Here is a 115343-nt window from a genome sequence, read left to right on the forward strand (position 1 = left end):
TGGCCACCGGCAATCCTCTTGGGAGGACAAAGACTGATCGGTATTCGCTAAGGCAACTTACCGACCGCGAAGCCCCACTCAGGCAGGGGCAGCGCTACCGAAACGCCAAGGCGGTTCGGGTGAAAAGGCGCGCAGTGTAACGGCAAAAAGCCCGATTGCTAAGGGCCAAATAGCGCCAATTTATGCAACTTTAGCGACGTGAGGCCAGATAGCGCCGCAGGCCCTCTTGAGCATCCGGGCAGTAAGGCTTGAGTTCAGCTTCCTGCAGGACCGTTTCAAGGGGCAAAAACCGCGCTTCCATGACCTCTTCGGGCTGCAAGCACAGCGGGCCATCCCACACTGCCGAGTAAGATGTGCACCACAACCGGCTATCACCGTCCTCAAAGTAAAAATGGTCATGCTCGACCAATTCCACACCGCCCACCCCGAGTTCTTCTTCCAACTCACGAGCAGCCGACACCGCGTAGCTCTCGCCCGCCGCCACCATGCCACCTGCCGCCGTATCCCAAAAACCGGGGTACAGGGCTTTGCTCAGGGTGCGTCGGTGCACACACAGCTCACCGGCGGTGTTGAACAGAAAGATAAAGGTGCAACGGCCGATCAGGCCGCGCTGGCGCAGGTCGGACCTGACGAGGTGACCGAGCAGGTTGTCCTGCTCGTCGACCCAGCAGATCAGTTCAGCATCAGAGGCCACACGGTGTGCGGCCTCGTTGGGAGTAGCGTCCATCATCACCCCTGGTTGAGGAGCTGACGCAAATCTATAACTGCAGCGTTTGCCCGGGAAATATAGTTGGCCATGACCAACGAGTGGTTGGCGAGGATGCCAAAGCCACTGCCGTTAAGAATCATAGGACTCCATACCGGTTCCTGCGAGGCTTCCAGCTCGCGAATGATCTGACGCACGCTGACGGTGGCGTTTTTCTTGGCCAGCACGTCGGCGAAGTCGACTTCAATCGCACGCAGCAAATGCGACAAGGCCCACGCCTGGCCACGGGCTTCGTAGAACACGTTGTCGATCTGCATCCATGGGGTTTCCACCACTTCTTCATCGACCTGCGGCACTTCACCCGGCGCCAGGGCTTCGGTTTTCAGTGCGGTGTTCAATTTTACCCGGCCTACGCTGGCCGACAGACGTTGCGACAACGACCCCAGGCGCGTGGCGACATCGCCCAGCCAGTTGTTCAGGTTGTCGGCGCGGGCATAGAACAGCGCGCCCTTCTGATTGGGGTCGGAAAGACGCGCTTCGTAGCGGCTCAGGGAGTTGATGCCTTCCTGGTATTCCGACTCACTGGACGGCAGCACCCAGCTCTTGTTGTCGAAGTTGAAGCGCGGTTCAGCCTTGGCCAAATCTGCGTCTTCAGCCGACTGCGACTGCGAACGGGCAAAGTCTTTACGCAGGGCCCGGGTCAGGTCGCGCACTTGCACCAGCACGCCGTATTCCCAGCTCGGCATGTTGTCCATCCACAGGCCTGGCGGAAAACGGTCGTTGGAAATGTAGCCACCGGGCTTGTTCAGCAAGGTGCCGACCACGGTCTTGAGGGTTTCGACGGTGGTGTAGCCAATCACCATCTGCTTGCCTTCCTTCTCGGCGGCAAGCTGGGCGTTTTGCTGGACCGGGAACAGCGCCGGCTCTTCGCTCCAGTACCAACCCAGGCCGCCGGTGACCAACAGGTACAAGGCCAGCACGCTGAGCAGCGCTTTGCTCATCAGCAGGTTGCGAAAGTAGCCGCGTTGGGTCGACTTTGGCTCAGGGGCGGGGCCTTTGGCACTGCCTGCACGGTTTTTCCAGTCCAGCATGGCGATATCCTTTCAATCACTTGAGTTCATGCACGTCAATTGTCCGGGTGCGGTCAAACACTCCGACCACAACCCTACCCCATCGTGCCCATCGGCGCGGGGCTTTTAACCGAAAGTGGCAGGTGGGAGGCGTTCGACTATAAAGGATGCACGCTTTTTACGCAGCGCGACCATTGAGTCGATAAATGAATACCCAAGACGTGTACTTAATTGACGTATGACACTCATGCAACAGAAAAGAGGTGCTAGCATAGAGCCATCAGTCGACCTCAGCATGCACCCTCACTAGTAGTCAGGATATGACCGAGCCAGAAGACCCCAGCCGTGAGCGTCTCAAGCACCATTTTGCCCAGCGGGTAATTCATCAGGCACGTCAAATTCTTGAGATCTGGCAACGCCTGCAACGCAGCGAATGGTCGAACACCGATTTGTCCGAACTCAGCGAAGCCAACCTGCGCCTGCTGCGCTTTGCCGAGCGTTTCGAACAGCCGGAACACGGCCAACTGGCGCGGCACATCGGCGAATCGCTGAAGGTGGTGGACGAAAATCGCGGCCGCCTGAGCAGCCAGGTCATCACCGAACTCAACCGCCTGATGCAACGCCTGTCCCGCACCGGCCTGCGTCAGGGCGACCAGTTGGAACAAACCTTTCTGCCACCGATGCGCAAGCCCATCTACGTGATGCTGGCCGATCACGACCGCGCCGAACGCCTGGCCAAGCAGCTGGAGTTCTTCGGCATGAGCGCCCAGTCCCTGGCCAGTGTGGCGGCGTTTCGCGCCTCCCTGGCCGAGCGTCTGCCCTCGGCGATCGTGATGGATGTGGACTTCTGCGGCGCGGGCCTGGGCCTCAAGCTGGCCGCCGAAGCCCAGGAAGGCCTCGAGCAAAAGCTGCCGCTGCTGTTTTTCAGCCTGCATGAAACCGACACGCCAACGCGCCTGGCCGCGGTGCGCGCCGGTGGCCAGGAGTTCCTCACCGGCACCCTGGAAGCGTCGAGCCTCTTGGAAAAGATCGAAGTGCTGACCTGCGTCGCGCAGTACGAACCCTATAAAGTACTGATCATCGATGACTCACGGGCCCAGGCGCTGCACACCGAGCGCCTGCTCAACAGCGCCGGCATCGTCACGCGCACCTTGATCGAACCGATCCAGGCCATGGCCGAACTGGCGGATTTCCAGCCGGACCTGATCATCCTCGACATGTATATGCCCGCCTGCACCGGCACCGAGCTGGCCAAGGTGATTCGCCACAACGACCGTTACGTCAGTGTGCCGATCATCTACCTGTCGGCCGAAGACGATCTGGATAAACAACTGGACGCCATGAGCGAAGGCGGCGACGACTTCCTCACCAAGCCGATCAAGCCGCGCCACCTGATCACCACCGTGCGCAACCGCGCGGCGCGGGCGCGCAACCTCAAGGCGCGGATGGTACGCGACAGCCTGACCGGGCTGTACAACCACACTCACATCCTGCAATTGCTCGAAGACTGCAGCTTCCGCGCCCGCCGCGAGAACAAGCCGCTGAGCTTTGCAATGCTCGACATCGACCACTTCAAGCGCGTCAATGACAGCCACGGCCACCCCATGGGCGACCGCGTCATCAAGAGCCTGGCGCTGTTTCTCAAGCAGCGCCTGCGCAAGACCGACTACATCGGCCGCTACGGCGGCGAAGAGTTCGCCATTGTGATGCCCGACACCGACCTGGAATCGGCCTGCAAGGTGCTGGACGAAATCCGTGGGCGCTTTGCCGAGATTCACTACCCGGCCCAGCCGCAGGATTTGTGGTGCACCTTCAGCGCCGGGCTGGTGGAGCTGTGCGACGATTCCGACAGCCTGATGATGGCTGCCCAGGCCGACGAGGCGCTGTACCGCGCCAAGAACGCAGGACGCAACCGCGTGCAAGCCGCGCGCACATCAAAGCAAAGTGCCACCTTTTCACCGGAATTCACCGAATCCGTCATAACTTTGTAATGGAAACGCAATAACTTCAGGCACTTATCTTTTGCTGTCGGTTGAAACCACGCATGCGCCTGAAGCTGCTGACCAATCTCAATACCCTTCTGCTGGTGGCCGTGTGCCTGGCCCTTGGGGCCACGCTTTGGTGGTCGCAACGCGCACTGGAACGGCCTTATCTGCTGATGGAACGCTACCTGAGCCTGTCGCAGACCTTTCAGAACCAGGCCGCGCGCAACATTGACGACTACCTGTCCAGCGGCGATGCCCTGCGCTTGAGCAGCGCCAGTCAAAGCCTGGAAAGCCTGTTGCAGCATCTGGACGAGTTGCCGCCAGACCTTGCGCAAAACCTGCGCCCCAGCCTGGTGGATCTGGATACCTTCGGCAAAACCGAGCTGCTCGCCGCCGGCAAACTGGCGGGCGATCCGCAAGCCCTGTTGCTGCAAGCCGAACGTGAGCTGGGCGCGAACCTGGAGCAACTGAGCCAATACGCCACGGGCGCCAACGCACCGGACGCCGCTCGCTACCTGCCGCCCTTGCTGGCCGCGTCCCAGCACCTGGGCAAACTGTCCCTGGCCCGCGACAAGCTGGTCAGCAGCGGGCGCGCGGAGTTGGCCGATGACGTGGAACGCGAAGTCGCCAGTATCCGTACCCAGGCGGACCTGTTGGCCGCATTGCCATTGCTGGGCGTCAAGGCCAGCAGCGAATCCGGCGCCGATGATTTTTCCGCCATGATGGGCCTGGAAAACACCACAAAAACCGAAGCCCAGGACACTGGCGTCGACCTCAAGCGCGAACTCAACAGCCTGTTGACCCGCTACCCCGCCGAACTCCAGCGTACCCGCAAGCAAATCCAGCAACGCACCGCACTGGCCGCCGCCACCCACCTGAAAATCACTGCCGTGCAGCAGGCCATCTCCGGCCTGGAGCCGGTGGTGCGTGCCCAACACGCCAGGATCCAGGGTGAAGTCCGCCTGCTGCAAGGCGTGATGATCGGCCTGATCCTGTTGATTGCCCTGCTGATCGACACCCTGCAACGGCGCCTGGCGCGGGTGCTGACCAACCTTGCGCCGGCGCTGTCGACCTGGGCCGAAGGTGATTTCAGCCAGCCGATTGCGTTGGGCAAGACCAACCGCGAATTGCACGATATTGAAGCCTCGCTGAACCGCTTGCGCGCGTATCTGGTGGCCCTGGTGGGCACCATTCGCGGGAATGCCGAAGAAGTCGCCGGTAGCAGTCGCGCCCTGGCCGAGCTGAGCAGTGGCTTGCATGATGGTGCGCAGCGCCAAGCGGGGGATACCGCACAGATCCGCGACTCTTTGGGCGAGCTGGAAGCCACCATCCAGCAAGTGGCCGGCGACGCCAGCCAAGCTGCGGGTGCCAGCCGCAGTGCGGGCCTGGCCGTGGAACAAGGCCAACGGGTGATCGGCCTGAGCCTCACCGGCTTGCATGCGCTGGTGGGTGAAGTGCAGCAAAACGCACAGATGATCGAGAAACTCGCGGAAGAATCCGCCACCATCGGCGGCGTGCTCACCGTGATTCGCTCGATTGCCGACCAGACCAACCTGCTGGCCCTCAACGCCGCCATCGAGGCGGCCCGCGCCGGGGAAGCCGGGCGCGGGTTTGCCGTGGTGGCTGACGAAGTGCGCACCCTGGCCCAACGCACGGCGGGCGCCACTGCTGAAATCCAGGGGTTGATCACCGGCCTGCAAAGCGCCGCCCACCAGTCGGTGCAAGGCATGCGTGCGCAGGTCGAACACGCCGAAGCCACCGCCCAGCAGGCTCAGGCGGCCGACGGCGCGCTGGACGAAATCGTCGGGGCGATCCAGACCATCTCCGACACCGCCGTGCGCATCGCCGATGTGACCGCGCAGCAGAGTGGCGCCGTCAGTGAGATTCGTGACAACAGCGAGCGGATTCACCAGCTGGGCGAGGATAATTTGCTGCGCATCGGCCAAGGACGTAGCCAGGGTGAGCATTTGCTGGAACTGGGTGGGCAGCTGAACACTGCGGTGCAGGCGTTTCGCGTCTAATGCGATCGAGATCGTGCCCACGCTCTGCGTGGTCATGCATCCTGTGACGCTCCGCGTCACGACTTCAGAGCGGGACGCGGAGCGTCCGGGGCGGCATTCCCACGCGGAGCGTGGGAACGATCAATCACTGACCAAATCCAGCCTCACAGTCACAAATTTTGCGCAATCATCGCTAATCGTGCCGCCTACTGCATAGAACTGGACAGTCACAAAGGCTTTGCGGCATAGTCGCCGGGTTCTGACGCACCCACATCAATAACAAGGAACAGCCGATGGCGACCTTTCTGGTTCTTCACGGACCCAACCTGAACCTGCTTGGCACCCGCGAACCGGGCGTCTACGGGGCGGTGACCCTGGAACAGATCAACCTTGATCTGGAACGCCGGGCGCGTGAAGCCGGCCACCATTTGCTGTACCTGCAAAGCAATGCCGAGTACGAATTGATTGATCGCATCCATGCCGCGCGTGGCGAAGGCGTGGACTTTATCCTGATCAATCCCGCCGCTTTTACGCATACAAGTGTTGCATTACGTGACGCGCTGCTGGCGGTGAGCATCCCATTTATCGAAGTGCATTTGTCGAACGTGCACAAACGCGAAGCTTTCCGCCATCACTCCTACTTCTCCGACGTAGCGGTAGGTGTGATCTGCGGCCTTGGCGCCAGCGGTTACCGACTGGCCCTGGAGGCCGCCCTGGAACAACTTGAACAACCGGCCAAGCGCCCCTGACCGACCCTTGGGAGTTGATGATTCATGGATATCCGTAAAGTTAAGAAACTGATCGAACTGCTGGAAGAATCCGGTATCGACGAGCTGGAAATCAAGGAAGGCGAAGAATCCGTACGGATCAGCCGCCACAGCAAGACTCCGGCTCAACAGTTCTACGCGCCACAGATGCAAGCACCTGCTCCGGCTGCCGCACCTGCCGCCGCCCCGGCTGCTGCTGCACCGGCCGCCCCGGCCGCGCCTGCGCTGAACGGCTTCGTGGTCAAGTCGCCAATGGTCGGTACCTTCTACCGCACCCCGGCACCGACCTCGCCAGCCTTCGTTGAAGTCGGCGCAACCGTGAAAGTGGGCGACACCATCTGCATCGTTGAAGCGATGAAAATGATGAACCACATCACGGCTGAAAAAGCCGGCGTCATCGAATCCATCCTGGTAGAAAACGGTCAGCCGGTTGAGTACGACCAGCCGCTGTTCACCATCGTTTGAACCGCGGAGCGCCTTCGATGTTGAAACCTGCGAAGAAACTGCAAAAAGTCCTGATCGCCAACCGCGGCGAGATCGCGCTGCGTATCCTGCGCGCCTGTAAGGAAGAGGGCATCAAGACCGTCGCTGTTTACTCGACGGCCGATACCGAATTGATGCACGTGAAACTGGCGGACGAAAGCATTTGCATCGGCCCGCCACTGGCCACGAACTCGTACCTGAAAGTCTCGAACATCATCGCGGCCGCTGAAGTGACCGGCGCTGATGGCATCCACCCAGGCTACGGCTTCCTCGCGGAAAACGCCGATTTCGCCGAACAGGTGGAAAAATCCGGCTTCGCCTTCATCGGCCCTAAAGCCGAAACCATTCGCCTGATGGGCGACAAGGTGTCGGCCAAGGACGCCATGATCGCAGCCGGCGTGCCAACCGTTCCAGGTTCCGACGGCCCACTGCCGGAAGACGAGGCAACCGCCCTGCGCATTGGTCGCGAAGTCGGTTACCCGGTGATCATCAAGGCCGCCGGTGGCGGTGGTGGTCGCGGCATGCGTGTGGTGCACAAGGAAGAAGACCTGATCGAAGCCGCCAAGCAGACCCGCTCCGAAGCGGCTGCCTGGTTCGGCAACCCGATGGTCTACCTGGAGAAGTACCTGACCAACCCACGTCACGTGGAAGTGCAGGTACTGTCCGACGGCCAGGGCCACGCCATCCACCTGGGCGACCGCGATTGCTCGCTGCAACGTCGTCACCAGAAGGTGCTGGAAGAAGCTCCGGCACCGGGCCTGGACGAAACCGCGCGCCAGGAAGTCCTGGCTCGCTGCGTCAAGGCGTGCATCGACATCAATTACCGTGGCGCCGGTACCTTTGAGTTCCTCTACGAGAACGGCCGCTTCTACTTCATCGAGATGAACACTCGTGTGCAGGTAGAGCATCCGGTTTCGGAGATGGTCACCGGTATCGACATCGTCAAGGAGATGCTGAGCATCGCCGCCGGCAACGTGCTGTCCTTCACCCAGGACGACGTGAAGATCCACGGCCACTCCCTGGAGTGCCGGATCAACGCCGAAGACCCGAAAACCTTTATCCCAAGCCCTGGCCTGGTCAAGCATTTCCACGCGCCGGGCGGCAACGGCGTGCGTGTGGATTCGCACCTGTACAGCGGCTACAAGGTTCCGTCCAACTACGACTCGCTGATCGGCAAGCTGATCACCTGGGGCGCCACCCGCGACGAGGCCATGGCCCGTATGCGCAATGCCCTGGACGAAATCGTGGTTGACGGCATCAAGACCAACATCCCGCTGCATCGGGATCTGGTCCGCGATGAAGGCTTCTGCGAAGGTGGTGTGAACATTCACTACCTGGAACACAAGCTGGCCAACCAGTAAGTGCTCCACCCAACAAAGCCGCCTTCGGGCGGCTTTGTTGTTTGTGGCACACCTGTTCTTATGCTCGTTCCCACGCTCCGCGTGGGAATGCATCTTATGACGCTCCGCGTCACGGACGCAGAGCGTCCTGGGCGGCATTCCCACGCGGAGCGTGGGAACGATCGCCATAGACAGACCGCGGCGACTGCATCGCAGGCAAGCCAGCTCCCACACAAGCCCGCTCGCCACAAACTCGCCGCTCGCGTAAACTTGCGCGCTTTCGCGACCCTGCCGTCGCACACTCATTTTTCAAAGGTGCCCGCCATGCCTTGGCTGCAAGTCCGTCTCGCCATCAGCCCAGAACAAGCCGAAACCTACGAAGACGCTTTCCTTGAAGTCGGCGCCGTGTCGGTGACCTTCATGGATGCCGAAGACCAGCCGATCTTCGAACCGGAACTCAACACCACGCCGCTGTGGTCCCACACCCACCTGCTGGCCCTGTTCGAAGACGGCACCGATGCCGCCGCCGTGCTGGCCCATATGCAATTGCTCACTGGCAGCCCGCTGCCGGAGCATCACAGCGAAGTAATCGAAGACCAGGACTGGGAACGCAGCTGGATGGACAACTTCCAACCGATGCGTTTCGGCCAGCGCCTGTGGATCGTGCCAAGCTGGCACGCCGCGCCTGAGCCGAATGCCGTCAACCTGCTGCTGGACCCGGGCCTGGCGTTCGGCACGGGTACTCACCCTACCACCGCGCTGTGCCTGGAATGGCTGGACGGCCAGGACCTGAGCGACTGCAACGTCCTGGACTTTGGCTGCGGCTCGGGGATTCTGGCGATTGCCGCGCTGCTGTTGGGCGCCAAGGAATCCGTCGGCACCGATATCGACGTGCAAGCCCTGGAAGCTTCCCGAGACAACGCCGGGCGCAATAACATTGCTGAAGGCAAATTCCCACTCTACCTGCCACAAGATTTGCCCCAGGTGCAGGCCGATGTGCTGGTGGCCAATATCCTCGCCGGCCCGCTGGTGTCGTTGGCGCCGCAGCTGTCGAGCCTGGTCAAGCCGGGCGGCCGCCTGGCGCTGTCGGGCATCCTCGCCGAGCAAGGCGAAGACGTGGCCGCTGCCTACGCCAAGGATTTCGAGCTGGACCCGATCGCCAACCGTGATGGCTGGGTACGCATCAGTGGTCGTCGGCGCTAGAATGAGCGCTTGCCTGAATCGGATGGCCGCATGACCGACAGTTTCGTCACCCAGTGCCCACACTGCCAAGCCCGTTTTCGCGTCAGCCACGCACAACTGAGTGTGGCCCGTGGCGTGGTGCGCTGTGGCTCGTGCCTGCAAGTCTTCAACGCCGCTCGCCAGTTGCTGGAGCAGCGCGGCCAGGCGCCTGCGCCTGAGCAGCCGGCCGCCGCCGAGAAAGCCGCCGAGCCGAGCGCCGAGGCCCCACGGGCCATCAGCCAGAAGCAGTGGAACGCCGAAGAACTGGACCTGGACAACCTGGACCTGGATGAAGAACTGGCCAAGCTGGAGCGTCGCCAGGCACCCGCCGACCGTCGCCAGCCGGAAGATGCCCTGAGCGCCACCCGCGGCACCGCCAAGGCCGAAGAAGAACAGTGGGCCGCCAGCCTGTTCAGTGAACCGCCCGAGGAACGCACCCCAGCGCCCGAGGACGAGCCGGAACCGGCCGCTGCGACACGTCAGCGCACCGAACCCTCCATGTCGTTTCGCCTTGACGACATCGACGATGAACCGCCACTGCGCTCAGCACCCCACGTTGAAGATGACGATATCGACCCGCCGTTCACGCCCTTGACCCAGGCCCTGGACGAACCGGAACCCGACGATCGCCCGCAACCGCGTCGCAAACGCCCGCGCCCCGAGGTGAGTGTTCACGATGACGTGCTCCAGGACCTGGAAGACGACCCGCTGCACCTTTACGCACAAAAGCGTCCATCCGGCTGGGGCCGCCGCCTGATCTGGATGCTGCTGGTGCTGATCGCCGCCGCCGGCCTGGCAGGCCAGTACATCGCGTATCAATTCGACGACCTGGCCCGCCAGGATGCCTACCGCCCATGGTTCCAGCAGCTGTGCCCGTCACTGGGTTGCACGGTGCCATCGCGGGTCGATATCGCCCATATCAAGAGCAGCAACCTGGTGGTGCGCAGCAACCCGGAGTTTGCCGGGGCGCTGGTGGTGGATGCGATCATCTATAACCGGGCAACGTTCTCCCAGCCCTTCCCGTTGCTGGAACTGCGTTTTGCCGACATGAACGGCAGTCTGATCGCCAGTCGCCGCTTCAAGCCCGGCGAATACCTGAGCGGTGAATTGGCCGGCGTGAGCGAAATGCCATCGCAGACACCGATCCACATTTCCCTGGACATCCTTGACCCAGGCAATAAAGCCGTGAATTACAGCCTGAGTTTTCACTCGCCCGAGTGAGCCGGCTCAGGCTCCGAGGTTTGACGGCAAATTATTGACTTTGCGCTGCGCAACCAAACCAGCGGCGATAAAGAAATAACTGTTCAGATTTTATCCAATTCAGCCTTTATCCAGTCATCGAGAGCGGGTATCATGCCAACCCTTTTTCGAACTCTAATGATCCGGCCCCACAACAGGGAAGTCCTATGTCGGCGGTACGCATCGGCCCATACACATTGCCAAACGGCTTGATCCTCGCCCCGATGGCGGGCGTCACCGACCAGCCCTTTCGTCAGCTGTGCAAGCGTTTGGGCGCGGGTCTAGTAGTCTCTGAAATGGTCACCAGCGACATGAGCTTGTGGAACACCCGCAAATCGCGGATGCGCATGATCCACGAAGGTGATCCCGAGCCCCGCTCGGTGCAGATCGCCGGGGGTGATGCGCAAATGCTGGCGGATGCGGCCCGAGCCAACGTGGAGTTGGGCGCACAGATCATCGACATCAACATGGGCTGCCCGGCCAAGAAGGTCTGCAACAAGGCCGCCGGTTCCGCATTGTTGAAAGATGAGCAGTTGGTAGCCGAGATCCTGCAGGCCGTTGTCGCCGCAGTGGATGTGCCGGTCACCCTGAAGATTCGTACCGGCTGGGACCGGGACAACAAAAATGGCCTGACAGTGGCGAAGATCGCTGAACAGGCCGGGATTACAGCGCTGGCGGTGCATGGCCGCACCCGCGCCGACCTTTACACAGGTGAAGCCGAGTACGACACCATTGCCGCGATCAAGCAGGCGGTGTCGATGCCGGTCTTTGCCAATGGCGATATCGACTCAGCCGAGAAAGCCCGGCGCGTGCTGCACGCCACCGGTGCCGATGGCTTGTTGATTGGCCGGGCCGCCCAGGGGCGGCCATGGATTTTTCGTGAGATCGAACATTTTCTGCGTACCGGCGACGTCTTGCCGGCACCGGAGTTGATCGAGGTGGAACGTATTCTGCTAGAGCATCTGGCCGCCCTGCACGCCTTCTATGGAGACGTGATGGGAGTACGCATTGCCCGCAAGCATGTCGGCTGGTATCTCGCCACCTTGCCGGGCGCCAAGGAATTCCGCGCTCAGTTCAATCGTTTGGATGAAACGCAGGCACAGGTCGCCACCGTTCGTGAGTTCTTCGCCGAACGTGACAAGAGCCTGGGAACAGGGGATGGAGAGGGGGTGGCCGCATGACGATGATGACCGAGACTTTAGTGAGTGGAACAGCACCCGTGAGCGACAACGTCAATTTGAAACAGCACCTCAACACGCCGAGCGAAGAAGGTCAGACCCTTCGTGGGAGTGTCGAGAAGGCGCTGCACAATTATTTCGCCCACCTTGAGGGCGCTTCCGTCACGGACGTGTACAACCTGGTGCTCTCCGAAGTCGAGGCGCCGTTGCTCGAAAGCGTGATGAACTACGTCAAGGGCAACCAGACCAAAGCCAGTGAGCTGCTGGGCCTCAACCGTGGCACCTTGCGCAAAAAGCTCAAGCAGTACGATTTGCTGTAAGCATTCAATCAAACCAGAAAGGCGCCCGCGTAAAAACGGTCGCCTTTTTTGCTGACTCCTTTGCTTTTGATGGAAATTGAAATGACCGACCAGACCACCCGCCTGCCGATCCGCCGCGCCTTGATCAGTGTCTCCGACAAGACCGGGATCCTCGAATTTGCCCGGGAGCTGGAAGCCCTTGGCGTGGAAATCCTCTCCACAGGCGGGACCTTCAAACTGCTGCAGGACAACGGCGTGGCCGCAGTAGAAGTCGCGGACTACACCGGTTTCGCGGAAATGATGGACGGTCGGGTCAAGACCCTGCACCCGAAAATTCACGGCGGGATCCTCGGTCGTCGCGGTATCGACGACGCCATCATGAGCGAACACGGCATCAAGCCGATCGACCTGGTGGCCGTTAACCTTTACCCGTTCGAAGCCACCATCAACAAGCCAGGCTGCGACCTGCCGACCGCCATCGAGAACATCGATATCGGCGGCCCGACCATGGTGCGCTCGGCAGCCAAGAACCACAAAGACGTGGCCATCGTGGTGAACGCCGGCGACTACGCCAACGTACTGGAAAGCCTGAAAGCCGGCGGCCTGACCTACGCCCAGCGTTTCGACCTGATGCTCAAGGCGTTCGAACACACTGCTGCCTACGACGGCATGATCGCCAACTACATGGGCACTGTGAACCAGGCCGCCGAGACCCTCAGCACAGAAGGCCGCAGCCAGTTCCCGCGCACCTTCAACAGCCAGTTCATCAAGGCCCAGGAAATGCGCTACGGCGAGAACCCGCACCAGAGCGCGGCGTTCTACGTTGAGGCCAAGCCTGCCGAAGTCGGTATCGCCACCGCGACCCAGCTGCAAGGTAAAGAACTGTCCTACAACAACGTGGCCGACACCGACGCTGCGCTGGAATGTGTGAAGAGCTTCGTCAAGCCGGCCTGCGTGATCGTCAAGCACGCCAACCCGTGCGGCGTGGCCGTAAGCCCGGACGCTGAAGGCGGGATTCGCCAGGCCTACGAACTGGCCTACGCCACCGACACTGAATCCGCGTTTGGCGGCATCATTGCCTTCAACCGTGAGCTGGACGCCGAGACCGCCAAGGCGATCGTCGAGCGCCAGTTCGTCGAAGTGATCATCGCCCCTTCCGTCAGTGAAGAGGCCCGCGCCATCGTCGCCGCCAAAGCCAACGTGCGCCTGCTGGCCTGTGGCGAGTGGTCGGCGGACCGCGCCGCTGCCTGGGACTACAAGCGTGTCAACGGTGGCTTGCTGGTACAGAGTCGCGACATCGGCATGATCGGCAGCGAAGACCTGAAGGTCGTGACCAAACGCGCGCCGACCGAGCAAGAGATCAACGACCTGATCTTCGCCTGGAAAGTGGCCAAGTACGTTAAGTCCAACGCCATTGTCTACGCCAAGAACCGCCAGACCATCGGTGTCGGCGCCGGCCAGATGAGCCGCGTGAACTCGGCGCGTATCGCCGCGATCAAGGCCGAGCACGCAGGCTTGCAGGTTGTGGGTTCGGTGATGGCTTCCGACGCGTTCTTCCCGTTCCGTGATGGCCTGGACAACGCCGCGAAAGCCGGTGTGACCGCCGTGATCCAACCGGGTGGCTCGATGCGTGATGCTGAAGTGATCGCGGCCGCTGATGAAGCGGGCATCGCGATGGTCTTCACCGGCATGCGCCACTTCCGCCACTGATTGATCGTTCCCACGCTCCGCGTGGGAACGCAGCCAGGGACGCTCCGCGTCCCTCGGACGCAGAGCGTCCGTAAAGGCATTCCCACGCAGAGCGTGGGAACGATCATCCTAACGAGGTTTTTGAAATGAATGTTTTGATCATTGGCAGCGGTGGCCGTGAACACGCCCTGGCCTGGAAAGTTGCCCAGGACCCACGCGTCCAGAAGGTTTTCGTCGCCCCCGGCAACGCCGGCACCGCCATTGAAGCCAAGTGCGAAAACGTCGCTATCGACGTGCTGGCCCTTGAGCAACTGGCCGATTTTGCTGAAAAGAATGTTTCCCTGACCATCGTCGGCCCGGAAGTACCACTGGTTGCCGGCGTTGTGGACCTGTTCCGCAGCCGTGGCCTGGACTGCTTTGGCCCTACCGCCGGTGCCGCCCAGCTGGAAGGTTCGAAAGCCTTCACCAAGGACTTCCTGGCGCGCCACAAGATCCCGACAGCCGACTACCAGAACTTCACCGAGATTGAGCCGGCCCTGGCTTACCTGCGTGAAAAAGGCGCACCGATCGTGATCAAGGCCGATGGCCTGGCCGCCGGCAAAGGCGTGATCGTCGCCATGACCTTGCAGGAAGCCGAAGACGCCGTGCGCGACATGCTCGCCGGTAACGCGTTTGGCGATGCAGGCTCGCGTGTGGTGATCGAGGAGTTCCTCGACGGCGAAGAAGCCAGCTTCATCGTGATGGTCGATGGCAAAAACGTGTTGCCGATGGCCACCAGCCAGGACCACAAACGGGTTGGCGATGGCGACAGCGGCCCGAACACCGGCGGCATGGGTGCCTACTCCCCTGCCCCGGTCGTCACCGCCGACGTGCACAAGCGCGTGATGGACCTGGTGATCTGGCCAACCGTGCGCGGCATGGCCGATGAAGGCAATGTGTACACCGGGTTCCTCTACGCAGGCCTGATGATCGACAAAGCCGGCAACCCGAAAGTGATCGAGTTCAACTGCCGCTTCGGCGACCCGGAAACCCAACCGGTGATGCTGCGTCTGCAATCGAGCCTGGTGCTGCTGGTGGAAGCCGCTCTGGCCCAGGCCTTGGACAAGGTTGAAGCACAGTGGGATCCGCGCCCGAGCGTCGGCATCGTACTGGCGGCCGGTGGTTACCCTGCCGACTACGCCAAGGGCGATATCATTGAAGGCCTGGACGCGGCTGCTACGCTGGAAGGCAAGGTGTTCCATGCGGGCACCGCGCTCAAGGACGGCAAAGTTGTAACCGCAGGTGGCCGTGTATTGTGTGCCACCGCAATGGGTGCCAGTGTCGACGCCGCGCAACAGCAGGCGTACAAACTGGCCGCCAAAATCGACTGGAAAGGTTGCTTCTACCGCACGGACATCGGCTATCGCGCCATTGCCCGTGAACGCGGCGAGAACAACTGAACAGCTACGCTTGCGTAGCTATCCGTTCGGCTAGGTAAGGGCCTCTGGCCCTTGCCGTACCCATGTCGCCCCGCGCATAGTTAACCCGTGCATCAACCTACGAAGGGATTTCGCCGTGCGCTGGCTCAGGATCGCCATAGGTTTTACCGTCAGCTTGCTGACCCTGCTCTGCTTGTTCCCGGCCCAGGCCGCCGCACAAGGCAGTGGCTGGGCAGTATTGCTTGATGAACAGGCCGACCTGCAGCTGAGCGACATCCGCTCCGCCCGCTACACCAATCAATTCAGCCCCATCGAACTCGACCGGATTACCGCCGCGCAGCCGGACGGTGCGTTGTGGGTACGTTTCAAGCTGCAACCCGGCAAGCACGAACAAGTGCTGCGCGTATTCGCCCCGGACCTCTCGCACCTGAACCTGTATGTGCTCGACGGCGACATGCTGGTGGAGCAGCAAAGCACCGGCACGCGCCAGCCCCAGGCGGAACGCCCGCTGCCCAGCAGCGATTTCATGCTGCCGATGCCCCAGAGCCAGAAGCCCCTTGAAGTGTACCTGCGCCTGGTCTCGGAACACGAACTGCGCCCCTTCATCACCCTGGAACCGGCCGTGCTCGCCGCCGCCGACCAGACCCAGACGTTGATCTACGGCCTGCTGTTCGGCTGCCTGTTGATGCTGATCCTGCACAACCTTACACGCTTCGCCTATCACCGTTCGCGCAGCAGCCTGTGGCTGGCGGCCTGCGAAGTGCTGTTGGTGCTGAGCCTGGCGCTGTTGCTCAACCTGGTGGGGCCGTGGCTGCCGAACTGGCACGCGGTACAAACCCCGGGCGCCTACCTCGCGCTGCTGCTGACTGCACCGTGCGGGCTGATGTTTGCCTACCGCTTCTTCATGCCGTTGGGCCCGCACCCGCTGAACAAGCTGTTGATGGCCGACATCCTGCTGATCGTGCTGTGTGGCCTGCTGCTGTTGTTCGTCAACACCTTGCCGCTGAACATCATCACCTATGCGCTGGTCGCCCTGGCGGGCTTGAGCATGTTGTTTGTCTCGGCCTACCACTGGCAGAAAGGCTACCGGCCGGCGCGCTTGTTTGTGGTGGCGATGGTGGTGTTCAACATCGGCACCCTGATCATCCTGCCCGCCCTGCTGGGACTGACGCTGGTGGCGCCGCAAGGCCTGATCGTGACCCTGCTGAGCTTTATCTGCCTGAGCGGCCTGCTGATGAGCCTGGCCCTGGGCGAACGCCAGCGCGCCATTGTCGAGGCCCGCTTCAGCCTCAGCCGCGACCTGGCAGCCAGCAACGCCGAGATCGCCGCCAAGGCCGAATTCCTGGCCAAGATCAGCCACGAAATCCGCACCCCCATGAACGGCGTGCTGGGCATGACCGAGTTGCTGCTGGGCACGCCGCTGTCGGTGAAGCAGCGTGACTATGTGCAGACCATCCACAGCGCCGGCAATGAACTGCTGACGCTGATCAACGAGATCCTCGACATCTCCAAGCTCGAGTCCGGGCAGATCGAACTGGACGATGTGCAATTTGACCTCAACGCGCTGATCGATGACTGCCTGAGTATCTTCCGCGCCAAGGCCGAGCAGCAGAACGTCGAACTGATCAGCTTTATCCAGCCGCAGGTGCCCCGCGTGATCAGCGGCGACCCCACACGCCTGCGCCAGGCGCTGTTGAGCCTGCTGGAAAACGCCCTGCAAAAAACCGATGAAGGCGAAGTGCTGATCGTGGTCGCCCTCGACGAACGCAGCACCAAGCCACGCCTGCGCATCGCCGTACAAGACAGCGGCCTGCCGATGGACGCCGCCGAACGCGACGCGCTACTGCACAGCGAACTGCACAGCAAGAACTTCCTCTCGGCCACGCGCCTGAGCGGCCACCTGGGCCTGGTCATCGCCCGCCAGTTGATCCTGTTGATGAACGGCGAGTTCGGCATCAAGAGCGGCAGCCACCAGGGCAGCACCCTCTGGCTGACCCTGCCACTGGACCCGGAACGCCTGGAACACCCGACCTCCGACCTCGACGGGCCGCTCAAGGGCGCGCGCGTGCTGGTGGTCGATGACAATGACACTTGCCGCAAAGTGCTGGTGCAGCAATGCACCGCCTGGGGCCTGAACGTCAGTGCCGTGCCGTCCGGCAAAGAAGCCCTGGCGCTGCTGCGCACCAAAGCGCACCTGCGCGACTACTTCGACGTGGTGCTGCTGGACCAGAACATGCCCGGCATGACCGGCATGCAACTGGCGGCGAAGATCAAGGAAGACCCGAGCCTGAACCACGACATCCTGCTGATCATGCTCACCGGCATCAGCAATGCGCCGAGCAAGATCATCGCGCGCAACTGCGGGATCAAACGCATCCTCGCCAAGCCGGTGGCCGGCTACACACTCAAGACCACCCTGGCCGACGAACTGACTCAGCGCAGCAAAGGCGCAATTGCGCCGCGCCCTGTGCTCAACGCGCCGGCAGCAGTGACCGTGCCGAGTGATTTCAAGATCCTGGTGGCTGAAGACAACAGCATCTCCACCAAAGTGATTCGCGGCATGCTCGGCAAGCTCAACCTCAACCCGGACACCGCCAGCAACGGCGAAGAAGCGTTGGAGGCGATGAAGGCCCAGCGTTATGACCTGGTGTTGATGGACTGCGAAATGCCGATCCTCGATGGTTTCTCTGCCACCCAGCAATTGCGCGCGTGGGAAGTCAGCCACCAGCGCATTCGCACGCCCGTGGTGGCGCTCACGGCGCATATCCTGACGGAACATAAAGAACGCGCACGCCAGGCCGGCATGGATGGGCATATGGCCAAGCCGGTGGAATTGTCGCAGTTGCGTGAGCTGGTGGAGTTTTGGGTGGCGCAGCGTCAGCAACGCCCCGAACACGCCCCGTCTTGAACCTGGAACACGTGGGAGCAGGCTACTGTGGCGAGCAGGCTTGCCACAACAAGCCAGCTCCCACATTTGATCTGCGTCGCCTGATAGACTCTCCCCACCTCCCCCGCCCGCGAGCCGCGCCCATGCTCCACGTGTTATTCAGCGTCTACCTGAAAATGCTGGTGCTCTACAGCCCGTTCTTTGTGCTGTCCTGCTTTATCAGCCTGACCCGTGGCTACTCCAGTAAAGAGCGGCGGCGCCTGGCCTGGAAGGTCGCGTTGGCCACGCTGGTGTCGAGCGTGTTGCTCTACCTGTTCGGCCGGGTGATTTTCAGTGTGTTCGGCATCACCGTGGATGCCTTTCGCATCGGCGCCGGCAGCGTGCTGTTTATCTCGGCGCTGGGCATGGCCCAGGGCAAGTCCGCGGTGCAGACCGACAATGTGCAGCAGGACGTGACCATCGTACCGCTGACCATCCCGCTCACGGTCGGCCCCGGCACCATCGGTGCGCTCTTGGTGATGGGCGTGAGCCAGCCCCACTGGGATGACAAGTTCATGGCGATCGTCAGCATTGCCCTGGCCAGCTTCACGGTCGGTGTGGTGCTGTATTTGTCCAACCGTATCGAACGCATACTGGGTGACCAGGGCTTGCAGATTGTCAGTCGGTTGATGGGGTTGTTCGTGTGTGCGTTGGCCGCGCAGATCATCTTTACCGGTGTGCGCGGTTACCTGGTGCCTTAAATCCGGTATTTCGCGATCGCCAGTTGCACCTTGTCACCGGCGCTCTCGCGCATCAGCTGGATGGTTTTTTCGTTGACCACTGAGGTATTGAGCACCAGGCAAGTCTGGCCGCTGAAAGCCTCGACCGAAGAGCTGTCCCACTCCAGAAACGGCAGGCCCATCTGTTTGCTCACACCGTGGGTGCTGTAAGTCGCCAGCACCATCATCAGTTCACCGCCCGTTTCAGCACAGGACGCCAGGCCGAAATCGCCGCCCTGGTGCACCGTGCTGTTGCGCTTGAACAGCTCAAACGACGCAGGTTGTTGCTTCAAGGCCTGCAACGCATCCGCCGCCAGTTTCGGCAGCGCCGCCAGCAATGGCCCTGCCAGTGAGGCCGCCGCCAGCGCGGCAATGACATTCAGCGCCGCCACTTGCACCGTCAGGCCTTTTCCGGAGCTTGAGACCCGCTCAAAAGCGCTGCGCACCGGCAACCAGCCCAGGCTGACCATCACCTTGATAAATTCGTCATACCACGCCTCGCTGCCTCGTTGAACCTTCAACACATCACTCACATAACTGCTGGCCAGCAGGTAGCTTTTACGGATGTATTCACGGTTCAGCGCCGACATGCCCTCGATAAACGAGATCACGCCGTTGTTCACCACGGCGGCATTGCTATCATCTTCCGCGTCCAGCGGCGCCGGGCGCTTGGCTCCCGGCGCCCCCGGCAGCTTGTAGGCGGCAATCAACTTGCGCCTTTTAGCACTGATGATCCTTTTGTGATGTCGCTCCATTTTTCAGTTCTCCACAAGCACCCCACATGGGGCTTGTCTTCACACTAGTCCAGCCGCTGGCGCGCTTTCCAGACGACAAACATCGCTTGGCGCACGCGTCGAAAAAACGTCCCCCAGCAATAACGCGGCATACCGGTAGACCTTCCTTTTTTCATCGACAAAAAAAGAAAAAGCCCCGAACAACAGCAGGTTTTCACCCAGCGTTACTCGGAGCTTTCTTACCTGTCGCGGGCTGTTTTCAGGACGCCGGTTTCTCGCCGTACCAGCGCGGCGTGTACACCCATTCGCCGCCACCGGTGCGGGGGAATACGCAGGTGGTGGACGAGCCGATCAGCACCATGGTGCGCATATCCACTTGCTCAGGCGTCAACTGCCCCAGCGTAGTGACACGCAGGGTCTGGCCCGGGCGGCCAATATCACGTCCCAGCACCACCGGTGTTTCGGGCGTGCGGTGCAACGCGACGATTTCCAGGGCGCGCCCCAATTGCCACGGCCGCGAACGCGAGATCGGGTTGTAGAACGCTAGCGCCAGGTCGGCCTGGGACGCGAGGTCCAGGCGTTTTTCAATGATCGACCAGGGCTTGAGGTTGTCCGACAGCGACATCACACAGAAGTCATGCCCCAATGGCGCACCCGCCTGCGCGGCCGTGGCCAGCGAGGCTGAGACGCCCGGCAGGATCTCCAGTTCGACCTGATGCCAGGCCGGGTCGCTGGATTCATGCAAGGCCTCAAGCACCGCCGCCGCCATGGCAAATACGCCAGGGTCGCCAGACGACACCACCACCACCGAACGGCCCTGGGCGGCCAACTCGAAGGCATGGCGAGCGCGCTGCATTTCTTCGCGGTTGTCGGTGCAGTGTTGCACCTGATCGTCGCGGAACGGCCCGGCCATGCGCACATAGGTTTCGTAACCCAGCACATCGGTGCAACGCGCCAGCTCGGCCTTCACCGCCGGCACCATCAACTCGGCCGCGCCAGGGCCCAGGCCGATCACGGCAAGGCGGCCACGGGCACGGCCGACGTGCGACAGGTCCAGCGGTTGCTCTGCCACGGTGATCACGATGTCCGCGTCTTGCGCCACCTGTGCAAAACGCAACGGCACACCCAGCGCCAATGCAGCTTGCTGCAACGAGGCGTCGGCCATCTGCGTGTCGCTGGCCAACAGGCAGGCCAGGGATTGCACGGCGATGCCCGCGTCATGCAAAGCCGCTCGTACCCGCCCAGCCAAATCCACCCCTGGCTTACAGGTGACACACACCGTCTTCGGATAAATCAGCAATTCATTGGCTGCCGGCATGCGCTCGGCACTGCCCACGTGAATCGCCAGACGTGCATGCTGATCCTGCGGCAAATTCGCCTGGTCCAGCCAAGGCGCCACACCTTCGATGCGCACGCTTTCGCCGGCCAGCAGGTCCGAGACAAACCGCTTGCCCAGTTCCAGGTCCGCCAACGCATAACCCGCAGGCGGGTTGAGCAGGCAAGTGCCAAAACGCAGCTCGCCGCTGGTGGTGATCGCCGCAGCGACGCCCAGTGCCGCGCCAATCTCTCGCGCCATCAGGTTCACACCGCCCAGGCCGCCGAGCAACGGCACCACGGCGCTGCCATCTTCAGCCACGGCCAACACGGCGGGCTCTTCGCCTTTTTCCAGCAGCAGCGGCGCCAGCGTGCGGATCACGATACCCGCAGCACACAGGGCAATCAGGGGCGTGCCTTGTTGGTAAAGCTGACGCAGGGTCGCGCCGAATTCACTGTAAGCCTGGTCCGCCCCTTCAACCCGCCCGGCCAAGCCGTGGATCAGCGCGCCAGGGTAAACCTGCGCGATCTTGCGCGCCGTCGCCAGGCTGCCCTGGCCGAGAATCACAATCGCCGGACGCATCAACCTTGCCACCTTTCGCCCGGCACGATGATCAGCGAGAAGTACGGCGAAGACGCCGGGTCGACCTGATCCAGCGGCACTATTTTCTGATTAGCCATGGTTGCACGCTCAACGTAGAGCGCACGTTCGGCCAAGCCGAGCTCTTGCAGCACCTGGCGCACCTTGGGGAAATTACGCCCCAGCTTCATGATCACCGCCGCATCGGCATCCGCCAGCCGACGTTTGAGGTCGTCGTGGGGCAGCACGCCGGAGAGCACCGACAAACTCTGATTGCGATACACCAGCGGCGCGCCGAGCACCGAGGCGCCACCGAGCATTGAGCAGACGCCGGGGATAACCTCGGCTTCATAGCGCTCGGCCAAACGGTCGTGCAGGTACATGTAGGAGCCGTAGAAGAACGGATCGCCTTCGCAGATCACCGCCACATCACGGCCAGCGTCCAGGTGCGCGGCCACGTCGAGGCTGGCGTTGTCGTAGAAGTCGCTGATGATCTGCTCGTAAGACATCGGTGCCGGCAGCACTTCGGTGGTTACCGGGTACACCAGCGGCATCAAGGTCTGCTGTGCCACCAAGTGGTCTTCGATAATGCCGAAAGCATTGCCTTTCTTGCCCTTGGCCACGAAATACGCCACCACCGGCGACTCGCGCAGCAGGCGCAGTGCCTTGAGGGTGATCAGTTCGGGGTCACCGGGACCAACGCCCAGACCAATCAAACGTCCGCGTGCCGGCATTATTCGACCTCCGTGGCCAAGGCGTTGACTGCTGCGGCGGCCATCGCACTGCCGCCCAGGCGGCCTTGCATAATCACAAACGGCACGCCACGGCTGTCGGCCGCCAGCATCGCCTTGGATTCAGCGGCGCCGACAAAGCCCACCGGAAAACCGAGGATCAACGCAGGTTTCGGCGCGCCGGCGTCGAGCATTTCCAGCAGGTAGAACAGCGCGGTCGGTGCGTTGCCGATCACCACCACGCTGCCTTCCAGGTGCGGACGCCACAGTTCCAGCGCGGCAGCCGAACGGGTGTTGCCCAGCTCCCGCGCCAGCGCCGGCACGCTGTCGTCGCGCAAGGTGCAGATCACCGGGTTATTGGCCGGCAGGCGCGCGCGGGTCACGCCTTCGGAGACCATGCGCGCATCACACAAAATCGGCGCGCCGGCCGCCAGCGCATCGCGCCCGGCCTTGCCTGCGCCTTCGGAGAACTGCAGGCCGTCGATGGCGTCGACCATGCCGCAGGCATGAATCACCCGCACCGCGAGTTTTTCCAAGTCGGCCGGGATGCGCTCCAACCTGGCTTCCGCGCGAATAATGGCGAAGGAGTTGCGATAGATCTCCTGACCGTCGCGGATGTAATCAATCATCGGTGTTGCTCCGTGTGCGGCCGCGTAACAGGGCGCCCGCCGCTTCAATGGAAAGAGTGCGTGCGTGCAGCCGGCCGAAACCGGGTTGGGCTGCCTCGCGAAAATAGACGTCGTAGTGGCCGGGGCTTACCGCCAGCAAGGTGACCGGCGCGGTGTGTGCGGCGGCGCAGGAGCGTGGGCAGCCGGACAGGTGCACCTCGGCGCCAGGTTGCAGCGCGGCCAGTTGCAGGGCATCGGCCTTGGTGTCGGCCAGGCCTTTGCCGCAGCCGCTTGAGCCGGTGCAGGCGATCATGCGTGCCAGCGGTTGGTCGACTGAACAGAGGAAGCCCAATTGCTCCAACCTTTCTGTCACGGCGCCATGGTTGTTAAGGTTGGGCAGCAGTACGCCCTGCCACGGCGTGAAACGCAACGTGCCGTCGCCAAACTCACTGGCCAACTGCGCGGCGCCTCTAAGCATGCTCGAGTCCAGACGCCCCAGCGGCGCAACGGCGGCGACGTAGAACAGGTTTTTTTGCCGCTGTGGATAAGTGCCCAGGTGCAACAAAGCCCCGCTGGCCGGGCGCTTGAGCCCACCCACCGGCAGTAACGGCAGGCTCAGATGGGCCAGTAAGTTATCCACAGCCAGATGACGCATGCGGGTTTGCGTCGGGGTCGCCAGGTCGAGAAACGCTTCCAGCACGGCCACGACCAGGGCATGGCCTTGCTCCAGCCGCACAGCGGCCAAGGGTGCATCCAAGCCTGGGCAACCGGCCAGGCCGAAGGCCAAAAGTGTCTCGCCCGCCTGCTCAAACGCCGACAGCCACAGATCATGGTGATGCTCGAGCATCGCCAGGGCTTCACCGCCATCGAGTTGCACGGCGAATTTGGGCGACAGTTCATGGAAACGTGGATGATTTTGCAGGGTGGCGAGGACCTGATCCGCCAGTGGGCGGGTGTCGAACAGCATCTGCGGGTCTATACCGGCGCTTGGGCTGAGCATCAGGTTGCGCACATCGTCGCCGGCGGCGTTGCTGGGGCCAAGCCCTGTGGCCAGCAGCATCGCGATCAATGCATCCTCCTCGGCGCCAATCCCGCGAATCTGCAGGTTGGCGCGGTTCGTGGCTTCGATCACCCCGCCCGCATAGGCCTGCGCCGCGTCCGCCACCGCAATCGCCTGGGCGGCGGTGATAGAACCGCCGGCCAATTTGATCCGGCAAATCCCGCCATCCAGCGCCTGGACGATACGCAGCAACCCCGGACAAGCCGAGGGGCGCATGGTATTCAGAGCAGGCGTTGGGTTCACGGGGCTACCGGTTGACGGGTAAAGGCGCGGTATTATGCCTGCTTTGTCCGGCGGCATGAAAAGCCTGCCCGTCGGATGTCGTTCAAGGAATTCTTATGTCGCCCTGGCTGACGGTTGTAGGCATCGGTGAAGACGGCTTCAAGGGGCTGGGCAGAAACGCCCGGCATGCCCTGTTGCGCGCCACCCGGATTATAGGCGGCCAGCGCCAGTTGGACCTGCTGCCGGTGTGTATTGGTGGCGAGCGCCAGCTATGGCCAAGCCCGTTTTCCCTGGAGTCGGTGCTGGCACGTCGCGGCGAGCCGGTGTGCGTGCTGGCCAGCGGCGACCCGATGTTCTATGGCGTAGGTGCCAGCCTGGCGCGACAGGTGGCCGCTGAGGAATTGCTGATTTTACCGGCGCCGTCCTCCGTGTCGTTGGCCGCGGCGCGTTTGGGCTGGCCGTTGCAGGAGGTGGTGACCTTATCCGTGGTGGCGCGGCCATTGGCGGCAATTAATGCGCACCTGGCCAGTGGCGTGCGGTTGCTGGTGTTGAGTAATGATGGGCGCAGCCCTGCCGCGATTGCCACGCTGTTAACCGAGTCCGGCTTCGGGCGCAGCCGGCTGAGCGTGTTTGAACACTTGGGCGGCGCAACCGAACAGCGCCTCGACGGGCTGGCTGCTGATTGGCCACACGCCTCGGTTGCGGACTTGAATCTGGTTGCCATCGACTGCCTGGCCGACGCCAACACCCCGCGCCTGTCACGCCTCGCCGGGCTGCCGGACTCGGCCTTCAACCACGACGGTCAACTGACCAAGCGCGATGTACGCGCCATGACCCTCGCCCGCCTCGCGCCGATGCCCGGTGAATTGCTCTGGGACGTGGGCGCGGGCAGCGGCTCCATCGGCATCGAGTGGATGCGCGCGCATCCGAGTTGTCGCGCACTGGCGATTGAAGCCGACGCAGGTCGCCAAGGGCTGATCGAATATAACCGCGATGCCCTCGGCGTGCCCGGCCTGCAACTGGTTCGCGGCAAGGCGCCTGAGGCGTTACTCGGCCTGGAAGCACCGGACGCTATTTTTATCGGCGGCGGCGTCACCCGCGACGGCGTGCTCGACACCTGTTGGCAACACCTGCGTCCCGGTGGGCGTTTGGTCGCCAATGCGGTGACCCTGCAAAGCGAAATGACCTTGATGGCGTGGCGCGCGCAACACGGCGGCGAGCTTACGCGCATCCATGTGGCCCAGGCCCAGCCGCTGGGTGAGTTCGACACCTGGCGCCAGGCGCTGCCGATCACCTTGCTGGACGTGGTCAAGCCGCTATGAAACGCATCCTGTTGTTGGGCGGCGTCACCGAAGCGCTGGCCATCGCCCGCACGCTGGGGCCGGAACATATCTATAGCCTGGCTGGGGTTGGGCGCGTGCCCACTGACCTCACCTGCCAAGTTCGTGTAGGTGGGTACGGCGGGCATGCAGGCTTGGCGCAATTTGTTCGCGATGAGCAGATCAGTCTGATCCTCGACGCGACCCACCCTTACGCGGCGCAGATCAGCCAGAACGCGGCCACGGCGGCAACAGTGTGCGGCATTCCCTGCTGGGCGTTGCGGCGCCCGGCGTGGCAGCCGCAGGCGGGTGATGACTGGCGCGAGGTGGGAGATTGGGCTGAACTGATCGAAGCCTTGAAGCCCTTCAAACGTCCGTTGTTCACCTTGGGGCGCGAGCCCTTGCAGCACCTCGACGAAATCCCCGCCGACCAGTTCTGGACGCTGCGCGCACTGGATGTGTATCCGGGCAATGAGCGCTGTGAAGTCATCGGCGCGCGTGGGCCGTTTCTGATTGAGGACGAGCGCGCGCTGTTTGAACGGCGTGGGATTGATGTGTTGATCAGCAAGAACAGCGGCAGTGCGGCGACCGAGCCGAAGCTGGAGGTGGCACGCGAGCGTGGCGTGCCGGTGTTGGTGTTGAAGCGGCCGGTGTTGGCGGGGGTGGATAGAGAGCTTTTGACGCCCGCAGAAACAATCGATTCATTGGCAGATTTCATTCGATAGATCAGGATCATTCGCAGCCTCTGGCAATTCTATTTGTTACCTCAAGGGACGGCGATGAACCAACAACACGAAGTGCTACACTCCAAGAATAATTCAAGCCAGACTCAATTATATTCAGGAGCTGACATGATAGAAGTTAAAGAGGCCGTACAAGTCGCCAAGGCGGCAGCAAACGACTTCCTCGGGCAAGAAACGGAATTGCAAGACCTCATGCTTGAGGAAGTCGAGCTAAATTCAAGCGGTAAAACATGGGTAATCACGTTGGGCTTTAATGTTCCAACCCCTGATAAATATGAAAGGTTAGGCGCGTCCTTAGCCGGACGAATGCAGACAAGGAAATACAAAACATTCATCATTGACGCGGAGACAGGTGAGTTTCGCTCCATGAAGATCCGCGAAGTATGATAGATGCCTATATCAAGCAGTACCGAAGAAAGGGAATCATAGTCGACACCAACTTGCTACTCCTGGCACTGATAGGTGGAACGCCCAGCGTTGTAGAGTTCAAGAGAACCCGGGGCTATACCAATGAAGACTACCGCCTTTTGCTCACAATGATTGATCAGTTCGAAAAACTTGTTTCCACGCCTCACATTCTCGCAGAAGTCAGCAACCTGACAAATGGATTGTACGGGAGAAAGTTGCACGATGTTTACGCGACATTAAAAAGTTCACTTTCAACAATTATTGAAATTCACACCCCAGCCTTGGACATAAGTCGCGATTATGAGCTGTCGCCCTACGGCCTTACTGACGTCGGAATTATCGCACTCGCTAAAGATAACTATCTAGTTTTGACTGATGACCTTAGAGTCGCCGGCTTTGCTCACCAACAGTGCGTCGATGTTGTGAATTTCAACCATATACGGGAAGCAAGTTGGGAGTTCTAAACCAATAGACGATCGGTCCCACGCACGAGCGCAGGAACGATCGGTCATAGGACTGTTAACTACTCGCGACTGTCGGCCGCCTTGCACCTTCCTGCACCCGGTCAGCCAGCAACTGCGCCAGCTCAATCAACTGCGCAACGCCCAGCAACTCCTCTCGCTTCGGGCCATCCAGGTCAAACGCAAGGTCGCAACTCAGCGCATTGGCCGAGGCGAGTGTTTCGCTGAGGTTGACCAGCAGGTCTTCGGTGCTGATTCCGTCGGCTACGGTGAATAGGCAAATGGGGGGATTGGGGGTGGGTTTGATCATTGTGAAGCTCCGGAGAAGTAAAAAGGAGCTGCCACTGATCGCCGCGACGCGATGGGGGTGGCAGCTGTACGCAGGTTCGCGGACCGATTCTCCGAAACAACCGGCATACCCTAAGGTATCCCGCGCACAGCCGCCATAGCGCCGCACAGTAGACGATAAAAAAGCGCCAACTGAAAGGAGACGATGACGCTTTTGCGTCTGGAGAAATCCGGGCCGCGACGCCCGACCACTGAGTTTGCAGCGGCGTACACAGACTAGAGTTCCACCTTCCTAGGGACAACCTTAAATCCCTGTCGGACGTTTCCGTAGACGACCACTACACTTAGGTTATGTAGAGGCTCAACTAGAAGCGGCCTACATGAGCAGGGCATTGCTCGTGCAACCAGCAAGTTCAACACCCATAGCCAAACACACACCAAACTGTGGGAGCTGGCTTGCCTGCGATAGCATCACCTCGGTACTGCTGGAAAACCGAGTTGTCCGCATCGCATGCAAGCCAGCTCCCACAGGGTTCAGCGTCACGCTGGAGATCGCGACCCGTCGGTAAAATTGGCAATCCGTGGTTCCCGGCTATCATGAAGGCAACCACTGCGACACCAAACCACACCGCCGCTTTTTACTTATGCCCCCCGATCAGGCTAAATACCCACCTGATCGCTTAACCCTACGGATTGTCCGCCATGGCCCGTCAACGCTTTGCAATTGTGTGGATCGCCTGCTTTGCAGTGCTGTTCAACGCCTTTGCCATGCCGATGGCCAGCGCGATGCAACAGTCACAAGACCCCGTGCAGCAATTGCTGTGGGGCAGTTTCTGTTCCTCCAATGGCGCCAGCCTCAAGACCATTGCCCTGGGCACGTTGGACATTCCATCGCCGCCCCAGGAAGATCATTCCGCCATGCAGCATTGCTGGTGTTGCTCGGGCTCACCGCCATTAGTGGCGTTGCCGGGGCATGTGCCGCAGCTGTATGTCACGCGTTTTGATGCGGTGCCGGGCCTGTCACCGCCCGCACTGCAAGCCCCGACCCCGCGCCAGCAATGGCCTAGCCTTAACCCCCGCGCCTCTCCAACGGTTTGATTCGTTCGCAAGTGAACTGCGTTTAGAACCGTTCTGGAGAACTGCCATGCTTAAATCTTCCCTGCTGCTGGCTGCGTTGTTGCTGCCAGTGTTCAGTGCTGCCAATGCCGATGACTACAAGGCCGGCGACCTGCTGGTCAGCGATCCCTGGTCCCAGGAATTGCCGCCAAATGCGCCGACAGTCGCCGCCTATTTTGTGATTCATAACCAGGGCGAAAGCGCTGATCGCTTGCTTAGAGTCGACACGCCTGTGGCGGCCAAAGCCGAGCTGCATGAGCATGTGATGCAGGGCGACTTGATGAAGATGCAACAAGTGCCCAGCGTCGCCGTACCGGCCAAGGGTGATCTGACCTTCGCACCAATGGCCTACCACGTGATGCTGCTGGGCCTGAAAGACCGCAGCCAACTGCGCGACGGCCAACACTTCCCACTCACCCTGAACTTCGAAAAAGCCGGTCCGGTGCAGGTTGAAGTCTCGGTACAAAAAGCGCCGCCGATGGCCGGCCACGAGCATATGCACGCCCAATAGGCCAACGTAGATGGGCGCCCCTCGCGCCAGGTTGTCGCCACACCGCCGCAGGCCCATGAGCCTGACGCGCGGCAGTTGGATCAGCCTGTTCGCCATGCTGATGATCTTTATCGGTCCGCTGATTTCCCAAGCGATGCCGATGGACCATCACGCCGGTATGTCGATGGAAATGTCCATGGACATGCCGTCAAGCGGCCATGGCGAACACCAGCAAGCCCCCAGCGAACACCACGCCCTCTGGGCAAAGTGCGGTTATTGCGACCTGCTCTTCAGTTGCCCGGCCCTGCCCGGCAGCGTGTCCTATGCCAGCCTCGGCACACCGCCACCGGCTAATGCCCTGACGCCCGCCACTCGCCTTAGCCACGCCCGGCAGAGCATCTTCCCCGGCGCCCGCAGCCGCGCTCCGCCCATCGCTTCGTAAGCACTTCACAGCATCACTTCACACCGGCCGACTTTAGACAGACAGCCGCAGGCTGCTGGCCGTGTTGTTTACGATTGATTGATGGAATTTGTCATGTCCAGGTTTTCTGCTGACTCCCGTTTGGGATGTACTCCCGTTCTCGCCGTTCTGTGTGGCGCGCTGTTGGCACCACACGCCCAGGCTGAGGATCACGAACTGAGCCCCACGGTAATCACCGCGATCGCCCCCAGCTCGCCGCTGACCGTTGTCACCAACCCCAAAGACCCACGCCAACCGGTGCCCGCCAGCGACGGCGGCGACTACCTCAAGACCATCCCCGGCTTCGCGTTGGTGCGCAACGGCGGCACCAATGGCGACCCGGTGCTGCGCGGCATGTTCGGTTCGCGCCTGAATATCCTCACCAACGGCGGCATGATGCTCGGCGCCTGCCCAGGGCGAATGGACGCGCCTACCTCGTATATCTCGCCGGAAACCTACGACAAGCTCACCGTGATCAAAGGCCCGCAAACCGTGCTCTGGGGGCCTGGCGCGTCGGCCGGTACCATCCTGTTCGAGCGTGAGCCCGAGCACTTCGGCGAGCTGGGCACGCGGGTCAACGCCAGTGTGCTGGCCGGCTCCAACGGGCGCTTCGACAAGGTGGTCGATGCCGCCGCCGGAGGGCCTTTGGGCTATGTGCGGGTGATCGGCAACCAGGCCCACGCCGATGACTACAAGGACGGCAATAACGACACCGTCGCCTCGCGCTACGACAAGTGGAATGGCGACGTGGCCGTCGGTTTTACCCCCGACGCCGACACCTTGCTGGAGCTCACCGCCGGCCGTGGCGATGGCGAAGCGCGCTACGCCGGGCGCGGCATGGACGGTTCGCAGTTTCTGCGCGAAAGCCTGGGGCTGCGGTTTGAAAAATCCAATATCGGTGAGGTACTGGATAAGGTCCAAGCGCAGGTCTACTACAACTACGCCGACCATGTGATGGACAACTACAGCCTGCGCACGCCGTCGGGCACCGGCATGATGGCCGGGCCGATGGCTTCCAACGTCGACCGCCGCACCCTTGGCGCACGCATCAAGGCGACCTGGCGCTGGGCCGATGTGCAACTGATCAGCGGCCTGGACGCGCAGACCAACGAGCATCGCCAGCGCAGCAGCATGGGCATCGACACCTACAAGGATCTGCCACGGGTCAAGGACGCCAACTTCCACAATTACGGGGTGTTCAGCGAACTGACCTGGTACGCCGCCGAGCGTGATCGGCTGATCACCGGCGCCCGCCTGGACCGCGCCTCGGCCAAGGATTTTCGCCAGCGCACGGGCTCGGGAATGATGTCGCGCCCCAACCCGACCGCCAACGACACCCGCGCCGACACGTTGCCCTCGGGCTTTGTGCGTTATGAGCATGACCTGGCCGACACGCCCGCCACGGTCTACGCAGGGCTCGGCCATTCGGAGCGTTTTCCGGATTACTGGGAGCTGTTTTCGCCCAACACCGGCGCGGTGGGTTCGGTGAATGCCTTTGACGGCGTAAAGCCGGAGAAAACCACCCAACTCGACGTCGGCGCGCAGTACAAAACCGCCGACCTGGAAGCCTGGGCCTCGGGTTATATCGGCCGGGTGCAGGACTTTATCCTGTTCGACTACAAGCCCGGCATGATGGGCACCACCTCCCAGGCGCGCAACGTTGACGCGCGCATCATGGGCGGTGAATTGGGCGCGGCGTACAAGCTGACCCAGCACTGGAAAGCCGACGCCAGCCTCGCCTACGCCTGGGGCAAGAACACCAGCGACGGCAAGGCACTGCCGCAAATGCCACCGCTGGACGCGCGTTTGGGCCTCACCTACAGCCAGGACGACTGGAGCGCCGGCGCCTTGTGGCGTGTGGTCGCGGCGCAAAACCGCATCGACCAGAACAAGGGCAACGTGGTCGGCAAAGACTTCGACAAAAGCAGCGGTTTTGGCGTGTTCTCGCTGAACGCGGCGTACCGCATCAATAAAAACTTCAAGGTCAGCACCGGCGTCGACAACCTGTTCGGCAAAGCCTATGCCGAGCATCTGAACCTGGCCGGTAACGCAGGCTTCGGCTACCCGGCCAACGACCCGCAAGCCATCAAGGAGCCGGGGCGTACGCTCTGGACCAAAGTCGACATGAGCTTCTAAAAAGCATCGCAGCCAAGCCAGCTCCCACACTTGGAATGCATTCATTCCCCTGTGGGAGCTGGCTTGCCTGCGATAGCGGTGTAACCAACACAAAAAATTGAAAGCCTTGCGGAGCCTAATGATGACCACCCAAAAAATTTCCTTCTACAACCTGGCCTGGCGCTGGCACTTCTACGCCGGCCTCTTCGTCGCCCCGTTCATGGTGCTGCTGGCCCTCACCGGCATCATCTATCTGTTCAAACCCCAGCTCGACCCGCTGATGTACGGCAACCTGCTCAAGGTGCAAAGCGCCGAGCACGCCCTGAGCGCCGACGAACAACTGCAACGCGCCCAGGCAGCCTTGCCCCAAGGCAAAATCAGCAAATACCTGCCACCCGCCGACGCCACCAGCAGCGCGCAATTCGTGATGCACAACGATGGCCGCGAAGTGACAGTATTCGTCGACCCGTATCGCGGCACCGTCCTCGGTGAACAGGATGCCCAATACAACCTGCAAGCCATCGCCCGCGCACTGCATGGCGAGCTGATGATCGGCACCGTGGGTGATCGCCTGGTGGAACTCGCCGCCGGTTGGGGCGTGATGCTGGTGGTATCCGGCGTGTACCTGTGGTGGCCACGCGGCAAGTCTTCGGCCGGGGTGTTGTGGCCACGGTTCAACAGCCGCGGCCGAGTGTTCTGGCGCGATATGCATGCGGTCGCCGGTTTCTGGGGCGCGGCCTTTTTGCTGGTGATGCTGCTCAGCGGCATGACCTGGACCGGCTTCTGGGGCAAGCAATACGCCGAGCTGTGGAATAAGTTTCCGGCGGCAATGTGGAACAACGTGCCGCAGTCCGACCAGCAAGCGCGCAGCCTCAATACGGCCAGCCGGCAGACCGTGCCGTGGGCGATGGAAAACACGCCGATGCCGATGTCCGGCGACCACGCCGAGCATATGAATCACGGCGCCATGCATTCAGTTCCTGCCGCGCCGACGGTGCGCCTGCAACAAGTGGTCGACCTGGCCAACGCGCGCAAGGTCGAACCCGGCTATAGCATCACGTTCCCCACCACCGCCGAAGGCGTATTCACCGTCGCGGTGTTCGCCAACGACCCGCGCAACGATGCGACCCTGCATGTGGACCAGTACACCGGCAAAGTGCTGGCCGATGTACGTTGGGAACACTACAACCTCGTCGCACGCGCCACCGAAACCGGCGTGATGCTGCATGAGGGCAAGATGTTCGGCTGGGTCAATCAGCTGATCGTATTGGTGATCTGCCTGATGATTTTGCTCAGTGCGGTGAGTGGTGTGGTGATCTGGTGGAAGCGTCGGCCACAGGGTGGGCTGGGGGTTCCGCCGTTGCGCCATGACCTGCCCAAGTGGAAAACCGCGATGGTGATCATGCTCGCACTGGCGATTATTTTTCCGCTGGTGGGCGCGTCGCTGGTCGTGGTGTGGGCATTGGATCGTTTGGTGCTGGCGCGCCTTTTCAACCAACGTGAATCTGCCTCAGGTTCTGCATGAGGCAGGCGAGATGCCCACGGCAGAGGCCTCCTGTAGCCTTGCGCGACTTTTGTCGCGCAGCCAATAAGTGTTAACTTATAACACTTTCTGCGTTATCGTTGCTCGCCGCGCCCTGCGGCGAGCACACCCTTTCAAGAAGCGATTGATCGACCGATGAACAAGTACCTTGCGTGCGGCGTATGCCTGCTCGCCTTGCACAACACTGCCCAGGCGCTGACCCTGCCCGCCAGCCCCGTGACCGCGCCCGCCGTGGATGACGAGCGCGTCGACCTGAACACGCCGACCACCGCCGGTTCGCGCCTGAACCTCACCGCCTTGCAAACCCCAGGCAGTGTCGAGAGCCAAACCGGCGAGAAGATCCGCGAACGCGGTGACGCCAGTGTGCAGGACGCCATCTCCCGCGCAACCGGCATCAGCCGCACCGGTTCGCCGGGCGACGGCGGCACGTCGTTGCAGGCCCGTGGTTTCACCGGGCAGAGTTCGGTACTGCAGCTGTACGACGGGCAGCGCATGTTCGATGGCGCAGGCACCTCCACCTTCCCGGTGGATACCTGGTCGGTTGAGCGCGTGGATGTGCTGCGCGGCCCGGCCTCGGTGATGTACGGCCAGGGCGCCACCGGTGCGGTGATCAATACCATTGCGAAGAAGCCGTTCAGTGGCGAAATCGAAAACCATGTGCGCCTGGGCTATGGCTCCGATGACCGCCAGCAGCAAGCGCTGGACAGCGGCGGCTCGCTGACCGACACCCTGAGCTACCGCCTGAACATCAACCGCTTGCGCAGCAACGGCTTTATCGCGCGCGGCGATTCTTCCAGCGACTTCGTCAGCGGCGCCCTGCGCTGGCAGCCGGCCGACAACCTGAGCTTCACCCTGGCCCACGACTACGGCGACCAGAGCCCGCAGAACTATTACGGCACGCCGTTGATCAACGGCCAGTTACACAAAGGCCTGCGCGACAAGAACTACAACGTCAGCAACGACAAACAGCACTACAACGACCAGTGGACACGCCTGACCAGCGAGTGGCAGATCAACGACAACGTCACCGCCACCAACGAGCTGTCGTACCTGAAAAACCAGCGCCGCTGGCAGAACGCCGAAAGCTACAACTATGTGAATGGCGGCCTGGTGCGCCAGGATTACCTGGGCATCAAGCACAACCAGGAACAGGTCGGTGACCGCCAGACCTTCACCTTCAAACACACGCTGTTGGGCCTCGACAGCCAGACCGTGACGGGCGTCGAGTACAACCGCATTCGCTTCCGCCTGGCCAGCAATGCGCCGTTTAACGACGTGCCAGGCGGCGGCCAGCCGGTGGACATTCAGCATCCGGTGCCGCAACCGTTTGTGAGCGACAGCCCTTTTATGGCGCAGTCGGTCAGCACCACCAAACAACTCGCGGCCTTCGCCGAAAACCGCCTGCAACTGACCGATAAACTGTCGTTGATCACTGGCGCGCGCCGCGACTACCTGCACATCGATAGCAATGACCTGACAACCGCGAACCAAGACGCCGACAAGACCTTGACCGGCAACAACTGGAAAGCCGGCCTGGTCTACGCGATCACTCCGAACACCTCGGTTTACGGCCAGTACGCCACCAGCACCGATGGCGTTGGCAGCCTGATCAGCCTGAGCCCGAGCCAGCAGCAGTTTGGTTTGTCCACCGCCAAACAGGCCGAAATCGGCTTCAAGCAGGCGTTCTGGGACGCGCGTGGCGAATGGACCCTGGCGGCTTATCACATCGTCAAAAAGAAACTGCTGGTGAGCATCCCCGGCACCACCCTCAAGGAGCAAGTCGGCCAGCAATCCTCCAACGGCCTGGAAGCCAGCCTAGACCTGCAACTGCCCAACGCCTGGCAGCTGCAAGCCAATGCGGCCATTGTGCGGGCGCAGTACGACGACTTTTCCGAAGTGGTCAACGGCCAGGCTGTTTCCCGCGACGGCAACCGCCCGGTGGACGTGCCCAACCGCACCGCCAACCTGTGGTTGAGCAAGGCGTTGACCGATGACATTCGCGCCGGTGCCGGTGTGCGCTACGTCAGCGCCCGTTATGCCGACACCGCCAACAGCAGCGAAGTGCCGAGCTACACCGTGGCCGACGCCACCGTATCGTGGAAAGCCATGCGCAATACCACCCTGGGCCTTGAGCTGAACAACCTGTTCAACCGCACCTACGCCGTCAGCCAGTACAACAATGGTCAACAGTGGATACTGGGTGAGCCGCGTTCGTTCTTCGTCACGGCGGACTACACCTTCTAACTGAAACAGCCCGCTCCCACATTTTCGCTTTGCGTTGACCTTGAGAATATTGATGGCCTCACTCACCCTCACCGACCTTGGCTGGACTCCACCCGGCCACGACCACTGCAACCACCGCTTCCAGCTGCGGGATGCCGGCCTGCAGGTCGGCGCGGGGGAGTTTGTCGGGCTGATCGGCCCCAACGGCAGTGGCAAGACCAGCCTGTTGCGCTGCGCTTATCGCTTCAGCAAACCCGAACGCGGTGACGTGCTGCTCGAACACCAGAATATCTGGAAGCAAAGCGCCAAGTGGTGCGCACAACGCATCGCTGTGGTGCTGCAGGAATTCCCCGACACCTTCGGCCTGCGCGTGGACGAAGTGGTCGCCATGGGCCGCACACCCCACAAGGGGTTGTTCGACGGCGACACACTGCACGACCAGCATCTCATCCGGCAGGCACTGGAATCGGTCGGCATGCACGGCTTCGACGACCACGCGTTCGCCACGCTCTCGGGCGGCGAAAAACAGCGCGTGATCCTCGCCCGCGCCTTGGCGCAGCAGCCGCAACTGCTGATCCTCGATGAGCCGACCAACCACCTCGACCCGCGCTATCAGCTGGAGTTGCTGCGGCTGGTCAAGCGCTTGAACATTGGCACCCTGGCCAGCATTCACGACCTGAACCTGGCTGCGGCTTTCTGTGATCGTTTGTACGTGATCAACCACGGGCGCATTGTCGCCAGCGGCACGCCTCACCAAGTGCTGACCGCCGAGTTGCTGCGTGATGTCTTCGGCGTCGAAGCCTTGATCGACGCTCACCCATTGGCCGGCTACCCCCGAATCACCTGGATAACCCAACCATGATCCTGCGCGCCCTGTTGTCTCTCGCGTTGTTGCTCGGCACGGCCCAAGCGTTTGCCGATGCGACCCATTACCCGGTGACCGTCAAAAGCTGCAACCGCGACGTGACCTTCCAGGAAGCGCCGAAACACGCGGTCAGCCACGACATCAACATGACCCAGATGATGCTCGCCCTGGGCCTCAAGGATCACATGGCCGGCTACAGCGGCGTCACCGGTTGGAAGTCGGTCACGCCGCAAATGGCCGAAATCCTCGACGGCCTGCCGGAACTGGCGAGCAAGTACCCGTCGGTGGAAACCCTGCTCAACGCCAACGTGGATTTCTTCTTCGCCGGTTGGGATTACGGCATGCGCGTGGGCGGTGACCTTACGCCGCAAACCTTGCAGCCATTGGGCATCAACGTCTACGAGTTGACCGAGTCCTGCGCTTTCGTGATGAAGCGCCCGGCGGCGACCCTGGACGACACCTATAACGACCTGCGCAACCTGGGCAAGATCTTCGATGTGCAGGAGCGCGCCACGGCCTTGATCGCGCAGATGCAGGCGCAAGTGGCCGAGGTGCAACAGCACCTGCCCGCCGACAAGCCTCGGGTGTTCCTCTATGACAGCGGCGAAGACCGCGCCATGACCTCCGGCCGCCTGGGCATGCCGCAAGCACTGATCACCGCTGCCGGCGGGCGCAATATCCTCGATGACATCGACGCCAGCTGGACCCGCGTCAATTGGGAAACCGTGGTGGAGCGCAACCCGCAGGTGATCGTGATCGTCGATTACAGCGAAATCACCGCCGCGCAGAAAGAACAATTCCTGTTGGATAACCCTGCGTTGCAGTCGGTGGACGCCATCAAGAATCAGCGCTTTATCGTGATCCCGTATGTGCAGGCCACGCCGGGCATCGACAACGTGCTGGCGGTGGAAACCCTGGCCAAAGGGTTCCACGGCGAATGATCAGCCGCCGCTATGCCCTGCTGTTGAGTGCGCTTGGCGCGTTGTTGCTGGTCTCTTGCGTGATCTCGCTGGGGTTTGGCTCGGCGCGGGTGCCGGCGGACGTGGTGTGGCGGATTTTGCTCAACAAGGCCTTCGGCCTCGGCGAGGCCAACTGGAGCACTGGCCAGGAACATATCGTGTGGCTGATCCGCGTGCCGCGCATGTTGCTCGGTGCGCTGGTCGGCGCCGGGTTGGCATTGATCGGCGCCGTGTTGCAGGCGGTGACGCGCAACCCGCTGGCCGACCCGCACCTGCTCGGCGTGACCTCCGGCGCCACCCTGGGCGCGGTGATCGTGGTGCTGCATGTGGGTGAAATCGTCGGGCTGCTGACGCTGCCCATCGCAGCGTTTATCGGCGCCTTGCTGAGCATGCTGGTGGTGCTGGCGGTGGCCAGTCGTAACGGCCGCCTGGAAAGTGATCGCCTGCTGTTGTGCGGCGTAGCCGTGTCCTTCGTGATGATGGCAGCGGCCAACCTGCTGCTGTTCATGGGCGACCATCGCGCCGCCTCGGCGGTGATGTTCTGGATGCTGGGCGGTCTGGGCCTGGCGCGCTGGGAGCTGCTGGCGATCCCCACCGCAACCGTTTTTCTAGGTTTGCTGGTACTGGTGGGCATGGCGCGGCCGCTGAACGCGTTGATGGCCGGCGAACAGACCGCCGTGACCCTGGGCCTCAACGCACGCAATGTGCGCCTCAAAGTGTTTATGGTGGCGTCATTGATGACCGGCGTGCTGGTGTCCATCAGCGGTTCCATCGGCTTTGTCGGGCTGATGGTGCCGCATATTGCGCGGCGCCTTGTGGGGGCCGAACACCGGCGTTTATTGCCGGTGTGTGCACTGCTGGGTAGCCTGTTCCTGGTGTGGGTTGACGTCGCTGCGCGCACCCTGATCGCCCCCGAAGACTTGCCCATCGGCGTGGCCACGGCAGCGATTGGCGGGCTGTTTTTTATCGGGTTGATGCGCAAGCGCTAGAGTCAGAGTTCATCCCTTTCACCCTCATACCAAAACTTGCCGACTTGCGGCTCGGACAGCGCTTCGCCCCCGTTCCACTCTGCACCCAATACGCCCACGCGCATCCAGAAAGCATCGGCGACCAATACGGACAGGCTGCCTTGAGCGCGCAATTGACTGACCAGCACACTAGGGTCTGGTGCATCACCAGGACTGAGCAAGGTGGTTTCAGCCTGCGTGAACGCCGGTACATATTTGAGCAGGGCGCCGCCCCGGCTGGACAGGTAGCAACTCTTGGCATAGGGCGCATTACTCCGGATCACCGCCAGATAGCCGCGCAGGTCATCCTTGGAGACGAAGTGGGTCAGCAATTTTTGCTCTCTCGGCTCACGGCTGACAGTCGACGGTATCGCTTTGTAGAACGCGTGCACGGCGGCGATCTTGTAGGTGCTCAGGACATTACCGGCGGGGACATCGAACCCGGCATGATCGATCCAAAACAGCAGCTCTCGGGTACTCGTACCTCCCGTGCCCCGGTCCTCCACCGGGTCAATCGCGACATAGCCCTGGATTTGATCCGGCATCAATACCGCGCCCAAATATTGCTTGTCCTGGAAAGGGGCCACCAAGCCTTGGGCATAACGCGCCGCATCGTCGGGATAAAGAAACAACGGCCCACAGAACGAATGAAAATGCGGGTCATCGGCAAACGCATGGGGGGCTTTTTTCGGTGTCCATTGCGCCATCACCCGCTCTTTCCTGCCCCAGACTACACTGGTCACCCGTATTTCCAGTTCGCCCATGGCGGCCAAGCGGCGCACATATTCGCGCACCTTGAGGGTACCGTTTAACAATTGGGAGCGTTCCAAGACCGCATTCTTCGTCCAGTCGTATAACTGCGCCGTCTTTTGAACCAGGTATTTAAGTAATGCCCCGTCGCCACACATCAGGTACAACGGCAGAGCCTTGCCGTTGCTTGCGTAGATGAGAAAGTTCAACGCTTTGCCAATGTCTTGAGGGGGGAAAAAGCTATGCGCCATTTCATCGCCGGCCGGGGCAATCGCCACCGTCGAAGCACAGAGGTACATGCCCTCCAGCACATAACCTTGGGGCAACTGGCCGTTGATAAAAACCCGCCTGAAATCGTCAAATTTCTCCCTGACAAGTGGCAGGGTCGTCATGTACAGCGACTTTTTCACGGTTTTGAGTACGTAACCGAACGATACGTCAGTTTGCGACTTCGCCATACGCTGGGCGTAGCGGACGGCATCGAACGCCCGGGTAAAGATCGGGCCACAGGCTGAGTCGAACAATACCTGGCGAATATCCCCGGGGTTGGGCGTAGCGTTAGACGTCGCAAACTCTCCCGTTATCTGTCTGGCCTGCCCCCATAAACGATCATTTTTCACCACACTCAGCTTACCCGCCTTCGCCACCAACGTGACGAACTCCAGCGGCGTGAGAACCCCGCTGCGGATTTGCTGTTCGATGAGGTTGCCAACGTAGTCGTCTTTGGCCAGGCTCTGTACCTCCAGACGGTTTTTAAGCGAGTTCTCCGCAATGGAGTTCGAGAGTTGATAACTCAGGATCGAACCATTAGCGCCGAACACATACTCACCCATGATGTCGGCATCCCGGTTCAACAAACTCGCCAGCACCCTGCTCGGAATCATGCTTTTGTAGATGGCTTTCTGAGTGCTGGACAGCAGCAGCGGCACCTCTTGATCCAGCAGAGTCCGATAGCGCGCCACAATCGTGCTGCCTCCCGGATAAAGTCCTGTTGAAACCGCGTGGTCAGGGTAGATCCAATTTAAAGCAAGCCCCTGGGGCGGTATGGCCAATGGCTCCGTTGCGGCATATAACCCGCTGACCAGCTTGAGAATTACCCCGCCATAAGTGCGGCGATGTCCGTTGCCCGTCAATGTTGCTATGTGGCGGGCCGCGTCATCGGGGCTGGCGAAGGCGGGGCTTAAATGTCGCGGCATCAAGGTTGCGTAACTGGTCCAGGTATTACTGACCAACCCGGCTTTATCCCAGAGCTGGCTGATACGGACCACTTGAAGCTGCCCCCTCAGCGACCACTCCCTGACGAATTCAACGGGCCTCTTAATCCCGGAATCCAACGCTCGTTGTGCGTCACCCAACAACGTATCCGCCGTACCGCCGGACGTTACGTCAATCGGTGAGGGCCTATAGCGCAACAGCGCACCATCATGCGTTGAAAAATAAATCGGCAGGCTATCGGCACTCCCACCCCTGGCTTCATAGATAGCGGCGTACAGAACATCAGGCTGGACAAAAAACCGAGCCAGCCATTCGTTCGAAGGTCTCAGCCTTTTACGCAGCCATTGCTGCGAGCGAAACAGCCCATGCAGTTCAAAACCATCTGGGAGCTGGTACTGGTCTTGAGTAATGCGTTTAAACACAAGGTAGCGATTGAACAGCTCATCCGTACGGGTGGCACCGACCACCTCGCTCGCAATGTACTGGTCCTTGTCCTTGTGTTTGAGGATAAATGCATAGCACGCCTCCTCGGGAAAATGACGCCCATGCACCCGCCCATGAAGGTCACTGGCCGCATCATCGGCACTGGTAAACACCGCGCCGTAGGTGACGTAGTCAAGCGGGCCGGATCTTGGGGCGTAGTTGTAATTGGCCGACCAGTCGCGGTAGACCACCGAGCGCGGCCCCCAAAGCCGGTTGCCCTGAATGATCTTCAAATCCCCCGTCTCGGCCACTCGCCACACCCAATCGGCGGGCTTGATGTCCCCTCTGTCAAGTCGCGCCTGAAAGCTGTTATCCCCGGCTTGAGGGCTGAGATTAGCCAGGAGCGTTGTTTCCGCAGAAGACTTGTTTGGGGTGTATTCCAATAAACAATTCGGTGCCGCCGAGAGATAGGCCACTCGCCCGGCCGGGATGATGGCGTACATTTCATTGCAGGAGAACACCTGCTGATTGATCAGCGCCTCGTCCCGTGTCCAGCCGCGCCGCAGGATCGGAACAGGGTCGGCCATGGACAATTCGAGATGAGAGCCGTATCGCCCGTGCAACACATAAGGTTCCGGCGGGATCAGCGGGCCGTGGTTACTGGAAGGGAAAAACAGCGTGTACAAAAATGGATTTTCGCGGCTTTCTATAGGCTCGGTAATCACAAAGCGACCGTCTTCGCCCTTGAGCACGTAACCCCCATAGTAACGATCGCGTCGACTACCGACTTGCTCATGGGCATACACCGCCGCATCGCGTGCAGAGAGAAACGAACGGCTCAGTGTCGCCGTGTAGAACGACACCAGCAGACGGTTATCCACTGGTCCCACGTATCGCCACAAGCCGCCCGCCTCGACCACCGACAGCGCGGTCGCGCTAATAACCCGACGTACATAAGTCCGCGGGCTTAGCGTGCCATCGAGCAGGCCGGCTTGCGCACCGTTATCGTGCAGCTCGCCGGTGCTGGATTCCTGCACCAGCTCGGAGGTGGCCGTGGCCTCGGGCACTTTAAGTGCCAGCAGCGCTGAATCAGAGGCCTGCATGTACAAGGTCAAGCCACGGGTGCGGTGCTGGATGGCCAGAGTCGCCCGTGCCTGGCGGGCGGCGGCGACCACCTGCGACGGCGTAAAGAAGGCACTGGCCAACCAGGTTTCCCGAGCGGCAATTTCGTTGGTTTCATACCAACTGCTGAAGTAGATAGCCTCCAGCCGGTACTGGGAAGGTAGCCGCACCCCGCCATCCTGGCGTTTTGGAAACAGCACGGAGGGCGAAAACAGGGGAACACTTCTGGGCAGTGCCAACGTCGCCGCATAGATATTCTCTTGCCTATGTTTGAGTACAACCCCGAACTTAGTGCCAATGTTCTCGGGACCGGCAAGTACAAGCGCACGCATCACGGCATGCTCAGGCCGCGAGTAGGCTTCGGTGAAAAAGGGTTGCTGCTGCTGTGCTGTCGCGGGCGTCCTGATGCGCCAGCCCTTGGAGATAAGTCCACGAACGCCACCCCAAACCGGGTTGGGGATCACCACCGACAGCTCGCCGGCTTCGGCCAGTTTCCAGACAACCTTGGACTCGAAATCACTGGAGGTCTTGTCCTCCACGCCATGCAGCTCCTGGTAATACGCGCTTTCGAGCGCCGAGCCGCTGCTGACGTATTTGATCAGTGCGTCATCCGGTCCTGAGAGATAGTGAGCCCTGGCGAAAGCCCGGTTTCGGATGCTGAAGCGTAGGTCCGGCCTTGAATAGAAGTTGCCACGCAGCAGCAACTGATCATCACTGTCGTCGGGGTAGTTGATCCTTGCTTGCGCGATATTAGTGACGGGATGGGAGTGGTAGAACGCCTCGGCGCTGTAATCATCAGGGGCGATGAAGTTACCGTCGCTGTCCCTGGCCAAGAGGAGCCCATGTTCGAACACCGCTCGGCGGTCCGGTATCGGATGGGTGGCATAGTAGCGATAACCCCGTTTGAGTATGACTCCGCCATATTCGAGGTCGCGGCGCGTGCCAATCACCTCGTGCGCCCAGCGGGCAGCGTCGTCGGCAGTGATAAAAGCCGGGCTCAATTGCGGCTCGGGAATTTTGGAAAAAGGCCGCCACATTTTGTCCACAGCACCTTTCTTGTCCCAAATATCGCTGGTGCGCTCCACACTCAATTGGCCCGCCTCGGCCACCTGTTTTACCAACCCCTGTGGCAGCAGTGTTCCCGCCTGCAGCAGCGACTGTATGCCGTTATCCGTGACGCTACCGTCCGCCGCCTGAGCGAAAAGTTGAGACTCGGCGTCGGAGCCAGAAAAGCCATAGCGTAAAACGGCTGCGTCACTTGTGCGGATGTACAACGAACCGGCAGCGGCAACAGATAGCGTCTTGGATAACCTGCGGTAACCAGCGATGTGCGTTGCCAAGTCCAGCGGGCTGATAAAACACTGGTACAGCCAGGCTTGCATAGGCGGGAAAGGCTCGGGTACAGGACTTGAATCAACGTACATGCCGTGCAGTTCCCATCCGGCCGGCAGTACCGGCAACGCATCACCGGCCAGCCACCCCAGCACCTGCGCAGGCTCCGGCTGAGAAACCGCATACTCAGCCCGGCCTTCGCCTTGCGCCTTGATCACGATGCCGATTTGGCGTGCGGGCGCGGCAACGGGTTCACAAACGTTAATCGCAGCCTGAACTTCGGTGAATACGCCGGTAAACAAAGGCTGAGGGGTTGGCGCACCGCTGCTGAAGGGTTGGAACACCACCCAATCTGCGGGCACGTCGCCTGCTGAGCCGCCCCACAGTGCCGTGGGAACAATCAGGCTCAAGGTACCCAGCGTCGAGAGTTTTTTGACAAAAGTGCTGAACGGACCAAACAGGGCAACTTTGTTATTGCGGGGCCTTCCTGCTTTTATCCAGAGCGCAAAGCTGCGCTCTTCAACGGAGCCACTTGAAGCGTATCGGATCAGCGAGCCGTCGGGGCCGGACAAATACGCGGCCGGGAAGAAATCTCGGTTATTAACCCCATGCCAAAAGTCGCCATCGGAAAAAAAACTCAAAAACGCTTTGACCGTCTTACTATCAAAGTTCGGATTGGCCTTCTGAGTCAGCTCATGGTCCGCAGGATGCGAATGGTAGGAGGCCACACAGGTGTAACCCTTGGGTTGCTCAAATTGGCCATCGGCGCTGACCGTCAGTACCTCGCGCAGATCAAACTGCAACCCCTTGCCGGGCACAGGCTCGGTAGCATGATACCTGCCCGTATATTTCCTCAAAATAACCCCGCCGTACTCCTTGTCTCTGCGCGCACCTATTTTTTTGTGCGCCCAATAAGCGGCGTCGGCTTCGTTAATGAATCCTGGGCTGACGGCGGGTAAACGGGTAGTCCCTCGGTTTGAACTGGCTGCGCGCTCCTCGCGCGACAAATTGATGGTCATGGCAACGTCCCTGAATAGTGAGAACCGCCTCAGTGCCCAAGGACTCTTGGGCACAGGGTTCTGATGCCATTCTCAACAGGTCACCCATCACCCAAGAGGTGAATAGTTAGTCATGGACTTGAGCAGAACAGGCCGCGCCTCAGGAACGATTGGTTTTGCGTAACTCACGCAACACACATTGGTTGAGCGTTCATCCCGGAACATCCCTGCACAGCGTTTGCGCTGCCTATCTAACGCTTCGCCCTGTTTTAGCGCCACACCCGCACCTGACGGCAATTGCAGCGCCAAGCTGGTGCACCCCCGTGCCAATGTCCGCAACAACCACTCACCGGCATCGGTGTTTGCCGCCGCAGGCACAGCCTTTGCAAAGACCTGCGTATCTGCCCCACAACACTTTCGGTTTACGGAGATCGCACCATGAAGCGTCGTAGCTTGATCAAGGCTTTCACTTTGTCGGCATCCATTGCCGCCATGGGTTTGACCTGGACCGTCCAGGCCGCCGAGACCATCAAGGTCGGCATCCTGCACTCGCTGTCCGGGACCATGGCGATCTCCGAAACTTCGCTTAAAGACATGGCCTTGATGACCATCGACGAGATCAACGCCAAGGGCGGTGTGAACGGCAAGATGCTGGAGCCGGTGGTGGTGGACCCGGCGTCGAACTGGCCGCTGTTTGCCGAAAAAGGTCGCCAGCTGCTGACCCAGGACAAGGTGGCCGTGGTGTTCGGCTGCTGGACGTCGGTGTCGCGTAAATCGGTACTGCCGGTGTTCGAAGAACTCAACGGCCTGCTGTTCTACCCGGTGCAGTACGAAGGTGAAGAGATGTCGCCGAACGTGTTCTATACCGGTGCGGCGCCGAACCAGCAGGCGATCCCGGCCGTGGAATACCTGATGAGCGAAGAAGGTGGCGGCGCCAAGCGCTTCTTCCTGCTCGGCACCGACTATGTGTACCCGCGCACCACCAACAAGATTCTGCGCTCGTTCCTGCACTCCAAAGGCGTAGCCGATAAAGATATCGAAGAGGTCTACACCCCGTTCGGCCACAGCGACTACCAGACCATCGTCGCCAACATCAAAAAGTTCTCGGCCGGCGGCAAAACCGCAGTGATCTCCACCGTCAATGGCGACTCCAACGTGCCGTTCTACAAGGAGCTGGCCAACCAGGGCTTGAAGGCCACCGACGTGCCGGTAGTGGCGTTCTCCGTGGGTGAAGAAGAACTGCGCGGCATCGACACCAAGCCGCTGGTGGGCAACCTCGCGGCCTGGAACTACTTCCAGTCCGTGGAGAACCCGGTGAACAAGAAGTTCGTTGCGGACTGGAAGGCCTACGCCAAGGCGCACAACCTGCCGGGCGCGGACAAAGCCGTGACCAACGACCCGATGGAAGCCACCTACGTGGGCATCCATATGTGGGCCCAAGCGGTTGAGAAAGCCAAGTCCACCGACGTCGACAAAGTGCGCGAAGCCATGGCCGGCCAGACCTTCGCCGCGCCGTCGGGCTTCACCCTGACCATGGACAAGACCAACCACCACCTGCACAAGCCGGTGATGATCGGCGAGATCCAGGCCGACGGGCAGTTCTCGGTGGTATGGCAGACCGAAAAACCGATCCGCGCCCAGCCGTGGAGCCCGTTCATTCCGGGCAACGACAAGAAGCCGGACTATGCCGTGAAGAGCAACTGATCCGCTGATCGTTCCCACGCTCCGCGTGGGAATGCATCCCGTGACGCTCTGCGTCACAACGCGGACGCAGAGCGTCCAAGGCGGCATTCCCACGCAGAGCGTGGGAACGATCTATAGGAAACCTTTATGCCCACTGCCCTTTACCGCCTCATCCTCGCCGCCCTGCTGTTGCTGCCCTTTGCCGCACACGCCAGCGACGCCGAAGACTTCATCAACGCCAACCCGATGCAACAAGCCAAGCTGCTCCAGGACTGGGCTGCCCAGCCCGACCCGGCGCGCATCGAGCTGGTGGACGCGCTGCAACAAGGCCAACTGAACGTCAACGGTGAAACCAAAACCCTACGCCTGAACAACCGCCTGCGCGGCCTGATCGATAACGTGCAAGCCAGCCAGCAACTGCTCGCCGCCGACCCCAAGGTGCGCCTGGCCGCAGCACAAACCCTGCAGAAAAGCGCACAACCTGCGCAGCTCAAATTCCTTGACCAGCAAGTGGCCGCCGAGACCAATGAGGCCGTGCACACCGCGTTGAGCCTCGCCCTGGCCAACCTGCAACTGGTCGACCCCGACCCGGTCATTCGCCTCGCCGCCGTGCGCCTGTTGGGCGGCACCGGCGACCCGCTGGCACGCACACGCCTTGAGGCGCTGCTGGCGCCCGGTGTCGAAACCGACGCCGCCGTACACACCGCCGCCGAGACCAGCCTGGCCCAGGTCAAACGCAAATTGATGTTCGGCGAGATCCTCGGCCAGGCCTTCAGCGGCATGTCTCTGGGTTCGATCCTGTTGCTCGCGGCCCTGGGCCTGGCGATCACCTTCGGCCTGCTGGGCGTGATCAACATGGCCCACGGCGAGATGCTGATGCTCGGCGCCTACTCCACCTACGTCGTGCAACTGATGATGCAGCGCTACGTGCCGGCAGCCATCGAGTTCTACCCGTTGATTGCACTGCCGGTGGCGTTTTTTGTCACGGCAGCCATCGGCATGGCACTGGAGCGCACGGTGATTCGCCACCTCTACGGGCGACCACTGGAAACCCTGCTGGCCACCTGGGGCATCAGCCTGATGCTGATCCAGCTGGTGCGCCTGGTGTTCGGTGCGCAGAACGTCGAAGTGTCCAACCCGCAATGGCTGTCCGGCGGCATTCAAGTGCTGCCCAACCTGGTGCTGCCGTACAACCGCATCGTGATCATCGCCTTCGCGTTGTGCGTGGTGGTGCTGACCTGGCTGCTGCTGAACAAGACGCGCCTGGGCCTCAACGTGCGCGCCGTCACCCAGAACCGCAACATGGCCGCCTGCTGCGGCGTGCCCACCGGGCGTGTGGACATGCTCGCCTTTGGCCTCGGTTCCGGCATCGCCGGGTTGGGCGGCGTGGCGCTGAGCCAGATCGGCAACGTCGGCCCGGACCTGGGCCAGAGCTACATCATCGACTCGTTCCTGGTGGTGGTGCTCGGCGGCGTCGGCCAGTTGGCCGGTAGCGTGATGGCCGCCTTTGGGCTGGGCATCGCCAACAAGATTCTTGAACCGCAGATCGGCGCCGTGCTCGGCAAGATCCTGATCCTCGCGCTGATCATTCTGTTTATCCAGAAACGCCCGCAAGGACTCTTTGCACTGAAAGGACGGGTGATCGACTGATGAACCAGCCATTGATGCTTACCGCCGCGCAAAAGGCCGGCCCCAAGGTCACGATAGCGGTGGGCGCGGTCATTTTGATCCTGCTGCTGGCGCTGCCGTTGTGCTCGCTGCTGGCGCCGGAAAATCCGTTTCACGTCTCGGCCTACACCTTGACGCTGGTGGGCAAGATCCTCTGCTACGCCATCGTCGCCCTCGCGCTGGACCTGGTGTGGGGTTACGCGGGGATGTTATCCCTCGGCCACGGTTTGTTCTTTGCCCTCGGCGGTTATGCGATGGGCATGTACTTGATGCGCCAGGCGTCCGGCGATGAGCTGCCGGCGTTCATGACCTTTCTGTCGTGGACCGAATTGCCGTGGTACTGGGTCGGCACCGAACACTTCCTGTGGGCCATGTGCCTGGTGGTCTTGGCGCCCGGTTTGCTGGCCTTGGTGTTCGGGTTCTTCGCCTTTCGTTCGCGGATCAAGGGCGTGTATTTTTCGATCATGACCCAGGCGCTGACCTTTGCCGGGATGCTGCTGTTTTTTCGCAATGAAACCGGGTTTGGCGGCAATAACGGCTTCACAAACTTTCGCAGCATCCTGGGCTTTGGCATCACCGAGCCGGGCACCCGGGCCGTGCTGTTTGTGGCCACCGTATTGTTGCTGGTCGCCAGCTTGTACACCGGCTGGCGTTTGGCGCAGAGCAAGTTCGGCCGCGTGCTCACGGCGTTGCGTGACGCCGAGAACCGCCTGATGTTCTGCGGCTACGACCCGCGCGGTTTCAAGCTGTTTGTGTGGGTGTTGAGTGCAGTGCTGTGTGGGTTGGCAGGCGCGTTGTATGTGCCGCAAGTGGGCATCATCAACCCCAGCGAAATGTCGCCGACCAACTCCATCGAAGCCGCCGTGTGGGTGGCCCTGGGCGGGCGCGGCACCTTGATCGGGCCGCTGCTGGGCGCCGGCGTGGTCAATGGCATGAAGAGCTGGTTCACCGTGGCCTTCCCGGAATACTGGCTGTTCTTCCTTGGGGCGCTGTTCATCATCGTCACCCTGTACCTGCCCAAGGGCATCATCGGCCTGCTGAAGAAATGAGGAACGTCATGCTTGAACCTATTTTCGACGCAGGCAGCGGCCGCGATGCCATCGGCATTGGCCAGGCCGCCGGCAAGGGCCTGAACACACGCCACGGCACCATCCTGACCCTGGAAGACATCAGCGTCAGCTTCGATGGTTTCAAGGCGCTCAATGACTTGAACCTGTACATCGGCGTCGGCGAATTGCGCTGCATCATCGGCCCCAACGGCGCGGGCAAGACCACGCTGATGGACGTGATCACCGGCAAGACCCGCCCCAGCCATGGCAAGGCCTGGTTTGGTGAAACCCTGGACCTGACCAGCATGAGCGAAGTGCAGATCGCCCAGGCCGGCATCGGCCGCAAGTTCCAGAAGCCCACGGTATTCGAAGCCCTGAGCGTGTTTGAAAACCTCGAGCTGGCGCAGAAGACCGACAAGTCCGTGTGGGCCAGCCTGCGCGCGCGTCTGAGCGGTGAGCAGAAAGACCGCATCGAGGAAGTGCTCGATACCATCCGCCTGACCACCTCGGCACAACGCGCGGCGGGGTTGTTGTCCCACGGGCAGAAGCAGTTCCTGGAAATCGGCATGTTGTTGATGCAAGACCCGCAATTGTTGCTGCTGGACGAACCGGTGGCGGGCATGACCGACGCCGAAACCGAGTTCACCGCCGAGCTGTTCAAGCGCCTGGCGGGCAAGCATTCGCTGATGGTGGTGGAACACGACATGGGCTTCGTCGGTTCGATTGCCGACCACGTGACCGTGTTGCACCAGGGCAGCGTGCTGGCCGAAGGGTCGCTTGCACAGGTGCAGGAAAACGAGCGCGTCATCGAGGTTTACCTCGGTCGCTGACGCTGACGCGAACTGATCGTTCCCACGCTCCGCGTGGGAATGCATTCGGTGACGCTCCGCGTCACACAGCGGACGCAGAGCGTCCAGTGCAGCATTCCCACGCAGAGCGTGGGAACGATCAATTGAGGAGGTTTTGAACATGCTGCAAGTCGACAAGCTGCACCAGTACTACGGCGGTAGCCACATCCTGCGCGGGCTCTCATTCGACGTGAAGATCGGCGAAGTCACCTGCCTGCTCGGCCGTAACGGCGTGGGCAAGACCACCTTGCTCAAATGCCTGATGGGTTTGCTGCCGGCCAAAGACGGCGCGGTGAATTGGGAAGGCAAGGCCATCACCGGCTTCAAGCCGCACCAGCGCGTACACGCGGGCATCGCCTATGTGCCCCAGGGTCGGGAGATTTTCGGACGGCTGACGGTGGAAGAAAACCTGTTGATGGGGCTCTCGCGCTTCCCAGGCTCCGAAGCCAAGGAAGTCCCGGCGTTTATCTACGAACTGTTCCCCGTATTGCTGCAGATGAAACATCGGCGCGGTGGCGACTTGTCCGGCGGTCAACAGCAGCAGTTGGCAATTGGCCGCGCACTGGCCAGCCGCCCGCGCCTGTTGATTCTCGACGAGCCTACCGAGGGCATCCAGCCGTCCGTCATCAAAGAGATCGGTGCGGTGATCAAAAAGCTCGCGGCACGCGGTGATATGGCGATCCTCTTGGTGGAACAGTTCTACGATTTTGCCGCCGAACTGGCCGACCAATACCTGGTGATGTCACGCGGTGAAATTGTGCAGCAGGGCCGCGGTGAAAATATGGAAAGCGAAGGTGTACGCGGGCTGGTTACGATTTAATCTGTAGCGTCCTGACGATAAGCCCGAAAATATGAACCTGCCCGTTACTCCTGCCCTGTTCACCCCCAGCTGGCATGCCGAGCTGGAACTCGGCTACGCGCGTTTCGGCGACACCACGCGCCCGGTGATGCGCCGCCACCTTGGCCCGCTGCGGGTGCAAAAGCACCTGTACGCCGAAGGCCCCGAGGTGTGCCAGCACATCATCGTGCACCCGCCCGGCGGGATTGCCGGTGGCGACCGCCTGGACATCCGCGCCCATGTGGCCAATGGCGCCTGGGCGCAACTGACCAGCCCCGGCGCAGCCAAGTGGTATCGCGCCAGCGGCCCTGCGTTTCAACAGCTCGAATTGACCGTAGAGGCCGGTGCGACCCTGGAATGGCTGCCCCAGGAAACCATCGTGTTCAGCGCCGCCCAGGCCGAACTCAGCACGCGCATTGATCTACACGGCGATGCCCGGCTGTTTTACTGGGACGTGGTGGCCCTCGGCCGCCCGGCCAGTGGCGAGCGTTTCGACCTGGGCCACTTTCAATCGCACCTGGATATTCGCCGCGACGGCCAGTTGCTCTGGCATGAGCGCCAGCGCATTGTAGGCGCCGACGGTTTGCTCGATTCGCCCATCGGGCTGGATGGGCAGCCGGTGTTTGCGACGTTGCTGCTGACCGGCGATATAGACCCGCAATTATTGGAAGCCTGCCGCGCTCTGCCCCATGCCGTGCGCGGCGACCTGACCCAACTGCCCGGCTTGCTGGTCGCCCGCTGCCTGGCCAGTGAAGCGCTGCTGGCGCGGGGCTGGTTGATTGATTTATGGCGGCTGTTGCGCCCGGCAGTGCTGGGGCGAGAAGCCGTCGCACCACGAATCTGGAGCACATGAAGATCAACATGTGGGAGCGGGCTTGCTCGCGAATGCGGCGTGTCAGTCGGCGCATCGTTAACTGATCTACCGCTTTCGCGAGCAAGCCCGCTCCCACATGTTGACCTCTGATGTAGTTAAGAATGCTTGCTATGAGAGACCTTGAACCATGGATTTGACCCCACGGGAAAAAGACAAACTGCTGATCTTCACCGCCGGCCTGGTGGCCGAGCGCCGCTTGGCGCGCGGCGTGAAGCTCAACTACCCGGAAACCATCGCCTATATCTCGGCCGCGCTGATGGAAGGCGCCCGCGATGGCCGCACCGTGGCCGAGTTGATGCACTTCGGCACCACCTTGCTCAGCCGCGAGCAAGTGATGGAAGGCATCCCGGAAATGATCCCGGATATCCAGGTGGAAGCCACCTTCCCCGATGGCACCAAGCTGGTGACCGTCCACCAGCCAATCGCGTGAGGCCCGGCCATGATTCGTGATGCTACCGAGCAAGACCTGCCGGCGATCCGCGACATCTACAACGATGCGGTACTCAACACCACGGCCATCTGGAACGAACAGCCGGTGGACCTGGCCAACCGCCAGGCCTGGTTCGCGGCACGCCGGTCACAGCAGTATCCGATTCTGGTGGCGGTGGAAAACGATGAAGTCACCGGCTACGCCTCCTTCGGCGACTGGCGCCCTTTCGAGGGTTTTCGCTACAGCGTTGAGCACTCGGTGTACGTGCGCAATGACCAACGCGGCAAAGGCCTCGGCCCGCGCCTGATGCACGCCCTGATCGAACGCGCCGCAACCTGCGGCAAGCACGTGATGGTCGCGGCCATTGAAAGTGGCAACCAGGCGTCGATCCGCCTGCACGAGCGCCTGGGTTTCATCAGCACCGGGCACATGCCGCAAGTGGGCATCAAGTTCGGCCGCTGGCTGGACCTGACCTTTATGCAACTGACATTGAATCCGGGCGCCGAACCGCCCAAGGAGTGAGATCGATGAGCGCTACGCACCTGCGTCGAGTCAATGCTGAAAGTTTTGCCCACTACCGCCTGGGTTTGATTGAACTGTTGCTGGACGCGGTGAAGCACGGCGCTTCTGTCGGTTTTATGGCTGACTTCGATCAAGCCCAGGCCCGCACCTATTTGAGCGGCGTGCAGGCAAGTATCGAAGAGGGCAGCCTGCTGCTGTGGGTGGTGGTGCGCGACGAGCAAGTGATCGCCAGCGTGCAACTGGCGCTGTGCCTGAAAGCCAACGGCCTGAACCGCGCCGAAGTGCAAAAGCTGCTGGTACACAGCAGCGCCCGCCGCCATGGCCTGGGCCAACAGTTGATGAACACCCTGGAACTCGCCGCACGCCAGCACAAGCGCGGCCTGCTGTATCTGGACACCGAGGCCGGCTCCGGCGCCGAAGCCTTTTACCAGTCGCTGCGCTACACCAAGATCGGGGAGCTGCCCGACTACTGCCAAAGCCCGGACGGGCGCTACACCCCGACCGCCATCTACTTCAAGACCCTGGGGCAACCTGCATGATTCCTGGTGAATATCAGATCCAGCCTGGCGACATCGAACTCAACGTCGGCCGGCGCACCGTCACCCTCAGCGTGGCCAACAGCGGCGACCGGCCGATCCAGGTGGGCTCGCATTACCATTTTTTCGAGACCAACGACGCGCTGACCTTTGATCGCCCCGCCAGCCGGGGCATGCGCTTGAATATTCCGGCCGGGACGGCCGTGCGGTTCGAGCCGGGGCAAAGTCGCGACATCGAGTTGGTGGATTTGAGCGGCGGGCGGCGAGTTTTTGGATTTGCCGGGCGGATCATGGGCGACCTCGACTGATCGTTCCCACGCTCCGCGTGGGAACGCCGCCTGGGACGCTCCGCGCCCCGCCCTTAAAGTCGTGACGCAGAGCGTCACCGGATGCAGTCCCACGCAGAGCGTGGGAACGATCAAGGAATACGCACATGAAGATTTCCAGACAAGCCTACGCCGACATGTACGGCCCCACCGTCGGTGACAAGGTGCGCCTGGCCGACACCGACCTGTTCGTCGAAGTCGAACAGGACTTCACCGTCTACGGCGAAGAGGTCAAGTTCGGCGGCGGCAAAGTCATCCGCGACGGCCAGGGCCAAAGCCAACTGCTCGCCCATGAAGTGGTCGACACCTTGATCACCAACGCGCTGATCATCGACCACTGGGGCATAGTCAAAGCCGACGTCGGCCTCAAAAACGGCCGCATTCATGCGATCGGCAAGGCCGGCAACCCGGATATCCAGCCCGGCGTGACCATGGCCATCGGCGCCAGCACCGAGGTGATTGCCGGTGAAGGCATGATCCTCACCGCCGGCGGCATCGACAGCCACGTGCATTTCATTTGCCCGCAGCAGATCGAAGAAGCGCTGACCAGCGGCGTCACCACCATGATCGGCGGCGGCACCGGCCCGGCCACCGGCACCAACGCCACCACCTGCACCTCCGGCCCGTGGCACCTGGCGCGCATGCTGCAAGCCAGCGATTCGTTCCCGATGAACATCGGTTTTACCGGCAAAGGCAATGCCAGCTTACCGGAACCCTTGATCGAGCAGGTCAAGGCCGGCGCCATCGGTTTAAAGCTGCATGAAGACTGGGGCACCACCCCCGCCAGCATCGACAACTGCCTGAACGTGGCCGACCAGTACGACGTGCAGGTAGCGATCCACAGTGACACGCTCAACGAATCCGGCTTCGTCGAAACCACCCTGGCCGCGCTCAAAGGCCGCACCATCCACACCTACCACACCGAAGGCGCCGGTGGCGGCCATGCGCCGGACATCATCAAGGCCTGCGGCTTCGCCAACGTGCTGCCCAGCTCGACCAACCCGACGCGGCCGTTCACGCGCAACACCATCGACGAGCACCTGGACATGCTGATGGTCTGCCATCACCTGGACCCGAGCATTGCCGAAGACGTGGCCTTCGCCGAAAGCCGCATCCGCCGCGAGACCATCGCCGCCGAAGACATCCTGCACGACCTCGGCGCCTTTTCGATGATCAGCTCCGACAGTCAGGCCATGGGCCGTGTCGGCGAAGTGATCACGCGCACCTGGCAGACCGCCGACAAGATGAAAAAGCAGCGTGGCGCCCTGCCCGGCGACGGCCCCGGCAACGATAACTTCCGCGCCAAGCGCTACATCGCCAAGTACACCATCAACCCGGCGATCACTCACGGCGTCAGCCATATTGTCGGTTCGATTGAAGTGGGCAAGTGGGCTGATCTGGTGCTGTGGCGTCCGGCGTTCTTCGGCATCAAACCGACCTTGATCCTCAAGGGCGGCGCCATTGCTTCAAGCCTGATGGGTGACGCCAACGCCTCGATCCCCACGCCGCAACCGGTGCACTACCGCCCCATGTTCGCCAGCTTCGGCAGCTCGCTGCACGCCACCAGCCTGACCTTTATCAGCCAGGCCGCCCAAGACGCAGGCGTGCCCGAGGCGCTGGGGCTGAAGAAGCAGATTGCGGTGGTCAAGGGCTGTCGCGATGTGCAGAAAACCGACCTGATCCACAACGATTACCTGCCGCAGATCGAGGTTGACCCACAGACTTATCAGGTCAAGGCCGACGGCCAGTTGTTGTGGTGCGAACCGGCGGATGTATTGCCCATGGCCCAGCGCTACTTTTTGTTTTAACCCAGGCAAGCGTGCCGACGCCCCGGGTTATCTTGCGTTCCGGGGCGTGCGGTGCATTACCGGTCTACGTAGGCTGCCCGCTCAGAAGTGCTCGCGGGGGTCGAACGCGGCTTTTTCCGCCAGGGCTTGCCACAACGCCTTGACCTCATCGTCTGCCGCCTTGGGCATCACGGCTTTGAGCTGGATAAACAGATAACCGCGTTGCCCGGCCTTGTTCAGCAAGCCGTGGCCCTTGGCGCGCATGCGTTGGCCGTTCTGGCTGCCGGCCGGCACCTTGAGGTTGATCTTGCCGGTAAGGGTCGGCACTGCGACTTCCGCGCCCAACGCCAGCTCCCACGGGGCCAGCGGCAGGTTAATGATCAGGTTTTCGCCATCGACTTCGAACTTGGCGTGCGACGCAAACTTGATGATCAGGTACAGATCGCCATTGGCACCGCCGCCGACGCCCGGTGCCCCCTGGCCCTTGAGCCGGATACGCTCGCCATCGGCCACACCGGCCGGAATCTTCACATTCAGGCTTTTGACGGTGTTGCTGACATGCCGGCCGGAGGCGTCGTACTGCGGCACCTGAAAGCTGATCTGCTTGGATTCGGTGGACAGCGTTTCTTCAAGCGACACCGACAGCTGCATCTCCACGTCCTGGCCCTTGCGCCCGGTAGGACGGCGCTGGCCGCCACCAAAAGCATCGCCGCGCGCGCCGAAGATCGAACTGAAGAAGTCCGAGAAATCACCCGCGTCCTGGCCACCGCCAAAACCGCCACGGCTCTGCCAGCCCGGCGGCCCCTGGAACGGCTGGCCATGCTGGCCATATTTGCGCAGCTCATCGTACTCGGCGCGCTTGTCGGCGCTTTTGAGCGCTTCGTAGGCTTCGGACGCGTCTTTGAATTTCTCTTCGGCGTCCTTTTCCTTGCTCACGTCCGGGTGATACTTGCGTGCGAGCTTGCGATAGGCGGCCTTGATTTCCTTGTCATCGGCGCTCGGCTCGACACCCAGAATCTTGTAATAGTCTTTGAAATCCATCGGCGGTTCACCATCCTTAATCGAGATCGCACAGCCCGGGGCACAACGTGCGCTGCTTTGCACATGTTGAGTGGTGTGGCCTGGGGGTGCGTCAAAGTGTTATCGGCGCTAGCCGTATGCAACAGATGTGGGGGCAAATACCCAACTTTCAAGCACGATTTAGCGGATAGTCGGCCTACGCATCCGCCCTCGAGTGGCATACACTGCGCGGCCGTTTTTTAACCGGAACCTGGAAGACATGAACAACACATCCCCAGCCCGTGCCTGCGGCATCGACTTCGGCACGTCCAACTCCACCGTCGGCTGGATCCGCCCCGGCGAGGAGACGCTTATCGCGCTGGAGGACGACAAGATCACGTTGCCGTCGGTGGTGTTCTTCAACTTCGAGGAGCGCCGCCCGGTGTACGGTCGCCTGGCGCTGCACGAATACCTGGAGAACTACGAAGGCCGGCTGATGCGCTCGCTCAAGAGCCTGCTGGGTTCCAAGCTGATCAAGCACGACACCAGCGTGCTCGGCACGGCCATGCCGTTCACCGACCTGCTGGCGCTGTTTATCGGCCAGCTCAAGAGCCGCGCCGAAGCCAACGCCGGTCGCGAGTTCGAAGAAGTGGTGCTGGGCCGCCCGGTGTTCTTCGTCGATGACGACCCCATGGCCGACCAGGAAGCGGAAAACACCCTGGTGGATGTGGCGCGCAAGATCGGTTTCAAGGACATCTCGTTCCAGTACGAGCCGATCGCGGCCGCGTTTGACTACGAGTCGACCATCGAGAAAGAAGAGCTGGTACTGATCGTCGACATCGGCGGCGGTACTTCAGACTTCTCGCTGGTGCGCCTGTCGCCGGACCGCCGTCATAACGACAACCGCCAGAGCGACATCCTCGCCACCGGCGGCGTGCACATCGGCGGCACCGACTTCGACAAACAGCTAAGCCTGCAAGGCATGATGCCGTTGTTCGGCTACGGCAGCCGCATGAAAAGCGGCGCCTACATGCCCACCAGCCACCACATGAACCTGGCCACCTGGCACACCATCAACTCGGTGTATTCGCAAAAATCCCAGCTGGCCCTGGGCAGCATGCGCTACGACATCGAAGACACCGGCGGCATCGACCGCCTGTTCAAGCTGATCGAACAGCGCGCCGGGCACTGGCTGGCCATGGAAGTGGAAGAAACCAAGATCCAGCTGACCCACGAAGACAACCGCCACGTGGCCCTGGACCGCATCGAAAAAGGCCTGAGCGTCGACCTCAGCCGAGCATTGTTCGAGTCGTCCATCGACGCGTTGCTGGAGCGTGTGCGCAACAGCGTCACGCAACTGCTTAACGATGCCTCGGTGAGCGTGGCCCAGGTGGACACGGTGTTCTTCACCGGCGGCTCCAGCGGCATTCCGGCACTGCGCCACAGCATCTCGGCGATGCTGCCGAATGCACGGCATGTGGAAGGCAATATCTTCGGCAGTATCGGCAGCGGTCTGGCGATTGAGGCGAGCAAGCGTTACGGCGCAATGGAGTAGATCGTTCCCACGCTCCGCGTGGGAATGCATCCTGTGACGCTCCGCGTCACGACTTCAACAGCGGACGCAGAGCGTCCAGGGCAGCATTCCCACGCAGAGCGTGGGAACGAGCTAACGGGCCAGTTAAACCATCCCCGCCAGCTTCAACTCACTCTTTAAATACGCATAATAAATCGGCCCCGCCACCACACCCGGCAGGCCGAACGCGGCTTCAAACACCAGCATCGCCAGCAGCAACTCCCAGGATTTGGCACTGATCTGCCCGCCGACAATGCGCGCGTTGAGGAAGTACTCGACCTTGTGGATCACGATCAAGTAGCCCAACGCCGCCACCGCCACCCAGATCGACAGCGACAGCGCGACGATGGTGATCAGGGTGTTGGAGATCAGGTTGCCGATCACCGGCAGCAGGCCGACCAGGAAGGTCAGCACGATCAGGGTTTTGGTCAGCGGCAGGTGGATACCGCACAGCGGCAACACGACGGCGAGAAAAATCGCAGTGAAGGCCGTATTGAGCGCCGCAATCTTGATCTGGGCGAAGACGATATTGCGAAACGCCTGGACCAGCAGGTGCAGGCGGTCGAACAGCGCGGCGGCCAGGGGTTTGCGTTTGGTCAGGTCGGGCACGCGTTGCAGGGCAATGATGGCGCCGAGCACCATGCCGATCAGCAGGGTGACGAACATGTGGGCGGCGTCTTTACCGACCAGTTGCAGCTCGCTCAGGTGTTTGCTCAGCCAATCGCCGATGGCCACGCGGAACTCTGCGGCACTGGCGGGCAGGTAGGCGTCGACGAACGGCGGCAGTTGCCCGCGCGCGCGGTCGACCACGCCCATGAATTTGTCCAGGGAAGCCCCGGGATTTTCCGCCTCGTGGAGCAGGAAACTGATAGCGCCGGCAAAGATCAGGGTCAGCACGCTGACGATCAAGGTGCCCAGCAAGGCCACCGCCAGCCAACGCGCACGCCGGCCTTCGATCAACCGCTGGAACTGCGGGGTAAGCATGTTGACCAGTTCATAAACCAACAGGCCGGCCAGCAGGCTGGGCAGGAGCTTGAGTGGCAGCACCAGCAGGAGCCCGCCGAAAATGATGATGCAACTGACCAGCAACAACACGTGACGCTGAGAAAACGTTGGCATACAGCCTCAAAACGAACGGCGCTAAAGGATGGGCAGTCTGCCAGCCTTGAGGGAATCAAGCGAGAGGTCTGAATGGCGAACACCGGCAGTGTGGGAGCGGGCTTGCTCGCGAAAGCGGTGGATCAGTCAGTACATCTGAAACTGACACACCGCTTTCGCGAGCAAGCCCGCTCCCACAGGAGATAGGCGCTATCAGTTGCCTTTGAGGCAGGTGCTCATAAAGGTTTTACGCGCATCGCCAGCCAACGCCTTGGTTTTCGCCGTGGCATTGCAGTCTTTCATTTTCTGCTGCTGCGGAGTCAGGGTCTTGGCATCGTTGGCGGCCGGCGCCGACAGGCAGGTCTTCATAAAAGCCTTGCGGTCATCGCCCTTGAGCGTCTTGGTGGAGGCTTGGGCATTGCAGGTGGTCATTTTATTTTGCTGGGCTGTGGCAGCGAAGCCTTGGGAACACAGCAGCAGGCCCATCATCAACAACGGAATACGCAGCATCTTCATGGAGTTTTCTCCCTGTTGCCGTACCAAAGGGGCACGGCCTACGCAGCAGTGTAGTCAAAACCTGTTACATCTTCAGCGCCCACGGATATTCGACCGGCGGTACTGCTCCGGGGTGCAGCCGGCGTGACGCTGGAACATGGCGATAAACGCCGAAGCGGTGCTGTAGCCCAAGTCAAAGGCTACGTGTTGCACACTGCGGTCGCTGTCCAGGGCTTCGATGGCGGCGAGGTAACGCAGGCGCTGGCGCCATTCACCGAAGCTCATGCCCAACTCACGCACGAACTGACGGGCCAGGGTGCGCTCACTCACATGCACTTGCTCGGCCCACTGCGCCAGTGGGCGATTGTCGCCAGGCTCGGCCTGCATGCCCTCAAGTACGCCGAGCAAGCCGGGGTGGCGCGCGTAAGGCAGGAAGCAATCATGCATCGGCGCTTGCTTGAGCTGGTCCACCAGCACCTGGGCCAGGCGTATGTCGGCCTCGGTCTGCGCGATATTGACGTCACGCTGGGCAAAGTCGCTGAGGATGGCCTTGAGAATGTCACTGATCGCCAAGGTGCACGGCGCCTGCGGCAGTTGCGCGCAGAGCTCCGGGACCAGGCCCACTGAGCGATACACAATCGCCTGGGCATTGTAGGAACTGTGCTCGGTATTGGGGGGGATCCATACCGCGTACTGCGGCGGCGACATAAAGCGGTTGCCGGCCACTTCCATGCGCATCACGCCATTGGCCGAATAGTCCAGCGAGCCCCAACCATGCCGGTGCGGCGTGCACTCGGTGTCGGGGGCGAATTCGGAGTAGCGGAAGTAGACGGGGCTCGGCAGGCTGCGAAAGTCCGCGAGGCGTACGGTGTGTCTGGCCATATTGTCTGGATACAAAGGTCGGTTGTCTGGATCGCAGTATAGGCTTCTATCCAGACAGGGGATAATCCCGGCTCATCAACACACCTGGTTTCTTTCGATGCAATACGCGTATCCCCTGCTGGCCATCTTTATCTGGGCCGGCAACACCGTGGTCAACAAACTGGCGGTGGGCTCGATCTTCCCCGCAGAAATCGGCTTTTACCGCTGGTTGCTGGCGGCGTTGCTGTTTACTCCGTTCATGCTCAAGCCGGTGCTGGCCAACTGGGCGCTGATCCGCCCGAACCTGGGCAAGATTTTCATCCTCGGCGTACTGGGCATGGCGGTGTATCAAAGCCTGGCCTACTACGCCGCGACACTGACCAGCGCCACCAACATGGGCATCATCCTGTCGCTGATGCCGTTGATGTCGCTCACGGCCGCCATCATCAGCCTCGGCCAACGCCTCACCTTCGGCGCGTTGACCGGTGCGGTGCTGTCGTTCGCAGGCGTGGTCGTGGTGGTCTCGGCCGGCAACCTCGGCGCGTTGCTGCAACACGGGCTCAACCTGGGTGACGCGATGATGCTGTTCGCTACCCTGGCCTATGCGGTCTACAGCACCCTGCTGAAAAAATGGCAATTGCGCCTGCCGCCGCTGGTGTTGCTGTATTTGCAGATACTGGTGGCGGTGGTGGTGCTGTTTCCGCTGTTCCTGTTCTCGGCCAAAGCCGGCTTGGGCTGGGCGAATATCCCGCTGGTGCTGTACGCGTGCCTGCTGGCGTCGATGCTGGCGCCACTGGCGTGGATGCACTCGGTGAAACACCTGGGGCCAAGCCGCACCACGCTGTTTTTCAATTTGCTGCCGCTGATTACCGCATTGATTGCGGCGATGGTGCTGAAGGAGGAACTGGCGATGTATCACTTGGTCGGCGGCTTGCTGACCTTGGGCGGGGTGATTTTGTCGGAGCGTTGGACGACGCCGGTGCGCCGCGAGGTCGGGGTTGCCTGATAGATCGCCATCGCAGCGGTGCGACGATTCGACAAGCCAGCTCCCACAGTTGACCCCATTCCAAAGCTGGAACCCGGTCGAATGTGGGAGCTGGCTTGCCTGCGATGAACGATAATCCGGTCTCCCGGTTAAACCCCCGCCGCCTTCAGCCGCCGGGCATGCTCAACAAACAACCGGATCGGCTCCGCACCTTTGCCCACCAACCCCATGGATTGGTTGACGATATCGAAGTGGTCCAGGGCATAGTCATCACCGATGACCGTGCCCAAGTGTGAGCTGTAGCGCCCGACCATGCCGTCACATTGGCCCTGCTCACGCACAAAGCTGCGCGCAAACAGCCGGCAACTGCGATTGGTGCCATCCAGCAGGTTGCGCCCACGGTCGGTCTTGCCTGGCTGCAAGGTGCCGGACCACGAGTAATAACGCACGCCGTTGACCACCTCGGCGCCCTGCCCGCCCCAGATTTCGGGCAGCCCTTGGGGATACTGGCGGTTGAACAAGGCCACACCGTCACGGGTCAGGGATTGATGCGAGGCCTGCAAGTCGGCCTTGAAGCGCGGGCCGCGATAGCCGGTTTCCAGCAGGCCCATTACCCAGGCAACCAGATGAAACGCCGCGCTCATCAGTCTACCTTTCACGCTGGCCGGCGGGTAATGGGCGTGGATATGGTCCGCCAGTTCCGAGCCATGGTTGGGCCCGGCCACCGACGTCACGGACGCCACCCACTGCGGGCGCAGGGCGGCGGCATAACGCGCGGTGAGCGCGCCCTGGCTGTGGCCGATCAGGTTGACCTTATCGGCGCCGGTCTCGCGGCGGATCTGTTCGATGTGCGCCAGCAACTGCTCGCCGCGCACCTCGCTGGCATCCAGCGGCGCCACCTGAATGGCAAATACCTGCGCCCCACCCGCTCGCAGCGCCGGGACAATGCCGTACCAGTAAGGGAAAAAGCCTACGCGCACAAAGCCCAGCATGCCGGGCACCAGCACCAAGGGGTAACGCGTGGCGAGGGAATCGGGCATGGGCCGGCATCCAGTTCGGAAAGCGATAATGCCATCCTAGACCAGCCGACATGACTACCCCATGACTAAGCCGTTTGGAAGTGCCCGGTCAGACGGTGTGAAATCCGATAAAACTTTTTGCGTCAGCCAGGACTCACAACTTGGAGTGATCACGCCGACAGAGCGTGGCGCAAAACCGGATTAGCACCAGGAGATTGAGATGACCCAAGCAAACTTGACCGACGTTGCAACCCTGCGCAGCCGCGCCCGCCAGCACGTCGAAAACGGCGCCGTGACCGAAGGTTACGATGCCGACCGTGAGGAAATTATCCGCCTGCTCAACGAGTCGCTGGCCACTGAATTGGTCTGCGTGTTGCGCTACAAGCGTCACTACTTCATGGCCAGCGGCCTGAAAGCCAGTGTCGCCGCCGATGAGTTCCTGGAGCACGCCACTCAGGAAGCCGAACACGCCGACAAACTGGCCGAGCGCATCGTGCAACTGGGCGGTGAGCCGGAGTTCAACCCCGACCTGCTGTCGAAGAACTCCCACGCTCAATACGTGGCCGGCAATACGTTGAAGGAAATGGTCTACGAAGACCTGGTGGCCGAACGGATCGCGGTGGACAGCTATCGCGAAATCATCCAGTACATCGGTGATAAAGACCCGACTACACGTCGAATCTTCGAAGACATCCTGGCCCAGGAAGAAGAACACGCCGATGACATGGCGGATATTCTGCAGGACCTGTAACTAACACCACAAAACAGTGTGGGAGCGGGCTTGCCCGCTCCCACATTTGGCTAGCGTTCCTTCTGTTATTTCACGGTTTTCGGCGCCTTGCCTTCTTTCATCTGTTGCAGCAACGGCGCGCACTGGTTGGGCTCATCCCCGCTTGGTGCGACCAATGCCAGCAAACCGGCAGCCGGCCCGGCGATCACACCCAGCGCGACCATCCCGGCCCCCCGCAACATCAACGGCACCGCTTTCACACCAGCATTGGGCTTGATAAATGGGCCGTTGACGTACAGCGGCGAGCGCAGGGAAAAGAGGCGGAAGCCTTTTGATTCGGGCGTGATGGTCAAGTCCAACTGCTCGGTCGCCATGTTCGCCGTGCCATCGATATAAATGATCGCGTTCTCGGTATCGAATACAAACAGCCGCGTCGTCGCCATACCCGTCTTGATGCCAAAATCCGCCGCCGCGCAGTTGATCTTCACTTCCTTGTCGCCAAACAAGCGGCCGACCACGTAGTTGCCCACGTTGAGCCCGGCAATTTCCATCAGGCCGCGGCTGATGGCGCCGTCGTTGATCAGCATTTTCAGGTCACCGTTGGAGCTGCCCAACAGGGCCGCCACGGAGTTGCCGCGCCCGGAAATATCGGCATCGCCGTTGAGCTCACCAAAGCTGGTTTTCATCGGCTCGAACGTCGGGAACAGCTGCTTGAGCTTGAAGTTGCGTGCGGTCAGCCTGGCGTGCCCTTCCATCGGCGTGATACGCCCGTTCAAGCGAATCTGCGCATCCAGCTTGCCACCCGCCACACCAAAGCGCAGGGGTTGCAGGCTCAGCTCGCCGTCGTTGAGGACCAAGTGGGTGTAGAGGTCGGTGAACGGCAAGTCGGCGCTGTGCACGATGCGTTTGCCGGTAAATTCCACATCGGCGTCCATGTCGCGCCAGCGCTCGGTGCGGAACTCTTCCACCGGCAGCACTTTGGTTGCCGGTTGCTTGCTCTCGCCACCACGGGCCTTTTGCTTGGCGTTGGAGTCGGCACCGATCAACGGTGCAAGGTCAGTCATCAGCAGTTGGTTGGACACCAGCGTACCGCTGAGCTTGGGGCGTGGCTGGCTGGCGACATAACTGAGGTTGCCGTGGATATCACTGTTGCCGATCTTGCCGTTGAAGTTTTCGTAGGTGAATGACGCGCCGCTGGCCTCATGCAGCTTGGCGATCAGATGGCCGTCGGTGGCATAGGCAGGAGAATCGGGCAACGTTACGCCGGTCAGCGGGTAAAGGTTGCCCAGGCTGCTGCCGGACAGTTTCAGCCGCAGGTCCAGGGCCCCCAGGTTCAGCGGGTCGGTCAGGGTGCCGGCCAGTGCGATGCTGGTGTCGGCGATTTTCACTTGCGCTTGCAACGGGAACGGCTTGGCCGCGTCCTGCAAGGCCAGCAGCCCGCCGATCTTGCCGGTGCCGTCGAGTTTCTGGCCGTGGTACTGGCCTTTGACCTTGAGACCGAATGCGTAGTCCTGGGGCGCCGAGCCTTTTTCCAGGGCCTTCTTGGCGTCCGCGTCGCCGACAATTTCACCGAAGGGAATCGGCTTGCCGAGCAGGTCAATGATCACGTCCAGTTGGGTCTTGAGGGTTTGGTCGTCGAGGGTGACGTGGCCCTTGTCGAAGCCGATGGAACCGATGTCCACCACCCAGCTGGAAGGCTCGGCGTCGGGGTCTTTGGGATCGAACGTGAAGGTCCAGTTGGCGCGACCGTCAGCCAGGCGCTGCAAGTCGGCACTTGGCTCGGTGAGGTCGATACGCGGGATCACCACGCGTTGGGTCAGCAAGGCCAGGGGCGAAATGCGCAATTCCACGCGCTTGAGCGTGACCATCTGCGGTTTTTTTGACCAGTCCGGATTGCCCAGGGTCAGGTCTTCGGCAATCACGTGGGGCCACGGCACCCAGGCCCGCCAACCGCCTTCATCGGGCTCGCGCGCCCACACCACGGCGAGGTTGCCATTAATGGCAAACGGGCGATGCAACTCTTCGGAGACCTTGGCATTGAGCGGCGGCTTGATGCGGTTCCAATCAAAAAATACCAGCACCAAGACCAGGATGGCGATTAACACCGCGAAGCTGGCGCAGCTCCAAACCACGATTTTACGAGTGCGCGTCATTGCACAGGACTCCTCAACACAGATAGCAAAACTACAGCTTATAAGGCTACGACTGGCAAACCGCCCAGGGGTTTAACCCAAACGGCGATTTAGTCGCAATAAGCCACTTTCCTGATCGATCAGACCGTTTTCATCATCGACGGCGCACCATTGTTACCCACGTTCGTGTCGAAAATACCCACCGCGGTGCAAAAGCGCGGGCTTGAGAGGCGCGTTCTAGAGCCTCTGCGGGGAACAATCAATTCTGTTGATTATTACCATTGTGTTTATGAACTTTTATATCGACTTCTCGAGAGTAACATTAGCCCTGTACCCACTTTATCGCCCTCCCAAGGAGCAACCCATCATGAAACGCCAAATACTCGCTACTGTTCTGCTGTCGGTCCTGGCTTCCAGCGCATTTGCCCTGCCAGCCGCTGAACAAGCTACCCCACAGAACAAAGCTCAAGCCGTTCAGTCGAGCCAGACCCTGGCCCGCAGCGGTTCGCAAGAAGATGAAAACCGTGACTACGCCAAAGGCGCTGTAGCTGAAAATGGTCGCAACCGCCTGGAAGAGAAAGGTCTGGTAGAAGGCGGCGCTGAACAAGCCAACAAACGCGCCTACACCGAAGGCGTTGCTGAAGGTGGCCGTGATCGCCTGGAACAGAAAGGCCTGGTAGAAGGTGGCGCTGAACAAGCCAACGAACGCGCTTACACCGAAGGCGTTGCTGAAGGCGGTGCTGACCGTCTGCAAGAACTGCATCAAGCACAGAGCTAAGCCCGTGGTGGCCGAGAAAAAAGCCCGATCAGAAGATCGGGCTTTTGCTTTTATCTAGACTGCATCACACCCTGAACACCCCGCCAAGTTCGACGTAGATGAAGCTGTTTTGCTAGAGTGCAACGCTGTACTTGCCGACAAAGCCCGCCCGCCGATGCTGCCCCGCGCCGAACAAAAGCAACAGACCCGCCTCGCCTTGATGGACGCAGCCCGCCATCTGATGGAGTGTGGCCGTGGGTTCGGCAGCCTGAGCCTGCGCGAAGTGGCCAAGACCGCCGGGATCGTGCCGACCGGGTTCTATCGTCATTTTGAGGATATGGACCAGCTGGGGCTCGTGCTGGTGAGTGAAGTCGGCCAGACCTTTCGCGCCACCATTCGCCTGGTCCGTCACAACGAGTTCGTGATGGGCGGCATCATCGATGCCTCTGTGCGGATCTTTCTCGACGTGGTTTCGGCCAACCGCTCGCAATTCCTGTTCCTGGCCCGCGAGCAATACGGTGGCTGCCTGGCCGTGCGCCAAGCCATCGGCGCCCTGCGCGAAGACATCACCCGCGACCTGGCCGCCGACCTCACCTTGATGCCCAAGCTCCAGCACCTGGATGCCGACGGCCTGCACGTCATGGCCGATCTGATCGTCAAGAGCGTGTTCGCCACCCTGCCCGACATCATCGACCCTCCGGCCCAGGCCCTGCCTGCGCACCTTACGCCCCAGGCGAAGATCACCCAGCAACTGCGTTTTATCTTTATCGGCCTCAAGCATTGGCAAGGGCTGGGCAGTACCGAATAAACCCGGTCAGCCCGCGGTGTGGAAGCGCTTGGCGGTGGTGTAGTGCTTTTTCCAGTAGCTGTTGCTCAATGAATCGATACGCACGCGTTTGCCGCTGCTGGGCGAATGAATGAATTTGCCCTTGCCGATATAAAGGCCGACATGGCTGACCTGGCCGCGCCCATTACCTTTGAAAAATACCGCGTCGCCGGGCTTGAGTGCCTCGCGCTGAACGGTTGCGGCGCTTGATCGATGCATTTCTGTGGTGGTGCGCGGCAGACGGATATTGGCTTCGGTCTTGAACAGGTAGACCAGGAAGCTGCTGCAATCAAACCCTTGGTCAACCTTGGTACCGCCACTTTTATAGGGCGTGCCGAGCAGCTCGTGGGCACGATCGATCACGTTGTCGATGGTGGCGGTGGGCTCGAAGGACACAGGCGCTTTTAAATTGGCCGAAGCCGGTATGACCGCGCAGGACAAGCTGACAATGAGTGAAACTAAAAATACCTTGAACATGATCGGCGTCGCAGTGGATTAAACACGGCGCACATCGTAATGAAACAGCGCGTAACTTTTTGAACGGCAAATCCTGCAATCGCGTAGGAAAACTCCGAGAAAAACCAAGTGCGAAACAGATGAAAGAAGTTTCATCCGCCTGGCAACAGACCTAAACGCAAAACGCCCACATCCAGTGCTATAAACCCGATAACGCACCAAATTGAAGCGTGACAGGCATCGACTGACGCCCTGTTCGGTGGCATGTCAGATATTACCTACAAGGGTTTTCCGCCCTTACACAGGGTTGGCAAGCCCCTTGCTCTAGCTCCCTTATCGCTCATAGCTGGAAGCCTCCTGATGCTGGTGATCCACCGCCGAATCGCCCCCCAAGCCCTCTGGGCCGCCGAACTGCTGCTGAACTTCGAAGCGCGCAGCAAAAGCCGCCTGCGCTGTTTCAGTGCCGACGGCGAAGACGTCGGCCTGTTTCTGGAGCGTGGCCAGCCGCCGCTGCACGATGGCGAATGCCTGCAAGCGGAAGACGGGCGCGTGGTACGTGTGGTCGCCCGCCCTGAACAGCTGCTGCACGTAACCTGCAGCAATGCCTTCGAACTGACCCGCGCGGCCTATCACCTCGGCAACCGCCATGTGGCCTTGCAAGTCGGCGACGGCTGGCTGCGCCTGCTTGATGACTACGTGCTCAAGGCCATGCTCGAACAGCTCGGCGCCACCACGCAAACCCTCGAGGCTCCGTTCCAGCCGGAACACGGCGCCTATGGCGGCGGCCATCACCATTCGCGCCATGGCGACGAAGACTTCAACTACCCGCCCAAGCTCCACCAGTTCGGCGTACGTCTATGAACCCAGCCTGGGCGCTGTTGCGTCTGGCCAGTCCGCAATTGCCGATTGGTGGCTACAGCTATTCCCAAGGCCTGGAGATGGCGGTGGATGACGGCCGCGTCAATGATGCAGCCAGTGCCCTGCGCTGGATCAGCGATCAGTTACTGCTCAATCTCGCCCGTTTTGAGGCGCCGCTGTTGCTCGCCCATTGCCGCGCCGCCGCCGAACAGGATTGGCCGCGTTTGGCGCAGCTGTGCGAAGAGCACCGCGCCAGCCGCGAGACGCGCGAGCTGTATCAGGAGAGCCGGCAGATGGGCTATTCCCTGCAACAGCTGCTCAACGGTTTACCGGAGCTGGACGACGCCGCACGCGACTTCCTGGCTCACCGTGATGAGCCGCACCTGGCTCTGGGCTGGGCGTTGGCCGCCCGCGCCTGGCACATCAGCCCCGATGACGCCCTGGCCGCGTGGCTGTGGAGCTGGCTGGAAAACCAATTGGCGGTGCTGATGAAAACCCTTCCGCTGGGCCAGCAAGCCGCCCAACGCCTGACCAGCCAATTGCTGCCCCTGCTGCAACAAGCCCAGCAGGACGCCGCACACATCGACCCTATCCATTTCGGCAGCGCCGCGTTCGGCCTGTCCCTGGCGTGTATGGCCCATGAGCGCCAATACAGCCGCCTGTTTCGTTCCTAGGAGACCTATATGAACACACAACCTTTGCGTGTCGGCATCGGCGGCCCGGTGGGCTCCGGCAAGACCGCACTGACCCTGGCGCTGTGCCTGGCGCTGCGCGACCGCTACAACCTGGCGGTGGTCACCAACGATATCTACACCCGCGAAGACGCGGACTTCCTGGTGCGCAACCAGGCCCTGGCGCCCGAGCGCATCATCGGCGTGGAAACCGGCGGCTGCCCGCACACGGCCATCCGTGAAGACGCCTCGATCAACCTCGAAGCGGTGGACCAACTCAACCGCCGCTTCCCCGGCCTGGACCTGATCCTGGTGGAGTCCGGCGGCGACAATTTGTCGGCCACGTTCAGCCCGGAACTGTCAGACCTGACCATCTACGTGATCGATGTGTCTGCCGGTGACAAGCTGCCGCGCAAGGGCGGGCCCGGTATTTGCAAATCCGATTTGCTGGTGATCAACAAGATTGACCTGGCGCCCCTGGTCGGCGCCTCGCTGGAACTGATGAACAGTGACACCACACGCATGCGCAACGGTAAGCCCTTTGTGTTCAGCAACCAGAAAACCGGCGTCGGCCTGGATGAAATCGTCGCCTTTATCGAACGTCAGGGCTTGCTGACTGCGGCCTGATCCCACCCCCAAAAAGGAGCCTGTATGGGTCTCAACAAACTTCTCGCTGCCGCTGCCCTGCTGCTGGCACCGGCCCTTGCCTTCGCTCACCCAGGGCATGGCGATAATGGGCTGGTGGCCGGTATCAGCCACCCATTGGGCGGTATTGATCATTTACTGGCCATGATCGCCGTCGGCCTGTGGGCCGCGCAGCAACAAGGCAAGGCGCGCTGGGCACTGCCTTGCGCGTTTGTCGGCACCATGCTGATCGGCGGCCTGCTCGGCTTTGAAGGCCTGGAACTGCCGGCGCTGGAAAGCGGGATTGCCGCCTCGGTACTGGCGCTGGGCCTTGCAGTGGCGCTGGCAGTACGGCCGCCGCTGTTTGTGGCGGTGGCGGCGACGGCGCTGTTTGCGCTGTTCCACGGTGTGGCGCACGGCCTGGAGCTGCCGGACATGTCCAGCCCGTGGGCGTATGCCGCCGGTTTTGTCGGCGCGACGGCGGCTCTGCATGCGGCGGGGTATGCCGTGGTGCGTTTTCTGCCGGCCGCTGCTGCACCGTTGGTACGGATTGCCGGGGCAGCTTCGGCGGCGACTGGGGTGTGGTTGCTGGCGGGCTGATTGGCGCCGCTGCTAAGGGCCCCATGCTTGATCGTTCCCACGCTCTGCGTGGGAATGCAGCCCTGGACGCTCCGCGTCCCAAAGCCTGACGCAGAGCGTCACGAAATGCATTCCCACGCAGAGCGTGGGAACGATCAGCCTGCTACCATGCGCGCCTACACCTCTGCCGTGACGACGCCAGCCGATGCCCATCGCTTCCCAACCTTCCTTGAATGCCGTGCTCACGCACTTCCACACCCTGATCGTGCCGCTGTGGCAAGGCCCGGGCTGGAACGCCGACCTGGCGCTGCCCTACGAGGCGCTGGGCGCCGATCACCAGCCATTGCCCCCGCAACGCTACCGCGCCATGGCCTGCGCCCGGCAGTTGTACCTGTTCGCCAGCCTGATCGGCGAGCCCGGTGCAGCGTTTGCCGAAGAGCGTGCAGCGGCGCTGTTTCGTTCGCTGCAACGGCACTTCCATGATGCCGAGCATGGCGGCTGGTTCTACAGCATCGACGCCCACGGCAAACCGCTGGACAAGCGCAAAGACCTCTACACCCACGCCTTCATCATCTTCGCCTGCGCCCACTATTGGGCCAAGGTACGCGAGCCGTTGGTGGAGTCGGTACTCGACGCGGCCCTGGCCGTGGTCGCCGAACGTTTCGCCACCGGCGACGGCCTGTACGAAGCGGTGCTGGAGCGCAACTGGTCATCCCTCAAGTCCGGCCCCCTGCAAAATCCGCTGATGCACCTGGCCGAAGGTTTCCTCGCCACGCTGGCCGTGCGTGAAGACGCGGTCACACAGGATGCGCTGCTGGACCTCACCACGGCCCTGCAGAAGCGCTTCATCGACCGCCAGCACGGCGTGATGATGGAAAAACCGCTGGGCGCTGTGGATAACTGGTTTGAGCCGGGGCATCAATTCGAGTGGTTCTTTTTGCTCGAATCGTCAGACGTGCTGCGCGGCACACCCTTGCATGCCTCGCTGACGCGGGCATTTGCCTATGCAGAGCTCAAGGGTGTGGATAAGTTAAGTGGCGCAGTCAGCGGCATGCTCGCCCTGGACGGCAGCGTGCGCGACGGCACGCAACGGATCTGGGCCCAGGCTGAATACCTGCGGGCGCTGACCCTGCGGCCGGGTAGTGAGGTGGTGTTGCAGCGCCAATTGCTGGCGCTGCAACAGCACTTTTTGCATCAGAAAGGCTGGCACGAGTGCCTGGATGCCAAAGGCGCGGTGAGCCGACGGGATATGCCGTCGACTACGCCGTATCACCTGGCGACCTGCTACCAGGGCCTGATCCAGCATCTGGGTTGACCTTTAGTGCCTCATCGCAGGCAAGCCAGTTCCCACATTTTGATGTGTGAACACAGTCAAATGTGGGAGCTGGCTTGCCTGCGATAGCCTCACCTCGGTCTACCTGGCTGTCACGCAACCCACTTGCGATCCCCGGTAAAACTGATCGTCAACCAACGCGCCGCATCCGGCGTACCCAAGCCTGTGGATATCTCCTCGCGCAGCTCATCAAGCGTCGCGACGTTAGCCACCGGGTAATTGGCCGGCAACACCACATGAATCTCGATAAACCGCGCCCGCCCGTGCTTTTGCACGTAGGACACGTAGTCATCGAAACCATGCCTGGCCTGGGCCGCGTCCATCACTTCACGCACCTTGTCGTCCAGGTGGTCCGGGGCGATGCCCAGCACCTCGCGCAACGCCGGGCGCAGGATCTTGAACGCCGGCGCCAGCATGCTCAGGGCCAGCAGAATCAGGATCAATGGGTCGACATACACCGCCCACTCGCCATAGCCCTGGGACTTGAGCAACAGCGCGGCAAGAAAGCTGATCAGCAAGCCCACCGACAGCATCGCGTCCACCAGCCAACTGATGTTGTCGAACTGGATCAGTGAAGATTTCAGCGTGCGATTGCGATAGCGCACGTAAAAGAAGTAGGCGAACTCGACCACGGTAAACACCGCCGCGTAGACGATCACCAGCCCCAATTCGATTTCACGCCCGCCATTGATAATGCCGAACACGCCGTTGAGAAACGCGTAGATCGCGATCAGCAACAGGAAGCTGCCTTCGATCAGCAGCACCATCGGCTCCAGGTGCCAGTAGCCGAACTGGAAGCGCTCGTTGCTTTTCTTGGCGATCAACTTGGCCGTGATCAGCATCAACACCTTGATGGCGGTGGCGATCAGCGAGAAAAAGCCGTCGAACAGAATGGATTGGGCGCCGGATATCACACCCGTGACAATCCCGGCGATCGCGACCGCGAACATCAGAATCGTCGATTGTTTGAGCAGTGCCTGCTCACCTCGGTTACTCACATTTCCTCCCGTCAAAACCTTTAAACCGCACAGTGCGGAGGGGTTTTCAGGCGTGGAGTGTACCTTATGTCCTGTTTTGGCCGATTTGACGCCTTCGCAGGCAAGCCAGCTCCCACACTTGACCGAGTGAACCCGATCAAATGTGGGAGCTGGCTTGCCTGCGATAGCCGCAACGCGGTCTTAAGCCTTACTTGGCCCCACGCTCAATCGCAAACCCAGCCCAGGTCTGGCTTACCGGCATCAGCTCCAACCGGTTGATGTTCACGTGCGCCGGGGTATTCATCACCCAGAAGATCGTGTCGGCAATGTCCTGCGGCTGGATCGGCTCGGCACCGGCATAGGTCGCGTCATAACGCGCCTGGTCACCGCCAAAGCGCACCAGCGAGAACTCGCTCTCACACAGGCCCGGCTCGATGTTGGTCACACGCACGCCGGTGCCTTGCAGGTCGCAACGCAGGTTCAGCGAGAACTGCTTCACGAACGCCTTGGAGCCGCCATATACGTGGCTGCCCGGGTACGGGTAGTTACCGGCGATGGAGCCCAGGTTGATGATGCCGGCGCCACGGCCATGGGCGATCAGGCGCGGCAACAGCAGGTTGGTGGTGGTCAGCAGGCCTTTGATGTTGGTGTCGACCATGGTTTCCCAGTCGTCGAGGCTGCACTTGGGCGCAGGGTCGGTGCCCACGGCCAGGCCGGCGTTATTGATCAGCCCGCGCAGCTTGGCGAACGACGGCGGCAGGTTGGCGATGGCCTCTTCCATACCCTTGCGGTCACGCACGTCCACCACCAGGCCATGCACTTCGGTCTGCTTGGAAAGCTCTTCGACCAAGGCATTCAAACGCTCAGCACGACGGCCGGTAAGCACCAGTTTCCAGCCGGCGTCGGCAAAACGACGGGCGCAAGCTTCGCCGAAACCTGAGGTGGCGCCAGTAATAAACAGCGTGTCGGACATGGTGTTCTCCTTGCGGGCATCGGGAAAAAAAACAGCCAGCAGAATGCCCTTACGCCGCGATTGCGGCAACCGCTAAGCGCATAACTTCATGCACGACTGGCTGTTTTTTGATCACCCCAAGCAAAGCCTTACAGAACGTGGCTTGCAGCCATATGCACGCAGGTTATCCACAGCTGCGCCCACAGTCTTTGGGGGCAAGTGTAAAAAGCCCCAGGCCGCTCTATACAAGGCTTACAGACGGTTTTAGAAAGTTTTTTGCTTGACCTTGGCCGGGGCGTATGTAGCCCAATGGCAAGAGGGAAAATCCGAACGATGGCTCCAGGCCAGTCATTCCGGCCCCTGCGGCGGTCTTTCCAGAGTTTAGTCACAGACTTATCCACAGGCTGATCCGACATAAATCAGTCATATACCTGTGTCTTTAAACAGGTTGACAAAGCCCTCGGCAGGCCAGCAAAAACCGACTGATCAATAAACAACCACCACGCTGCAAGCCACGGTTTTAAAGGCTTGCAGCCAGCTACTCCCACGTTACCCACAGCCGGTTCCACAGCGGATGGGGACAAGTCAAAACTGTGACAAAACAGGGATTTGCGGCGGCTATATGTCGCGCTTTGGAGGTGGGCTGGATTTGTTTTCCACAATTTGGCGGGAGCACTGAAAACACCCCAAAAACACATGTGGATGATCGTTGGATGATCGTTCCCACGCTCCGCGTGGGAATGCAGCAAAGGACGCTCCGCGTCCCCAAGCGTGACGCAGAGCGTCACAAGCGGCATTCCCACGCAGAGCGTGGGAACGATCAGGGGCAGGGATCAATGCCCGCCGAGGTAGGCGTTGCGCACTTCCTCATTCACCAGCAATTCCTTGCCGGTGCCCGTCAGGCGAATCTCGCCGTTGACCATCACATACGCCCGGTCCGACAGGCGCAGCGCGTGGTTGGCGTTCTGTTCCACCAGGAAGATGGTCATCCCGGTGGCCGCCAGCTCGCGCAGTGTGGCAAAGATCTGCTTCACCACAATGGGCGCCAGGCCCAGGCTCGGTTCATCCAGCAACAGCAACTTGGGCCGGCTCATCAGCGCTCGAGCGATGGCGAGCATTTGCTGCTCGCCACCGGACATGGTCATAGCGCGCTGGGTGCGCCGCTCCTTGAGCCGCGGGAACAGAACGAACATGCGCTGCATGTCTTCCTGCGCATACTTGTCACCAATCGGGATGGTGCCCATCAGCAGGTTTTCCTCGACGGTCATGTCGGGGAACACCCGCCGCCCTTCCGGCGACTGCGCAATGCCGTTGGAGGCAATGTAGTGGGACGACTTGTGGGTAATGTCGACGCCGTTGTACAGAATCTGCCCGGACTCGGCGCGCGGCTGGCCGAAAATCGACATCAGCAGCGTGGATTTACCCGCGCCGTTGGAGCCGATCAGGCTCACGGTTTCGCCTTCGTTGATGTGCAGCGAGACTTTTTTGAGGGCCTGGATCGGGCCGTAAAACACGTCCAGGTCCTTCATTTCGAGGATAGGCGCACTCATACCAGCTCCTCTTCGTCTGCGCCCAGGTAGGCGGCGATCACTTTCGGGTCGTTGCGGATTGCATCCGGGCCGCCTTCGGCGATCACGTTGCCGTGGTCGAGCACCACGATGTGGTCGGAAATACTCATCACCATGCCCATGTCGTGTTCGATCAGCACCACCGTGAGGTCGTGTTCGTCGCGCAGCAGGCGAATCATCGCGCTGAGGGCTTCGGTTTCCTGCGGGTTGAGGCCGGCTGCCGGTTCGTCCAGGCAGATAATTTGCGGCCGCGTGCACATGGCGCGGGCGATCTCCAGGCGGCGTTGCTGCCCGTAGGAAAGCTCACCGGCCAGGCGGTTGGCGCAATCCACCAGGTCCACCACTTCGAGCCAGTAAAACGCGTGGTCGAGGGCATCGCTCTCGGCCTTGCGGTAGCCCTTGGTGTTGAGAATGCCCGCCAGCATGTTGCGGTTGACCCACATGTGCTGGGCCACCAGCAGGTTTTCCAGCACCGACATTTCCTTGAACAGGCGAATGTTCTGGAAGGTCCGCGCCAACCCGGCGCGGTTTACCAGGTGGGTGCCGCCGAACATCTTGTAGTACACGCGGCTGAAGAAGCTTTTTGGCGAAACGAAGTCGACGGCCTTGAAGCGTTCGCCGAGCAACTGGATCACATTGGTCTGTTTGCCGCGAATGTTCAGTTCGATCTTGCCGCCGCTGGCTTTGTAGAAGCCGGTGAGGCAGTTGAACACCGTGGTCTTGCCGGCGCCGTTGGGGCCGATCAGGGCGAAGATCGAGTTGCGTTTGACCTTGAGGCTCACGTCGCTCAAGGCCTTGATGCCACCGAAGTGCATCATCAAATGTTCCACGGAGAGCACGACTTCCTTGCTCATGGCGCCACTCCTTTACGTGGGGTCACACCGGTTCGGCTGATGCGGATCAAGCCGCGCGGTCGCCAGATCATCATCACCACCATCAACACGCCAAACAGCAGCACGCGGTATTCAGAGAAGCTTCGCAGCAGTTCAGGCGCAACCGTCAATACGAACGCCGCAATCACCACACCGACTGTCGAGCCCATGCCGCCCAATACCACGATGGCCAGGATCAGCGCCGACTCGAAGAAGGTAAACGACGACGGGTTGACGAAGCCCTGGTAGCTGGCGAAGAACACCCCGGCCAGGCCCGCAGTCGAGGCGCCGATAGTGAACGCCGAGAGTTTGACCAGCACATGGTTCAGGCCCATGGAGCGGCAGGCGATTTCATCTTCGCGCAAGGCTTCCCAGGCGCGGCCGACCGGCATGCGGGTCAGGCGGTGCTTGATGTACAGCACGGCCAGCACCACCAGAAACAGCACGATGTAGATGAACATGAACTTGATGTTGGGGTTGTAATCGATGCCGAAGAACTCGTGGAACGGAATCCCGCCGTCCTTGGCCTTGCGCCCGAATTCCAGGCCGAGAAAGGTCGGCGAAGGCACTGGCATACCGTTGGGGCCACCGGTGAACGACAGCCAGTTGTTGAGCACCAGGCGGATGATTTCACCGAAGCCCAGGGTCACAATGGCGAGATAATCGCCGTGCATTCGCAGCACCGGGAACCCGAGTATGCAACCCGCCAGCGCCGCAGCGATGGCCGCCAGAGGCAACACACTCCAGAAACCCAGGCCCAGGTATTGGTAACCGAGTGCCAGGCCGTAGGCGCCGATGGCGTAGAACGCCACGTAACCCAGGTCGAGCAAGCCGGCCAGGCCCACCACGATGTTCAGGCCAAGGCCGAGCAACACGTAGATCAGCCCGAGGATGACCACGGTCAGCAGGTACTTGTTGGCGAAGATCGGGAACACGATGGCGATCACGATCAATGCCGGGATGATCCAGCGCAGCCGCGACTTGTAGTCCGGCGGCAACACGTGCACGCCGGAGCCACTGCTCTCGAAGCCCTGCAGGACCTTGATGCCCTTGGGGGTTTGCAGGAACAGGCTCAAGGCAAAGCGCCCGATCATCACAATGGCAACCAACGTGGCCACCCGCGCAGGTTCCAGGTTGAAGCTGTAGCCGTCGAGCACAACGCCGACGATCGGGCCGAACACGATCAACGAAATCAGCCCGGCAAGGACCGTATCGACCACACTTTTCTTGATATCGATAGATTTGGCAGCAGACATGTTTACACCTTAGCCACGAGTGGGCGACCAAGCAGGCCCTGAGGACGGAAGATCAGAATCACCACCAGCAGGGAGAAGCTGAACACGTCTTTGTAGTCAGAGTTGATCAACCCCGAGAACAACGACTCGGAGATACCCAGGATGATCCCGCCCAACATCGCCCCAGGCAGGGAGCCGATGCCGCCGAGTACCGCTGCGGTAAATGCCTTGATGCCGATGATGAAGCCGGCGTAGAAGTCGAAGGTGCCGTAGTTGAGGGTGATCAGCACGCCGGCCAGGGCGGCCATGGCGGCACCGATGACGAACACGTAGGAGATCACACGGTCGGTGTTGATGCCCAGGATCGAGGCCATCTTGCGGTCTTGCTGGGTGGCGCGGCACATGCGGCCGAGCTTGGTGTATTTGATGATGTAGGTCAGCAGGCCCATGCCGAGAAACGCGGCCACCAGGATAAACACCTTGGTGTAGGTCAACTGCACGAAGCCCGTGCCGATATCAACGCGCCAGGCGCCGGCCAGCAGGGTTGGAATACCTTGTTGTTTCGCGCCCTGAGCGATCTGCGCATAGTTTTGCAGGATCAGGGAGATACCGATGGCGCTGATCAGCGGTGCCAGTCGGGTGGAGTTGCGCAGCGGTTTGTAGGCGACACGCTCGATGACCCAACCATAAACGCCGGTGACGACCACGGTGAAGATCAAGGTGCCGAGAATGAGCAGCGGGAAGGATTCGATGCCGAAGTAAGCCAGCAGTGCCAGACTGATCGCCGCGAGGTAAGCGGAAATCATATAAACCTCGCCGTGGGCGAAGTTGATCATGCCAATGATGCCATAGACCATTGTGTAGCCGATGGCGATCAGGCCGTAGACCGACCCGAGGGTCAGGCCGTTGACCAGTTGCTGCAGGAAAATACCATCCATAACGCAATCTCACGCGGTGAGCACCTGCACACGGGAGGGTGCGCGGTGCTTCTGGAGGAAAAGACAGATATCGATCACGACACAGTTCCCCTGTGGGAGCGGGCTTGCTCGCGAATGCGGTGTGTCAGAAACACATTCAACGACTGACACTCCGCCTTCGCGAGCAAGCCCGCTCCCACATTGGTTCCGTGGTGCTTGTTCTTACTTCTGCTTTTCCAGCTGGTGGTATTTGCCGTCTTTATCCCACTGGTAAACCACATAGTCGGAGACTTTCAGGTCGCCCTTGGCATCCCAGGTTTTTTCACCCATCACGGTTTTCACCGGGTGAGCTTTCAGCCATTTGGCCGCGTCCTCGCCTTTGTTGGACTTGGCGCCGTTGAAGCCGGCGGCCAGGGCTTGCAGCGAGGCATAGGCATACAGGGTGTAGCCTTCTGGCTCGTAGCCGGCTTTGCGGAACTCTTCCACTACGGCCTTGCTGTCTGGCAGCAGACGCGGGTCGGCGCCGAAGGTCATGTACACGCCGTCTACGTATTGCTTGCCGCCAGCGGTGGCAACCAGTTCGTCAGTCACTACGCCGTCATCGGACATGAACTTGACGTCCTTGAGGCCGGCTTCACGAATCTGGCGAACCAGCGGGCCGGCTTCAGGGTGCAGACCACCGAAATACACGACGTCAGCGCCCAGGGAGCGGATTTTGGTAACCAGGGCGCTGAAGTCTTTCTCGCCACGGGTCAGGCCTTCTTCCAGCACTGGCTTGACGCCGCGCTTGGTCAGTTGGGCAGCGGTGGCATCGGCCAGGCCTTTGCCGTAGGTGTCCTTGTCGTTGATGACCGCGACTTTCTTGCCCTTGAGCACGTCGACGATGTAATCGCCGGCGACGATGCCCTGCTGGTCGTCACGACCACACATGCGGAACATGGCGCCCAGGCCGCGTTCGGTCACTTGTGGGTTGGTAGAGCCTGGAGTGATCGCGATGATGCCCGCTTCGTCGTAGACCTCGGAGGCGGGAATGGTATTCGACGAGCAGAAGTGCCCGACCACGCCGATCACTTTGTCCTGATCCGCCAGACGGTTAGCCACGGCTACGGCCTGCTTGGGTTCGCAAGCATCGTCACCGGCAACCAGCACGACTTTCTCACCGTTAATGCCGCCGGCCTTGTTGATCACTTCGGCTGCCGCCTGGGCACCCTTCATGTACTGCTCACCGAACGAGGCGTTGGCGCCGGTCATCGGCCCCGCAACGCCAATCTTCACATCAGCTTGAACAAACGCAGAAACACCCAGCGCCGCTGCAACGGCGAGGGCCAGAAAACCTTTCTTGTAAAACGTCTGGGACATGAGTGGTGCTCCGAGGTTTTTGTTTATTGGCACTACGAATTCGCGTCAAACTTTCACAGGAAAGCCCAGAGCAAGGCGCGTGCCATTACTTTTTTATTCTTCAAAAAGACACGGTGTCATTGTTATTACAGGCGTTTCGACTCCCTTTGCCAGTACGTGCAACCGTCTAGCATCGAAAGGTGCAACCAATGGATCCAAAAAGTACAACCCTGGCAGGTCGCACCTGCAACCGGATGCCTAAACGACAGTTCCTACAGCTGTAACAATGTGCGTAACGGAACTGCACATTTACAGTGCGTGATTGCTACGACTTGCACCAATACAGATTAGTAGCCTGCTAAGAAAATGCAGGCTTCTGACAGCTATTTCGCTGATCAGACCACGATCCGCAGGCATTGCCCGGCGTGATACAGCGAAAATCCGGCTTCATACAGGCAGCTGCGCAGGCCCACCCCGGCCAGCGGTTGCATCGGCGCAAACGGAATCGGCAGCGCCTGTGGGTTGTGGTGACACAAGTAGTCGGCAAAGGCCTTGCCCACCACACTGCCGGTGGTCACGCCGCGCCCGTTATAACCGGTGACCGCGACCAGACCGGGGGCCGGCTCGAACAGGCGCATCAGGTGGTCCGGGGTAAAGGCGATGCAGCCGGTCCAGGTGCACTCCCACTGCACCGATTTGAGGTACGGGAAGTAATGCTGCTGCACCCGATCGGCCCACGCCTTGAGGAACCACGTCGGTTTCTGGTTGCCATTGCCCAGGCTGCCGAGTAACAAGCGGCCATCCGCGTCGCGGCGGATACTGCTTAACACCTGGCGTGTATCCCACGAGCCCTGCCCGCCGGGAAGGATGTGTTGCGCGGCTTCGTCCGTCAGCGGGGCCGAGGCGACCTGGTAGTAGTAGCCGGGAAAGAAGTTGCGCCGCAGCTCGGTCCATTCGCCTTCGGTATAGGCGTTGGAGGCGATCACCACTTGCGCCGCCTGCACTGAACCCTGGGCTGTCTGCACCGACCAGACTGCACCTTGGCGTTCAAGCTGGGTGACCGGCGAATGATCGAACAGTTGCCCGCCAAGTCCCACAGCCGCATTCGCCAGGCCAGTGGTGTAGGCCATTGGGTTCAGGGTGCCGGCACGCCGGTCCAGCAGAGCGGCGGCGATCTTTTTGGTGCCGGTGGCCCGTTCGCACGCCTGGCCCGTCAGCAGCTCGACGGGGGCGCCACGGCGCTTCCACTGTTCTTCGCGACTGCGCAAGTCCGCCTCGCCACGGGTGTTGTGCGCCATGTGCAAAGTGCCCTCACGGCGCAGTTGGCAATCAATTTTGTATTTGTCGATCAGGCTGAACACCAGCGACGGCGCCGCGCCCAGCATGCGGTTGAGCTGGCTGCCCACCGCTTCGCCGAAACCCGCTTCGATCTCGTCCGGCGGGATCCACATACCGGCGTTGACCAGCCCGACGTTACGCCCCGAACCGCCATGGCCGGTGCGATGAGCCTCCAGCACGGCGACGCTTTTACCTTGCTCCAGCAAGTGAATCGCGGCGGACAAACCGGTAATCCCGGCGCCGATCACGCACACATCGACCTTGACCTCGCCCTTGAGCGCGGCGCGATCGGGCCGGCCCGGGGTGAGTTGTTCCCACAAACATGTTTCGCGCAGTGCCATTGCCAGACTCCGGGATGAGTTCACCACCGCTCGTTCCCACGCTCTGCGTGGGAACGTAGCCCTGGACGCTCCGCGTCCGCTTTTCGTGACGCGGAGCGTCACAGGATGCATTCCCACGCGGGAGCGTGGGAACGATCAGCCGAGTCAGTCGAAGGTAATGCCCTGCGCCAGCGGCAGCTCCAACGAGTAGTTCACGGTATTGGTCTGGCGACGCATATACCCGCGCCACGCATCCGAACCCGACTCACGGCCGCCGCCGGTCTCTTTCTCGCCACCAAACGCGCCACCGATCTCCGCGCCGCTCGGGCCGATATTGACGTTGGCGATGCCGCAGTCACTGCCCACCGCCGACATGAACTGCTCGGCTTCACGCACGTCGGTGGTGAAGATGCACGACGACAGGCCTTGCGGCACGGCGTTGTTCAGGCGCAACGCTTCGGTGAAGTCGCTGTAGCCGACCACATACAGAATCGGCGCGAAGGTTTCGGTGCACACCACGTCGCTTTGCTCGGGCATTTCCACGATCGCCGGCGACACGTAGTAGGCATTCGGGAACGTGTCTTCCAACTGGCGCTTGCCGCCAAACACCTTGCCGCCCTCGCTCAAGGCTTGCTCCAGGGCGTCCTGCATATTTTCGAAGCCGTGCTTGTCGATCAGCGGGCCGATCAGGTTGCCTTCCAGCGGGTGGCCGATGCGCACTTTGGAATACGCGGCTTTGAGGCGGGTGACGATGTCTTCCTTGACCGACTCATGGGCGATCAAACGGCGCAAGGTGGTGCAACGCTGGCCGGCAGTGCCGACAGCGCTGAACAGGATGGCGCGCACGGCCATGTCCAGGTCGGCGCTTGGGCCGAGGATCATCGCGTTGTTGCCGCCCAGCTCGAGGATGCTGCGGGCGAAACGGGCGGCGACTTTCGGCGCCACTTCGCGGCCCATGCGGGTGCTGCCGGTGGCGCTGATCAGCGCAACGCGCGGGTCATCCACCAAGGCGGCACCGGCGTCACGGCCGCCGATGATCACTTGGCTGAGGTATTCGGGGGCGCCGTCGAACTTCTTCAGTACGCGCTCGAACAATGCCTGGCAGGCCAAGGCGGTCAGCGGGGTCTTTTCCGAGGGTTTCCAGATCACCGAGTTGCCGCACACCAGCGCCAGCGTGGTGTTCCACGCCCACACCGCGACCGGGAAGTTGAAGGCGCTGATCACGCCGACCACGCCCAGCGGGTGCCAGGTTTCACGCATGTGGTGGCCAGGGCGCTCGGAGGCGATGGTCAAGCCGTACAACTGACGGGACAGGCCCACGGCGAAGTCGCAGATGTCGATCATCTCCTGCACTTCGCCCAAGCCTTCCTGAGTGATCTTGCCGGCTTCCCACGACACCAGCTCGCCCAGGTCGGCTTTATATTCGCGCAACACATCGCCGAACTGGCGCACCAGCTCGCCGCGACGCGGCGCCGGCACCTTGCGCCAGGCCTCGAATGCATGCTCGGCGCGACTGACCTGCTGCTCCACCTGCGCGGCACCTTCCCAGTGCACATTGCCGATACAGCTGCCATCAATCGGCGAATGCACGGGCTGTTTGCCCGACTGGTACAGCGCCGGGTTCACCCCGAGACGATCAAGCAATGCGGCAACCATGGGTCACTCCTTCAAACTCAAACAGAAAATTCGCGCCGCCACAGACACGGCGATCCAGACCTTATTTGTAGCTGGCCCAAGACTTGCCAACAAACGACGATTAGGCGAGATATCATTCCGTTTACTCATGCAAAGAATAAAAAGAGGCGCGCCGTGCTGAACAAAAGACATTTGCCCTCGATCACCGCCCTGCAGTGTTTCGAAGCCGCCACCCGCCACCTGAGCTTCACCCGCGCGGCCGAGGAGCTGAACCTCACGCAAAGCGCGGTGAGCAAGCAGGTGGCGCAGCTGGAAGAATTGCTGCAACACCTGTTGTTTCGCCGGGTACGCCGCCGCTTGCAAATGACCCCGGCGGGGGATTTGTACCTGGTGGAAGTGCGAAAAATTCTCACACAAGTGGAGATGTCCACTCACTACCTGCGCTCCTATGGCGGCGAGACCGAAGTGCTGCGCGTGTCCACGCCCTACACCTTCGGCGCGCGCTGGCTGGTGCCGCGCCTGAAAGGTTGGCGCCTGCGCCACCCGCAGATCCACCTGGACCTGTGCAACGAGCAGGAGCCGGACGAGTTGCTGCAAGGCAAGGCCGACATGGCCTTCTACTTCGGCCAGGGTTCACGGCCGGGCACCGAGAGCCTGAAACTGTTCAGCGAAGAGCTTGTACCTGTGTGTGCGCCGGAGAGCCTGCCCGCGCAGCCGTTCACCGACCCCACGCAACTGAGCAACCTGGTGCTGCTGCAGAACGCTTCGCGACCGCAGGGCTGGCATGACTGGTTCGCCAGCCAGGGCTATCAGACCGAGCACAGTTACCACGGGCCGCGTTTTGATACCTTTTATATGTGCATTCGGGCGGCGCAGGTCGGCTGTGGCGTGGCCTTGTTGCCGCGCTTTCTGGTGGAAGAAGAGCTGGCCGAGGGCAAGCTGGTGATTCCCTGGCAGCATGCGATGCCCAGCCAGGATGCGTATTACCTGGCGTATCCGGAGCATTCGGCGGAGGTGCCCAAGGTGCGTGAGTTTGTGAAGTGGATGATGGAGCAGGTTATTTAGCGTCAGGGATATTGTCTTCGCGAGCAAGCCCGCTCCCACATTTGTCCGAGTTCCAACATGAGAATGCGGTCGAATGTGGGAGCGGGCTTGCTCGCGAAAGCGTCAGTGGCCGCAACAAAAATCCCAAAATGAAAAAACACTGGCAAAACCCCACAGGTCTATGCGCCACTAGCACCATTCCTCAATAGTGCGTAAAGGCCGGCGCCCATCGCCGACCCGTCTGGAGATTCCCGTTATGAGCGAGAGTGTGTTTGCCGATCGCATCGTGCAGAACTTGCTCGACACCGACTTCTACAAGCTGACCATGATGCAGGCGGTGCTGCACAACTACCCGAACGTGGAAGTTGAATGGGAGTTTCGTTGCCGCAACAGTGAAGACCTGCGCCCGTACCTGGCGGAAATCCGCTACCAGATCGAACGCCTTGCGGAGCTGAGCCTGAGCCCCGACCAGCTTGGCTTCCTGGAACGCATCAGCTTTATGAAGCCGGACTTCCTGCGCTTTCTGGGGCTGTTTCGCTTCAACCTGCGCTACGTGCAAACCGGCATCGAAAACGGCGAGTTGTTTATCCGCCTGCGCGGGCCGTGGTTGCATGTGATCCTGTTCGAAGTGCCGATGCTGGCCATCGTCAGCGAAGTGCGTAACCGCTACCGCTACCAGACCGTCATCCTCGAACAGGCCCGCGAACAGCTGTACCGCAAGTTCGACTGGCTGTCCGCCAATGCCAGCAGCGAGGAACTGTCGGAGCTGCAAGTCGCCGATTTCGGCACCCGTCGGCGCTTCTCGTACCGCGTGCAGGAAGAAGTGGTCAGCGTGCTCAAGCACGATTTCCCCGGGCGTTTTGTCGGCACCAGCAACGTGCACCTGGCCCGCGAGTTCGACATGAAACCCCTGGGCACCATGGCTCACGAATGGATCATGGCCCACCAGCAACTCGGCCCGCGTCTGATCGACAGCCAGATCGCCGCCCTCGATTGCTGGGTACGCGAATACCGTGGCCTGCTGGGCATCGCCCTGACCGATTGCATCACCACCGACGCGTTCCTGGGCGATTTCGACCTGTACTTCGCCAAGCTCTTCGACGGCCTGCGCCACGACTCCGGTGACCCGATTCAATGGGCCGAAAAAGCCATCGCCCACTACCACAAGCTCGGTATCGAGCCGATGAGCAAGACCCTGGTGTTCTCCGACAGCCTGACGCTGCCCAAGGCCCTGGAGATTTTCCGCGCATTGCGCGGTCGCATTAATGTCAGCTTCGGTATCGGCACCAACCTGACCTGTGACATCCCGGGTGTTGAACCGATGAGCATCGTGCTTAAAATGACCGACTGCAATGGCCAGCCCGTCGCGAAAATTTCCGATGAAGCGGGCAAGACCCACTGCACCGATCCGAATTTTGTCGCCTATTTGCGCCACGTTTTCAAAGTACCTGCCCTTTCCAGCAAGGAGTGAATCATGCAAGCCGTACAGCGTGAGATTGCGCAGCAGCTCAAGGTCCAAGCACCGTTCAACGACCAGGCCGCCCTTGAGGCCGAAGTGGCGCGCCGCGTAGGGTTTATCCAGGACTGCCTGCGCAATTCCGGGCTCAAGAGCTTGGTGCTGGGCATCAGCGGCGGTGTCGACTCCCTGACCGCCGGCCTGCTGGCCCAGCGTGCAATGAAAGAACTGCGCGCCAGCACAGGTGATGAGGCCTACCGTTTTATCGCGGTGCGCCTGCCCTACGAAACCCAGTTCGACGAACACGACGCCCAGGCTTCGGTGGACTTTATCGACCCGGACGAACGCCACACCGTGAACATCGGCCCGGCAGTGAAATCCCTGGCCAATGAAGTGGCGGCGTTCGAAGGCAAGGCGGCGGTGTCGCGTGATTTTGTGCTGGGCAACACCAAGGCACGCATGCGCATGGTGGCGCAGTACACCATCGCCGGCGCAGCCGGTGGCCTGGTGATCGGTACCGACCATGCAGCGGAAGCGGTGATGGGCTTTTTCACCAAGTTCGGTGACGGTGCCTGCGACCTGGCGCCGCTGAGCGGGTTGGTGAAGAACCAGGTGCGTGCGATTGCGCGGCACTTTGGTGCGCCGGAGTCGCTGGTGGAGAAGATCCCGACTGCCGACCTTGAAGACCTGTCGCCGGGCAAACCGGACGAAGCGTCACACGGCGTGACCTACGCCGAGATCGATGCGTTCCTGCACGGCGAGCCGGTGCGTGAGGAAGCGTTCAAGATTATCTGCGACACCTATCGCAAGACTGAGCACAAGCGCGTCATGCCCTTCGCGCCGTGAGGTAAGCCTGTTAGTCCAGCGGTGTTTGTTAGATCGCCTTCGCGAGCAAGCCCGCTCCCACACTTGACCGCATTCTCATATTGGAATGCGGCCAAGTGTGGGAGCGGGCTTGCCTGCGATGAACGATAACGCGGTGTTACTTGACCACCACAGTGCCTTTCATCATCGAGATGTGGCCCGGGAACGAGCAGAAGAACGCGTAATCCGTACCCGCCGCCAGTTTCGACACATCGAAGGTCACCGAATCTTTCTCGCCAGCACCGATGATCTTGGTATGGGCGATGATGCGGGTGTCGCCGTCTTTGAGGTAGTTCTTGTCGATACCGGCAGCCATGCCGTCGCTGGCAACGCCAGGCATGTCGGCGGCGGAACTCAGCACCCAGTTATGGCCCATGACGTTTTTCGGCAAGCTGCCGGAGTGCTCAAGGTTCACGGTGAACTTCTTGCAGCTCTTGTCGATCGTGATTTCTTTGGTGTTGAAGGACATCTGGTCGGTGGAATCAACAGTGACCGCGCACTCTGCAGCAAGCAACTGGCCGCTCGCCAGTGTCAGCAGGGAAACAGCAACGATTTTGGCAAACATGTGAATCTCCAAGGCAGGGTTTAAAAAACGCGTATTGCGACTAGGGTGCCCCAAGCAGGCTGAAATTCTTATGATCTGAATCAACAGATTGTATACAACTTTAGGCTATCAGACTGATCAACACAATCTACCAGCCAAACAACAGCCACCCGCCTATGATCGCTCCATCACCCACCGGAGCGTCTGCCATGCACTTCAATCAATTCTTAAACGGCCTGTTGGCCGCGTATGCCTGCGGTAAGTGAAGGCCAATCGCGCTGCTAAGCTGCTACCATAGCGACCCAAGGCAGCTGCGTGCCGCCCACCCTCACCTTCGACCCTAGAGGATCGCCCATGGCCAAACCTAATTACTCCTTCGCCAAACGTCAGAGAGACCTGGCCAAGGAGCAGAAGAAAGAGGAAAAGCTGCAACGCAAGAAAGCCGCTGCAGATGAAGAAGCAGGCGCACTGAACCCGGATGCTGAAGGTGAAGTGGCTGCTGATGACACCGAGACACCGAAAGACCCGGCTGAATAAATTTTGTTGGGGTGAGCAGGCCCTCCCTGCTCACCCCAACCCACTGTTACTCCAGCGGCATCACCGTCACCCGCACCTCCGGGTCATGGTTCCCTCCTCCCAGAATCACCCCACGTAACGGCGACACATCAGAGAAATCACGGCCCCAGGCCAGGGTGATGTGCTCCAGTGCCGGCTGCACGTTATTCGTCGGATCAAAATCCACCCAGCCCGCCACCGGGCAAAACACCGAGACCCACGCGTGGGATGCATCGGCGCCGATCAGCCGTGGCTGGCCGGGCGGTGGCTGGGTCAGCAGGTAGCCGCTGATGTAACGCGCGGCCAGGCCGCGAGAGCGCAGGCACGCGAGCATCAGGTGGGCGAAGTCCTGGCACACACCGCGTCGGCGCTCCAGCACTTCCACCAAGGGCGTGGCGACCTGGGTGGCTTCGGCGTCGAAGGTGAATTCGCTGAAGATTTTCTGCATCAGGGCCTGCACGCCCAGCAACAAGGGCACGCCTGGCGGGAAGCAGCTTTCGGAGAACTCGACGAAGGTGTTCTTCAGGTGCACGTAGGGCGACTCGAAGCGATAACGGCAGGCTTCAAGCATCTCAGACGACAGCACCTGGCTGCTGTAGGTCAGGCTGTCGCGGGTCTGGTCCCAGGCCGGCGACTGCTGAAAGTCCAGGGTTGGCCGCGCCAGCACTTCCACGGTCAGCCCGGCATTGACCAGCAATTCATCATGGGGCCGTTCGAACGCCAGCCGCGTGATCGGGTTGCCGAATACGTCCAGCTCATCGCGGCGCGACGACGGCTGCGGGCTGATATCCAATTGTTGGGAACTGCAACGCTGCCACGCGCACGGCCGCGGCCACAGGTGCGCCAACTGCTGGGCCAGGGACACCGGGCTGTCGTAGTGGTAATGGGTATCGTGGAAAATCTGGTAGCGCGCACTCATCACACCGACACCGTTTGCTGGCTGACATCATCCACATGGGCAAAGTGGCGCAACGCCAGGCGATCCGACACTTGCCCGCTCTCATCGGCGACCGCTTGCAGCAGGTCAGCCAGGCCGTCCAACGCGGCGCGCACACTGGATTCGCCGAACAACGGGTTCTCCAGGCAGCCCAGGTCGAAACGTGACAGGCGTTCCACCAACGGCGCCAGGCCGGTTTCCCGTGGCACCCCAAAGTCATCATTGAGACGGCGCAGGGTGCGGCTGACCAGCTTCAACTGGAACAGCACCGCGTGCGGGTTCTGTTCATCGAGCAACAACAAGTCGAGCACCGGGATCAACTGCGGCACTGCCAGGTAGCGCGAGCGATAGGTGATGCTGCTGTTGCCCAGCTCCAGCAGCCATTCCAGCCCGGCCTGATCAAATACCGCCACGCCACGCAGGAACGCGGCGAGGCTGCTGCTCAGAAACTGCAGGCGCTCGATACGCCGGCCCATCATCAAAAAGCGCCAGCCTTCGTCTCGGGTCATGTCGTCCAGGGCGAAACCGGACAAGGCTGCCAGGGACATCACCAGACGGTTGAGGAAGTCCAGCAACTCGCCAAAATCCGGGGTCTCGCTTTCCAGTTCCAGGGCTTCACGCTGCAACTCCACCAGGGCCTGCCAGTTCTCGCGGGACAACTTGCCGCGCACCTGGGACGCCGCCCACTGCAAGCGTTGCAGGTTGGCGCGCAGGCTCGACGGCCAGTCATCGCCAAGCAAAGCGGCAAGCAGGCGCTCGGGCAACTCGCCCTCCTCCGGCAACAAGCGCAAGGTCTCGCCCAGCTCGACAGCGGCCTGCAAGGCTTGCGGGTCGTCGCCATCGACATAGCGCGCCAGCACAATACGCAGCCAGCGCGCGCTGTCATCACAGCGTTCGCAGTAACGGCCAAACCAGAACAGGTTTTCCACCACGCGCGACGGCAGATAAGGGTCGCGCCGCACCAGGTCATGTACACCAATCGCCCGTTGCGCACGCCAAAGCTCGCCGCCGACAGCGCGGTCGCCCAGCACCCACGTGTCTTTGCTCGCGCCACCGCGCTGCATCGACACCACTTCGGCATCCGCCTCGGCCGCCACACGGGTCAAGCCGCCGGGCAGTACACGGTAGCCGTCAGCGCTGGCCACCGCGTACACACGCATGCCGATGGCGCGGTGCTGCAGATGGTCGTCCACCGTGTGCCAAACCGGCGCCTGGGACAATTGCGCCAGCTCCTGGGCCACATAGGCGTAAGGCCGCGCACGCATGCGCTCGGCCAGGGCCAAGCGTTGTTCGTCGTTCAAGTCGCGGCCGAATACCGGCGCGAAACTTTGCGACGGGAACGCCGGTTTGATCAGCAATTCCGGCAGCTTGTCCAAGGCTTCGGCCAGTACCGGCGGCTCGCCGCACCACCAGGTGGCGATGGACGGCAGGATCAGTGCTTCACCAAACAAAAACTCGTTGATCTTCGGCAGAAAGCCGAGCAAACCGGGCGACTCCAGCACGCCGCTGCCCAAGGCATTGGCCACCAGCACATTACCCTGGCGCACCGCGTCCAGCAGGCCGGGCACGCCCAGGGCCGAATCGGTGCGCAGCTCCAGCGGGTCGCAAAAATCGTCGTCCAGGCGCCGCATGATCGCGTGCACCCGGCGCAGGCCGCTGAGGGTCTTGAGGAACACCGTGCTGTCGCGCACCGTGAGGTCGCCGCCCTCGACCAGCGGGTAGCCGAGCTGGCGTGCGAGGTAGAGGTGTTCGAAATAGCTTTCGTTGAAACGCCCCGGCGTGAGCAGCACGATCAGCGGCGGCTGGTCATCACCGGGTGCCTGACGGGCCAGGGTTTCCTGGAGCGTGCGGAAGAAACCGGTGAGGTGTTGAACCTGCAGATCACGGTACAGATCCGGGAACGCACGGGACACGATGGTGCGGTTTTCCAGCGCGTAACCTGCGCCCGAGGGCGCCTGGGTACGGTCGGCGGTGACCCACCAACGGCCATCCGGGGTGCGCGCCAGGTCCACGGCGTACAGGTGCAGAAACGCGCCGTCCGGCGGCAGAATGCCCTGGCACGGCCACAGGAAGTTGTTGTGCCCAAACACCAGTTCGGCCGGCAACAGGCCTTCTTTGATCAGGCGCTGCGGGCCGTACAGGTCGGCCAGCACGGCATTGAGCAAGCGCGCACGCTGGGCGATACCGGCCGACAGGTGCTGCCACTCATCGGCGGCCAGCACATGGGGCAGTAAATCCAGCTCCCAGGGGCGATCAGCGCCCTTGGGGTCGGCGTAGACGTTGTAGGTCACGCCGTTTTCCTGGATCTGGCGCGTCAGCAACGCCTGGCGCTGGGCCAGTTGCACGGGCGTACTGCGTTGCAGGTGATCGAGCAGGCGCTGCCAATGGGCACGCACCGCGCCACTGTCGTCGAGCAGTTCGTGATAGGTGCCCGCAGTGAGCGGGTAACGGTCGAGCAAGTCGGACATGGAACGCTCGGCAGAGGCAAGGGGGCTCAGATTAACTCAAATTCAACGCGATCTTGTGTGGGAGCTGGCTTGCCTGCGATAGCGGTTTTCCTGCCACCTGATTGGCTGGCTGGTACACCGCTATCGCAGGCAAGCCAGCTCCCACATTTTAGATCTCATTTAGTCATTTTTATTGGGAAAACGCCGCAAATCCAGGGTCATCGGCAGTTCATCGTTAATCACCAAAGGCGGCACCGGCAGCTTGCCAGGGCTATGCCCCAAGCGGAAAAACCGCGCCATGCGCCGGCTCTCGGCCTCATTGGCATTCACGGGCAAGCTGTCGTAATTGCGCCCACCCGGATGCGCGACGTGGTACTGGCAGCCGCCCAGCGAGCGTTGCATCCAGGTGTCGAGCACATCGAACACCAACGGCGCGTGCACCGCGATGGTCGGTTGCAAACAGTTGGCCGGTTGCCAGGCGCGATAACGCACACCGGCAACAAACTCGCCGATACGCCCGGTCGGCTGCAACGGCACCGGGATGCCGTTGCAGGTCAGCAGATAACGTTGCGGCGCCAGGCCGCTCAACTTCACCTGCAAGCGCTCCAGGGACGAGTCCACGTAACGCACCGTGCCACCGACGGCGCCCTCTTCGCCCAGCACGTGCCAAGGCTCCAGGGCCTGACGCAGTTCCAGTTCGATGCCGCTGACGGCGTAGTCGCCGACCTTGGGGAAACGGAACTCCAGGTGCGCGGCAAACCATTCGGCCCGCAGCGGGTAACCGGCGGCGTTGAGCTCGACGATCACATCGGCAAAATCCTGCTCGATAAAGTGCGGCAGCAGGAAGCGGTCGTGCAGCTCAGTGCCCCAGCGCGCCAGTTTTGCTGGCGCATAGGGCTCACGCCAGAAGCGCGCGACCAAAGCGCGCAACAATAATTGCTGAGTGAGGCTCATGCGCGCATGGGGCGGCATTTCAAACGCACGCAGTTCCAACAGGCCCAGGCGGCCGGTGGCGCCATCGGGCGAATAGAGTTTGTCGATGCAGAATTCGGCGCGGTGGGTGTTGCCGGTCACGTCGATCAGCAGGTTGCGCAACAGCCGGTCGACCAGCCACGGCGGGCATTCTTCGCCAGGTTCGGGCATTTGCGCGAAGGCGATTTCCAGCTCGTACAGCGCATCGTTACGCGCTTCATCCACCCGTGGCGCCTGGGAGGTCGGGCCAATAAACAGCCCGGAAAACAGGTACGACAAGGACGGATGGTTATGCCAGTAGCTGATCAGGCTGCGCAGCAAATCCGGGCGGCGCAGGAACGGCGAGTCTTTCGGCGTCGCGCCGCCCAGCACAAAGTGGTTACCACCGCCGGTGCCGGTGTGGCGCCCGTCGATCATGAACTTCTCGGTGGTCAGGCGGGTTTGCCGCGCCTCTTCATAGAGGAACTCGGTGCGCTCCACCAGCTCATCCCAGGTGGCGGACGGCTGCACATTGACCTCGATCACACCGGGATCCGGCGTGACCCGGAAGTTGCTCAAGCGCGTATCGAATGGCGGCTCGTAACCTTCCAGCAATACCGGGCAATGCAGCTCTTCGGCGGTGGCTTCGATGGCGGCCACCAACTCCAGGTAATCCTCGACGCGTTCCAGCGGCGGCATAAACAGGTACAAACGCCCTTCCCGCGCTTCGGCGCACAAGGCGGTGCGGGTCAACCAGTCGGCGGACTCGTCGACTTTGGGCACGCGCTCATCGCTCGGCGCAGGCGTGGCGTGGCTTTGCAGTTGGGCGGTGGTCGGCAGCTCCGGCTGATCCTGATTCGGGTCAGTGGGATGCACGAACGGATACTCCGCCGCCGTCACCCATGGCTGCGAGGCCAACGGCAGGCGGTAACCCAGCGGCGAATCACCCGGCACCAGACGGCAGTGGTTGTCACGCAGGTACCAGCGCCCGCTCTGCCAGCGGTCATTGGCTGGCGTGCGCGCCAGCGGCAGCACTTGGCCGATGACTTTATCCAGGCCCTGGCTGAACACTTTGCGCAGGCGCTCGCGCTCCAGGTCATCACTCAGGCGCGGGTCCTGGGCGGTGACGTTTTGCGGCAGCGCACCTTCGCGCCACAGGTAGTAGAAGTTGTCTTCGAAAGCCGGGAACACAAAGCGTGCCGGCAGTTTCAGGCGTTCGGCGACACTGGCGAGGAAACGCCCGGCCATCGCGCCATCGGCGCCGTAGTCCTGTTGCTCATCGGCGATCAACGCACTGTTATGCCAGATCGGCACGCCATCGCGGCGCCAGTAGCAATTGAGCGACCAGCGCGGCAGTTGCTCGCCGGGGTACCACTTGCCCTGACCGAAATGCACCAGGCCTTTGGGCGCGTAGTGTGCGCGCATGCGCTGGAACAGCTCGGCGGACAGGCGGCGTTTGTCCGGCCCCAGCGCCGCGGTATTCCACTCGGCGCCGTCGGGGTCGTCGATGGAGACGAAGGTCGGTTCGCCGCCCATGGTCAGGCGTACATCATCCTTGAGCAGATCGGCGTCGATCTGCCGGCCCAACGCCTGGATCGCCAGCCATTGCTCTTCGGTGTAGGGCTTGGTGACACGCGGCGCTTCCCAAATGCGCTCCACCGACATCTCGTGGGTAAATTCGCACTCGCAGGGTTCCACCAGCCCGCTGATTGGCGCAGCGGACGAAGGATCAGGGCTACAGGCCAATGGGATATGCCCTTCACCGGCGAACAGCCCGGAGGTAGCGTCCAGGCCGATCCAGCCTGCGCCGGGCAAATACACCTCGCACCAGGCGTGCAGGTCGGTGAAGTCGACTTCGGTGCCGGACGGGCCATCAAGGGCTTTGACGTCGGCGGTGAGCTGGATCAAGTAGCCCGACACAAACCGCGCCGCCAACCCCAGGTTGCGCAGCAGTTGCACCAGCAGCCAGGCCGAATCGCGGCACGAGCCGGAAGCGGCGCCCAAGGTGAATTCCGGCGTTTGTACGCCCGGCTCCATGCGGATCAAATAGCCGATGTCGGCCGCCAGGCGCTGATTGAGGCCTACCAGAAAATCCACAGCCGGCAGCGGCGTGCGGTCGATACCCGCCAGGTAGGCGGCGAACTTTGGCGTCAGCGGCAAGGTTTCCAGGTACGGCGCCAACTCGCGCTGCTCATCGGCGGCGTAGCTGAAGGGGATTTTTTCGGCGTAGGGCTCGAGGAAAAAATCGAAAGGGTTGAATACCGCCATCTCGGCGACGAGGTCGACCTCAATGCGCAACTCATCGGTCTTTTCCGGGAACACCAGACGCGCCAGGTAATTGCCCTGCGGGTCCTGCTGCCAATTGATGAAGTGCTGCTCAGGCAGCACTTTGAGCGCGTAAGACAAGATCCGCGTGCGGCTATGGGCAGCCGGGCGCAAGCGCACGATCTGTGGGCCGAGTTCGACAGCGCGGTCGTAGCGGTAATGCGTAACGTGGTGCAACGCGACATGAATCGACACGGCGGCCTCCTGCGAGCCAGGGCATGAGCACAAAGCGCGCAAGACTTATGCCAGAGCGGCCGTCATTGCGCTTTATCGTAAGACCCGGTGCAGTACAGCACCAAAACGGCGCCGTGCCTGCGGTTATGGTGCAAGGGTTGCACATATTTGTGGCGCGAGTGGGTGCGGCGGTAGCGGTTGGTGGGCGATGAGGTGGGGAATTACCTCGGTTTTTTTATTCTGATGATTGCGCGCTCGTGTTTGCGGCGTTTGTTGATGGCTGCCTGGACTTTTACGCGCATGTGGCGAACTTCTACATAGGCGGCACGCATTTCCTGATGGCGCTTGCTACGCAGTAGAAGCAGGCCGAGTATCGGCCAGAAGAAGCATTCAAAGTAAATGAACAAGTGCGGCGAAAAATGAAAGCCCGGCACTGCAACCAATAGGCAGGCGATGAAAAAGCCGTACATGCCCCAGGCCCATTTCGGTCGCCCATAGATAATCATGAAATTGCAGTGGGTAATAAAGACGACCAACACCAAGCCGGTAATCTCAGCATCCGCATTCGATAACGAGGGTAAATAATAGTTTTCCACCAGTACGATAACAGCGGAACTGCCGAATAAAGCCGAAAGAATTACACCAATAAGCACGGGAAAATTACGAGCCAGAAAAGGCCGGATAGGGACAAGATACTTCCTTGTGATAAGCCTCATTCTGAAATCTCCTCATACAGCCCAACGGCAATGATCCGGATATTCCCGGACCTTACGCTGCCAGCAACAGCAGATGCAGCGCCGAGGGCATCAAGCATCTGCAAGAGCGTCCCATTCCTTATTTCCGCCGAGGTGTAGCGCTTTGGCATTTCACCCGCGATTTGTTTCAGCTTGATCATTTTTCGGGTTATTCCCGGGTGGTTGATACTCAGCAGCTCCCTGGTGAGCTTTGCCCGTTCTTGCCGACTCAAGCCTTCAAGCACCTGTTGCGTGGTTTTGCCGGTTGCCTTTTTCAGCATATTGACGAATCGGATTGTCGACATCGCGGAAGTACCAGCACCCAACAAAGAAACCGCATCCAGCCCAACCACTACGGACTGATACCATGGCTCGTTGTCCATAGCGTCGTTAAGGGCAGGGTCATTCATTTCGTTTCTAGTCCGGCGACCGCTAATCCAGCACTGAAGCGAGCTGGCGACTGCCGACGTATAGCCAATCACAGCAACCACCCCAGTAGCCCCGAAGGTGAAGGGGCTCAACGCAGAGCCGCCCGCCATCACCAACCAACTAATCACCGCCGAAGTACACGCCAACCCCGTATTCACCGCCTCAAATGCCACCTGCGACTCACGCGACTCACGCGGCTCATTCGCCAACCGCCGCGCAAACTCCACCCGCCCGATGTAACTGGGCGCCTCACGCAAAATCACCTTCTTCGGTGCAACACTGCAAATCGGCTGAAACTCACGCAACACCATCGCCCGCCACTGAGCGTCGAGGTACACCACCCCCGCGCCGACAATCGCCGGATCGGCATCAATGGCGGCAAATAACTTGCGCAGATCAATACTGCTTTCGACCCATTGCCGCGTCGGCAAATGGGCACTGGGGAAACCGTCTTTCAACAGGCTGGAAGTCATCCCTTTACTCCGCTTTTTCACAAGAACGCAGAGGGTAAAGACTGGGCATCGCCTAAAAATGTCAGAAGCTTCGCTTTATCCGGAAAGGCGCTTCCTTATCGTGGCTGAGCACCTTGTAGGTAATATCCCAAATAAGAAAGAGTGCGCCCCACACCCATTCGGGTGACCACCAAAACAGGGAACGATGATGGCAACTGATATGTTTTTGAAGCTGGGAGACATCAAGGGCGAATCCAAGGATCAGGTGCACCGCGATGAAATCGCGATCAGCAAATGGGGCTGGGGCATGTCTCAGACAGGTTCCATGCACAGCGGCAGCGGCGGCGGTGCCGGCAAGGTCGACATTCAAAACCTGGTCATCACCAAGGTCATGGACAAGTCTTCACCCAACCTGATGATGGCCTGCTCCACCGGCAAGCATTACCCGGAGGCGCGGCTGGTGGTGCGCAAGGCCGGAGGCAGTAATGCCGTGGAGTATCTGTTGATCACGATGAAGGAAGTCATGGTGACCTCCTACCAAACCGACGCGGTGACAACCAGCGATACACTGACCGAGGTGATCGGCCTGAACTTCGCCACGGTCGAAGTCAGCTATCAGCCGCAGAAAGCTGACGGCGGCAAGGACGGTGGTGCGGTCAAATACGGTTGGAATATTCGCCAGAACGTCAAAATGTGACGCCGCCGGGCGAGTGCGCCGCCCCTTACTCGGCACGGGGTCGACGATCCAGGCGGCGCCCTTGGGCTAGGTTTTTTTATGCGCGGCGATTATTGCCTGACGAAGATGGCGGACTTCCAAGAGTTTGTTGCGCATTTCTCGATGGCGCTGGCTGTTGAGCAGCAACAAACCCAGGAGCGGAAAGAGCACAGCCGAGCCGTAGACCAGTTTGGGGATGGGGTACTGAATCATCGGCAGCACGAACAGCAGGCAGCAACCCAGATAACCCGCCACCAGGCCGGTTGCCCAAGGGCGCCCGCGCGCGATCATTACATTGCCAAAGACCAGTACCGCCACCAGCAGCAAAATCGCCAGGCCGGAGTAGTCGGATTTAAGCGACGGATCGACACCACGCAAATACGTCACGCCGGCGAGGGACACGGCAGACGCGCCGGAAAAGATCGCCATGAAGATCGTGCCCATGAACACCGGGAAATAGCGCGCGAGGAAACTGCCCATGTCGGGGAAGCCTTTCATTCGGTGAGGTCCTCATACAAGCCGATGGCAAGGGTGGTGGCGGTGCCCACACTGCCGGTGCGGTAGCTGCCGACGATGCCGAGAATACCGCCCAACGCGTCTTTCATTTGAGTCAGGGTGGCATGCCGGATTTCCGTGGAGCTGAAGCTCTTGGTCAGCTTGCCTGCACGCTGCTGCAACTTGAGCAGCTTGGGCGTCAGGCTCGGGTCGCGCAGGCTTAGCAGCTCCTTGGTCAGCTTCTTGCGTTCCTGGCGGTTCAGGCCCTTGAGCAATTCATACCAACTTTTGCCCAGGGCCGCGGCCTTATTGGCCTTGAGCAGTTTCACCGTGGTCAGCGCGCCGGTGCCGATCCCCACCAGGGAGGCCGTATCGAGGATGGTTGAAACAGCGCCGTACCATTCGGCGTCATCCATCCGGTCGTTGGCTTCGGGGTCCAGGACCTCATTGTAGGTACGTGCCACGCCGAACCCGCATTGCGCACTGCTGGCCAGCGCCGCCGTCACGCCAATGCCCACCACGAACGCGCTGGCGCCCGCCGTAAATGGCACGGCGACGCTGCCGCTGAACACCACAAGCCAACCGATAATCGCGGCGGTGCACGACAAGCCCATATCAAACGCCTCTTTCCTGAGGCGGCCTTCACGGGGATCCGTCTTCACCTGTTCCACAAATTGCGCGGGGGAAATGTACTTCTGCGCCTCGCGCAAAATGATGCGCTTGGGCCTGATGCTGCAGAGAGGCTTGAATTCGCGCAGGGTGATCACATTGAAGTCGGCGTCGATGTACACCACACCGGCGCCGACAATGCCGGGGTCGGCATCGATGGCGGCGAACAACCGTGGCAGGTTGATCTGGCTTTCGATGCGCTGGCGCGCCATGAATTGGGAGCGGTTGGAGTCCATGCCGATGGAGAGCAGGGGGTTGCTCATGGGTGTTCTTCCTTGAAATAAATGGTGCCTGAACTGACGCCTTCGCGAGCAAGCCCGCTCCCACATTCGACCGCATTCTCATGTTGGAAATCGGACAAATGTGGGAGCGGGCTTGCTCGCGAAGGCGATTCAATGGGCGCCACCTTAACAAACAGGCACGTCAGCGAATAGAAAGCAAAACGCCAGCACGAGGCTGGCGTCTTGCATATTCAGGTTGCGATCAACGCGGTACGACCGGCTTGCGCGCAGGCTTGCCGCCCTTGCCCTTCGCCGCATCACTGCGCTCTTTAGCCGCCTGCTTGTTACGCGCCTGGGCTGCCGCCTTGGCTTGCTCACGCTTGTCCCACGGGTTGCTGCCATCACTGCCGCGCGGTGGCAAACCGGTGTGCTGGGTGAGGATTCTGGTGGTGGTTTCCTTCGCAACCTTATGGCTGCCGGCCGGCGTCGAGTTTTTGCGACGGGCGCTCTGGTAGCTGTCGGTGGACGGCTGGTGCAGCGGAATCAACTGGTCTTTACCCGGCCCGATCAGGTCGGCGCGGCCCATGCGCGTGAGTGCTTCACGCAGCATCGGCCAGCCTTTCGGGTCGTGGTAGCGCAGGAAGGCCTTGTGCAGACGGCGCTGTTCCTCGCTCTTGACGATGGTCACCGCGTCGCTCTTGTAGGTGACCTTGCGCAGCGGGTTCTTGCCCGAGTGGTACATGGCAGTGGCAGTGGCCATCGGCGACGGGTAGAACGCCTGCACCTGGTCGGCGCGAAAGCCATTGCCCTTGAGCCACAGGGCCAGGTTCATCATGTCTTCATCGGTGGTGCCGGGGTGGGCGGCGATGAAGTACGGGATCAGGTACTGCTCCTTGCCCGCTTCCTTGGTGTACTTCTCGAACATGCGCTTGAACTTGTCATAGCTGCCAATGCCCGGTTTCATCATCTGGTTGAGCGGACCTTCCTCGGTGTGTTCCGGGGCGATCTTGAGGTAACCGCCGACGTGGTGGGTCACCAGCTCCTTGACGTACTCCGGCGACTCGACCGCGAGGTCGTAGCGCAGGCCGGAGGCGATCAAAATCTTCTTCACACCCGGCAACGCACGGGCGCTGCGATACAGCTGGATCAACGACGAGTGGTCGGTGTTCAGGTTCGGGCAGATGCCCGGGAACACGCACGACGGCTTGCGGCACGCGGATTCAATTTCCGGGCTCTTGCAGGCAATGCGGTACATGTTCGCGGTCGGGCCACCGAGGTCGGAAATCACGCCGGTAAAGCCTGGCACTTTGTCGCGGATCTCTTCGATCTCGCGAATGATCGACTCTTCGGAACGGTTCTGGATGATGCGGCCTTCGTGCTCGGTGATCGAGCAGAAGGTGCAGCCACCAAAGCAGCCACGCATGATGTTCACCGAAAAACGGATCATGTCGTAGGCCGGGATTTTTTCCTTGCCGTACACCGGGTGCGGGACGCGGGCGTACGGCATGCCGAACACGTAGTCCATTTCTTCGGTGGTCATCGGGATGGGCGGCGGGTTGAACCACACGTCCACTTCGCCGTGCTTCTGCACCAGGGCGCGGGCGTTACCTGGGTTGGTTTCCAGGTGCAGCACGCGGTTGGCGTGGGCGTACAGGACCGAGTCGCCACGGACTTTTTCCATGGACGGCAGACGAATGACCGTCTTGTCACGGGTCATGCGCGGGCTGGCAAGAATTTGTACGACCTTGGCTTCTTCCGGGTCTTCAACCGGGCCTTTTTCCTGCTCAATGGCGCAGGCCTGGGTGTCCTGGGTATTCACATACGGGTTGATGATCTTGTCGATCTTGCCCGGACGGTCGATACGCGTGGAGTCCACCTCGTACCAGCCTTCAGGCGTGTCACGGCGAATGAACGCGGTGCCGCGCACGTCGGTGATGTCTTCGATCCTGTGGCCCCACGACAGGCGCTGGGCAACTTCGACGATGGCCCGCTCGGCGTTGCCGTACAGCAGAATGTCGGCGCAGGCATCGATCAGGATCGAGTTGCGCACACGGTCCTGCCAGTAGTCGTAGTGGGCGATGCGGCGCAGGGAGGCTTCGATGCCACCGAGCACGATCGGCACATTCTTGTAGGCTTCCTTGCAACGCTGGCTGTACACCAGGCTGGCGCGGTCCGGGCGTTTGCCGGCCATGCCGCCTGGGGTGTAGGCGTCGTCGGAACGGATTTTTTTGTCGGCGGTGTAACGGTTGATCATCGAGTCCATGTTGCCGGCCGCGACGCCGAAGAACAGGTTCGGCTCGCCGAGCTTCATGAAGTCGTCTTTGGACTGCCAGTTCGGCTGCGCAATGATCCCGACGCGAAAGCCCTGGGACTCCAGCAGCCGGCCGATAATTGCCATGCCGAACGACGGATGGTCAACGTAGGCATCACCGGTGACGATGATGATGTCGCAGGAATCCCAGCCAAGCTGATCCATCTCCTCCCTGCTCATCGGCAGGAATGGCGCAGGACCGAAACATTCGGCCCAGTACTTGGGATAGTCAAATAACGGCTTGGCTGTTTGCATGACGGTGACCGGTGTTGAGATGAAAAATCGCGGGCGCGGAATATAGCACAAATTTTGACCAATTCCGACGGTAGTAGTCGGAATTGTGGTGATGCAATCGCAGGCAAGCCAGCTCCCACACTTGAACGGTGAGTATCTTCAAATGTGGGAGCTGGCTTGCCTGCGATGAGGCCCTTACAGGCGCTGAAACTTACTCGTCGTCGTCGAAGTTATAGCTGCCCGGCGCCAGGTTTTCGAAGCGCGTGTATTTGCCGATAAACGCCAGGCGGATAAAGCCGATCGGCCCGTTCCGCTGCTTGCCGATGATGATCTCGGCAATGCCCTTGTGCTCCGTTTCGGGGTGATATACCTCGTCGCGGTACACGAACATGATCACGTCGGCATCCTGCTCGATCGCTCCGGATTCCCGCAAGTCGGAGTTTACCGGGCGCTTGTTCGGCCGTTGCTCCAGGGAGCGGTTGAGCTGGGACAGCGCCACCACCGGGCAGTTGAATTCCTTGGCCAGGGCTTTGAGCGACCGGGAGATTTCGGAAATCTCGTTGGTCCGGTTGTCGCCGCTGGAGCCTGGGATCTGCATCAGTTGCAGGTAGTCGATCATGATCAGGGCGATGTCGCCGTGTTCACGCACCAGCCGGCGGGTACGCGCGCGCATTTCAGACGGGCTGATACCGGCGGTGTCATCAATAAACAGCTTGCGGTCGTTGAGCAGGTTGACCGCCGACGTCAGGCGCGGCCAATCGTCGTCTTCCAGGCGGCCGGCGCGCACCTTGGTCTGGTCGATACGGCCGAGCGACGACAGCATACGCATGATCAGCGATTCACCTGGCATCTCCAGCGAGTAGACCAATACGGCTTTGTCGCTGCGCAGCACGGCGTTTTCCACCAGGTTCATCGCGAAGGTGGTTTTACCCATGGATGGACGGCCGGCCACGATGATCAAGTCGGACGGCTGCAGGCCGCTGGTCTTCTCGTCGAGGTCGGTGTAGCCGGTGGAAATACCGGTGATGGCGTTATCGGTGTTGAACAAGGTGTCGATACGGTCGATGGCCTTGGTCAACAGGTCGTTGACGCTGACCGGGCCGCCGGTTTTCGGGCGGGCCTCGGCGATCTGGAAGATCTGGCGCTCGGCTTCATCAAGGATCTCGGCGGCGGTGCGGCCTTCGGGGTTGAAGGCGCTGTCGGCGATTTCGGTGCTGATACCGATCAATTGGCGCAGCGTGGCGCGCTCGCGAACGATTTGCGCATAGGCCTTGATGTTGGCGACGGATGGCGTGTTTTTCGCCAGCTCACCCAGGTAGCCCAGGCCGCCGACCTGGGAGGTCTGGCCTTCCTTGTCCAGTTGTTCGGCCAGGGTCACCACGTCGATCGGCGAGTTCTGGTCGGCCAGCTTGGCAATGGCGCGGAAGATCAGGCGGTGGTCATGGCGATAGAAATCACCGTCCGAGACTTGATCCAGCACACGTTCCCAGGCGTTGTTGTCCAGCATCAAGCCACCAAGCACGGCCTGTTCGGCCTCGATGGAATGCGGCGGCACCTTCAGGGCAGCGGTTTGCAGATCGTATTGCTCAGGAGCTGAAATATCGTTCATGGCCACTTGGAATTAGGGGTGTGTAGAAAAACAAAAGGCACGACCTGTAAACAGGATCGTGCCCGATGTTAACCGCCTGGCACGCGAGGTGCCAGTCAGTTAGGTGCTGCTTAAGCTGCTACCACTACAACGCGTACGGTGGCTTCAACTTCGGCGTGCAGGTGCACGGCTACGTCGAATTCGCCTACGTTGCGGATGGTGCCGTTCGGCAGACGAACTTCGCTCTTCTGCACTTCAACGCCGGAGGCGGTCAGTGCATCAGCGATGTCGTGGGTGCCGATCGAACCGAACAGCTTGCCTTCGTCACCGGCGGTGGCAGTGATAGTCACTTCCAGCTCAGCCAGTTGGGCAGCGCGAGTTTCGGCCGAAGCTTTTTTGTCTGCTGCGGCTTTTTCCAGCTCAGCACGACGCTCTTCAAACGCAGCCAGGTTGGCAGCGGTTGCAGCGGTGGCTTTGCCGTATGGCAGCAGGTAGTTACGACCGTAACCGGCCTTAACGTTCACTTTGTCGCCCAGGTTGCCCAGGTTGGCGACTTTTTCCAGAAGGATCAGTTGCATGTGAAAATCCTCTAACTTTTAACCTTCACCGTTCGCGTTATCGGCGTCTTTCGACGCCAGACGACCGCGAAAATCAATCAGGCCGTCGACAATGGCAAAAACCACGAGTAACGGATAGATCAGCTGCATAAACAGCAACATCGTGACGTACAACCCCACCAGCCAGAACTTGGCCAGGCGCTTTCGCGCTACCAGCCCATGCATCAGGGCCAGCCCGGCAAACACCAGCGGTACGCTGCAAATCGGCGCCAGCAAGGCCATCTGTGGGCCGAAGTTCGGCCCGACAACCATGCACGCCAGCAGCAACATCGCCGGCCCCGCTGGGATTCTGATACTGCGAAACTCGCGACCAAAACCACCCGGGTTGTACAACAACGCTTGCCAATAACGCCCAACAATCAGGCTCAGCACGCTGACGACCTGCAACAAAGCCGCAATCAGGCCGGTCAGGACCGGGGCAATCAGTGACGCAAACCGCGCTCGCTCATCTACCGACAATTGCTGGTAGAGATCCCCGAGGGCCATCGGCAGGATCTTGACGATCTCTTGCGACAGCGCTTCGATTTGCGGGCGGAAAGCCGCGCCAAGCATCACTGAGTACACCAACCCCAATGCCACGCTGACCAGCAGCGTGCGGACCCAGGACTCACTTGCGCGTAAAACCAACGCAAGGCTCGATGACCCCAGCAGTACCAGAAGTACCCGTGGATCACCGAATTGAAGCCACCAGATCAAGGCCGGCAACAATCCCAGGGCAAGAACGCCAAGGGCGTCCTTCAAACCGCGCCGCAGGAGCACAAGGCAACCTGCAGCAGCACCCAACCAATAAAGCAGCGGCAATGCCGCACATCCGGCCACTACCAGAGTGGCCTGCACGCGACCGCGCATGATGAACTCAGCTAAGGCGCGCATGCATTCAATCCCTTACTACTTGTCGACTGCCCGGTCTCAGCGGCCGTGGCTGTCGGTGTAGGCCAGCAGGGCCAGGAAGCGGGCGCGCTTGATAGCGGTGGCCAGCTGACGCTGATAACGTGCTTTGGTACCGGTGATACGGCTTGGAACGATTTTGCCGGTCTCGGATACGTAGGCTTTCAGAGTGTTGAGATCTTTGTAATCGATCTCTTTCACGTCTTCAGCGGTGAAGCGGCAGAATTTACGACGACGGAAGAAACGTGCCATTTGATAGGCTCCTTAAAAGGTCCGTGGATTACTCGTCAGCGTTATCGCTGTTGTCGCTGTCATCACTATCAGCGCTTTCGGCGCCTTCGTGCTCAGGACGGTCGCGACGCTCACGGCGCTCACTGCGGTTTTCTTCAGCCTTGAGCATCTCGGATTGGCCGGTAACGGCTTCTTCGCGACGGATGACCAGGTTACGGATCACTGCATCGTTGTAGCGGAAGTTGTCTTCCAGCTCGGCCAGGGCCTTGCCGGTGCACTCAACGTTCAGCATCACGTAGTGAGCCTTGTGAACATTGTTGATTGCGTAGGCCAGTTGACGACGGCCCCAATCTTCCAGACGGTGGATTTTGCCGCCGTCTTCTTCGATCAGCTTGGTGTAACGCTCAACCATGCCGCCGACTTGCTCGCTTTGATCCGGGTGGACCAAAAAGATGATTTCGTAATGACGCATGAATGCTCCTTACGGGTTGTAGCCTGCCGCTCAAAAACGGTCAGACAAGGAGTGAATGACACTTATGGATCTTGCCGCAGGGAGGCACATAGGTGCCTGCCAGGAAGGCAAGGGGCGCAATTGTAGAGAAGGGGGAGTAACGGCGCAAGGTGATTGGTGATTATTTGAACAATATCCGAGCACGCCGCCGATCGTTCCCACGCTCTGCGTGGGAATGCAGCTCGAGGACGCTTTGCGTTCGCTGTCGAAGCGTGACGCGGAGCGTCACAAGAGGCATTCCCACGCGGAGCATGGGAACGATCCAAGCACTTACTTCTTGCTCTTGCCCTTGACGCCACGCTGGCGCTGGGCTTCGAACAGGCACACGCCGGTGGCAACCGACACGTTGAGGCTGCTGACGCTACCGGCCATCGGCAGTTTCACCAGGTAATCGCAGTGCTCGCGGGTCAGGCGACGCATGCCTTTGCCTTCGGCACCCATGATCAGGATGGTCGGGCCGGTGAGGTCCTGGTCATAAATACTGACCTCGGCCTCGCCCGCCGTGCCCACCACCCACAGGCCGCGCTGCTGGAGTTTCTCCAGCGTGCGCGCCAGGTTGGTCACGGCCACCAGCGGAATCACTTCAGCCGCGCCGCACGCGACTTTACGCACGACCGGCGTCAGGGTTGCCGACTTGTCTTTAGGCACGATCACCGCCAGCGCACCGGCCGCATCGGCCGAACGCAGGCAAGCGCCGAGGTTATGCGGGTCGGTCACGCCGTCCAGCACCAGCAACAGCGGTGCGCCTTCGGTACGGTCGAGCAGCTCGTCGAGCATCGCTTCGCCCCACACCTGGCTCGGGCTTACGTCCGCAACCACGCCCTGGTGAACGCCTTCAACCCACACGTCCATCTCACGGCGCTCGGCCTGGCCGATAGCAACCTTGTTTTGCGTGGCCAGCTCGACCAGCGCTTGCACGCGCGGCTCGCTGCGGCCTTCGGCCAACCACACCTGCTTGACGCGTTTAGGGTGATGACGCAGCAGTGCTTCTACGGCGTGCACGCCGTAGATTTTTTCCAGACTCATGACTTGGCCTTAGGTTTGCGCGACCCGCCGCTTTTCGCGGGGGCCGAGCCCGCTTTAGGCGGGCCTTTACGGTGTTTACTCGGCTTGCTCGACGGCTTTTCCGCCCCGTGGGACTTTCCCCCAGACGCCGCTTTACCACCGCTTTTGGCTTCGCTGAGCAACTGCTGCTTCAACTCACGGCTCTTGCGCACTTCGGCGTTTTTGGCCGCAGCATCGCTCGGGCGGTAGGCCTCGGGGGCCTTTTCCTTGGTGGACGAACGACGACCGGCCTTGGCTGGCGCAGGCTCGGCGGCAGCTGCTTTCGCAGGCGCGCCCTTGCCTTTACTGGCGGGCGCAGCAGGTTCGCTGCCACGTTTTTTACGGCCAGTCGGTGTTTCGCTCGGCTTGTCGGGCATGCCGAAATCGATCTTGCGCTCGTCGAGGTCGACGCGCATGACCTGCACTTCCACGGTGTCGCCCAAGCGGAAGCTGCGACCGGTGCGCTCGCCCGCCAGGCGGTGATGCACAGGATCAAAGTGGTAGTAGTCGCCCGGCAGCGCAGTGACGTGCACCAGGCCTTCGACGTAGATGTCGGTCAGCTCGACGAACAGGCCGAAACCCGTCACGGCGGTGATCACACCCGGGAACGACTCGCCCACGCGGTCTTTCATGAACTCGCACTTGAGCCAGTTCACTACGTCACGGGTGGCTTCGTCGGCGCGGCGCTCGCTCATCGAGCACTGCTCGCCCAGCTGTTCCAGGGCCGCTTCGTCGTACGGATAGATCCGTGCCTTCGGAATGGTCATGGCACCGGCGCGCTTGACGTGCGGGGTGTTCTGCTTGGAGTGGATCACACTGCGAATCGCCCGGTGGGTGAGCAGGTCCGGGTAACGACGAATCGGCGAAGTGAAGTGGGTGTACGCCTCGTAATTCAGGCCGAAGTGGCCCTGGTTATCAGCGCTGTACACCGCCTGGCTCAGCGAGCGCAGCATCACAGTCTGGATCACGTGGTAATCCGGACGGTCCTTGATGCTGGCCAGCAACGCCTGGTAATCCTTCGGCGTCGGGCCGTCCTTGCCTTTGTGCAGGGACAGGCCGAGCTCGCCGAGGAAGGCGCGCAGTTTTTCCAGGCGCTCCGGTGGCGGGCCGTCATGCACGCGGTACAGGGCAGGAATTTCGTGCTTTTTCAGGAATTCTGCGGTGGCCACGTTGGCCGCCAGCATGCATTCCTCGATCAGCTTGTGCGCATCGTTACGCGTCGTCGGCGTAATCGCCGCGATCTTGCGCTCGGAACCGAACACAATCCGGGTTTCCTGGGTTTCAAAGTCGATGGCGCCACGTACATGACGTGCGCCCAGCAACACCTTGTACAGCGCGTAAAGCTGCTTGAGGTGCGGCACGACGTCGGCGTATTCACCACGCAGGGCCTTGGCTTCGCTGGTCTTCGGCGCTTCCAGGATGGTGCTGACCTTGTTGTAGGTCAGGCGCGCCTGGGAGTGGATCACCGCTTCGTAGAACTGGTAGTCGGTCATTTCGCCGGTTTTGGAGATGGTCATCTCGCATACCATGGCCAAACGGTCGACTTTCGGGTTCAGGGAGCACAGGCCGTTGGACAGCTGCTCAGGCAGCATCGGGATCACGCGCTCAGGGAAGTACACGGAGTTGCCGCGCACCTGGGCTTCGTTGTCCAGGGCCGAACCGATCTTCACGTAGCTGGACACGTCGGCAATCGCGACGAACAACTTCCAGCCGCCGGAGAACAGGCGCAGCTTGCCAGGCTTGGCTTCGCAATAGACCGCATCGTCGAAGTCGCGGGCATCTTCGCCGTCGATAGTGACGAACGGCAGATGGCGCAGGTCGATGCGTTTTTCTTTGTCTTTATCTTCCACTTCCGGCTTGAGCTTGGCGGCTTCTTTAAGCACAGCCTCGGGCCAGACGTGAGGAATATCGTAGGTGCGCAGCGCAACGTCGATTTCCATGCCCGGCGCCATGTAGTTGCCGACCACTTCAACAATATCGCCCTGTGGCTGGAAGCGCGCCGTTGGCCAGTGGGTGATTTTCACCTCGACGAACTGGCCTACCTTGGCGGCGCCATTGCGGCCCGGGGTGATCAGCACTTCCTGCTGGACCTTCGGGTTATCCGGCACCACAAAGCCGATGCCGCCTTCTTCGAAGTAACGACCAACGATGGACTCGTGGGCACGGGACACCACTTCGACGATCACGCCTTCACGGCGACCACGACGGTCCAGGCCGGAAACCCGCGCCAGGGCACGGTCGCCGTCGAATACCAGGCGCATTTGCGCCGGGCTCATGAACAGGTCGTCGCTGCCGTCATCCGGGATCAGGAAGCCGAAGCCATCCCGATGGCCGGCGATGCGGCCCAGGATCAAGTCGAGCTTATCCACAGGCGCATAGGTGCCACGACGGGTGTAGATCAGTTGAGCATCGCGCTCCATGGCGCGCAAACGGCGGCGCAGGGCTTCGAGCTGGTCTTCGGTGGTCAGACCGAACTCTTCAACCAGCTGCTCGCGGCTAGCAGGCGAACCACGATCGGCGAGATGCGCCAGGATCAGTTCGCGGCTAGGAATAGGGTTTTCATATTTTTCCGCTTCACGAGCGGCCTCGGGATCGAGGGACTGCCAATCGGCCATTAGAGAGTTTTCACCTTGTCTATATGCGGGTTAGTTTGGCATACGCGTATTGAAACGGGAAATTTCAGGTGTCGACAAGTGTTTAAAAGGCCTTTGCCGCGCTCGGAAAGCACCTTGCATGACCATTGGCGAAATTTTCCAGGCTTTTTTCATGGCAGGGCTTTACAGCTCAAAAGCGTCTCCGTATAGTGCGCGCCATCGACGACGGCAACGTTGTTGATGTTGCCCAGGTGGTGAAATTGGTAGACACGCCAGCTTCAGGTGCTGGTGATCGCAAGGTCGTGGAAGTTCGAGTCTTCTCCTGGGCACCAAATTCAGATCAAACCCGCGAAAGCGGGTTTTTTCGTTTCAGGCCTTTGATTTTTAACAAGAATATTGATTTATATTTTTGATATCAGGGGTTTACAGATTTAAAAGCGCTCCGTATAGTTCGCTCCATCAACGGCGCAAGCGTTGTTGATAATGCCCAGGTGGTGAAATTGGTAGACACGCCAGCTTCAGGTGCTGGTGATCGCAAGGTCGTGGAAGTTCGAGTCTTCTCCTGGGCACCAAATTCAGATCAAACCCGCGAAAGCGGGTTTTTTCGTTTCCGGGGTTTGAAAACTTCCCCAAGGATTCTCCCCTCGTCCGCACTTGAGAAGTTTTATCGTTTATCCTTGCAATGATTTGTTGCATACAAGCGAGGAACACTTCGGATGATGATCCGCGATAACCGTCTCAAGACATCCCTTCTGCGTGGCCTGACCCTCACTCTGCTCGGCTTGACCCTACTCTCGCCCACCGCCTACTCCGCCGACAAGGTTTCCCTGACCCTGTACAACGGCCAGCACAAAGAAGTCGGCGATGAACTCGCCAAGGCCTTCGAAGCCAAGACCGGCATTCACGTCAACGTGCGCAAAGGCAGCAGCAACCAGCTCGCCAGCCAGGTCGTGGAAGAAGGCGAGCGCTCCCCTGCCGATGTGATCTACACCGAAGAGTCGCCGCCGCTGAACAAACTCGGCGAGCAAGGCCTGCTGGCCAAAATTGATGCGAACACGCTGGACGTGTTGCCCAAGGAATACGTCGGCAGCAACGGTGACTGGATGGGCGTAACCGCTCGCACCCGCGTCGTGGCCTTCAACCCCAAACTGATCGCCGAAAAGGACCTGCCCAAATCGGTACTGGATTTCGCCGGCCCCGAGTGGCAAGGCAAAGTCGGCTTTGTGCCCACCAGCGGCGCATTCCAGGAGCAAGCGGTAGCAATCATCAAATTGCACGGGCGCGAAGCGGCTGAAGAATGGCTGACCGGCCTGCGCGCCTTCGGCAAGGTGTACAGCAACAACATGGTCGCCCTCAAGGCCGTGGAAAACGGCGAAGTCGCTACCGTGCTGGTGAACAACTACTACTGGTTCGCCCTGAAAAAAGAAAAAACCAACCTGGATTCGCAACTGCACTACTTCACCGATGGCGACGCCGGTGGCCTGATCACCGTGTCTTCCGCTGCCGCGCTGAAATCCAGCAAACATCCCAAAGAAGCTCAGCAGTTGCTCGCCTTCATGGCCAGCGAAGAAGGCCAGCGTGTGATCACCAACACCTCGGCCGAATACCCGCTGCGCAAAGGCATGCAGTCCAATCGCGGCCTCAAGCCGTTCAGTGAGCTGCAACCGCCGAAAGTCACCCCGGCCGACCTTGGCAATGCCGAAGAAGCCCTGGACCTGGAACGTGACGTTGGCTTGAACTGATGAACCCATCGCTTTCCGCCGCCGGGTTCATACCCCGGCGCAAACGCCCGTCGATCTGGCTGCTGCTGCCCGTGCTGTTTCTGGTGGGCTTGAGCCTGCTGCCGCTGGTGTATGTCGGCACCAAGGCCTGGCAGGCGGGCTGGGCGGAGGCGGTGCACCTGCTGTGGCGGCCGTATGTATTCGGACTGCTGCGCAACACCCTGGCGTTGATGGTTGGGGTGACGGTGGCGTGCGGCGTAATCGGTCTGTCACTGGCGTGGTTACTGGAGCGCAGCAACCTGCCGGGGCGACGCATCTGGGGCGTGATCCTGTGCTTGCCGTTCGCCGTGCCTGCGTTTGTCAGCAGCTTCACCTGGGTCTCACTGAGCGCCAACTTCGAGGGCCTGGGCGGGGCAATCCTGGTGATGACCCTGTCCAAATACCCGCTGGTGTTTCTGCCGGTGGCGGCGACATTGCGCAATCTTGATCCATCCCTTGAAGAGTCGGCCCGCACGCTGGGACTGAATCGCTGGGGCGTATTTTTTCGAATTACACTGCCGTTGCTCTGGCCTTCGCTGCTGGCCGGAGCGCTGCTGATCGCGCTGCATATGCTGGTGGAATTCGGCGCGCTGTCGATCATCGGCCTGCAAACCTTTACCACCGCGATCTACCAACAGTTCGAACTGGAATTCAGCAACGCCAATGCCGCGATGCTCTCGGCGGTACTGCTGGTGATGTGCCTGACGCTGCTGTGGCTGGAGCTGCGGGTGCGCGGCAAGGGCCGGCATGTGCGCATCGGCCAGGGCGCGGCGCGGCATGCGGAACAGGTCAAGCTGGGTAAATGGTCGACCTTGGGTCAGCTGTACTGCCTGGCGCTGGCGGTCATCGGTAGCGGTATTCCGTTGGGAATGCTTGCTTATTGGCTGGCGGTGGGTTCATCGGCGGCATTCCCGGTGGCCGAAATTGGCGAGGCATTGATGTCTTCGCTGGCATTGTCCTTGGGCGGCGCTGCGCTTTGTCTGGCATTGGCTGTGCCGGTCGGCCTGCTGGTGGTGCGCTACAAAGGCCAGTTGGCGATCTGGGCTGAGCGCCTGCCCTACCTGTTGCATGCCCTGCCCGGTCTGGTGATTGCGCTGACACTGGTGTACTTCGCGCTGCACTATGTGCCCGTGCTGTATCAGACCTCGGCGCTGCTGCTGATTGCTTATGCGCTGTTGTTTCTGCCGCTCGCTCAGGCGCCGATTCGAACCGCACTGAACAAAGCTGCGCCGCAACTGGAAGAAGCTGCACGCACGCTGGGCGCTTCGTCATTCAGCGCGTTTTGCCGGGTGACCTTGCCGATTATTTTCCCGGCATTAGGGGCGGCGTTTGCGTTGGTGTTTCTGGATGCAATGAAGGAGTTGACGGCGACTTTGCTGCTCAGCCCGACGGGGTTGAATACCCTGGCGACTGCCGTGTGGGCACATACCTCGAATGTTGAGTTTGCGGCGGCGGCGCCGTATGCGGCGTTGTTGATTCTGGTGTCGGGGCTGCCGGTGTATCTGCTGACGACGCGGATGTATTTGAGCCGCTGAGACCGCTATCGCAGGCAAGCCAGCTCCCACATTCGACTGCATTCCAAAGCTGGAACTCGGTCAAATGTGGGAGCTGGCTTGCCTGCGATGAGGCCGGCGCAAACGACGCTAAGCCCGAAACTGCCCCAAGCTCGCCTTCAACTGTGCCGCCAACCCATCCAGCACCTTGCCACTGGCCGTGGTTTCCACCACCGCCTGCGCGGCACGCTCAGCCTGGGCATGGATCACCTCGACCCGCCCACGTACCGCATGCGCGCCCTGGGCTTGATGCTCGGCCGCACGCGTTGCCAGGCCAATCGCCGCATGCACTTGCTCCACCGAAGCCTGCACCGACTGCTGCAAGCGCACACTGTCGCGCAGCACCAACAACCCTTCATTCGCCTGGCGCCCGGCCTTGCCGATGGTTTCCACCGCCTCGCGTGCACCCTGTTGCAATGCCACGATATGCGCCTGGATGTCGCCGGTAGAGCTTTGGGTTTTACTCGCCAGCGCCCGCACTTCGTCTGCCACCACCGCAAAACCTCGCCCGGTCTCACCGGCACGCGCCGCTTCAATCGCCGCATTCAGGGCCAGCAAGTTGGTCTGCTCGGCAATCCCGTGGATCACCGTCAACACCACCTCGATCTGCTCGCTTTGCTGCGCCAACCGCTCGATCACTTGGGAACCGGCCTGCACTTGCCCCGCGAGCGCCTCGATCAGGCTGCCGACCTCTGCCGAGGTCCGTGAGTTTTCATCCGTGGCCTGGCGAATATCCACCACCTGCTGCAACGCCGCCTGCATCGCATGGCTTTCGGCCTGGGCCTCATCGGCCATTTGCGAAAGCGCGCGCAGGCTTTCGGCAACTTCGTCGCGCTGCAAACCGGCCGCCTTGTCAGCCCCGGCATTGCGTAAAGTCATGGCGCCGATTTCGACACCGGTGCGCTGCGCTACATCGCCCGCCTCACGCACGATCGGCTGCAACTTATCCACAAAGCGATTGACCGCCGAGGCCATGTCGCCGATTTCGTCCTTGCTGTTGATCTGCACACGCTTGGTGAGATCGCCCTCGCCCGCCGCCAGGTCGCCCATGGCGGCAATCAACAACTTCAGCCGATTGACCACACGGCGCCCCAACACGATGGCGATCAGCAGCAATACGCCAAACCCGACAATGGCGAGTCCCATACCGATGCGCCAGCGCAGCGCTCCCGCAGCGTCCTGTACGGCGCTGCTGGTGTTGGCGGTCATCTGGGTGGCGGTGGCCTGCGCCGATTGCAGGCGCGCGCCCATGGCCGCTGCGCTGTCGGCGGCGGCGCCCTTGAGGCTGTCACCGACCAACTGATCGCTGCTGGCGATCAAGGCAGCAAAGCGCTTGTCCAGCGCTGCCAGGTCGGCCTCTACCGCTTTGGTCGAGACGCCCATGCGGACTTTGCCGATCTCGGTGCCGTTGGGGCTGATCGAGGCTTCGACGTAGAACACCGAAGGATCGTTTTTAGCCGCATCCAGGACCTTATCCAAGGCTCGGTCGCCCTTGCCCTTGTCCAACAGTGCCTGGTTGATCGGGTTTTCGCGGTTGAGGTAACGGGTCAGGTGCTCGCCAGCCGCGTCGTCATACACCACGAACAACACGTTGGGATTGCGCTGGGCGCGCCGGGCGAACTCCGACAATGTCGGCACGTCGCTGTCCCACATGGCGCGGGGCGCCACCGACGCCAGCAGTTGGGCCATGTCATTGGCCGAGTCCTGCAGGTCTTTTTCCAGGGTCGCACGCAGTTGCTTCTGCTCCTCTTGCAGGCGCGTGGAAAGCCCTGCGGTCAGACGCTGACGCGTGCTCGAAGACAAGCTGTCCAGGCTCGAGGTGACTTCCTTGCCGGCTTGCGCCAGCTCACCAGACAGTTTCTGGCTGTCGGCCCCCAGGCGGTTGCTTAAATCCGCTTCCAGCGCCGTCACGGTGCTTCGCGTCAGGGCAACGGCCACCAGCACTTGCACCAAAAGAGCGATACCTAGGGTAACGAACACCGGCCGCAACAGCCGGCTTTGTAACAATGAGAGAACGGCAGACACGGTAAATCCCTCCACCACGGGTGCCATTAATTTGATAGCACCGCGAAAGAAAGAACCGTAGCAAGGGTCGTGCCGATTGCCAGCCGGCCACAAAAAAGGGCTCCCGAAGGAGCCCTTTGCTTTTTACATCAACAGCTTATTAAGCGAACGGGTGACGCAGAACGATGGTCTCGTTGCGGTCCGGGCCTGTCGAAATAATGTCGATCGGCGCGCCGATCAGCTCTTCAACACGCTTGATGTAAGCACGGGCGTTGGCCGGCAGCTCTTCCAGGGTCTTGGCGCCCACGGTCGATTCGGTCCAGCCCGGCACTTCTTCGTACACAGGCTGCAGGCCGACGTAGCTGTCAGCATCGGTCGGTGCAACGTCCTTGCCGTCTGCATCTTTGTAGCCGATGCAGATATTGATGGCTTCCAGGCCATCGAGAACGTCCAGCTTGGTCAGGCAGATGCCCGAGATGCTGTTCACATCGATAGCACGGCGCAGGATAACGGCATCGAACCAGCCGCAACGACGGGCACGCCCGGTGGTGGCACCGAACTCGTGACCTTGCTTGGCCAGGTGTGCGCCGACTTCGTCGAACAGCTCAGTCGGGAACGGGCCCGAACCCACGCGCGTGGTGTAAGCCTTGGTAATGCCCAGGATGTAGTCCAGGAACATCGGGCCAACGCCCGAACCGGTCGCAACGCCGCCAGCGGTGGTGTTGGAGCTGGTCACGTACGGGTAGGTGCCGTGGTCGATGTCGAGCAACGAACCCTGGGCGCCTTCGAACATGATGTCTTTGCCGGCGCGACGCAGGTCGTGCAGCTCGGCCGTCACGTCCAGCATCAGCGGCTTGAGCAGCTCAGCGTATTCCTTGCACTCGGCCAGAGTCTTTTCGAACTCGATGGCCGGCTCTTTGTAGTAACCCACCAGCATGAAGTTGTGGTAATCCACCAGTTCACGCAGCTTGTCTTCAAAGCGCGGCATGTTGAGCAGGTCGCCCACACGCAGGCCACGACGTGCAACCTTGTCTTCGTAAGCCGGGCCGATGCCGCGACCGGTTGTACCGATCTTCAGCTCGCCACGCGCCTTTTCACGGGCCTGGTCCAGCGCAACGTGGAAGGACAGGATCAGCGGGCAGGACGGGCTGATACGCAGGCGCTCGCGCACCGGTACGCCTTTCTCTTCCAGCTTGGTGATCTCACGCAACAGGGCGTCAGGTGCAACCACAACACCGTTGCCGATCAGGCACTGTACGCCTTCGCGCAGCACGCCCGACGGGATCAGGTGCAAGACGGTTTTTTCGCCATCGATGACCAGGGTGTGGCCAGCGTTGTGGCCACCTTGGTAGCGCACTACGGCGGCAGCATGTTCGGTCAGCAGATCAACGATCTTGCCTTTGCCCTCATCACCCCATTGGGTGCCCAGGACTACGACATTCTTACCCATAACACTTGTCCTCATTCGCGCAAACTTGGTGCCGGCGATGGCCGGCAGGAAAACTCAAGAAGCCAGTGGCGATACTTGCCAAAGCCCGTTCTGCAGAATCAATTGCCGGTCGCAGTCCGCTTCACGGGCGGCGGCCAATGGCTGCCCAGGCAAAGCCTGGACGACACGCTGACCCTCACTGCGCAACTGGCAAACCTGCTGCCAGAGTGCTGCGTCCGTACTGTCGGGCATCCAGATGCCACCAGACGGCAGCTCGACCTCAGCACGCCCCAGGGTCACCAGGGTTTTCAAATCGGTAGAAAAGCCAGTCGCCGGACGGGCGCGACCGAAGTCGGCGCCGATATCGTCATAACGACCGCCTTGGGCGATGGCCTGGCCAACACCCGGTACAAAGACGGCGAACACCACACCGGTGTGGTAGTGGTAGCCGCGCAACTCACCCAGGTCGAAATACAGCGGCAACTCGGGGAAGCGCGCCGACAATTGCTCGGCAATCGCGAATACATCATCCAGCGCAGCCAGGACCGGCGCCGGCGCATTGGCCAGGCGCTCACGGGCAGCCACCAGCACTTCACGGCCGCCGCACAGGTTAACCAGTGCACGCAGCATGTCGGCCAGGTCCGCAGGCACGCCTGCGGTCAGAGCGATCACTTCATCGATCGCCTTGCGCTGCAAGGCATCGAACAACTGTTGCTCCACTTCACCGGACAAGCCGGCCGCACGGGCCAGGCCACGGTAGATACCGACGTGACCCAGGTCCATGTGCACATCCGGCACGTCGGCCAGTTGCAGCATAGCCAGCATCAGGCTGATCACTTCAACGTCGCTGCTCGGGCTGGCATCACCGTACAACTCGGCGCCCAACTGGATCGGGCTGCGCGACGACGACAACGCACGCGGCTGAGCATGCAGCACGCTGCCGGCGTAGCACAGGCGGCTCGGGCCTTCGCGGCGCAGGGTGTGCGCATCGATGCGCGCCACTTGCGGCGTGATGTCGGCACGGAAACCCATTTGCCGGCCCGATTGCGGGTCAATGACCTTGAAGGTGCGCAGATCCAGGTCCTGGCCCGCGCCGGTCAGCAGGGATTCCAGGTACTCGATATGGGGGGTCACGACAAACTCGTAACCCCAGCTCTGGAACAGATCCAACACCTGGCGACGCGCTACTTCAATGCGCGCAGCCTCTGGTGGCAGTACTTCTTCGATGCCATCTGGCAGCAGCCAGCGGTCTACCGTTGCCATTACGCCATTCCCCTATGATCCGGGCGGCCAGCCCTCGGCCGAGCCTTGAGTGAAGCAGAAAATACCCACGCTTTGCATAATCCACGCGCAAGAGCGACGTGACGAACGGCCTGCCAGCGGCCTCGTCGGGCACTTTCCTCGAAAAACCTGTGGCGCCTGCCGAATCAAACATGCAGACGCAAAAAAGCCGGGAATTTCCCGGCTGCCGCATCATACACCCGTTTTCTGAAAGGATCACCCCGCCAGGCATTTTAGCCGCCCGACGGAGTGCGCCCTAAGGTCACAGGCTTGGTTACTTGGACTTTTCCAGGTAGCGGAAGAAGTCGCTGCTTGGGTCCAGCACCATGACGTCGGTTTTGTTCGCGAAGCTTTCACGGTAGGCACGCAGGCTACGGTAGAACGCGTAGAACTCCTGGTCCTGGCCGTAAGCCTTGGCGTAGATCGCCGCAGCCTGGGCGTCGCCGTCACC

General features: G+C 61.1%; 100 protein-coding genes and 2 tRNA genes (2 of these 102 running past the window's edge). 56 read left to right on the top strand and 46 right to left on the bottom strand.

The genetic code is table 11. From position 1 onward, the window contains the following. From BFP92_RS18715 to BFP92_RS18725, 3 genes are all read right to left on the bottom strand, one after another. A protein-coding gene (locus tag BFP92_RS18715) for a translation initiation factor Sui1 (protein ID WP_012722004.1) crosses the window boundary here: on the bottom strand, window positions 1-7 show its 5' end (the start). The gene continues 365 nt to the left of window position 1, outside the view; the window shows 7 of its 372 coding nt (coding positions 1-7); its start codon is at window positions 5-7; the stop codon falls past the left edge of the window. A 183-nt stretch (window positions 8-190) separates the two neighbouring features. Beyond that, the gene (locus BFP92_RS18720; RefSeq protein ID WP_065930608.1) at window positions 191-727 is read right to left on the bottom strand and encodes an NUDIX hydrolase; all 537 of its coding nucleotides are present in this window, start codon (window positions 725-727) and stop codon (window positions 191-193) included. A 2-nt stretch (window positions 728-729) separates the two neighbouring features. Next, complete coding sequence (locus BFP92_RS18725; RefSeq protein ID WP_017136740.1) at window positions 730-1797, bottom strand: DUF2333 family protein; 1068 nt, start codon at window positions 1795-1797, stop codon at window positions 730-732. Between the two features lie 299 nt (window positions 1798-2096). On the opposite strand from BFP92_RS18725, the gene BFP92_RS18730 reads away from it, so the two are divergent. The 13 genes from BFP92_RS18730 to BFP92_RS18790 all read left to right on the top strand — a co-directional run bounded on the left by BFP92_RS18730 (window position 2097) and on the right by BFP92_RS18790 (window position 19022). Then, a complete protein-coding gene (locus BFP92_RS18730; RefSeq protein ID WP_065930609.1) occupies window positions 2097-3767 on the top strand; it encodes a response regulator in 1671 nt (556 codons plus the stop codon). Between the two features lie 53 nt (window positions 3768-3820). Continuing rightward, window positions 3821-5782 carry a methyl-accepting chemotaxis protein gene (locus BFP92_RS18735; protein ID WP_065930610.1) on the top strand — a complete coding sequence of 654 codons (1962 nt, stop codon included), beginning with the start codon at window positions 3821-3823 and terminating at the stop codon, window positions 5780-5782. Window positions 5783-6054: 272 nt separating this feature from the next. Beyond that, window positions 6055-6510: a type II 3-dehydroquinate dehydratase gene (gene aroQ / locus BFP92_RS18740; protein ID WP_056860456.1), complete on the top strand. Its 456-nt coding sequence runs from the start codon at window positions 6055-6057 to the stop codon at window positions 6508-6510. Between the two features lie 24 nt (window positions 6511-6534). Next, window positions 6535-6993 (top strand): acetyl-CoA carboxylase biotin carboxyl carrier protein, encoded by a 459-nt coding sequence (accB, locus tag BFP92_RS18745; protein WP_065930611.1) that lies wholly within the window; start codon window positions 6535-6537, stop codon window positions 6991-6993. Between the two features lie 17 nt (window positions 6994-7010). Then, window positions 7011-8372 (top strand): acetyl-CoA carboxylase biotin carboxylase subunit, encoded by a 1362-nt coding sequence (accC, locus tag BFP92_RS18750; RefSeq protein ID WP_017136745.1) that lies wholly within the window; start codon window positions 7011-7013, stop codon window positions 8370-8372. Between the two features lie 303 nt (window positions 8373-8675). Continuing rightward, window positions 8676-9554, top strand: coding sequence for a 50S ribosomal protein L11 methyltransferase (gene prmA / locus BFP92_RS18755; protein ID WP_065930612.1), 879 nt, complete (start codon window positions 8676-8678; stop codon window positions 9552-9554). Between the two features lie 30 nt (window positions 9555-9584). Beyond that, window positions 9585-10793, top strand: a complete 1209-nt coding sequence (locus BFP92_RS18760; protein WP_065930613.1) for a DUF3426 domain-containing protein — start codon at window positions 9585-9587, stop codon at window positions 10791-10793. Window positions 10794-10978: 185 nt separating this feature from the next. Next, entirely contained in the window at window positions 10979-11992 is a 1014-nt protein-coding gene (gene dusB / locus BFP92_RS18765) for a tRNA dihydrouridine synthase DusB (RefSeq protein WP_056860459.1), read from the top strand. Further along, a complete protein-coding gene (gene fis / locus BFP92_RS18770) occupies window positions 11989-12309 on the top strand; it encodes a DNA-binding transcriptional regulator Fis (protein ID WP_003221275.1) in 321 nt (106 codons plus the stop codon). Before dusB ends, fis begins: the two co-directional genes overlap by 4 nt. An 81-nt stretch (window positions 12310-12390) precedes the next feature. Beyond that, the gene (gene purH / locus BFP92_RS18775; protein ID WP_065930614.1) at window positions 12391-13998 is read left to right on the top strand and encodes a bifunctional phosphoribosylaminoimidazolecarboxamide formyltransferase/IMP cyclohydrolase; all 1608 of its coding nucleotides are present in this window, start codon (window positions 12391-12393) and stop codon (window positions 13996-13998) included. 125 nt (window positions 13999-14123) lie between these two features. Then, the gene (gene purD, locus BFP92_RS18780) at window positions 14124-15416 is read left to right on the top strand and encodes a phosphoribosylamine--glycine ligase (RefSeq protein ID WP_058419482.1); all 1293 of its coding nucleotides are present in this window, start codon (window positions 14124-14126) and stop codon (window positions 15414-15416) included. Window positions 15417-15531: 115 nt separating this feature from the next. Beyond that, on the top strand, window positions 15532-18303 hold the full coding sequence (locus BFP92_RS18785) for a hybrid sensor histidine kinase/response regulator (protein ID WP_065930615.1): 2772 nt from the start codon (window positions 15532-15534) through the stop codon (window positions 18301-18303). A gap of 122 nt (window positions 18304-18425) precedes the next feature. Next, window positions 18426-19022, top strand: coding sequence for a MarC family protein (locus BFP92_RS18790; protein ID WP_017136752.1), 597 nt, complete (start codon window positions 18426-18428; stop codon window positions 19020-19022). Here BFP92_RS18790 and BFP92_RS18795 read toward each other — a convergent pair. From BFP92_RS18795 to cobG, 5 genes are all read right to left on the bottom strand, one after another. Continuing rightward, the gene (locus tag BFP92_RS18795) at window positions 19019-19795 is read right to left on the bottom strand and encodes a hypothetical protein (protein ID WP_065930616.1); all 777 of its coding nucleotides are present in this window, start codon (window positions 19793-19795) and stop codon (window positions 19019-19021) included. The two genes, BFP92_RS18790 and BFP92_RS18795, sit on opposite strands and share 4 nt — an antisense overlap. 238 nt (window positions 19796-20033) lie before the next feature. Continuing rightward, window positions 20034-21671 carry a precorrin-3B C(17)-methyltransferase gene (gene cobJ, locus BFP92_RS18800; RefSeq protein WP_065930617.1) on the bottom strand — a complete coding sequence of 546 codons (1638 nt, stop codon included), beginning with the start codon at window positions 21669-21671 and terminating at the stop codon, window positions 20034-20036. Further along, complete coding sequence (locus BFP92_RS18805; RefSeq protein ID WP_065930618.1) at window positions 21671-22402, bottom strand: precorrin-2 C(20)-methyltransferase; 732 nt, start codon at window positions 22400-22402, stop codon at window positions 21671-21673. The genes cobJ and BFP92_RS18805 overlap by 1 nt, the downstream gene beginning before the upstream one ends. Beyond that, window positions 22402-23028, bottom strand: a complete 627-nt coding sequence (locus BFP92_RS18810) for a precorrin-8X methylmutase (protein WP_065930619.1) — start codon at window positions 23026-23028, stop codon at window positions 22402-22404. Before BFP92_RS18810 ends, BFP92_RS18805 begins: the two co-directional genes overlap by 1 nt. Further along, window positions 23021-24367, bottom strand: a complete 1347-nt coding sequence (gene cobG, locus BFP92_RS18815; protein WP_065930620.1) for a precorrin-3B synthase — start codon at window positions 24365-24367, stop codon at window positions 23021-23023. Before cobG ends, BFP92_RS18810 begins: the two co-directional genes overlap by 8 nt. A gap of 38 nt (window positions 24368-24405) precedes the next feature. Here cobG and BFP92_RS18820 point away from each other — a divergent pair, with 38 nt between their 5' ends. The 4 genes from BFP92_RS18820 (at window position 24406) to BFP92_RS18835 (ending at window position 27223) form a co-directional block, all read left to right on the top strand. Then, the gene (locus BFP92_RS18820; RefSeq protein ID WP_065930621.1) at window positions 24406-25611 is read left to right on the top strand and encodes a bifunctional cobalt-precorrin-7 (C(5))-methyltransferase/cobalt-precorrin-6B (C(15))-methyltransferase; all 1206 of its coding nucleotides are present in this window, start codon (window positions 24406-24408) and stop codon (window positions 25609-25611) included. After that, on the top strand, window positions 25608-26333 hold the full coding sequence (locus BFP92_RS18825) for a cobalt-precorrin-6A reductase (RefSeq protein ID WP_065930622.1): 726 nt from the start codon (window positions 25608-25610) through the stop codon (window positions 26331-26333). The genes BFP92_RS18820 and BFP92_RS18825 overlap by 4 nt, the downstream gene beginning before the upstream one ends. Window positions 26334-26459: 126 nt before the next feature. Next, complete coding sequence (locus BFP92_RS18830; protein WP_065930623.1) at window positions 26460-26738, top strand: hypothetical protein; 279 nt, start codon at window positions 26460-26462, stop codon at window positions 26736-26738. Next, the gene (locus BFP92_RS18835) at window positions 26735-27223 is read left to right on the top strand and encodes a PIN domain-containing protein (RefSeq protein ID WP_065930624.1); all 489 of its coding nucleotides are present in this window, start codon (window positions 26735-26737) and stop codon (window positions 27221-27223) included. Before BFP92_RS18830 ends, BFP92_RS18835 begins: the two co-directional genes overlap by 4 nt. Window positions 27224-27278: 55 nt before the next feature. On the opposite strand, the gene BFP92_RS18840 is transcribed toward BFP92_RS18835, so the two are convergent. Beyond that, window positions 27279-27530, bottom strand: coding sequence for a DUF6124 family protein (locus BFP92_RS18840; RefSeq protein ID WP_065930625.1), 252 nt, complete (start codon window positions 27528-27530; stop codon window positions 27279-27281). 680 nt (window positions 27531-28210) lie between these two features. On the opposite strand from BFP92_RS18840, the gene BFP92_RS18845 reads away from it, so the two are divergent. The 9 genes from BFP92_RS18845 (at window position 28211) to BFP92_RS18885 (ending at window position 38268) form a co-directional block, all read left to right on the top strand. Then, on the top strand, window positions 28211-28606 hold the full coding sequence (locus BFP92_RS18845; protein ID WP_065930626.1) for a DUF2946 domain-containing protein: 396 nt from the start codon (window positions 28211-28213) through the stop codon (window positions 28604-28606). A 46-nt stretch (window positions 28607-28652) separates the two neighbouring features. Beyond that, a complete protein-coding gene (locus tag BFP92_RS18850) occupies window positions 28653-29135 on the top strand; it encodes a copper chaperone PCu(A)C (protein ID WP_065930627.1) in 483 nt (160 codons plus the stop codon). 10 nt (window positions 29136-29145) lie between these two features. Continuing rightward, the gene (locus BFP92_RS18855; protein WP_065930628.1) at window positions 29146-29556 is read left to right on the top strand and encodes a DUF2946 domain-containing protein; all 411 of its coding nucleotides are present in this window, start codon (window positions 29146-29148) and stop codon (window positions 29554-29556) included. Between the two features lie 93 nt (window positions 29557-29649). Beyond that, window positions 29650-31710, top strand: coding sequence for a TonB-dependent copper receptor (locus BFP92_RS18860; RefSeq protein WP_065930629.1), 2061 nt, complete (start codon window positions 29650-29652; stop codon window positions 31708-31710). A gap of 121 nt (window positions 31711-31831) precedes the next feature. Continuing rightward, window positions 31832-33214, top strand: a complete 1383-nt coding sequence (locus BFP92_RS18865; protein WP_065930920.1) for a PepSY-associated TM helix domain-containing protein — start codon at window positions 31832-31834, stop codon at window positions 33212-33214. 153 nt (window positions 33215-33367) lie between these two features. Then, window positions 33368-35476, top strand: a complete 2109-nt coding sequence (locus tag BFP92_RS18870; protein ID WP_065930630.1) for a TonB-dependent receptor — start codon at window positions 33368-33370, stop codon at window positions 35474-35476. Window positions 35477-35528: 52 nt separating this feature from the next. Next, window positions 35529-36317, top strand: coding sequence for an ABC transporter ATP-binding protein (locus BFP92_RS18875; protein WP_065930631.1), 789 nt, complete (start codon window positions 35529-35531; stop codon window positions 36315-36317). Next, window positions 36314-37261, top strand: a complete 948-nt coding sequence (locus BFP92_RS18880) for an ABC transporter substrate-binding protein (protein WP_065930632.1) — start codon at window positions 36314-36316, stop codon at window positions 37259-37261. The genes BFP92_RS18875 and BFP92_RS18880 overlap by 4 nt, the downstream gene beginning before the upstream one ends. Continuing rightward, window positions 37258-38268: a FecCD family ABC transporter permease gene (locus tag BFP92_RS18885; protein ID WP_065930633.1), complete on the top strand. Its 1011-nt coding sequence runs from the start codon at window positions 37258-37260 to the stop codon at window positions 38266-38268. The genes BFP92_RS18880 and BFP92_RS18885 overlap by 4 nt, the downstream gene beginning before the upstream one ends. Before the next feature lie 2 nt (window positions 38269-38270). On the opposite strand, the gene BFP92_RS18890 is transcribed toward BFP92_RS18885, so the two are convergent. After that, window positions 38271-44147, bottom strand: coding sequence for a DUF4329 domain-containing protein (locus tag BFP92_RS18890; RefSeq protein WP_065930634.1), 5877 nt, complete (start codon window positions 44145-44147; stop codon window positions 38271-38273). A 417-nt stretch (window positions 44148-44564) separates the two neighbouring features. On the opposite strand from BFP92_RS18890, the gene urtA reads away from it, so the two are divergent. From urtA to ureC, 11 genes are all read left to right on the top strand, one after another. Further along, complete coding sequence (gene urtA, locus BFP92_RS18895; RefSeq protein ID WP_056860479.1) at window positions 44565-45830, top strand: urea ABC transporter substrate-binding protein; 1266 nt, start codon at window positions 44565-44567, stop codon at window positions 45828-45830. A gap of 126 nt (window positions 45831-45956) precedes the next feature. Next, on the top strand, window positions 45957-47459 hold the full coding sequence (urtB, locus tag BFP92_RS18900; protein ID WP_065930635.1) for an urea ABC transporter permease subunit UrtB: 1503 nt from the start codon (window positions 45957-45959) through the stop codon (window positions 47457-47459). Then, window positions 47459-48526, top strand: coding sequence for an urea ABC transporter permease subunit UrtC (gene urtC / locus BFP92_RS18905; RefSeq protein WP_056860481.1), 1068 nt, complete (start codon window positions 47459-47461; stop codon window positions 48524-48526). Before urtB ends, urtC begins: the two co-directional genes overlap by 1 nt. Further along, a complete protein-coding gene (urtD, locus tag BFP92_RS18910; protein WP_162238858.1) occupies window positions 48523-49356 on the top strand; it encodes an urea ABC transporter ATP-binding protein UrtD in 834 nt (277 codons plus the stop codon). The genes urtC and urtD overlap by 4 nt, the downstream gene beginning before the upstream one ends. Window positions 49357-49495: 139 nt before the next feature. Then, window positions 49496-50194: an urea ABC transporter ATP-binding subunit UrtE gene (urtE, locus tag BFP92_RS18915; RefSeq protein WP_065930636.1), complete on the top strand. Its 699-nt coding sequence runs from the start codon at window positions 49496-49498 to the stop codon at window positions 50192-50194. A 31-nt stretch (window positions 50195-50225) separates the two neighbouring features. Next, a complete protein-coding gene (locus BFP92_RS18920) occupies window positions 50226-51065 on the top strand; it encodes an urease accessory protein UreD (RefSeq protein ID WP_065930637.1) in 840 nt (279 codons plus the stop codon). 148 nt (window positions 51066-51213) lie between these two features. Continuing rightward, window positions 51214-51516, top strand: coding sequence for an urease subunit gamma (gene ureA / locus BFP92_RS18925; RefSeq protein ID WP_032878149.1), 303 nt, complete (start codon window positions 51214-51216; stop codon window positions 51514-51516). Window positions 51517-51525: 9 nt separating this feature from the next. Further along, the gene (locus BFP92_RS18930; protein ID WP_065930638.1) at window positions 51526-52038 is read left to right on the top strand and encodes a GNAT family N-acetyltransferase; all 513 of its coding nucleotides are present in this window, start codon (window positions 51526-51528) and stop codon (window positions 52036-52038) included. A gap of 5 nt (window positions 52039-52043) precedes the next feature. Beyond that, window positions 52044-52577 carry a GNAT family N-acetyltransferase gene (locus BFP92_RS18935; RefSeq protein WP_065930639.1) on the top strand — a complete coding sequence of 178 codons (534 nt, stop codon included), beginning with the start codon at window positions 52044-52046 and terminating at the stop codon, window positions 52575-52577. Continuing rightward, window positions 52574-52882 carry an urease subunit beta gene (locus BFP92_RS18940; protein WP_065930640.1) on the top strand — a complete coding sequence of 103 codons (309 nt, stop codon included), beginning with the start codon at window positions 52574-52576 and terminating at the stop codon, window positions 52880-52882. The genes BFP92_RS18935 and BFP92_RS18940 overlap by 4 nt, the downstream gene beginning before the upstream one ends. A 125-nt stretch (window positions 52883-53007) precedes the next feature. Then, window positions 53008-54708, top strand: a complete 1701-nt coding sequence (gene ureC, locus BFP92_RS18945; RefSeq protein ID WP_065930641.1) for an urease subunit alpha — start codon at window positions 53008-53010, stop codon at window positions 54706-54708. A gap of 81 nt (window positions 54709-54789) precedes the next feature. Here ureC and BFP92_RS18950 read toward each other — a convergent pair whose 3' ends face one another. Further along, window positions 54790-55728, bottom strand: coding sequence for a DnaJ C-terminal domain-containing protein (locus BFP92_RS18950; protein WP_065930642.1), 939 nt, complete (start codon window positions 55726-55728; stop codon window positions 54790-54792). A 238-nt stretch (window positions 55729-55966) separates the two neighbouring features. Here BFP92_RS18950 and BFP92_RS18955 point away from each other — a divergent pair, with 238 nt between their 5' ends. Then, a complete protein-coding gene (locus BFP92_RS18955; RefSeq protein WP_017136783.1) occupies window positions 55967-57241 on the top strand; it encodes an Hsp70 family protein in 1275 nt (424 codons plus the stop codon). Between the two features lie 123 nt (window positions 57242-57364). Here BFP92_RS18955 and BFP92_RS18960 read toward each other — a convergent pair whose 3' ends face one another. The 3 genes from BFP92_RS18960 to BFP92_RS18970 form a co-directional block, all read right to left on the bottom strand. Continuing rightward, window positions 57365-58378: an AI-2E family transporter gene (locus BFP92_RS18960; RefSeq protein WP_065930643.1), complete on the bottom strand. Its 1014-nt coding sequence runs from the start codon at window positions 58376-58378 to the stop codon at window positions 57365-57367. A 192-nt stretch (window positions 58379-58570) separates the two neighbouring features. Next, window positions 58571-58873 carry a PsiF family protein gene (locus BFP92_RS18965; protein ID WP_065930644.1) on the bottom strand — a complete coding sequence of 101 codons (303 nt, stop codon included), beginning with the start codon at window positions 58871-58873 and terminating at the stop codon, window positions 58571-58573. Window positions 58874-58945: 72 nt separating this feature from the next. Then, on the bottom strand, window positions 58946-59734 hold the full coding sequence (locus BFP92_RS18970; RefSeq protein ID WP_065930645.1) for an AraC family transcriptional regulator: 789 nt from the start codon (window positions 59732-59734) through the stop codon (window positions 58946-58948). Between the two features lie 97 nt (window positions 59735-59831). On the opposite strand from BFP92_RS18970, the gene BFP92_RS18975 reads away from it, so the two are divergent. Then, window positions 59832-60719 (top strand): DMT family transporter, encoded by an 888-nt coding sequence (locus tag BFP92_RS18975; protein ID WP_065930646.1) that lies wholly within the window; start codon window positions 59832-59834, stop codon window positions 60717-60719. Between the two features lie 128 nt (window positions 60720-60847). Here the strand turns inward: BFP92_RS18975 and BFP92_RS18980 are convergent, their stop codons facing one another. Next, window positions 60848-61738, bottom strand: coding sequence for an esterase/lipase family protein (locus BFP92_RS18980; protein WP_065930647.1), 891 nt, complete (start codon window positions 61736-61738; stop codon window positions 60848-60850). A gap of 199 nt (window positions 61739-61937) precedes the next feature. On the opposite strand from BFP92_RS18980, the gene BFP92_RS18985 reads away from it, so the two are divergent. After that, window positions 61938-62468 (top strand): ferritin-like domain-containing protein, encoded by a 531-nt coding sequence (locus tag BFP92_RS18985; RefSeq protein WP_017136789.1) that lies wholly within the window; start codon window positions 61938-61940, stop codon window positions 62466-62468. A gap of 65 nt (window positions 62469-62533) precedes the next feature. On the opposite strand, the gene BFP92_RS18990 is transcribed toward BFP92_RS18985, so the two are convergent. Beyond that, window positions 62534-64600 carry an AsmA family protein gene (locus BFP92_RS18990; protein WP_065930648.1) on the bottom strand — a complete coding sequence of 689 codons (2067 nt, stop codon included), beginning with the start codon at window positions 64598-64600 and terminating at the stop codon, window positions 62534-62536. A gap of 346 nt (window positions 64601-64946) precedes the next feature. Here BFP92_RS18990 and BFP92_RS18995 point away from each other — a divergent pair, with 346 nt between their 5' ends. Further along, window positions 64947-65357: a hypothetical protein gene (locus tag BFP92_RS18995; protein WP_065930649.1), complete on the top strand. Its 411-nt coding sequence runs from the start codon at window positions 64947-64949 to the stop codon at window positions 65355-65357. A 154-nt stretch (window positions 65358-65511) separates the two neighbouring features. Further along, complete coding sequence (locus BFP92_RS19000) at window positions 65512-66144, top strand: TetR family transcriptional regulator (protein WP_056860501.1); 633 nt, start codon at window positions 65512-65514, stop codon at window positions 66142-66144. A gap of 6 nt (window positions 66145-66150) precedes the next feature. On the opposite strand, the gene BFP92_RS19005 is transcribed toward BFP92_RS19000, so the two are convergent. Further along, window positions 66151-66639: a C40 family peptidase gene (locus tag BFP92_RS19005; RefSeq protein ID WP_065930650.1), complete on the bottom strand. Its 489-nt coding sequence runs from the start codon at window positions 66637-66639 to the stop codon at window positions 66151-66153. Window positions 66640-66978: 339 nt separating this feature from the next. Between BFP92_RS19005 and ureE the strand changes: the two genes are divergently transcribed. The 5 genes from ureE to BFP92_RS19030 all read left to right on the top strand — a co-directional run bounded on the left by ureE (window position 66979) and on the right by BFP92_RS19030 (window position 70665). Continuing rightward, window positions 66979-67479: an urease accessory protein UreE gene (gene ureE / locus BFP92_RS19010; protein WP_017136794.1), complete on the top strand. Its 501-nt coding sequence runs from the start codon at window positions 66979-66981 to the stop codon at window positions 67477-67479. Continuing rightward, on the top strand, window positions 67476-68150 hold the full coding sequence (locus tag BFP92_RS19015; RefSeq protein WP_065930651.1) for an urease accessory protein UreF: 675 nt from the start codon (window positions 67476-67478) through the stop codon (window positions 68148-68150). The genes ureE and BFP92_RS19015 overlap by 4 nt, the downstream gene beginning before the upstream one ends. Before the next feature lie 9 nt (window positions 68151-68159). Next, the gene (ureG, locus tag BFP92_RS19020) at window positions 68160-68774 is read left to right on the top strand and encodes an urease accessory protein UreG (RefSeq protein ID WP_028615537.1); all 615 of its coding nucleotides are present in this window, start codon (window positions 68160-68162) and stop codon (window positions 68772-68774) included. 24 nt (window positions 68775-68798) lie between these two features. Beyond that, the gene (locus BFP92_RS19025) at window positions 68799-69371 is read left to right on the top strand and encodes a HupE/UreJ family protein (protein WP_065930652.1); all 573 of its coding nucleotides are present in this window, start codon (window positions 68799-68801) and stop codon (window positions 69369-69371) included. 184 nt (window positions 69372-69555) lie between these two features. After that, window positions 69556-70665, top strand: coding sequence for an AGE family epimerase/isomerase (locus BFP92_RS19030; RefSeq protein WP_065930653.1), 1110 nt, complete (start codon window positions 69556-69558; stop codon window positions 70663-70665). Between the two features lie 110 nt (window positions 70666-70775). On the opposite strand, the gene BFP92_RS19035 is transcribed toward BFP92_RS19030, so the two are convergent. The 9 genes from BFP92_RS19035 to BFP92_RS19075 all read right to left on the bottom strand — a co-directional run bounded on the left by BFP92_RS19035 (window position 70776) and on the right by BFP92_RS19075 (window position 81856). After that, window positions 70776-71681, bottom strand: coding sequence for a cation diffusion facilitator family transporter (locus BFP92_RS19035; RefSeq protein ID WP_065930654.1), 906 nt, complete (start codon window positions 71679-71681; stop codon window positions 70776-70778). A gap of 187 nt (window positions 71682-71868) precedes the next feature. Continuing rightward, window positions 71869-72633: an SDR family oxidoreductase gene (locus tag BFP92_RS19040; protein ID WP_056860507.1), complete on the bottom strand. Its 765-nt coding sequence runs from the start codon at window positions 72631-72633 to the stop codon at window positions 71869-71871. A gap of 812 nt (window positions 72634-73445) precedes the next feature. Then, window positions 73446-74162, bottom strand: a complete 717-nt coding sequence (locus BFP92_RS19045) for an ABC transporter ATP-binding protein (protein ID WP_065930655.1) — start codon at window positions 74160-74162, stop codon at window positions 73446-73448. Next, on the bottom strand, window positions 74159-75034 hold the full coding sequence (locus BFP92_RS19050; protein ID WP_017136078.1) for an ABC transporter ATP-binding protein: 876 nt from the start codon (window positions 75032-75034) through the stop codon (window positions 74159-74161). Before BFP92_RS19050 ends, BFP92_RS19045 begins: the two co-directional genes overlap by 4 nt. After that, window positions 75031-76308 carry a high-affinity branched-chain amino acid ABC transporter permease LivM gene (livM, locus tag BFP92_RS19055; RefSeq protein WP_065930656.1) on the bottom strand — a complete coding sequence of 426 codons (1278 nt, stop codon included), beginning with the start codon at window positions 76306-76308 and terminating at the stop codon, window positions 75031-75033. The genes BFP92_RS19050 and livM overlap by 4 nt, the downstream gene beginning before the upstream one ends. 2 nt (window positions 76309-76310) lie before the next feature. Next, window positions 76311-77225: an ABC transporter permease subunit gene (locus tag BFP92_RS19060; protein WP_017136076.1), complete on the bottom strand. Its 915-nt coding sequence runs from the start codon at window positions 77223-77225 to the stop codon at window positions 76311-76313. 201 nt (window positions 77226-77426) lie between these two features. Then, window positions 77427-78563 carry a branched-chain amino acid ABC transporter substrate-binding protein gene (locus BFP92_RS19065; protein ID WP_065930657.1) on the bottom strand — a complete coding sequence of 379 codons (1137 nt, stop codon included), beginning with the start codon at window positions 78561-78563 and terminating at the stop codon, window positions 77427-77429. A 374-nt stretch (window positions 78564-78937) separates the two neighbouring features. Beyond that, window positions 78938-80221 (bottom strand): L-pipecolate oxidase, encoded by a 1284-nt coding sequence (locus tag BFP92_RS19070; RefSeq protein ID WP_065930658.1) that lies wholly within the window; start codon window positions 80219-80221, stop codon window positions 78938-78940. A gap of 144 nt (window positions 80222-80365) precedes the next feature. Beyond that, window positions 80366-81856 (bottom strand): L-piperidine-6-carboxylate dehydrogenase, encoded by a 1491-nt coding sequence (locus BFP92_RS19075; protein WP_065930659.1) that lies wholly within the window; start codon window positions 81854-81856, stop codon window positions 80366-80368. Window positions 81857-82009: 153 nt separating this feature from the next. Between BFP92_RS19075 and BFP92_RS19080 the strand changes: the two genes are divergently transcribed. From BFP92_RS19080 to nadE, 3 genes are all read left to right on the top strand, one after another. Next, window positions 82010-82900, top strand: coding sequence for a LysR family transcriptional regulator (locus BFP92_RS19080; RefSeq protein ID WP_065930660.1), 891 nt, complete (start codon window positions 82010-82012; stop codon window positions 82898-82900). A gap of 235 nt (window positions 82901-83135) precedes the next feature. Then, window positions 83136-84350, top strand: a complete 1215-nt coding sequence (gene pncB / locus BFP92_RS19085; protein WP_065930661.1) for a nicotinate phosphoribosyltransferase — start codon at window positions 83136-83138, stop codon at window positions 84348-84350. A 3-nt stretch (window positions 84351-84353) separates the two neighbouring features. After that, entirely contained in the window at window positions 84354-85181 is an 828-nt protein-coding gene (gene nadE / locus BFP92_RS19090; RefSeq protein WP_065930662.1) for an ammonia-dependent NAD(+) synthetase, read from the top strand. A 136-nt stretch (window positions 85182-85317) separates the two neighbouring features. On the opposite strand, the gene azu is transcribed toward nadE, so the two are convergent. Beyond that, window positions 85318-85764 (bottom strand): azurin, encoded by a 447-nt coding sequence (gene azu, locus BFP92_RS19095; protein WP_017138443.1) that lies wholly within the window; start codon window positions 85762-85764, stop codon window positions 85318-85320. A gap of 333 nt (window positions 85765-86097) precedes the next feature. Between azu and BFP92_RS19100 the strand changes: the two genes are divergently transcribed. Continuing rightward, window positions 86098-86280, top strand: coding sequence for a hypothetical protein (locus BFP92_RS19100; protein WP_017138444.1), 183 nt, complete (start codon window positions 86098-86100; stop codon window positions 86278-86280). A gap of 46 nt (window positions 86281-86326) precedes the next feature. Here the strand turns inward: BFP92_RS19100 and BFP92_RS19105 are convergent, their stop codons facing one another. The 5 genes from BFP92_RS19105 to BFP92_RS19125 form a co-directional block, all read right to left on the bottom strand. After that, entirely contained in the window at window positions 86327-87217 is an 891-nt protein-coding gene (locus tag BFP92_RS19105) for a transglutaminase family protein (RefSeq protein WP_065930663.1), read from the bottom strand. Continuing rightward, window positions 87217-89703 carry a circularly permuted type 2 ATP-grasp protein gene (locus tag BFP92_RS19110; RefSeq protein ID WP_065930664.1) on the bottom strand — a complete coding sequence of 829 codons (2487 nt, stop codon included), beginning with the start codon at window positions 89701-89703 and terminating at the stop codon, window positions 87217-87219. Before BFP92_RS19110 ends, BFP92_RS19105 begins: the two co-directional genes overlap by 1 nt. Before the next feature lie 159 nt (window positions 89704-89862). Further along, on the bottom strand, window positions 89863-93153 hold the full coding sequence (locus BFP92_RS19115) for a transglutaminase family protein (protein ID WP_058422437.1): 3291 nt from the start codon (window positions 93151-93153) through the stop codon (window positions 89863-89865). A 200-nt stretch (window positions 93154-93353) separates the two neighbouring features. Beyond that, window positions 93354-93848, bottom strand: coding sequence for a hypothetical protein (locus BFP92_RS19120; RefSeq protein ID WP_065930665.1), 495 nt, complete (start codon window positions 93846-93848; stop codon window positions 93354-93356). Continuing rightward, window positions 93845-94768: an Ssp4 family T6SS effector gene (locus BFP92_RS19125; protein ID WP_065930666.1), complete on the bottom strand. Its 924-nt coding sequence runs from the start codon at window positions 94766-94768 to the stop codon at window positions 93845-93847. Before BFP92_RS19125 ends, BFP92_RS19120 begins: the two co-directional genes overlap by 4 nt. Window positions 94769-94955: 187 nt before the next feature. Here BFP92_RS19125 and BFP92_RS19130 point away from each other — a divergent pair, with 187 nt between their 5' ends. Beyond that, window positions 94956-95444, top strand: coding sequence for an Hcp family type VI secretion system effector (locus tag BFP92_RS19130; RefSeq protein WP_065930667.1), 489 nt, complete (start codon window positions 94956-94958; stop codon window positions 95442-95444). Between the two features lie 66 nt (window positions 95445-95510). Here the strand turns inward: BFP92_RS19130 and BFP92_RS19135 are convergent, their stop codons facing one another. The 10 genes from BFP92_RS19135 to rnr all read right to left on the bottom strand — a co-directional run bounded on the left by BFP92_RS19135 (window position 95511) and on the right by rnr (window position 106886). Then, a complete protein-coding gene (locus tag BFP92_RS19135; RefSeq protein ID WP_065930668.1) occupies window positions 95511-95960 on the bottom strand; it encodes a hypothetical protein in 450 nt (149 codons plus the stop codon). Continuing rightward, window positions 95957-96889, bottom strand: coding sequence for an Ssp4 family T6SS effector (locus tag BFP92_RS19140; RefSeq protein WP_065930669.1), 933 nt, complete (start codon window positions 96887-96889; stop codon window positions 95957-95959). Before BFP92_RS19140 ends, BFP92_RS19135 begins: the two co-directional genes overlap by 4 nt. Window positions 96890-97109: 220 nt before the next feature. Next, window positions 97110-99413: a YgiQ family radical SAM protein gene (locus tag BFP92_RS19145; protein ID WP_065930670.1), complete on the bottom strand. Its 2304-nt coding sequence runs from the start codon at window positions 99411-99413 to the stop codon at window positions 97110-97112. Window positions 99414-99603: 190 nt separating this feature from the next. Continuing rightward, on the bottom strand, window positions 99604-101001 hold the full coding sequence (gene dnaB, locus BFP92_RS19150) for a replicative DNA helicase (protein ID WP_017138451.1): 1398 nt from the start codon (window positions 100999-101001) through the stop codon (window positions 99604-99606). A gap of 110 nt (window positions 101002-101111) precedes the next feature. Continuing rightward, the gene (rplI, locus tag BFP92_RS19155; protein ID WP_003171376.1) at window positions 101112-101558 is read right to left on the bottom strand and encodes a 50S ribosomal protein L9; all 447 of its coding nucleotides are present in this window, start codon (window positions 101556-101558) and stop codon (window positions 101112-101114) included. A gap of 18 nt (window positions 101559-101576) precedes the next feature. Then, the gene (locus BFP92_RS19160) at window positions 101577-102470 is read right to left on the bottom strand and encodes a hypothetical protein (protein WP_056860520.1); all 894 of its coding nucleotides are present in this window, start codon (window positions 102468-102470) and stop codon (window positions 101577-101579) included. A gap of 36 nt (window positions 102471-102506) precedes the next feature. After that, entirely contained in the window at window positions 102507-102737 is a 231-nt protein-coding gene (rpsR, locus tag BFP92_RS19165) for a 30S ribosomal protein S18 (protein WP_002551829.1), read from the bottom strand. A gap of 28 nt (window positions 102738-102765) precedes the next feature. Then, a complete protein-coding gene (gene rpsF, locus BFP92_RS19170) occupies window positions 102766-103188 on the bottom strand; it encodes a 30S ribosomal protein S6 (protein WP_003217491.1) in 423 nt (140 codons plus the stop codon). Window positions 103189-103497: 309 nt separating this feature from the next. Continuing rightward, window positions 103498-104253, bottom strand: coding sequence for a 23S rRNA (guanosine(2251)-2'-O)-methyltransferase RlmB (gene rlmB / locus BFP92_RS19175; RefSeq protein WP_065930671.1), 756 nt, complete (start codon window positions 104251-104253; stop codon window positions 103498-103500). Continuing rightward, window positions 104250-106886 (bottom strand): ribonuclease R, encoded by a 2637-nt coding sequence (gene rnr, locus BFP92_RS19180; protein ID WP_065930672.1) that lies wholly within the window; start codon window positions 106884-106886, stop codon window positions 104250-104252. Before rnr ends, rlmB begins: the two co-directional genes overlap by 4 nt. Window positions 106887-107110: 224 nt before the next feature. On the opposite strand from rnr, the gene BFP92_RS19185 reads away from it, so the two are divergent. The 4 genes from BFP92_RS19185 (at window position 107111) to BFP92_RS19200 (ending at window position 110160) form a co-directional block, all read left to right on the top strand. Further along, a tRNA-Leu gene (locus BFP92_RS19185) sits at window positions 107111-107197 on the top strand. A gap of 153 nt (window positions 107198-107350) precedes the next feature. Beyond that, a tRNA-Leu gene (locus tag BFP92_RS19190) sits at window positions 107351-107437 on the top strand. A gap of 144 nt (window positions 107438-107581) precedes the next feature. Then, window positions 107582-108607 carry an extracellular solute-binding protein gene (locus BFP92_RS19195; protein WP_065930673.1) on the top strand — a complete coding sequence of 342 codons (1026 nt, stop codon included), beginning with the start codon at window positions 107582-107584 and terminating at the stop codon, window positions 108605-108607. Further along, window positions 108607-110160: an ABC transporter permease gene (locus tag BFP92_RS19200; RefSeq protein ID WP_065930674.1), complete on the top strand. Its 1554-nt coding sequence runs from the start codon at window positions 108607-108609 to the stop codon at window positions 110158-110160. The genes BFP92_RS19195 and BFP92_RS19200 overlap by 1 nt, the downstream gene beginning before the upstream one ends. A gap of 108 nt (window positions 110161-110268) precedes the next feature. On the opposite strand, the gene BFP92_RS19205 is transcribed toward BFP92_RS19200, so the two are convergent. The 4 genes from BFP92_RS19205 to hflC all read right to left on the bottom strand — a co-directional run. Further along, window positions 110269-112203, bottom strand: coding sequence for a methyl-accepting chemotaxis protein (locus tag BFP92_RS19205; RefSeq protein WP_065930675.1), 1935 nt, complete (start codon window positions 112201-112203; stop codon window positions 110269-110271). Window positions 112204-112342: 139 nt separating this feature from the next. Further along, complete coding sequence (locus BFP92_RS19210) at window positions 112343-113632, bottom strand: adenylosuccinate synthase (RefSeq protein WP_065930676.1); 1290 nt, start codon at window positions 113630-113632, stop codon at window positions 112343-112345. A 54-nt stretch (window positions 113633-113686) separates the two neighbouring features. Further along, window positions 113687-114874 (bottom strand): ATP phosphoribosyltransferase regulatory subunit, encoded by a 1188-nt coding sequence (locus tag BFP92_RS19215; RefSeq protein ID WP_017138459.1) that lies wholly within the window; start codon window positions 114872-114874, stop codon window positions 113687-113689. A 292-nt stretch (window positions 114875-115166) separates the two neighbouring features. After that, window positions 115167-115343: the final stretch of a protease modulator HflC gene (gene hflC / locus BFP92_RS19220; RefSeq protein WP_017138460.1), read on the bottom strand. It continues 690 nt past the right edge of the window; 177 of the gene's 867 nt are visible here — the last part of the coding sequence; the start codon falls outside the window, past its right edge; the stop codon is at window positions 115167-115169.

The organism is Pseudomonas sp. 58 R 3 (assembly GCF_900006605.1).
Lineage (GTDB): Bacteria > Pseudomonadota > Gammaproteobacteria > Pseudomonadales > Pseudomonadaceae > Aquipseudomonas > Aquipseudomonas salomonii.

Coding starts and splice junctions, on each gene's coding strand:
- BFP92_RS18720 (WP_065930608.1), bottom strand. CDS start 727: ATGGACGCTACTCCCAACGAGGCCGCACACCGTGTGGCCTCTGATGCT.
- BFP92_RS18725 (WP_017136740.1), bottom strand. CDS start 1,797: ATGCTGGACTGGAAAAACCGTGCAGGCAGTGCCAAAGGCCCCGCCCCT.
- BFP92_RS18730 (WP_065930609.1), top strand. CDS start 2,097: ATGACCGAGCCAGAAGACCCCAGCCGTGAGCGTCTCAAGCACCATTTT.
- BFP92_RS18735 (WP_065930610.1), top strand. CDS start 3,821: ATGCGCCTGAAGCTGCTGACCAATCTCAATACCCTTCTGCTGGTGGCC.
- aroQ (WP_056860456.1), top strand. CDS start 6,055: ATGGCGACCTTTCTGGTTCTTCACGGACCCAACCTGAACCTGCTTGGC.
- accB (WP_065930611.1), top strand. CDS start 6,535: ATGGATATCCGTAAAGTTAAGAAACTGATCGAACTGCTGGAAGAATCC.
- accC (WP_017136745.1), top strand. CDS start 7,011: ATGTTGAAACCTGCGAAGAAACTGCAAAAAGTCCTGATCGCCAACCGC.
- prmA (WP_065930612.1), top strand. CDS start 8,676: ATGCCTTGGCTGCAAGTCCGTCTCGCCATCAGCCCAGAACAAGCCGAA.
- BFP92_RS18760 (WP_065930613.1), top strand. CDS start 9,585: ATGACCGACAGTTTCGTCACCCAGTGCCCACACTGCCAAGCCCGTTTT.
- dusB (WP_056860459.1), top strand. CDS start 10,979: ATGTCGGCGGTACGCATCGGCCCATACACATTGCCAAACGGCTTGATC.
- fis (WP_003221275.1), top strand. CDS start 11,989: ATGACGATGATGACCGAGACTTTAGTGAGTGGAACAGCACCCGTGAGC.
- purH (WP_065930614.1), top strand. CDS start 12,391: ATGACCGACCAGACCACCCGCCTGCCGATCCGCCGCGCCTTGATCAGT.
- purD (WP_058419482.1), top strand. CDS start 14,124: ATGAATGTTTTGATCATTGGCAGCGGTGGCCGTGAACACGCCCTGGCC.
- BFP92_RS18790 (WP_017136752.1), top strand. CDS start 18,426: ATGCTCCACGTGTTATTCAGCGTCTACCTGAAAATGCTGGTGCTCTAC.
- BFP92_RS18795 (WP_065930616.1), bottom strand. CDS start 19,795: ATGGAGCGACATCACAAAAGGATCATCAGTGCTAAAAGGCGCAAGTTG.
- cobJ (WP_065930617.1), bottom strand. CDS start 21,671: ATGCGTCCGGCGATTGTGATTCTCGGCCAGGGCAGCCTGGCGACGGCG.
- BFP92_RS18805 (WP_065930618.1), bottom strand. CDS start 22,402: ATGCCGGCACGCGGACGTTTGATTGGTCTGGGCGTTGGTCCCGGTGAC.
- BFP92_RS18810 (WP_065930619.1), bottom strand. CDS start 23,028: ATGATTGATTACATCCGCGACGGTCAGGAGATCTATCGCAACTCCTTC.
- cobG (WP_065930620.1), bottom strand. CDS start 24,367: ATGCCGCCGGACAAAGCAGGCATAATACCGCGCCTTTACCCGTCAACC.
- BFP92_RS18820 (WP_065930621.1), top strand. CDS start 24,406: ATGTCGCCCTGGCTGACGGTTGTAGGCATCGGTGAAGACGGCTTCAAG.
- BFP92_RS18825 (WP_065930622.1), top strand. CDS start 25,608: ATGAAACGCATCCTGTTGTTGGGCGGCGTCACCGAAGCGCTGGCCATC.
- BFP92_RS18830 (WP_065930623.1), top strand. CDS start 26,460: ATGATAGAAGTTAAAGAGGCCGTACAAGTCGCCAAGGCGGCAGCAAAC.
- BFP92_RS18835 (WP_065930624.1), top strand. CDS start 26,735: ATGATAGATGCCTATATCAAGCAGTACCGAAGAAAGGGAATCATAGTC.
- BFP92_RS18840 (WP_065930625.1), bottom strand. CDS start 27,530: ATGATCAAACCCACCCCCAATCCCCCCATTTGCCTATTCACCGTAGCC.
- BFP92_RS18845 (WP_065930626.1), top strand. CDS start 28,211: ATGGCCCGTCAACGCTTTGCAATTGTGTGGATCGCCTGCTTTGCAGTG.
- BFP92_RS18850 (WP_065930627.1), top strand. CDS start 28,653: ATGCTTAAATCTTCCCTGCTGCTGGCTGCGTTGTTGCTGCCAGTGTTC.
- BFP92_RS18855 (WP_065930628.1), top strand. CDS start 29,146: ATGGGCGCCCCTCGCGCCAGGTTGTCGCCACACCGCCGCAGGCCCATG.
- BFP92_RS18860 (WP_065930629.1), top strand. CDS start 29,650: ATGTCCAGGTTTTCTGCTGACTCCCGTTTGGGATGTACTCCCGTTCTC.
- BFP92_RS18865 (WP_065930920.1), top strand. CDS start 31,832: ATGACCACCCAAAAAATTTCCTTCTACAACCTGGCCTGGCGCTGGCAC.
- BFP92_RS18870 (WP_065930630.1), top strand. CDS start 33,368: ATGAACAAGTACCTTGCGTGCGGCGTATGCCTGCTCGCCTTGCACAAC.
- BFP92_RS18875 (WP_065930631.1), top strand. CDS start 35,529: ATGGCCTCACTCACCCTCACCGACCTTGGCTGGACTCCACCCGGCCAC.
- BFP92_RS18880 (WP_065930632.1), top strand. CDS start 36,314: ATGATCCTGCGCGCCCTGTTGTCTCTCGCGTTGTTGCTCGGCACGGCC.
- BFP92_RS18885 (WP_065930633.1), top strand. CDS start 37,258: ATGATCAGCCGCCGCTATGCCCTGCTGTTGAGTGCGCTTGGCGCGTTG.
- BFP92_RS18890 (WP_065930634.1), bottom strand. CDS start 44,147: ATGACCATCAATTTGTCGCGCGAGGAGCGCGCAGCCAGTTCAAACCGA.
- urtA (WP_056860479.1), top strand. CDS start 44,565: ATGAAGCGTCGTAGCTTGATCAAGGCTTTCACTTTGTCGGCATCCATT.
- urtB (WP_065930635.1), top strand. CDS start 45,957: ATGCCCACTGCCCTTTACCGCCTCATCCTCGCCGCCCTGCTGTTGCTG.
- urtC (WP_056860481.1), top strand. CDS start 47,459: ATGAACCAGCCATTGATGCTTACCGCCGCGCAAAAGGCCGGCCCCAAG.
- urtD (WP_162238858.1), top strand. CDS start 48,523: ATGAGGAACGTCATGCTTGAACCTATTTTCGACGCAGGCAGCGGCCGC.
- urtE (WP_065930636.1), top strand. CDS start 49,496: ATGCTGCAAGTCGACAAGCTGCACCAGTACTACGGCGGTAGCCACATC.
- BFP92_RS18920 (WP_065930637.1), top strand. CDS start 50,226: ATGAACCTGCCCGTTACTCCTGCCCTGTTCACCCCCAGCTGGCATGCC.
- ureA (WP_032878149.1), top strand. CDS start 51,214: ATGGATTTGACCCCACGGGAAAAAGACAAACTGCTGATCTTCACCGCC.
- BFP92_RS18930 (WP_065930638.1), top strand. CDS start 51,526: ATGATTCGTGATGCTACCGAGCAAGACCTGCCGGCGATCCGCGACATC.
- BFP92_RS18935 (WP_065930639.1), top strand. CDS start 52,044: ATGAGCGCTACGCACCTGCGTCGAGTCAATGCTGAAAGTTTTGCCCAC.
- BFP92_RS18940 (WP_065930640.1), top strand. CDS start 52,574: ATGATTCCTGGTGAATATCAGATCCAGCCTGGCGACATCGAACTCAAC.
- ureC (WP_065930641.1), top strand. CDS start 53,008: ATGAAGATTTCCAGACAAGCCTACGCCGACATGTACGGCCCCACCGTC.
- BFP92_RS18950 (WP_065930642.1), bottom strand. CDS start 55,728: ATGGATTTCAAAGACTATTACAAGATTCTGGGTGTCGAGCCGAGCGCC.
- BFP92_RS18955 (WP_017136783.1), top strand. CDS start 55,967: ATGAACAACACATCCCCAGCCCGTGCCTGCGGCATCGACTTCGGCACG.
- BFP92_RS18960 (WP_065930643.1), bottom strand. CDS start 58,378: ATGCCAACGTTTTCTCAGCGTCACGTGTTGTTGCTGGTCAGTTGCATC.
- BFP92_RS18965 (WP_065930644.1), bottom strand. CDS start 58,873: ATGAAGATGCTGCGTATTCCGTTGTTGATGATGGGCCTGCTGCTGTGT.
- BFP92_RS18970 (WP_065930645.1), bottom strand. CDS start 59,734: ATGGCCAGACACACCGTACGCCTCGCGGACTTTCGCAGCCTGCCGAGC.
- BFP92_RS18975 (WP_065930646.1), top strand. CDS start 59,832: ATGCAATACGCGTATCCCCTGCTGGCCATCTTTATCTGGGCCGGCAAC.
- BFP92_RS18980 (WP_065930647.1), bottom strand. CDS start 61,738: ATGCCCGATTCCCTCGCCACGCGTTACCCCTTGGTGCTGGTGCCCGGC.
- BFP92_RS18985 (WP_017136789.1), top strand. CDS start 61,938: ATGACCCAAGCAAACTTGACCGACGTTGCAACCCTGCGCAGCCGCGCC.
- BFP92_RS18990 (WP_065930648.1), bottom strand. CDS start 64,600: ATGACGCGCACTCGTAAAATCGTGGTTTGGAGCTGCGCCAGCTTCGCG.
- BFP92_RS18995 (WP_065930649.1), top strand. CDS start 64,947: ATGAAACGCCAAATACTCGCTACTGTTCTGCTGTCGGTCCTGGCTTCC.
- BFP92_RS19000 (WP_056860501.1), top strand. CDS start 65,512: ATGCTGCCCCGCGCCGAACAAAAGCAACAGACCCGCCTCGCCTTGATG.
- BFP92_RS19005 (WP_065930650.1), bottom strand. CDS start 66,639: ATGTTCAAGGTATTTTTAGTTTCACTCATTGTCAGCTTGTCCTGCGCG.
- ureE (WP_017136794.1), top strand. CDS start 66,979: ATGCTGGTGATCCACCGCCGAATCGCCCCCCAAGCCCTCTGGGCCGCC.
- BFP92_RS19015 (WP_065930651.1), top strand. CDS start 67,476: ATGAACCCAGCCTGGGCGCTGTTGCGTCTGGCCAGTCCGCAATTGCCG.
- ureG (WP_028615537.1), top strand. CDS start 68,160: ATGAACACACAACCTTTGCGTGTCGGCATCGGCGGCCCGGTGGGCTCC.
- BFP92_RS19025 (WP_065930652.1), top strand. CDS start 68,799: ATGGGTCTCAACAAACTTCTCGCTGCCGCTGCCCTGCTGCTGGCACCG.
- BFP92_RS19030 (WP_065930653.1), top strand. CDS start 69,556: ATGCCCATCGCTTCCCAACCTTCCTTGAATGCCGTGCTCACGCACTTC.
- BFP92_RS19040 (WP_056860507.1), bottom strand. CDS start 72,633: ATGTCCGACACGCTGTTTATTACTGGCGCCACCTCAGGTTTCGGCGAA.
- BFP92_RS19045 (WP_065930655.1), bottom strand. CDS start 74,162: ATGAGTGCGCCTATCCTCGAAATGAAGGACCTGGACGTGTTTTACGGC.
- BFP92_RS19050 (WP_017136078.1), bottom strand. CDS start 75,034: ATGAGCAAGGAAGTCGTGCTCTCCGTGGAACATTTGATGATGCACTTC.
- livM (WP_065930656.1), bottom strand. CDS start 76,308: ATGTCTGCTGCCAAATCTATCGATATCAAGAAAAGTGTGGTCGATACG.
- BFP92_RS19060 (WP_017136076.1), bottom strand. CDS start 77,225: ATGGATGGTATTTTCCTGCAGCAACTGGTCAACGGCCTGACCCTCGGG.
- BFP92_RS19065 (WP_065930657.1), bottom strand. CDS start 78,563: ATGTCCCAGACGTTTTACAAGAAAGGTTTTCTGGCCCTCGCCGTTGCA.
- BFP92_RS19070 (WP_065930658.1), bottom strand. CDS start 80,221: ATGGCACTGCGCGAAACATGTTTGTGGGAACAACTCACCCCGGGCCGG.
- BFP92_RS19075 (WP_065930659.1), bottom strand. CDS start 81,856: ATGGTTGCCGCATTGCTTGATCGTCTCGGGGTGAACCCGGCGCTGTAC.
- pncB (WP_065930661.1), top strand. CDS start 83,136: ATGAGCGAGAGTGTGTTTGCCGATCGCATCGTGCAGAACTTGCTCGAC.
- nadE (WP_065930662.1), top strand. CDS start 84,354: ATGCAAGCCGTACAGCGTGAGATTGCGCAGCAGCTCAAGGTCCAAGCA.
- azu (WP_017138443.1), bottom strand. CDS start 85,764: ATGTTTGCCAAAATCGTTGCTGTTTCCCTGCTGACACTGGCGAGCGGC.
- BFP92_RS19100 (WP_017138444.1), top strand. CDS start 86,098: ATGGCCAAACCTAATTACTCCTTCGCCAAACGTCAGAGAGACCTGGCC.
- BFP92_RS19105 (WP_065930663.1), bottom strand. CDS start 87,217: ATGAGTGCGCGCTACCAGATTTTCCACGATACCCATTACCACTACGAC.
- BFP92_RS19110 (WP_065930664.1), bottom strand. CDS start 89,703: ATGTCCGACTTGCTCGACCGTTACCCGCTCACTGCGGGCACCTATCAC.
- BFP92_RS19120 (WP_065930665.1), bottom strand. CDS start 93,848: ATGAGGCTTATCACAAGGAAGTATCTTGTCCCTATCCGGCCTTTTCTG.
- BFP92_RS19125 (WP_065930666.1), bottom strand. CDS start 94,768: ATGACTTCCAGCCTGTTGAAAGACGGTTTCCCCAGTGCCCATTTGCCG.
- BFP92_RS19130 (WP_065930667.1), top strand. CDS start 94,956: ATGGCAACTGATATGTTTTTGAAGCTGGGAGACATCAAGGGCGAATCC.
- BFP92_RS19135 (WP_065930668.1), bottom strand. CDS start 95,960: ATGAAAGGCTTCCCCGACATGGGCAGTTTCCTCGCGCGCTATTTCCCG.
- BFP92_RS19140 (WP_065930669.1), bottom strand. CDS start 96,889: ATGAGCAACCCCCTGCTCTCCATCGGCATGGACTCCAACCGCTCCCAA.
- BFP92_RS19145 (WP_065930670.1), bottom strand. CDS start 99,413: ATGCAAACAGCCAAGCCGTTATTTGACTATCCCAAGTACTGGGCCGAA.
- dnaB (WP_017138451.1), bottom strand. CDS start 101,001: ATGAACGATATTTCAGCTCCTGAGCAATACGATCTGCAAACCGCTGCC.
- rplI (WP_003171376.1), bottom strand. CDS start 101,558: ATGCAACTGATCCTTCTGGAAAAAGTCGCCAACCTGGGCAACCTGGGC.
- BFP92_RS19160 (WP_056860520.1), bottom strand. CDS start 102,470: ATGCGCGCCTTAGCTGAGTTCATCATGCGCGGTCGCGTGCAGGCCACT.
- rpsR (WP_002551829.1), bottom strand. CDS start 102,737: ATGGCACGTTTCTTCCGTCGTCGTAAATTCTGCCGCTTCACCGCTGAA.
- rpsF (WP_003217491.1), bottom strand. CDS start 103,188: ATGCGTCATTACGAAATCATCTTTTTGGTCCACCCGGATCAAAGCGAG.
- rlmB (WP_065930671.1), bottom strand. CDS start 104,253: ATGAGTCTGGAAAAAATCTACGGCGTGCACGCCGTAGAAGCACTGCTG.
- rnr (WP_065930672.1), bottom strand. CDS start 106,886: ATGGCCGATTGGCAGTCCCTCGATCCCGAGGCCGCTCGTGAAGCGGAA.
- BFP92_RS19195 (WP_065930673.1), top strand. CDS start 107,582: ATGATGATCCGCGATAACCGTCTCAAGACATCCCTTCTGCGTGGCCTG.
- BFP92_RS19200 (WP_065930674.1), top strand. CDS start 108,607: ATGAACCCATCGCTTTCCGCCGCCGGGTTCATACCCCGGCGCAAACGC.
- BFP92_RS19210 (WP_065930676.1), bottom strand. CDS start 113,632: ATGGGTAAGAATGTCGTAGTCCTGGGCACCCAATGGGGTGATGAGGGC.
- BFP92_RS19215 (WP_017138459.1), bottom strand. CDS start 114,874: ATGGCAACGGTAGACCGCTGGCTGCTGCCAGATGGCATCGAAGAAGTA.